General features: G+C 52.6%; 91 protein-coding genes, 2 tRNA genes and 2 pseudogenes. 51 read left to right on the top strand and 44 right to left on the bottom strand.

The features are described from left to right. Positions 1–176 precede the first annotated feature (176 nt). Positions 177–1,151 carry a lauroyl-Kdo(2)-lipid IV(A) myristoyltransferase gene (gene lpxM, locus PSSD_RS04170; RefSeq protein ID WP_039335326.1) on the top strand — a complete coding sequence of 325 codons (975 nt, stop codon included), beginning with the start codon at positions 177–179 and terminating at the stop codon, positions 1,149–1,151. A gap of 65 nt (positions 1,152–1,216) precedes the next feature. Here lpxM and PSSD_RS04165 read toward each other — a convergent pair whose 3' ends face one another. From PSSD_RS04165 to PSSD_RS04155, 3 genes are all read right to left on the bottom strand, one after another. Then, positions 1,217–2,452, bottom strand: a complete 1,236-nt coding sequence (locus tag PSSD_RS04165; protein WP_058969590.1) for an MFS transporter — start codon at positions 2,450–2,452, stop codon at positions 1,217–1,219. Between the two features lie 93 nt (positions 2,453–2,545). After that, positions 2,546–3,988 (bottom strand): pyruvate kinase, encoded by a 1,443-nt coding sequence (gene pyk / locus PSSD_RS04160; RefSeq protein ID WP_039335330.1) that lies wholly within the window; start codon positions 3,986–3,988, stop codon positions 2,546–2,548. Positions 3,989–4,099: 111 nt separating this feature from the next. After that, on the bottom strand, positions 4,100–4,984 hold the full coding sequence (locus tag PSSD_RS04155; protein ID WP_500812360.1) for a MurR/RpiR family transcriptional regulator: 885 nt from the start codon (positions 4,982–4,984) through the stop codon (positions 4,100–4,102). A 331-nt stretch (positions 4,985–5,315) separates the two neighbouring features. On the opposite strand from PSSD_RS04155, the gene zwf reads away from it, so the two are divergent. Next, a complete protein-coding gene (gene zwf / locus PSSD_RS04150) occupies positions 5,316–6,791 on the top strand; it encodes a glucose-6-phosphate dehydrogenase (RefSeq protein ID WP_039335333.1) in 1,476 nt (491 codons plus the stop codon). 184 nt (positions 6,792–6,975) lie between these two features. After that, a complete protein-coding gene (locus PSSD_RS04145; protein ID WP_039335335.1) occupies positions 6,976–7,614 on the top strand; it encodes a bifunctional 4-hydroxy-2-oxoglutarate aldolase/2-dehydro-3-deoxy-phosphogluconate aldolase in 639 nt (212 codons plus the stop codon). Positions 7,615–7,654: 40 nt separating this feature from the next. Here PSSD_RS04145 and purT read toward each other — a convergent pair whose 3' ends face one another. Then, a complete protein-coding gene (gene purT / locus PSSD_RS04140) occupies positions 7,655–8,833 on the bottom strand; it encodes a formate-dependent phosphoribosylglycinamide formyltransferase (protein ID WP_058969588.1) in 1,179 nt (392 codons plus the stop codon). Between the two features lie 161 nt (positions 8,834–8,994). Here purT and PSSD_RS04135 point away from each other — a divergent pair, with 161 nt between their 5' ends. Both PSSD_RS04135 and PSSD_RS04130 read left to right on the top strand, forming a co-directional pair. Continuing rightward, positions 8,995–9,636 carry a tellurite resistance TerB family protein gene (locus PSSD_RS04135; protein WP_058969587.1) on the top strand — a complete coding sequence of 214 codons (642 nt, stop codon included), beginning with the start codon at positions 8,995–8,997 and terminating at the stop codon, positions 9,634–9,636. Between the two features lie 176 nt (positions 9,637–9,812). Beyond that, positions 9,813–11,876, top strand: coding sequence for a prolyl oligopeptidase family serine peptidase (locus PSSD_RS04130; RefSeq protein WP_058969585.1), 2,064 nt, complete (start codon positions 9,813–9,815; stop codon positions 11,874–11,876). Here PSSD_RS04130 and exoX read toward each other — a convergent pair. Both exoX and PSSD_RS04120 read right to left on the bottom strand, forming a co-directional pair. Further along, positions 11,870–12,538, bottom strand: coding sequence for an exodeoxyribonuclease X (exoX, locus tag PSSD_RS04125; protein ID WP_039335344.1), 669 nt, complete (start codon positions 12,536–12,538; stop codon positions 11,870–11,872). The genes PSSD_RS04130 and exoX overlap by 7 nt on opposite strands. Before the next feature lie 7 nt (positions 12,539–12,545). Then, the gene (locus PSSD_RS04120; RefSeq protein ID WP_058969583.1) at positions 12,546–12,776 is read right to left on the bottom strand and encodes a DNA polymerase III subunit theta; all 231 of its coding nucleotides are present in this window, start codon (positions 12,774–12,776) and stop codon (positions 12,546–12,548) included. Between the two features lie 153 nt (positions 12,777–12,929). On the opposite strand from PSSD_RS04120, the gene copC reads away from it, so the two are divergent. The 5 genes from copC to PSSD_RS27705 all read left to right on the top strand — a co-directional run bounded on the left by copC (position 12,930) and on the right by PSSD_RS27705 (position 15,551). Further along, a complete protein-coding gene (copC, locus tag PSSD_RS04115; protein WP_058969596.1) occupies positions 12,930–13,307 on the top strand; it encodes a copper homeostasis periplasmic binding protein CopC in 378 nt (125 codons plus the stop codon). A gap of 3 nt (positions 13,308–13,310) precedes the next feature. After that, a complete protein-coding gene (gene copD, locus PSSD_RS04110; protein ID WP_058969582.1) occupies positions 13,311–14,192 on the top strand; it encodes a copper homeostasis membrane protein CopD in 882 nt (293 codons plus the stop codon). 28 nt (positions 14,193–14,220) lie between these two features. Further along, positions 14,221–14,568: a YebY family protein gene (locus PSSD_RS04105; protein ID WP_058969594.1), complete on the top strand. Its 348-nt coding sequence runs from the start codon at positions 14,221–14,223 to the stop codon at positions 14,566–14,568. Positions 14,569–14,948: 380 nt separating this feature from the next. Beyond that, on the top strand, positions 14,949–15,275 hold the full coding sequence (locus PSSD_RS04100; RefSeq protein WP_058969592.1) for a hypothetical protein: 327 nt from the start codon (positions 14,949–14,951) through the stop codon (positions 15,273–15,275). 108 nt (positions 15,276–15,383) lie between these two features. Beyond that, positions 15,384–15,551, top strand: a complete 168-nt coding sequence (locus tag PSSD_RS27705) for a hypothetical protein (RefSeq protein ID WP_166932300.1) — start codon at positions 15,384–15,386, stop codon at positions 15,549–15,551. A gap of 41 nt (positions 15,552–15,592) precedes the next feature. Here PSSD_RS27705 and PSSD_RS04095 read toward each other — a convergent pair whose 3' ends face one another. Next, positions 15,593–15,871 carry a hypothetical protein gene (locus PSSD_RS04095; RefSeq protein ID WP_058969580.1) on the bottom strand — a complete coding sequence of 93 codons (279 nt, stop codon included), beginning with the start codon at positions 15,869–15,871 and terminating at the stop codon, positions 15,593–15,595. A 492-nt stretch (positions 15,872–16,363) separates the two neighbouring features. Between PSSD_RS04095 and PSSD_RS04090 the strand changes: the two genes are divergently transcribed. After that, positions 16,364–17,011, top strand: coding sequence for a metallophosphoesterase (locus PSSD_RS04090; RefSeq protein WP_058969579.1), 648 nt, complete (start codon positions 16,364–16,366; stop codon positions 17,009–17,011). Positions 17,012–17,014: 3 nt separating this feature from the next. Here PSSD_RS04090 and rsmF read toward each other — a convergent pair whose 3' ends face one another. The 3 genes from rsmF to yebS form a co-directional block, all read right to left on the bottom strand. Beyond that, positions 17,015–18,439 carry a 16S rRNA (cytosine(1407)-C(5))-methyltransferase RsmF gene (gene rsmF, locus PSSD_RS04085; protein ID WP_058969576.1) on the bottom strand — a complete coding sequence of 475 codons (1,425 nt, stop codon included), beginning with the start codon at positions 18,437–18,439 and terminating at the stop codon, positions 17,015–17,017. A gap of 75 nt (positions 18,440–18,514) precedes the next feature. Further along, positions 18,515–21,148, bottom strand: coding sequence for a PqiB family protein (locus PSSD_RS04080; protein WP_058969574.1), 2,634 nt, complete (start codon positions 21,146–21,148; stop codon positions 18,515–18,517). Beyond that, positions 21,117–22,361 carry a membrane integrity lipid transport subunit YebS gene (gene yebS, locus PSSD_RS04075; RefSeq protein ID WP_039335401.1) on the bottom strand — a complete coding sequence of 415 codons (1,245 nt, stop codon included), beginning with the start codon at positions 22,359–22,361 and terminating at the stop codon, positions 21,117–21,119. Before yebS ends, PSSD_RS04080 begins: the two co-directional genes overlap by 32 nt. A gap of 217 nt (positions 22,362–22,578) precedes the next feature. Here yebS and PSSD_RS04070 point away from each other — a divergent pair, with 217 nt between their 5' ends. From PSSD_RS04070 to htpX, 4 genes are all read left to right on the top strand, one after another. After that, complete coding sequence (locus PSSD_RS04070) at positions 22,579–23,079, top strand: free L-methionine (R)-S-oxide reductase MsrC (protein ID WP_039335404.1); 501 nt, start codon at positions 22,579–22,581, stop codon at positions 23,077–23,079. Positions 23,080–23,175: 96 nt separating this feature from the next. Beyond that, entirely contained in the window at positions 23,176–23,862 is a 687-nt protein-coding gene (gene proQ / locus PSSD_RS04065; protein WP_039335405.1) for an RNA chaperone ProQ, read from the top strand. Positions 23,863–23,881: 19 nt separating this feature from the next. Continuing rightward, a complete protein-coding gene (gene prc, locus PSSD_RS04060) occupies positions 23,882–25,918 on the top strand; it encodes a carboxy terminal-processing peptidase (protein ID WP_039335406.1) in 2,037 nt (678 codons plus the stop codon). A gap of 219 nt (positions 25,919–26,137) precedes the next feature. Further along, complete coding sequence (gene htpX / locus PSSD_RS04055) at positions 26,138–27,019, top strand: protease HtpX (protein ID WP_039335407.1); 882 nt, start codon at positions 26,138–26,140, stop codon at positions 27,017–27,019. 46 nt (positions 27,020–27,065) lie between these two features. Here htpX and PSSD_RS04050 read toward each other — a convergent pair whose 3' ends face one another. Next, positions 27,066–28,448, bottom strand: a complete 1,383-nt coding sequence (locus tag PSSD_RS04050) for an MFS transporter (RefSeq protein WP_039335408.1) — start codon at positions 28,446–28,448, stop codon at positions 27,066–27,068. 193 nt (positions 28,449–28,641) lie between these two features. On the opposite strand from PSSD_RS04050, the gene kdgR reads away from it, so the two are divergent. After that, positions 28,642–29,433, top strand: a complete 792-nt coding sequence (gene kdgR / locus PSSD_RS04040) for a DNA-binding transcriptional regulator KdgR (RefSeq protein ID WP_058969571.1) — start codon at positions 28,642–28,644, stop codon at positions 29,431–29,433. Between the two features lie 37 nt (positions 29,434–29,470). Here kdgR and PSSD_RS04035 read toward each other — a convergent pair whose 3' ends face one another. Then, on the bottom strand, positions 29,471–29,707 hold the full coding sequence (locus PSSD_RS04035) for a YobH family protein (protein ID WP_039335515.1): 237 nt from the start codon (positions 29,705–29,707) through the stop codon (positions 29,471–29,473). 218 nt (positions 29,708–29,925) lie between these two features. On the opposite strand from PSSD_RS04035, the gene PSSD_RS04030 reads away from it, so the two are divergent. From PSSD_RS04030 to rlmA, 5 genes are all read left to right on the top strand, one after another. After that, positions 29,926–30,201, top strand: coding sequence for a YebO family protein (locus tag PSSD_RS04030; RefSeq protein WP_039335412.1), 276 nt, complete (start codon positions 29,926–29,928; stop codon positions 30,199–30,201). Between the two features lie 15 nt (positions 30,202–30,216). Then, a complete protein-coding gene (locus PSSD_RS04025) occupies positions 30,217–31,221 on the top strand; it encodes an MBL fold metallo-hydrolase (RefSeq protein ID WP_058969569.1) in 1,005 nt (334 codons plus the stop codon). Positions 31,222–31,754: 533 nt separating this feature from the next. Then, entirely contained in the window at positions 31,755–31,829 is a 75-nt protein-coding gene (locus tag PSSD_RS27335; RefSeq protein WP_153011405.1) for a DUF2627 domain-containing protein, read from the top strand. A gap of 83 nt (positions 31,830–31,912) precedes the next feature. Continuing rightward, on the top strand, positions 31,913–32,122 hold the full coding sequence (gene cspE, locus PSSD_RS04020) for a transcription antiterminator/RNA stability regulator CspE (RefSeq protein WP_034828712.1): 210 nt from the start codon (positions 31,913–31,915) through the stop codon (positions 32,120–32,122). A gap of 136 nt (positions 32,123–32,258) precedes the next feature. Then, positions 32,259–33,065: a 23S rRNA (guanine(745)-N(1))-methyltransferase gene (gene rlmA / locus PSSD_RS04015; protein WP_058969567.1), complete on the top strand. Its 807-nt coding sequence runs from the start codon at positions 32,259–32,261 to the stop codon at positions 33,063–33,065. Here the strand turns inward: rlmA and PSSD_RS04010 are convergent. From PSSD_RS04010 to manX, 4 genes are all read right to left on the bottom strand, one after another. Next, positions 33,062–33,520, bottom strand: a complete 459-nt coding sequence (locus PSSD_RS04010; protein ID WP_039335416.1) for a DUF986 family protein — start codon at positions 33,518–33,520, stop codon at positions 33,062–33,064. The two genes, rlmA and PSSD_RS04010, sit on opposite strands and share 4 nt — an antisense overlap. A gap of 95 nt (positions 33,521–33,615) precedes the next feature. After that, positions 33,616–34,461 (bottom strand): PTS mannose transporter subunit IID, encoded by an 846-nt coding sequence (locus PSSD_RS04005; protein WP_039335418.1) that lies wholly within the window; start codon positions 34,459–34,461, stop codon positions 33,616–33,618. A gap of 14 nt (positions 34,462–34,475) precedes the next feature. Then, entirely contained in the window at positions 34,476–35,276 is an 801-nt protein-coding gene (locus PSSD_RS04000) for a PTS mannose/fructose/sorbose transporter subunit IIC (RefSeq protein WP_039335419.1), read from the bottom strand. 57 nt (positions 35,277–35,333) lie between these two features. Next, on the bottom strand, positions 35,334–36,299 hold the full coding sequence (gene manX / locus PSSD_RS03995; RefSeq protein ID WP_039335420.1) for a PTS mannose transporter subunit IIAB: 966 nt from the start codon (positions 36,297–36,299) through the stop codon (positions 35,334–35,336). A gap of 511 nt (positions 36,300–36,810) precedes the next feature. Here manX and PSSD_RS03990 point away from each other — a divergent pair. Further along, the gene (locus PSSD_RS03990; protein WP_039335421.1) at positions 36,811–38,379 is read left to right on the top strand and encodes a TerC family protein; all 1,569 of its coding nucleotides are present in this window, start codon (positions 36,811–36,813) and stop codon (positions 38,377–38,379) included. A 258-nt stretch (positions 38,380–38,637) separates the two neighbouring features. On the opposite strand, the gene pdeD is transcribed toward PSSD_RS03990, so the two are convergent. The 4 genes from pdeD to pabB all read right to left on the bottom strand — a co-directional run bounded on the left by pdeD (position 38,638) and on the right by pabB (position 43,903). Then, on the bottom strand, positions 38,638–40,200 hold the full coding sequence (gene pdeD / locus PSSD_RS03985) for a cyclic di-3',5'-guanosine monophosphate phosphodiesterase PdeD (protein WP_039335422.1): 1,563 nt from the start codon (positions 40,198–40,200) through the stop codon (positions 38,638–38,640). A 218-nt stretch (positions 40,201–40,418) separates the two neighbouring features. Next, positions 40,419–41,783, bottom strand: coding sequence for an L-serine ammonia-lyase (gene sdaA / locus PSSD_RS03980; protein WP_039335423.1), 1,365 nt, complete (start codon positions 41,781–41,783; stop codon positions 40,419–40,421). 191 nt (positions 41,784–41,974) lie between these two features. Next, the gene (locus tag PSSD_RS03975) at positions 41,975–42,544 is read right to left on the bottom strand and encodes a CoA pyrophosphatase (RefSeq protein ID WP_058969566.1); all 570 of its coding nucleotides are present in this window, start codon (positions 42,542–42,544) and stop codon (positions 41,975–41,977) included. Then, on the bottom strand, positions 42,545–43,903 hold the full coding sequence (gene pabB, locus PSSD_RS03970; RefSeq protein ID WP_058969564.1) for an aminodeoxychorismate synthase component 1: 1,359 nt from the start codon (positions 43,901–43,903) through the stop codon (positions 42,545–42,547). Between the two features lie 110 nt (positions 43,904–44,013). Between pabB and PSSD_RS03965 the strand changes: the two genes are divergently transcribed. Beyond that, on the top strand, positions 44,014–44,211 hold the full coding sequence (locus PSSD_RS03965; RefSeq protein WP_039335427.1) for a YoaH family protein: 198 nt from the start codon (positions 44,014–44,016) through the stop codon (positions 44,209–44,211). Between the two features lie 12 nt (positions 44,212–44,223). Here the strand turns inward: PSSD_RS03965 and PSSD_RS03960 are convergent, their stop codons facing one another. Beyond that, on the bottom strand, positions 44,224–44,568 hold the full coding sequence (locus PSSD_RS03960; protein ID WP_039335429.1) for a RidA family protein: 345 nt from the start codon (positions 44,566–44,568) through the stop codon (positions 44,224–44,226). Between the two features lie 123 nt (positions 44,569–44,691). On the opposite strand from PSSD_RS03960, the gene yoaA reads away from it, so the two are divergent. The 5 genes from yoaA to rnd all read left to right on the top strand — a co-directional run bounded on the left by yoaA (position 44,692) and on the right by rnd (position 51,113). Continuing rightward, on the top strand, positions 44,692–46,602 hold the full coding sequence (gene yoaA, locus PSSD_RS03955) for a DNA repair helicase YoaA (protein ID WP_058969562.1): 1,911 nt from the start codon (positions 44,692–44,694) through the stop codon (positions 46,600–46,602). 52 nt (positions 46,603–46,654) lie between these two features. Then, positions 46,655–47,353 (top strand): tRNA (adenosine(37)-N6)-threonylcarbamoyltransferase complex dimerization subunit type 1 TsaB, encoded by a 699-nt coding sequence (gene tsaB, locus PSSD_RS03950; protein ID WP_058969560.1) that lies wholly within the window; start codon positions 46,655–46,657, stop codon positions 47,351–47,353. 59 nt (positions 47,354–47,412) lie between these two features. Beyond that, on the top strand, positions 47,413–48,009 hold the full coding sequence (locus PSSD_RS03945; protein WP_058969559.1) for a Slp family lipoprotein: 597 nt from the start codon (positions 47,413–47,415) through the stop codon (positions 48,007–48,009). 207 nt (positions 48,010–48,216) lie between these two features. Then, positions 48,217–49,893 carry a long-chain-fatty-acid--CoA ligase FadD gene (gene fadD, locus PSSD_RS03940; protein ID WP_153011404.1) on the top strand — a complete coding sequence of 559 codons (1,677 nt, stop codon included), beginning with the start codon at positions 48,217–48,219 and terminating at the stop codon, positions 49,891–49,893. Between the two features lie 98 nt (positions 49,894–49,991). Continuing rightward, positions 49,992–51,113 carry a ribonuclease D gene (rnd, locus tag PSSD_RS03935; protein WP_039335517.1) on the top strand — a complete coding sequence of 374 codons (1,122 nt, stop codon included), beginning with the start codon at positions 49,992–49,994 and terminating at the stop codon, positions 51,111–51,113. 54 nt (positions 51,114–51,167) lie between these two features. On the opposite strand, the gene minE is transcribed toward rnd, so the two are convergent. From minE to minC, 3 genes are read right to left on the bottom strand one after another with little or no spacing between them, the layout of a single operon-like run. Then, complete coding sequence (gene minE, locus PSSD_RS03930; RefSeq protein ID WP_010616394.1) at positions 51,168–51,437, bottom strand: cell division topological specificity factor MinE; 270 nt, start codon at positions 51,435–51,437, stop codon at positions 51,168–51,170. Positions 51,438–51,440: 3 nt separating this feature from the next. Beyond that, the gene (gene minD / locus PSSD_RS03925) at positions 51,441–52,253 is read right to left on the bottom strand and encodes a septum site-determining protein MinD (RefSeq protein WP_034828743.1); all 813 of its coding nucleotides are present in this window, start codon (positions 52,251–52,253) and stop codon (positions 51,441–51,443) included. A gap of 33 nt (positions 52,254–52,286) precedes the next feature. Further along, positions 52,287–52,997: a septum site-determining protein MinC gene (minC, locus tag PSSD_RS03920; RefSeq protein WP_039335435.1), complete on the bottom strand. Its 711-nt coding sequence runs from the start codon at positions 52,995–52,997 to the stop codon at positions 52,287–52,289. Positions 52,998–53,150: 153 nt separating this feature from the next. Here minC and PSSD_RS03915 point away from each other — a divergent pair, with 153 nt between their 5' ends. From PSSD_RS03915 to ycgN, 3 genes are all read left to right on the top strand, one after another. Further along, entirely contained in the window at positions 53,151–53,426 is a 276-nt protein-coding gene (locus tag PSSD_RS03915; protein ID WP_058969556.1) for a YcgL domain-containing protein, read from the top strand. Between the two features lie 268 nt (positions 53,427–53,694). Beyond that, entirely contained in the window at positions 53,695–54,354 is a 660-nt protein-coding gene (locus PSSD_RS03910) for a fumarylacetoacetate hydrolase family protein (RefSeq protein WP_058969555.1), read from the top strand. A 65-nt stretch (positions 54,355–54,419) separates the two neighbouring features. Next, positions 54,420–54,866 carry a cysteine cluster protein YcgN gene (gene ycgN, locus PSSD_RS03905; protein WP_034828749.1) on the top strand — a complete coding sequence of 149 codons (447 nt, stop codon included), beginning with the start codon at positions 54,420–54,422 and terminating at the stop codon, positions 54,864–54,866. 38 nt (positions 54,867–54,904) lie between these two features. On the opposite strand, the gene dsbB is transcribed toward ycgN, so the two are convergent. Further along, a complete protein-coding gene (gene dsbB, locus PSSD_RS03900; RefSeq protein WP_058969553.1) occupies positions 54,905–55,438 on the bottom strand; it encodes a disulfide bond formation protein DsbB in 534 nt (177 codons plus the stop codon). A 321-nt stretch (positions 55,439–55,759) separates the two neighbouring features. On the opposite strand from dsbB, the gene fadR reads away from it, so the two are divergent. Further along, positions 55,760–56,479 carry a fatty acid metabolism transcriptional regulator FadR gene (fadR, locus tag PSSD_RS03895; RefSeq protein ID WP_058969550.1) on the top strand — a complete coding sequence of 240 codons (720 nt, stop codon included), beginning with the start codon at positions 55,760–55,762 and terminating at the stop codon, positions 56,477–56,479. Positions 56,480–56,515: 36 nt separating this feature from the next. Here the strand turns inward: fadR and PSSD_RS03890 are convergent, their stop codons facing one another. Further along, a complete protein-coding gene (locus tag PSSD_RS03890) occupies positions 56,516–58,051 on the bottom strand; it encodes a SpoVR family protein (protein WP_058969549.1) in 1,536 nt (511 codons plus the stop codon). Positions 58,052–58,553: 502 nt separating this feature from the next. Here PSSD_RS03890 and PSSD_RS03885 point away from each other — a divergent pair. Both PSSD_RS03885 and dadX read left to right on the top strand, forming a co-directional pair. Beyond that, a complete protein-coding gene (locus tag PSSD_RS03885; protein WP_058969547.1) occupies positions 58,554–59,855 on the top strand; it encodes a D-amino acid dehydrogenase in 1,302 nt (433 codons plus the stop codon). A gap of 21 nt (positions 59,856–59,876) precedes the next feature. After that, the gene (gene dadX / locus PSSD_RS03880) at positions 59,877–60,947 is read left to right on the top strand and encodes a catabolic alanine racemase DadX (protein ID WP_058969545.1); all 1,071 of its coding nucleotides are present in this window, start codon (positions 59,877–59,879) and stop codon (positions 60,945–60,947) included. Here the strand turns inward: dadX and PSSD_RS03875 are convergent. The 6 genes from PSSD_RS03875 to yeaG all read right to left on the bottom strand — a co-directional run bounded on the left by PSSD_RS03875 (position 60,940) and on the right by yeaG (position 69,665). Beyond that, the gene (locus PSSD_RS03875) at positions 60,940–62,133 is read right to left on the bottom strand and encodes a multidrug effflux MFS transporter (RefSeq protein WP_058969544.1); all 1,194 of its coding nucleotides are present in this window, start codon (positions 62,131–62,133) and stop codon (positions 60,940–60,942) included. The genes dadX and PSSD_RS03875 overlap by 8 nt on opposite strands. Positions 62,134–62,248: 115 nt before the next feature. Further along, entirely contained in the window at positions 62,249–63,715 is a 1,467-nt protein-coding gene (gene wbaP / locus PSSD_RS03870; protein ID WP_058969542.1) for an undecaprenyl-phosphate galactose phosphotransferase WbaP, read from the bottom strand. A gap of 377 nt (positions 63,716–64,092) precedes the next feature. Continuing rightward, positions 64,093–64,326, bottom strand: coding sequence for a DUF1480 family protein (locus PSSD_RS03865; protein ID WP_058969540.1), 234 nt, complete (start codon positions 64,324–64,326; stop codon positions 64,093–64,095). Between the two features lie 77 nt (positions 64,327–64,403). Continuing rightward, positions 64,404–66,131, bottom strand: coding sequence for a potassium/proton antiporter (locus PSSD_RS03860; protein WP_058969538.1), 1,728 nt, complete (start codon positions 66,129–66,131; stop codon positions 64,404–64,406). A 232-nt stretch (positions 66,132–66,363) separates the two neighbouring features. After that, positions 66,364–67,641 carry a YeaH/YhbH family protein gene (locus PSSD_RS03855; protein ID WP_039335458.1) on the bottom strand — a complete coding sequence of 426 codons (1,278 nt, stop codon included), beginning with the start codon at positions 67,639–67,641 and terminating at the stop codon, positions 66,364–66,366. Between the two features lie 89 nt (positions 67,642–67,730). Next, the gene (gene yeaG, locus PSSD_RS03850; RefSeq protein WP_039335460.1) at positions 67,731–69,665 is read right to left on the bottom strand and encodes a protein kinase YeaG; all 1,935 of its coding nucleotides are present in this window, start codon (positions 69,663–69,665) and stop codon (positions 67,731–67,733) included. A 407-nt stretch (positions 69,666–70,072) separates the two neighbouring features. Here yeaG and PSSD_RS03845 point away from each other — a divergent pair, with 407 nt between their 5' ends. Both PSSD_RS03845 and PSSD_RS03840 read left to right on the top strand, forming a co-directional pair. Continuing rightward, on the top strand, positions 70,073–70,822 hold the full coding sequence (locus PSSD_RS03845; protein ID WP_039335463.1) for a MipA/OmpV family protein: 750 nt from the start codon (positions 70,073–70,075) through the stop codon (positions 70,820–70,822). 83 nt (positions 70,823–70,905) lie between these two features. Next, on the top strand, positions 70,906–71,754 hold the full coding sequence (locus PSSD_RS03840; RefSeq protein ID WP_058969536.1) for an aldo/keto reductase: 849 nt from the start codon (positions 70,906–70,908) through the stop codon (positions 71,752–71,754). A 23-nt stretch (positions 71,755–71,777) separates the two neighbouring features. On the opposite strand, the gene PSSD_RS03835 is transcribed toward PSSD_RS03840, so the two are convergent. Together PSSD_RS03835 and gapA are read right to left on the bottom strand one after the other, a co-directional pair. Continuing rightward, positions 71,778–72,653 (bottom strand): D-hexose-6-phosphate mutarotase, encoded by an 876-nt coding sequence (locus PSSD_RS03835; protein ID WP_058969533.1) that lies wholly within the window; start codon positions 72,651–72,653, stop codon positions 71,778–71,780. A gap of 74 nt (positions 72,654–72,727) precedes the next feature. Then, complete coding sequence (gene gapA, locus PSSD_RS03830) at positions 72,728–73,726, bottom strand: glyceraldehyde-3-phosphate dehydrogenase (RefSeq protein WP_039335472.1); 999 nt, start codon at positions 73,724–73,726, stop codon at positions 72,728–72,730. A gap of 338 nt (positions 73,727–74,064) precedes the next feature. Here gapA and msrB point away from each other — a divergent pair, with 338 nt between their 5' ends. Together msrB and PSSD_RS03820 are read left to right on the top strand one after the other, a co-directional pair. Continuing rightward, positions 74,065–74,475 carry a peptide-methionine (R)-S-oxide reductase MsrB gene (gene msrB / locus PSSD_RS03825; RefSeq protein ID WP_039335474.1) on the top strand — a complete coding sequence of 137 codons (411 nt, stop codon included), beginning with the start codon at positions 74,065–74,067 and terminating at the stop codon, positions 74,473–74,475. Positions 74,476–74,477: 2 nt separating this feature from the next. Next, complete coding sequence (locus tag PSSD_RS03820) at positions 74,478–74,759, top strand: YeaC family protein (protein WP_039335477.1); 282 nt, start codon at positions 74,478–74,480, stop codon at positions 74,757–74,759. Positions 74,760–74,793: 34 nt separating this feature from the next. On the opposite strand, the gene pncA is transcribed toward PSSD_RS03820, so the two are convergent. From pncA to sppA, 3 genes are all read right to left on the bottom strand, one after another. Next, the gene (gene pncA, locus PSSD_RS03815) at positions 74,794–75,402 is read right to left on the bottom strand and encodes a bifunctional nicotinamidase/pyrazinamidase (RefSeq protein ID WP_058969531.1); all 609 of its coding nucleotides are present in this window, start codon (positions 75,400–75,402) and stop codon (positions 74,794–74,796) included. A 16-nt stretch (positions 75,403–75,418) separates the two neighbouring features. Then, entirely contained in the window at positions 75,419–76,432 is a 1,014-nt protein-coding gene (gene ansA, locus PSSD_RS03810; protein WP_039335481.1) for an asparaginase, read from the bottom strand. 84 nt (positions 76,433–76,516) lie between these two features. After that, complete coding sequence (gene sppA, locus PSSD_RS03805) at positions 76,517–78,376, bottom strand: signal peptide peptidase SppA (protein WP_058969529.1); 1,860 nt, start codon at positions 78,374–78,376, stop codon at positions 76,517–76,519. 169 nt (positions 78,377–78,545) lie between these two features. Between sppA and PSSD_RS03800 the strand changes: the two genes are divergently transcribed. The 4 genes from PSSD_RS03800 to PSSD_RS03785 all read left to right on the top strand — a co-directional run bounded on the left by PSSD_RS03800 (position 78,546) and on the right by PSSD_RS03785 (position 82,532). Continuing rightward, entirely contained in the window at positions 78,546–79,097 is a 552-nt protein-coding gene (locus PSSD_RS03800; protein ID WP_058969527.1) for an NAD(P)H nitroreductase, read from the top strand. 153 nt (positions 79,098–79,250) lie between these two features. Next, positions 79,251–80,294, top strand: a complete 1,044-nt coding sequence (gene selD, locus PSSD_RS03795) for a selenide, water dikinase SelD (RefSeq protein WP_058969525.1) — start codon at positions 79,251–79,253, stop codon at positions 80,292–80,294. A 22-nt stretch (positions 80,295–80,316) separates the two neighbouring features. Then, the gene (locus PSSD_RS03790) at positions 80,317–82,239 is read left to right on the top strand and encodes a DNA topoisomerase III (protein WP_058969522.1); all 1,923 of its coding nucleotides are present in this window, start codon (positions 80,317–80,319) and stop codon (positions 82,237–82,239) included. Continuing rightward, a complete protein-coding gene (locus tag PSSD_RS03785; RefSeq protein WP_058969520.1) occupies positions 82,239–82,532 on the top strand; it encodes a YnjH family protein in 294 nt (97 codons plus the stop codon). The genes PSSD_RS03790 and PSSD_RS03785 overlap by 1 nt, the downstream gene beginning before the upstream one ends. Before the next feature lie 32 nt (positions 82,533–82,564). On the opposite strand, the gene xthA is transcribed toward PSSD_RS03785, so the two are convergent. From xthA to PSSD_RS03760, 5 genes are all read right to left on the bottom strand, one after another. Beyond that, complete coding sequence (gene xthA, locus PSSD_RS03780; protein ID WP_058969518.1) at positions 82,565–83,371, bottom strand: exodeoxyribonuclease III; 807 nt, start codon at positions 83,369–83,371, stop codon at positions 82,565–82,567. 167 nt (positions 83,372–83,538) lie between these two features. Continuing rightward, positions 83,539–83,623: transfer RNA gene (locus PSSD_RS03775), tRNA-Tyr, on the bottom strand. Between the two features lie 47 nt (positions 83,624–83,670). Next, a tRNA-Tyr gene (locus PSSD_RS03770) sits at positions 83,671–83,755 on the bottom strand. A gap of 144 nt (positions 83,756–83,899) precedes the next feature. Further along, positions 83,900–84,748: a formyltetrahydrofolate deformylase gene (gene purU / locus PSSD_RS03765; protein WP_039334733.1), complete on the bottom strand. Its 849-nt coding sequence runs from the start codon at positions 84,746–84,748 to the stop codon at positions 83,900–83,902. Positions 84,749–84,805: 57 nt separating this feature from the next. Further along, entirely contained in the window at positions 84,806–85,261 is a 456-nt protein-coding gene (locus PSSD_RS03760; RefSeq protein ID WP_039334592.1) for a YchJ family protein, read from the bottom strand. A 96-nt stretch (positions 85,262–85,357) separates the two neighbouring features. Between PSSD_RS03760 and rssA the strand changes: the two genes are divergently transcribed. From rssA to PSSD_RS03735, 5 genes and pseudogenes are all read left to right on the top strand, one after another. Beyond that, entirely contained in the window at positions 85,358–86,263 is a 906-nt protein-coding gene (rssA, locus tag PSSD_RS03755; RefSeq protein ID WP_058969516.1) for a patatin-like phospholipase RssA, read from the top strand. 102 nt (positions 86,264–86,365) lie between these two features. After that, positions 86,366–87,381: pseudogene (rssB, locus tag PSSD_RS03750) on the top strand (two-component system response regulator RssB). Between the two features lie 193 nt (positions 87,382–87,574). Next, positions 87,575–88,483, top strand: coding sequence for a UTP--glucose-1-phosphate uridylyltransferase GalU (gene galU, locus PSSD_RS03745; RefSeq protein WP_034828817.1), 909 nt, complete (start codon positions 87,575–87,577; stop codon positions 88,481–88,483). A 23-nt stretch (positions 88,484–88,506) separates the two neighbouring features. After that, positions 88,507–89,850 carry a UDP-glucose dehydrogenase family protein gene (locus tag PSSD_RS03740; RefSeq protein WP_058969515.1) on the top strand — a complete coding sequence of 448 codons (1,344 nt, stop codon included), beginning with the start codon at positions 88,507–88,509 and terminating at the stop codon, positions 89,848–89,850. Between the two features lie 11 nt (positions 89,851–89,861). Beyond that, positions 89,862–90,866, top strand: coding sequence for an NAD-dependent epimerase (locus PSSD_RS03735; RefSeq protein ID WP_058969512.1), 1,005 nt, complete (start codon positions 89,862–89,864; stop codon positions 90,864–90,866). Positions 90,867–90,965: 99 nt separating this feature from the next. On the opposite strand, the gene hns is transcribed toward PSSD_RS03735, so the two are convergent. Next, positions 90,966–91,373, bottom strand: coding sequence for a histone-like nucleoid-structuring protein H-NS (gene hns / locus PSSD_RS03730; protein ID WP_039334602.1), 408 nt, complete (start codon positions 91,371–91,373; stop codon positions 90,966–90,968). Positions 91,374–91,788: 415 nt separating this feature from the next. Between hns and tdk the strand changes: the two genes are divergently transcribed. Next, a complete protein-coding gene (tdk, locus tag PSSD_RS03725) occupies positions 91,789–92,409 on the top strand; it encodes a thymidine kinase (protein WP_039334734.1) in 621 nt (206 codons plus the stop codon). Between the two features lie 51 nt (positions 92,410–92,460). Here tdk and adhE read toward each other — a convergent pair whose 3' ends face one another. After that, positions 92,461–95,139: a bifunctional acetaldehyde-CoA/alcohol dehydrogenase gene (adhE, locus tag PSSD_RS03720; RefSeq protein ID WP_039334604.1), complete on the bottom strand. Its 2,679-nt coding sequence runs from the start codon at positions 95,137–95,139 to the stop codon at positions 92,461–92,463. Between the two features lie 446 nt (positions 95,140–95,585). Here adhE and PSSD_RS03715 point away from each other — a divergent pair. The 3 genes and pseudogenes from PSSD_RS03715 to PSSD_RS03705 all read left to right on the top strand — a co-directional run. Beyond that, positions 95,586–96,232, top strand: a pseudogene (locus PSSD_RS03715) (YchE family NAAT transporter). A 575-nt stretch (positions 96,233–96,807) separates the two neighbouring features. Continuing rightward, positions 96,808–98,442, top strand: coding sequence for an ABC transporter substrate-binding protein (locus tag PSSD_RS03710; protein WP_058969509.1), 1,635 nt, complete (start codon positions 96,808–96,810; stop codon positions 98,440–98,442). Between the two features lie 159 nt (positions 98,443–98,601). Next, positions 98,602–99,871: ABC transporter substrate-binding protein (locus tag PSSD_RS03705; RefSeq protein WP_058969507.1), on the top strand; the 1,270-nt coding region annotated here is incomplete at its 3' end.

Genomic DNA, 99,871 nt, shown 5'->3' with positions numbered 1-99,871 from the left:
TACCTGGCAGATGTGAAGACGTATCTTCCGCAGTTAGCGCTGAAATAACGCACCACAGCCGCTAAATATTAAAAAAACCGACGAAATATTCGTCGGTTTTTTGCTATCTGACGCAGGATGATTGCAAAATTAACCACCGTCACTATCATTGTCCCGTCATTGTCAGAGGCGAGTGCATGGAAACCCGAAAGAAAAATAACAGTGAGTTTATTCCCGTTTTTCAACGTTCTTTTTTAAAACCGAAATACTGGGGCAACTGGTTGGCGATTGGTGCGCTGGCCGGTATGGCAATGCTGCCTGCCAAAGTGCGCGATCCGATTCTGGGCGGATTAGGTCGATTTGCTGGCAAGCTGGCTAAAAGTGCGCGCCGCCGTGCGCTGATCAATCTCTACTATTGCCTGCCGGAACTGAGTGAAGCGCAGCGCGAAGAGATTGCTGATCGTATGTTTGCCACCGCGCCACAGGCGATGGTGATGATGGCTGAGTTGGGGATGCGCGATCCTGCGCGCGTACGACAACGCGTGGACTGGCACGGACGCGAAATTATTGAACAACTGCAGGCCAACAAAGAAAACGTTATTTTCCTGGTGCCGCACGGCTGGGGCGTAGATATTCCGGCGATGTTGCTGGCTTCGGAAGGCCAGATGATGGCGGCGATGTTCCACAACCAGAGCGATCCGCTATTGGATTACGTGTGGAATCGGGTACGTCGTCGCTTTGGTGGCCGCATGCATGCCCGCAATGACGGCATCAAACCCTTTATCGCCTCGGTGCGTCAGGGTTATTACGGCTACTATCTGCCGGATCAGGATCACGGCCCAGAGCACAGTGAGTTTGTGGATTTCTTTGCCACTTACAAGGCCACGCTGCCTGCCGTAGGTCGTTTGATGAAAGTGTGCCGCGCGCGCGTTGTTCCGCTGTTCCCGGTTTATAACAGCGAGACGCACCGACTGGAAATCTACGTTCGTCCGCCAATGGATGACTTGCTGGATGCAGATGACAACACGCTGGCGCGTCGAATGAACGAAGAGGTAGAAGTGTTTGTGCGTCCGCACCCGGAGCAGTACACCTGGATTTTGAAATTGCTTAAGACGCGTAAAGAGGGGGATATTGAGCCCTATGCGCGTAAAGACCTGTATCCGCGCAAATAGTTTTTTGCGCAATGCATTGCGCCGCTACGGATTAATCAACTCGTAGCGGCGAGCTTAATCTCGCTTCATCCTACCGCTTCAACGTGACTGCGACGCTTACGTTCACGCAGGAACAACGTCACCAGGCCAAACCACAGCACACCTGCCGCAAAATTAATCCCACTGAACCACGGGGTGCCGCCACTGAAGTAACCGCTTTTCGCTAACTCAATGCCGATGGCCAGCGTCAGAATGCTGATCATACCGAGCATGGCGGCAATGCTACCTTTGCCTTCATTGCTGGAGTAAAGCGTCAGGCGATAAAGACCCGCATTGACCATGCCTGCACCGAAAGCATACAGGCTTAATCCGGCGGTGAGCAGCAGATAGGTGTGGCTGTTGAGCAGATTGGCCAGCAAGGCTGTGCTTAACCCAATTAATATCGGCCAGGCAGCGAATTTAACCGGTTGTTCGATAGGCACACGGCCTGCCAGTTTTCCCAGTGTCAGGTTGCCAGCGATCATCGCCAGGAACACCGGCAGTTGCAGCAGCGCGTACTCCATACGCGACAAGCCTTCATCGTGCATCAGAATCACCGGGGACAGTGCGACCCAGGTCAGAATCGGGATAAACACCAAACCGATGGCAAAAGATCCGTATACCACCTGACGATCGCGTGCCAGGCGGCCATAGGTGCGCGCCAGATTGGGCAGGGCGATAGAGTGGCTACGGTCGCCAGCGGTTTCCGGCATGATGCGCCACAGCACCAAGAAGGCCACGAGGCTACAGATTGCGAACAGCCAGAACATACTGCGCCATTCACCGACCGTCAGCCAGGCGGCACCGGCCAGCGGACCCGCCAACGGTGCCAGCAGCGCCACGTTGGCCATGAGCGCCATCATGCGCACCGCCAGTGCTTCAGCAAAGGCTTCCTGTACAGCGGCGTAGCTGACTGCGCCGATAAAGCACAGGCTAATGCCCTGGATAAAGCGCAGCGTGACAAACTTCTCGATGTTGCTGACCCAGGTGGTCAGAATACAGGCCGCCGCAAAGAACAGGATGCCAAACAACAGCACCGGACGTCGGCCATATTTATCGGAGAGTGGGCCAAGCAGCCATTGCAGCACCACGCCGCCCATCAGATAGGCTGTCAACGACGTGGAAACCCATTCCGGGCCAACGTCAAATTCAGAGGTCACCAGCAACATGCCGGGCTGAATCATGTCGTGGGCGATGTAAGTCGCAAATTCAAACAGCACCAGTGCGAGCGGAAACAGCAGCACGCGCCCGGTGAGTTGCGTAATCGGTTGAAAGCGGGCCATCTGGCCTCCTTGTCAGAGCAAAAATAAAACGCGACTGCCAGGCAGTCGCGTTTGTCCATGTTGTTACAGCCGCTGTCGGTGGTGCGTGAGCGTTTAGTCTACGCGCAGGACACGGCTGGTATTGGTGGTGCCGGTGGTCGCCATTACGTCGCCCTGGGTGACAATCACCAGGTCGCCAGAAACGAGGAAACCTTTGTCGCGCAGCAGGTTCACGGCATCATGCGCGGCGGCAACACCATCGTTGTTGCTATCGAAATAGACGGGCGTTACGCCACGGAACAGCGCCGTCAGGTTCAGGGTACGTTCGTGACGTGACATCGCGAAGATCGGCAAACCGGAAGTGATACGTGAAGTCATCAAGGCGGTACGGCCTGATTCGGTCATGGTGATGATGGCGGAAACCCCTTGCAGGTGGTTTGCGGCATACATGGCAGACATGGCAATCGCTTCTTCCACGTTGTCAAACTGCACTTCCAGGCGGTGCTTGGAGACGTTCACGCTCGGGATCTTTTCCGCGCCGAGGCACACTTTTGCCATCGCTGACACCGTTTCAGCCGGATACTGGCCTGCTGCGGTTTCGGCAGACAGCATCACCGCATCGGTACCATCCAACACGGCGTTAGCCACGTCCATGACTTCCGCACGGGTGGGCATCGGGTTGGTGATCATCGATTCCATCATCTGGGTAGCGGTGATAATGGTACGGTTCAACTGACGGGCACGACGGATCAGCGCTTTCTGGATACCGACCAGTTCTGGGTCGCCAATTTCAACACCCAAATCGCCACGCGCCACCATCACCACGTCAGAGGCGAGGATGATGTCATCCATGGCTTCCTGAGTGGCCACCGCTTCAGCACGTTCCACTTTGGCTACCAGTTTGGCATCACAACCGGCGTCGCGCGCCAGGCGGCGAGCGTAATTCATATCTTCGCCATTGCGCGGGAAAGAGACGGCCAGGTAATCCACGCCGATTTTCGCGGCAGTGATGATATCCACTTTATCTTTCTCTGTCAGCGCTTCTGCAGAGAGACCGCCGCCGAGTTTGTTAATCCCTTTATTGTTGGAGAGTGGGCCGCCGACGGTGACTTCGGTGAACACTTTGACGCCCTGAACTTCCAACACTTTCAACTGCACGCGGCCATCATCCAGCAACAGGATGTCGCCAGGCACCACGTCTTCTGGCAGTCCTTTATAGTCGATACCGACTTTTTCTTTGTCGCCTTCGCCTTTGCTCAGGTCTGCATCCAGCAGGAAACGATCGCCCACGTTAAGGAAGACTTTGCCTTCTTTGAAGGTTGATACACGAATTTTAGGACCTTGCAGGTCACCCAGAATCGCCACGTGACGGCCAAGTTTAGCGGCAATCTCTCGCACTTTATTGGCACGTAGCTGATGGTCTTCAGCCGTACCGTGAGAGAAGTTTAGTCGCACAACGTTAGCGCCCGCCGCGATGATTTTTTCGAGGTTATTGTCGCGATCGGTAGCTGGACCGAGGGTGGTAACGATCTTGGTTCTTCTGAGACGTCTTGACATGAAGGACTCCGTTAACAAAGGTTCGTGCCACTTTCGTAGGACACGGTGTGGTCATCTATTCTATATGATCGATGGGCTGTGATTCGACTCACATTGTGAATGTGATGTTAATTATTTTTCCTGCACGTGTTTTTCCACGCGCGAATCTCTTAGTGCTTCTTTCACCCGTTTCAGATTTTCGCGGAAAACAGCGCCGCGCTGAAGCGTAAATCCTGTCGCCAGAACATCAATCACGGTTAATTGCGCCAGGCGGGAGACCATCGGCAGGTAGATATCCGTATCTTCAGGTACATCAAGCGTCAGGGCGAGGGATGCTTCTGCCGCTAAGGGTGAACCCGGAGAGGTGATAGCCAGAACTGTGGAAGCGTTTACACGCGCCAGGCGAGCCAGTTCTATCATATTTTTGGTGCGGCCAGTATGTGATATGAGAACAAAAACGTCATTTGGTCCACTATTTATGCAACTCATGCGCTGGATCACAATATCCTCTGACCAGATGACCGGCAGATTAAAGCGCAGAAATTTATTGGTCGCATCATGCGCCACCACGGCGGAGGCACCAAGGCCAAAAAAGGCAATTTTATTGGCCTGTGTTAACGCCAGAATGGCTTTATCGATCGCCTGTAAATCCAGCTGTTGTCGTACCTGGCTCAGCCCGGCGAGCGCAGAATCAAAAATCTTGTGGCTATAACTCTCTACGCTGTCATTTTCTTCCACATCGCGGCTCACCCAGCTTGGGCCTTTGGCCAGACTCTGTGCCAGACGTAATTTGAAATCGGGAAAGCCGCGCGTGCCCATACGGTGACAAAAGCGGTTAACGGTCGGTTCGCTGACCTCGGCAGCCCGCGCCAGCGTGGCAATACTGGAGTGCATTGCCTGTTGCGGAGCGGCAAGGATCTGTTCCGCCACTTTGCGCTCTGATTTGCTCAGCGCCTCAAGTTGCGCCTGTATGTGTTCCAGCATGTCGTTAACCTGATGCTCCTCAATCACTTTCATTAAATGATGAAATCGCTGCCAATTCTCAAGAATATACCGTGTAATACCGGCTCGCACGCAGCAGCGGACAAATGTAAGCGCGATTTTTTTGTCATACTTTGATCGTTGCCGGGTTTTTCCCGACAAACATCGAAACAGAAAAAAAGCCTAAAGCGCACACGACAACACATCTTTGTTCGCCATCATGTTCAAAGTAATGGCTAATGCCACACCGCGTCTGGGTTGTTACGATGCGGGGAAAAAAGTACATTGTGCTGTAAGAAAATTACAATAAGGACCTGGGATGATGAGGACGCTCAAACCGGGTATATCCTGCAACGAGGAGAGGAAAATGGCGGTAACACAAACAGCCCAGGCATGCGATCTGGTTATTTTCGGTGCCAAAGGCGATCTTGCACGCCGGAAACTGTTGCCTTCACTGTATCAGCTGGAGAAAGCGGGTCAGATTCACGACACCACACGCATTATTGGCGTGGGGCGTGCGGAGTGGGACAAAGACGCGTACACCAAAGTGGTACGTGAGGCGCTGGAAACCTTCATGAAAGAGAAGATCGATGAAGCGCTGTGGGACAAACTCAGCAGCCGTCTCGACTTCTGCAACCTCGACGTTAACGACACTTCCCATTTCACCAAATTGGGCAAGATGCTTGACCAGAAAGAGCGTGTCACCATCAACTACTTCGCCATGCCGCCAAGCACCTTCGGCGCGATTTGTGATGGTCTGGGCGCCGCCAAGTTGAATGCCAAACCGGCACGTGTGGTGATGGAAAAGCCGCTCGGTACCTCACTGGAAACCTCACAAGAGATCAACGACAGTGTCGGTAAGTATTTCGAAGAGAGCCAGGTGTTCCGTATTGACCACTATCTGGGTAAAGAGACGGTTCTGAACCTGCTGGCACTGCGTTTCGCCAACTCTATCTTCGTGAATAACTGGGATAACCGCACCATCGACCACGTGCAGATTACCGTGGCAGAAGAGGTGGGTATCGAAGGCCGTTGGGGTTACTTCGATAAAGCGGGCCAGATGCGCGACATGATCCAGAACCACCTGTTGCAGATCCTGACCATGATCGCCATGTCACCGCCATCCGACCTCAGCGCGGATGCCATCCGTGATGAAAAAGTGAAAGTGCTGCGTTCACTGCGCCGCATCGACCAGACCAACGTGCGTGACAAAACCGTACGCGGTCAGTACACCGCCGGCTTTGTACAAGGCAAAAAAGTCCCGGGTTATCTGGAAGAAGAGGGTGCGAACAAGCAGAGCGCCACTGAGAGCTTCGTGGCTATCCGTGTGGATATCGATAACTGGCGTTGGGCGGGCGTGCCGTTCTACCTGCGTACCGGTAAGCGTTTGCCGACCAAATGCTCTGAGGTTGTGGTTTACTTCAAAAACCCAGAGATGAACCTGTTCAAAGACTCCTACGCTGAACTGCCACAGAACAAACTGACGATTCGCCTGCAGCCGGACGAAGGCGTAGATATCGAGATCCTGAACAAAGTGCCAGGTCTGGATCACAAACACAAACTGCAGACCACTAAGCTGGATCTGAGCTACTCCGAAACCTTCAACCAGTCACATCTGGCGGATGCTTACGAGCGTCTGCTGCTGGAAACCATGCGCGGTATTCAGGCACTGTTTGTGCGCCGTGATGAAGTAGAAGCGGCGTGGGGCTGGGTGGATTCGATCATTGATGCGTGGAACGCCGATGCCGATGCGCCTAAACCTTATCAGGCTGGAACCTGGGGCCCTGTGGCCTCTGTCGCGATGATCACCCGCGATGGTCGTTCCTGGAATGAGTTTGAGTAATCGTTAAAAACGAAGCCCGCTAAGCGCGGGCTTTTTTGTACCCAAAATTCATTCTTCTTAAAATTGAACCAGAGTTTCAAAAAATTTTGATATCCGATAGACGCCACTCCAGCCAATCTTGTATGGTAGAGCCAAATTATTGACAGCGTGGCGTAAGCCGGGCTGATGCCACTAAGGAAACGTGATGAAGAACTGGAAAACAAGTGCTGAACAGATCATGACAACGGGCCCGGTTGTGCCGGTGATTGTGGTCAACAAACTGGAACACGCGGTGCCGATGGCTAAAGCGCTGGTGGCCGGTGGTGTACGTGTGCTGGAAGTGACGCTGCGTACCCCCGTGGCCATGGACGCACTGCGTGCCATGATCAAAGAAGTGCCGGAAGCGATTGTCGGTGCGGGCACGGTGATCAACACCCAGCAGTTGAAAGAAGTCACCGATGCCGGTGCGCAGTTCGTTATCAGCCCTGGTTTAACCGAACCTTTGTTAAAAGCCGCCGTTGAGGGTCCTGTGCCACTGATTCCTGGTATCAGCACCGTGTCCGAGCTGATGCTGGGCATGGATTATGGCTTACGCGAGTTTAAATTCTTCCCGGCCGAAGCCAATGGCGGGGTGAAAGCCTTGTCAGCGATTGGTGGTCCGTTCCCACAGGTGCGTTTCTGCCCAACCGGCGGCATCTCTCCTGCTAACTATCGCGATTACCTGGCACTAAAAAGCGTGCTCTGTATTGGTGGGTCTTGGCTGGTACCAAATGATGCGCTGGAAAGCGGTGACTGGGACCGCATTACGCGCCTGGCGCGCGAAGCGGTTGAAGGGGCAAAATAATGGCGTTGCAGGGGCAGCCTGATGGCCGCCCCTGTAATGATTAACCTTCGACCTTCACTGCAGCCGCGCTGGCTACCGCGCGGGCAATGGCGTCATCGGTATTGTCACCGGTCGCCAGAGCCACACCCAGACGGCGCTGACCGGCAATTTCCGGCTTACCGAACAGGCGCAACTGTAGACCCGCACCTAATGCCGCTTCGATATTCACGAACTGCACGTTCTGGCTGTCCAGCTGTGGCAGGATCACCGCCGATGCCGCTGGGCCATACTGGCGAATCCCGCCGATAGGCAATCCGAGGAACGCACGCACATGCAGCGCAAACTCTGACAGATCTTGGGATATCAGGGTCACCATGCCGGTATCGTGTGGACGTGGCGAGACTTCGCTGAACACCACCTCGTCACCACAGACAAACAGCTCGACGCCAAACAGGCCGTAACCGCCTAACGCCTTGACCACCTTCGCAGCAATATCCTGAGCGCGTTGCAGTGCCAGCTCGGTCATCTGCTGCGGCTGCCAGGACTCACGATAATCGCCATCTTCCTGACGATGCCCAATCGGTGCGCAGAAGTGGATGCCATCCACTGCGCTAATGGTCAGCAGGGTGATTTCAAAATCAAACTTCACCACACCTTCAACAATCACGCGACCCGCACCCGCACGACCACCTTGTTGCGCGTAATCCCAGGCTTTCTCCAGCTGGCTGGCTTCACGGATGAAGCTCTGGCCTTTGCCAGATGAGCTCATAACAGGCTTAGCGATGCACGGGAAGCCGATGTCGTGAGCAGCAGCGACAAAGTTCTCTTTGCTATCGGCAAACTGATAAGTTGAAGTCGGCAGGGACAACTCTTCGGCGGCCAGACGACGAATGCCTTCGCGGTTCATGGTCAAACGCGCCGCGCGTGCGGTAGGCACCACTTTCTGGCCCTGTGCTTCCAGCTCCAGCAGCTTTTCAGTTGCGATGGCTTCGATTTCTGGCACCACGAAATGTGGCTTCTCCAGCGCGATTAACGCTGCCAGCGCATCGCCATCCAGCATATTGATCACATGGCTGCGGTGAGCAACGTGCATCGCAGGGGCATCGGCATAACGATCCACGGCGATCACTTCCACACCCAAACGCTGACACTCCAGCGCCACTTCTTTGCCCAATTCGCCTGAACCTAACAGCATCACGCGCGTTGCGGCAGGGCGCAGCGCGGTTCCTAGAGTCGTCATAATTTCACCTTAGCAGTCAAAATGCGCGCGCAGTATATAAGAAAACGTTTGCGTACTCACGCATTCGCCTCTTGCAGGTTTGCCATACTTTTCTCGCTCTGACGTTAACTGACACAAGCTGCGGCAGCATAGAAACCGGAAACTTAAACGGGAGTTAAACGATGAGCAATTGGTTGCAGCAGATCCAATCGGTGCTGGCGAAAAAAGGCGGCGAGGGAAAATCCGGTGGTTTAAGCGATATGTTGGCACCCGGTGCGCTGGGCGGCCTGGCGGGATTGTTAGTGGCCAGCAAATCGACCCGTAAGCTGCTGACCAAATACGGTGGTAAAGCGTTGCTGGTGGGCGGCGGCGCGGCGGCGGGTGCGGTGCTGTGGAACAAATACAAACAGCGCGTGCGGGAGACACATCAGGATGAACCGGGATTTGGTCAGTTGCAGACGCCAGTTGATCAACGCGCAGAGCGGCTGGTGACGGCCCTGGTGTTCGCGGCCAAAAGCGATGGGCATATTGATGACCGTGAACGCGCGGCCATCGAACAGAATATCCATCAGGCGGGCTATGGCGCGCAGGCGGAAGCGTTAATCCAACAAGCGATGAATCGCCCGCTCGATCCCCAATGGCTGGCTGCTGATGTGAAAAACGAAGAAGAAGCGCTGGAACTGTACTTCCTGAGTTGCGCCGCCATTGATGTTGACCACTTTATGGAGCGTAGCTATCTCTCCGCGCTGGGTGATGCGCTGAAGATCCCACAAGATGTACGCGAAGGCATTCAGCGCGATATCGAGACAGAAAAAGCCGCGTAAGGCGAATCACGGGTAACGTAGCGCTTTTCGGTCTCCATTCATCGCGCTGCTATCGTAGGGTGCGCATTCATGCGCACTTTCTGGCTTTGCATGTACTTCCTGTGCGCTGATGCTTGGCTTCCTGAGTGATAAGTGCCACGCTTGCTGGATGCTGTTATTCAGGGAAAGGAGCCAAAATGCACCAGCCACAAGCGAAAAAAATCCCCCATGTGATGAACCTGCACGGTGAAACGCGTACCGATAACTACTATTGGCTGCGCGATGACGATCGTGAAAATCCTGAAGTGCTGGACCATCTGCATGCCGAAAATGCCTACGGCAAGGCGATGATGGCTTCACAAAACAATCTGCAAGAGCGGGTTTTGAAAGAGATCGTTGATCGTATTCCACAGCAGGATCACTCAGTGCCCTATGTGAAAAACGGTTATCGCTACCAAAGTCGTTATGAAGTGGGCAACGAATATCCACTCTATTTTCGCCAGGCCGTAGATGCGCCAGCCGATGAACCCTGGCAACTGCTGATTGACGGTAATCAGCGTGCTTCACATAGCGATTTTTACACCATGGGAGCGCTGGCGATCACGCCAGACAATGAAGTCATGGCGTTAGCCGAGGATTTCCTGTCACGCCGTCAGTACGGCATACGCTTCCGCAATCTGCAAAGTGGTAGCTGGTATCCCGAAGTGCTGAGTGAGGCATCTTCAAGCGTGGCGTGGGCGAATGATTCACGCACGCTCTACTACGTGCGCAAGCATCCGAAAACCTTGCTTGCCTACCAGGTATGGCGCCATGAACTTGGTCATCCACAATCAGACGACCAACTGGTGTATGAAGAGCTGGATGAGAGTTTCCATCTCAGCGTGCACAAAACCACCTCCGAGCATTTCATCCTGATTGCGCTCTACAGCACCACCACCAGTGAAATCCAGCTGATTGATGCCGAATATCCCGATGCGCAGCCACAGGTATTTTGCCCACGCCGTCGCGATCACGAATACAGCCTCGATCACTACAATCACCAGTTCTATATCCGCTCCAATCGTGATGGCAAAAACTTCGGTTTGTATCGCAGCGCATGGCTGGCGGAAAACCGTTGGCAAGCCATTATTCCAGCGCGTGACAACGTGGTACTGGAAGACTTCCAGCTTTTCCGCCACTGGCTGGTGGTCGAAGAGCGCCAGCGTGGCGTCAATACGCTACGTCAAATCAACTGGGAAACGCAGGAAAGCATTGGTATTGCTTTTGACGACCCTGCTTATGTCACCTGGCTGGCTTACAACCCCTCGCCAGAAAGTGACACCTTGCGCTATGGCTACTCCTCCATGACCACGCCAACCACGCTGTTTGAGCTCAACATGGAGAGTGGCGAGCGGCGGGTACTTAAACAGACGCCGGTTCCGGGTTTCAACTCTGACGACTATAAAAGCGAGCACCACTGGATCACCGTGCGCGATGGCACTGAGGTGCCGGTGTCGCTGGTTTACCATCGTAAACACTTCAAACCAGGCAGCAATCCGTTACTGGCTTACGGCTATGGTGCTTATGGCAGCAGCATGGATGCCAGCTTCGGCACCAGCCGGATCAGTTTGCTGGAACGCGGGTTTGTCTATGCGATTATCCACGTGCGCGGCGGCGGTGAGCTAGGACAGCAGTGGTACGACGATGGTCGACTCAAGCACAAGATGAACAGCTTCACCGACTTCATTGATGTCACCGAGGCGTTGGTGGCGAAAGGATACGGCAATCCGCAGCAGCTTTATGCCATGGGCGGTAGCGCGGGTGGTTTATTGATGGGCGGCGTCATTAACCTTGCACCGGCGTTGTTCCACGGCGTGGTGGCGCAGGTGCCGTTTGTGGATGTGGTGACCACCATGCTGGACCCCTCAATACCGCTCACCACCGGCGAATACGATGAGTGGGGCAATCCTGAGCAGGAAGAGTATTACCACATCATTCGGCAATACAGTCCGTATGACAACATCGAAGCCAAAGCCTATCCGCATTTGCTGGTGACAACCGGCCTGCACGATTCCCAGGTGCAGTACTGGGAACCGGCGAAGTGGGTGGCAAAACTGCGTGAGTTAAAAACCAATGACACGCTGCTGCTGCTGTGTACCGAGATGGATTCGGGGCATGGCGGCAAATCTGGACGCTTTAAGGCTTACGAAGGGGTGGCGCAGGAGTTCACCTTCCTGATTGGCCTGGCGCAGGGCAGTTTGCCAGACCGCGTCGATTACTGATCGCTCTTGACGTACTTGCGTAGCGCCTGCCTTAACGGTGGGCGCAAATCACGCACATTTTCCAGCACCCAGCGCAGATAGCCCGGATCTTTACGTGCAATGCTGCCAATGCTCTGTCCGCGATATTTGCCGAACGGGAACACATCACCACTCACTTCTGCTGGCTGGCAACGGCTGACCATCTCACTGGTGTTCCAGCCTGAGGTTTCCATAATACGGATCAACAGCGCGGCGGTGACATAGCAATCATACAGCGCACGGTGAGCATGCAGCTCGCTCGGCGGGGTCACATCCAGCTTCAGACTATGGCGCAGTGCCTGGTTGCCGTATTTAATGCCGGGCCACAGCTGGCGTGCCAGCGTCATAGTGCAGATCCATTCACCCGGCATAGTGGGCAGCATGCGGCGATCAAAACTGGCGTTATGCGCAACATAATGTGGACTGCCGTGATAGCGACCAATCGCTTCTTCTATGGTGGGTTTGTCAGCCACCATCGCTTCGGTAATACGATGTACCGCCATCGCCTGACGGCTGATTGGCCGGTCCGGGCAGATCAAATCGCTCATCGGATTAACGATCTGACCATCAATCACATCCACGGATGCGACTTCGACGACGCCGCCTTGCAAACCACAGGTTTCGGTATCGATAACGCGTAACATAAATTAATTACTTCTGCTTGGGTTCATAGGGCAGGCGGGAAAGGCTGAGCGAGGCCTGACGATAGCTCATCAAGCGTTGGCGGAACCAGTCACGCAGCGCTTCTGGCTGTTCACGTTCGACCATTTCAGCCACCACGGGCATGTTGTAGCGCTCTTTAAAGGCCACGCCAGCGGCGGCCAGATCGACATTCACTTTGTCTTTCTCTTCCTGCGACAGCAGGGCAAGGTTTTGGCTCATGCTTTTCTCCTGATAAACAGGGGCAAAAGTAATGGTTTCCCCTTTACGGATCAAGGAAATTGGATCGCACCGCAGGTCTCGACACGCTTTAACCAGCGGCGTATCCTGCTGCCACGTTTGCAGCAGATGGCTGCATTGAAAAGGGATGAAGTGATGAAGAAAACTGCGTTAAACCCGCTTATGGCGCTGTTGCTGGCGTCATCTACGTTAACTTTCAGTCAGTTTGCACTGGCACATGCCCATCTGAAAACCCCGGTTCCAGCCGACAAAGCGGTGGTCGACAGTTCTCCACAGAATCTGACCTTGACCTTCACTGAAGATGTTGAAGCCGCTTTCAGCGGTGTCGAAGTGCTGAATGCACAGCAACAACCGATGCCAGTGGAGAAAGCCAAACTCAATGACAAACAGCATGATCAACTGATCGTACCGATCAGCAAGCCGCTGCCCGCGGGTGATTACCAGGTGAACTGGCATGTGTTGTCAGTCGATGGTCATAAAACCAAGGGAAGTTACGCGTTTAGCGTTAAGTAATCGATGAGTCTGAGCACGTTGTGGATTTGCCTGCGAGCACTGCATTTTATTGCGGTGTTCTTGCTGGCTGGCAGCGCGTTCTATACCGCTCTTCTGGCACCGCGGCGTTATCGAGCGGTGCTGGCACAGCGTCTGCACCGGATATTTGTCACTACCGCGATATTGAGTTTTCTGAGTGCGTTGCTGATGCTGGCAACACAAACCGGCTTGATGAGCGGCGACTGGCGCAACGTCAGCGATGTCGAAACCTGGCAGGCTGTGCTCGCGACCCGCTTTGGCAGCGTATGGCGCTGGGAGCTAGGCTTCGCACTGCTCAGCACGCTGGCCTTGCTGTTACGTGGCACACTGCGTCAGCAGCTATTACTAGTGAGTGGTTTGTTGCAGTTGATGGCGTTGGCTGGCGTCGGGCATGCCGCCATGCGCGATGGTGTTCCGGGGTTGTTTCAGCAGAGTAATCACGCACTGCACTTGATTGCCGCCGCGTTCTGGACCGGTGGTTTATTGCCCCTGTTATTGCTGATGCGTGAAGCCCGTCAGATTGCGTTTCGCACTGATGCGATTCGCTGCATGATGCGCTTTTCGCGTTACGGGCATCTGGCTGTTGCTCTGGCGCTGATCACTGGGCTGATTAATAGCCTGTTGATTGGCGGTACGCCGCTCAACTGGGGTACCACGCTGTGGAGTGCGATGCTGGTGGTCAAAGTGATGCTGGTGATGATGATGGTGGGCATTGCGCTGATCAATCGTTATATTCTGGTGCCACAATTTCGTGTCGCGGGTAACCAGGCGTCACAACAGTTTATTCGCCTGACGCAGCTTGAGCTGCTGCTGGCCATGGTCGTTGTCGGATTGGTCAGCGTGTTTGCTACGCTGTCACCGGCCTGAAGAGTAATGAATGAAAAATGAGGTCGATATTTTGCTGAAGAAATTGATTCCAGCCTGCATTCTGATGGCACTGTGCAGCCAGGCGATGGCCGCGCAGATTATTACCGTCAGCCGTTTTGAGATTGGTAAAGATAAGTGGCCTTTCACCCGTGAAGAGGTGATGCTGACCTGTGAGAAAGACGGCGCGCTGTTCGCCATCAACCCGAGCACCTTGCTGCAATATCCGTTGAACGATAAAGCCCAGGCGCGCGCCGATGCGGGTAAAGGGACTCAGCAATCAATCAATACCATCGTGGCGGAAGATAAAGCGCATCCAGGCCAGAAAATGAGCCTGCAGCCGATCATCGAGCGCACTCAGCAGTTATGCGGTAAGTAATCCTTTCAAAATACGGGCGTAGCGCACAGTTTTGCCGCTACGCTTGTTTCCTCGATGTGCCAGCACGATCACAGAGTTGGCAGCTTCCTCACCGCAACGGCGCGGCTGGCTGGAAATTAATCAATCCTCGACTACCTTTAAAAGGCAAGGCGACATCGCCTTCAAAAATGCCAACTTTTAGCGCACGGCTCTCAAAGAGCCATTTCCCTGGACCCGATACAGGAATCGTATTGGGTCTTTTTTTGTTGATTAAAACCCTCCTCATAACGTTCATAAAGTGCACGATCTCCCCAGTTATTCTCTGAATCAAACCAATCCCACCGTGTTAAATTCCTCCCATGCCACCTGCCAACAACACCAACCAAAACGAGAGTCCTTTGATGTTTAAACCCGCCATCCAGTTCACCACGCTGTTGCTGCTCAGCGGCTGCGCGCTCAAGCAATACCCGCAATCACCCAAAGTCAGTGATGAAGAAGCGCAAACCTACAATTGTGCGACGCTCGATCAGGAGATCGCCAAGACCCATAGCGTGCAGCAGCAGATTGACAAAACCGGTGAGTTTGATGCTTTAACGGTGATCGGCTTCTTAGGTGATTTTGGTATTGGCAACGGCATCGCAAAGGCCAGCGCTAACAAGCACGCAACGGCGCGGTTAAACGAGTTGGAGCAGCTAAAAACGGTGCGTTGCGGTCATCCAACGGCGTAGAGAATCAAGCCAGCACTAAAGTTGCGGACATTTATCAGCAGCCAGTGAGTGTGAAAAATGGTATAAGGGTGCGCATCATTTTTTATTGCCGGTTAATAAGGACTCTTCATGGCAAATGCGCAATATCTTCTCTGGGTAATGATTGGCACCTTAACACTGCTGAGTATCTTTATTGGAGTCGTGGTCGGTCGGACAAAAACGCCTCGTGTCGGCTTTGCTACCTTTGCCGGATTGTGGGTGTTTTTCCTGCTGGCGATCTTCTTCCTTTCCCATTAAGGGGGCTATTTGCCACACGGTTTGTGTGGCAAATCAACACATTAAGCGGTGTGGTTTAACGCGGCGCGATGCTGAGCGATCAGCTTATCAGCCAGGTAGCGGTCTTCCTCATGCTGAGAAATATAATATTCATAGGGATCGTGCACGCCAAGGCTTTCAATATAATTCAGGTGAGCTTGCTTCACTTCACGATTAATATATTGCACCACCTCTAGTCCGTAATCATCTGCATAAACCGGCGCTCGGCTTTTAATATCGCGAATCAAATCCGCGTTATTATGCATGAAAAGCTCCAGATCGATTTTGTAATAGTCTTTCATTGCTCACTCCTTGCTGTAAATACTGTTCTAAGCGTAGCAAAAGGCTTTAGTGCGTTGTGACTTCAAGTGCCAGCAGGATGGTTGAATGAGCATCACTTATGTAAGCGAAGCGTAAAAATCAATAGTGAGAATGATAGTTAATATCATTTAACTTGTTCGGAATTGTCTTAGTTGGTAAAGTCTTCGCCGTCCCGCACAGAGCTAACGCCTTCAATGAGCGCCGGAGATAAGCGCCGGACGGGACTTTCATCGGGGCTGCAGGATGCAGCCTGTGTTGAAACTTCTCAGGCGAGTGAAACGCTCACCCCACAAACAGCAGATGCACCAAGCGCGCAAGCGATTCCAGTAGCAGCAGGCTGCCCAGAAATATAAACACCAATACGCCAATAAATTGTTTACGGCTGCTCACGCTCATCCCTCCCTTGGCTCCATCTCACCGGACTATACTTTAAGCCGGGTTCACTAAACTTCCAGTCAACCGGGAAAGATTACATGTTTTACCAAACGGTGAGTGCCAAAACGTGGCGTAACATATGGGTTGTTGGTGATTTACATGGTTGCCGCGCTCAACTGGATTCGCAACTGATCTTGCATGACTTCGACAAACAGCAGGATTTATTGCTGTCAGTGGGTGATCTTATTGATCGCGGACCCGACAGCCCCGGCTGTTTACAGCTGCTGCAAGAGCCTTGGTTCCGCTGCGTGCGTGGTAACCATGAACAAATGGCGCTATCAGCGCTGGATGGGCATGACCCGATGTTGTGGATGATGAACGGCGGTGACTGGTTTTGGCAGTTAAAAGGCGCGGATTTAATTGCAGCGCGCCATGCATTGAAACGCTGCGCCGATTTACCGTTGATTTTACATATCGAGTTAGCGGATCGCGTGGTGGTTATCGCCCATGCCGACTATCCCGCCAGCCATTATCAGCTGGGACAAGACGTTGACTGGCATCAGGTGGTGTGGAGCCGTGATCGCCTGGGGCGCCATCATCGCGGGACATCCGCCAGCATCGACGGTGCCAGCGATTTCTATTTCGGTCACACGCCATTGGAGCAGCCACTCAATGTAGCGAACCAGCATTACATCGATACCGGTGCGGTGTTCGGTAATCGATTAACGCTGGTTCAACTGCAGTAAGAATTAACGGAACAGACGACCATCACGCACCAACTCACGGGGATAGCTGTTTTTGATGCGGTTGCTGACTTTCTTGGCTAATCCCAGCGGTTGCTGCTGATAAGTGACGATGACCTCATCTTGCGCAGGTAACGTCTCAGGACGGATATCCTGGCCACGGTACCAGCTTTCCGCTTCGTCAATGGTGAGTTCAAAATCTAACGCGCTACCCGGCTGGGTAAAGGAGACCACCGCTTCATGCTGCCAGCGATAGCCCTTCGAGAAGGTTTCTGCCAGTTTCACCCCGATGCGCGAGAAGCGCACTCTGCCCAACCAACTTTCCAGCGCAGCAGGGAACAGCCACAACTCTTTATCGCGTTGCCACAACGCATGATTCTCATCCCACTGGATACCCACTTTCGCTGCCGCTTGCTGCACTTCGGCAGAGAGATTACGGCTGGCCGGTGAGAAGGGCAGTTTGCCCACTTTATACGTCGGCGCAGGCAGTGCCGGGATGCGGGCGGTTTTGCGCAGGCGTGCCACGAAAAAGCCTTCGCTATCGAAGATTTGCGGGAACACATGTAAAAAACCTTCAGGTGTCAACGCTTGCTCTGCCCCCGCAAACAAGCCGTCCAGCGGCACGATTTCCACAGCGTCTGGATAACGCTGTTGCAGCCAGGCAATCACCTGCTGATTCTCAATCTGGTTCAGGGTGCAAGTGGAGTAAATCAGCGTGCCGCCCGGTTGCAGGGCATGAAAGGCACTGTCGATAAGATCGCGTTGTGTGGCGGCAATCTCTTCGGTGCTGGCAAGGGTCCAGTTACGCAGCGCATCGGCGTCTTTGCGTACCACGCCTTCGCCGGAGCAGGGGGCGTCCAGCAGGATGGCGTCAAACTGTTCAGGGAGTGCAGCGCCAAACACGCGCCCATCAAAGTGGGTCAACGCCACGTTACTGACGCCGCAACGGCTGATATTGGCGTGCAGCACTTTCACGCGGCTGGCCGAATACTCATTGGCGAGGATGGCACCCTGATTGCGCATCAACGCGGCCATTTGCGTGGTTTTGGATCCCGGCGCAGCGGCTACATCCATCACCTGACGCGCATCGGGTGCGGCATCAAACAGTGCCGTTACTGGCAACATCGAGCTGGCTTCCTGAATATAGAACAAACCACTCAAATGTTCGGCGACGCTGCCGAGCGGAAGTGACTCGTCGTCTCGCTCAATCCAGAAACCTTCCGGACACCAGGGAATCGGCGTCAGACGCCAGTTGTAGTGCGCGGTGTGCGCCAGAAACGCCTCAACGCTGATTTTTAGCGTGTTGACGCGCAGGCTGCGGCGCAGCGGTTGTTGACTGATCGCCAGAAAACGCTGCAGTTCATTTTCATCAGCGAGGCTGGCGCGCATCAGCGCAAGGAAATCTTCGGGAAAGCGATCGGACACAGACATATACCGGGGCATCAAATGAAGCGCGAAGTGTAACACGTGCAAACAAAACGGGCAGCCCGCAGGCTGCCCGATTGCTTAATTGGGGTCCGGAATCGCCGTTCCCCAGTTGCGCCACTCTTTCGGCGCTTCATCTTGCAGCAGGAAGTGCTTATCGGCTCCGGCCTGCGGCGCCAGTGGCACCGTCGGCGGGGTGGCAAACTGAATGCCGCCACGGATAAATTGCTGGAAGGTGCCGGTTTTCACCACGCCGCCAATCAGACCGAAGTCGAGGTTATAGCCGGAGGCGAGCCAGAACACTGAGTTGTTACGCACCAGATGCTGATATTTCTTGCTTATGCGCAGGGCGATCTGCACGCGATCTGCCATGTTGCCCAATGAGGTGCCGGTCACGGTACCCACTTCAACCCCACGGAACAGCACAGGTGTGCCCAGCGACAGCGAACCGGCTTCGGTGGCATCCACATAGATGTTAAGACCGTTGAGGTAACGCGAATCGGTAATGGTGCTCTCCTGCAACTCAAACACGCGAGCCTGAGCACCTTTACCCGGATCGACGTTGAGATAAGGCTGGAGCAGCGTTTCAAGATGGTTAACGCCTGCGGCCGAAATTTCCGGTGACACCACCGAGAAGCGGCTGCCGATGCGCGCGAAGTCCTGTACATATTCAGGATACAGTACGGCTTTTGCCACCACCTGGTTGTTGTCTTTGCTCAGTGCCAGTGATTCGACCTGACCAACATTGATACCGAGATAGCGAATCGGCATACCGGCTGCCAGTTTGCTGGCATCAAAGGTGTGTAGGGTGATTTGGCTACCCACGGCACGCGCGGCGGTTTCAGATGAATACAACACGCGCTTCACGCCTTTAGCGGCCTGTGCGCCGGTCAGATTGTCAAAGCTGATAGCGCCTTTTAACGCACGGTTCAGCGGTGAAGCCTGCACCGTTAAGCCGCTGCCGTTGAGCTGCACTTTCGCACCGCCTTCGGCCCAGAACACACTTTCACTGGTGAGCAATTTGCGATACTGCGGCTCGATGTGAATGGAAATCTCAAAGGCATCGGCGCGCGGTACCACGTCTACCACTTCACCGACCTGGAATTTTCGATACAGCACCACAGAACCGGCCTGTACGTCTGGCAAACTTTCTGCGGTCAGTTTCAAGGTAGTCGGCGGCTGATCGCCAACGATGCCTTCCTGCGCACGTTCGGCGTCGGCATATAAAGGGTATCGCGCGGAGGGATCACCTTTGGCACCCGGCACCAGGCGAATGCCGCCATCGACCCATTCACGGGCGCTGGCACCTAACACCTGCATCCCATCAAGACCAAATTTCACATCGAGACGGCTATTAACGATGAACTTGCTGTCAGCGTGTACCAGATGGCGGAATTCTGGATTGATCGCCACCGCGAAGCTAATGCCGTTCTCATCCAACTGGCGAGAAATAATCTGACCGATCTTCATGCCATACAGCATCACGGGTTGGCCCGCATCGATGCCGTAGGTTTCTGGCGCACTCAGTTTAACCGTGAGCACATCAGGTTTTTGCAGCAGAGTTTCGCTGGCGGGTAATACCGTGAAATGATCCTGCGGCTCGCCTTCACCGGGCACCAGTTCAAAAGTGTTGCCGGTCAGCAGGCTGCTGAGATTGGTATCGGTCAGGCTTAGTTTGGGTGCGCGCATCTCAATACGCGTGCCGCTGCGCATCAGACCGGTAACCGATGGGTCGACAGTCAATTCGCCCGTGACTTTGCCGCCAGGCAGCAGGTTTAGTTTGGTGAGCGTACCGACTTCCAAGCCTTGGTACATTAAGGGAGTACTGTCCGCTTTCAGGTTATCGCCATTCGGCAAATCAAGGCTGATTTGCACGCCACGTTGGCTGCGTGCCAGGTCAGGATACAGCTGATAGTTTTCATCGCTGTTAGCCTGCTGGCCGTCATTCGGGGAGTCAAAGGCAATGGCACCATTGACCAAAGCGGCCAGACTCTCCAGTTTGACCTTCGCACCACTGAGACTGACATCCGCATCGACACCAGACACATTCCAAAAACGACTCTGCTTTTTCACCAGGTTGACGAAGCGGCGCTCAATCAGTACGTCGACGGTCACGCCATCGGTATTGCTGTTGATGCTGTAGTCATAGACACGGCCCACCGGGATTTTTCGGTAATAGACCAGGGAACCTGTATTCAACGATCCCAAATCGGGCGAGTGCAGATGAATAAGCAGTTCACCGGTATTGACGCGGTATTTCGGTTGCGTATCTAACGCGGTGAAATGCTCACGTGGATTACCGCCACCGGGCATCATGCCGATGTAGTTACCGCCAACCAAGGCATCCAGGCCAGAAACCCCTGCCAGTGAGGCTTTCGGTGTTACCAGCCAGAATTGGGTGTTGTCTTTCAGCGCATCGCGCATGTCACTCTTGATGCTGGCCTTGATCTGGATGCTGTGATAGTCATCGCTCAGCACGATACCCTGCACCGTACCCACTTCCACGCCCTGATAACGAATGGGTGTGCGTCCCGGCACGATGCCGTCTGCGGTCTGGAAGTTAATGGTAATGGTGGTACCGCGCTCCTGATAATTGGTCCATAGCAGCCAACCCGCAATCAGCAGGGCAATAATGGGCAATAACCAGAACGGCGAAATCTTGCGTTTATTACGCAGATTGGCACTAGTCGGTGTAGTCGGCGTTTCCTGTTGCATGTGCATCCCAGATCAGGCGGCTATCAAGCCACTCTACAGCCATAATGGTCAGGATGACTGCCGCGCCAAAATAGAGCGCGGCAGGTCCCATGGTAAAAGCCAGCAGTTGATCGCGATTCACCAACGACATGGTGACCGCAATCACGAACAGATCCAACATCGACCAACGTCCCACCCAGGTGATGGCACGCAGCAATCGAATACGGGTTTTTATGCCCTGTTCGCATTTAAAATGGATGCTGAGAAGCAAGGTCAGCATCACTAACACTTTGGTAAACGGCACCAGAATACTGGCGATAAACACCACTGCCGCGACGGGCACATTACCGGAAGCCAGCCCCAGAATACCGGAGAATATGGTATCTTCGCGGCGCGCACCGTTGACGTAAACCACTGAAATCGGCAGCAGGTTAGCGGGGATCAGTAGCACAATCGAAGCAATCAGCGCGGCCCAGGATTTCTGCAAACTGTGGCGACGACGGAAATCGAGCGGGGTGTGACAACGCATACAGCGCCCGCGATCGTCCGGCACGCCGGTTTGATGACAGTTCAGGCAGACCTGCCACTGTTCAGGAGGAGAGGTTGGCACAGCCTGCGGATAATAGTGTTCCCACAGCTCCTCAACGTTAAGGTGAATCAGCGTGAGCAGGCTCAGTACCGTCAGCGCGATATAGGCCACCAGACCGTAGCCCACTTCCAGCGCGGCATAATCCTGCACCTTTATAGAGGCGACTGCCACACCGACCAGATAGATATCCAGCATCACCCACTCTTTTAGCTTCTCCAGCATCAGCAATACCGGGCGCAGGTTCATACCGAGGGCGTGGCCAATCCATAAATAGCAGATGCCCGCGACTAAGGTCATAGGGGCACCAATGGTGCAGAACGCCACCATGGAGGCAGTCAGGACGTTGCCCTGTTGCGCCATCTGGATCACACCTTCCACCAGGCTGGCGTTGATGCGCATGCCAAGTAAGCGAATATCTACCAACGGCAGGCTAAAGGCGAAGGGCATCAGCACGATCATGGTCACGGCCATGACCGTGAGACGCGTCATTGACCAGTCGCGGCCGTTTTGAATCTTTGCATGGCAACGCGGACAGTGCGCAGCCTGATGCGATTTCACATCCGGTAAGGAAAAAAGGGTATCGCATTGCGGACAACGCTGATAACGTGCGTGGGGCAACGTCTGGCTGATAGCGTGAATTTTCATAGGTGACGCAAATGGCCCATCGTTCGTTACAGTTACCGGCATGCTGAGCAGAGCAATCTGTCTGCAACATTCTGTGGTCCGAGAAAATTCTTAACCACCGACTGCTAAGGGTATAGTAACTAACACAATGATTCACCTTGTGGGGCTGGATTATTAGTGCTTATTTTAACAACTGAGTGACAACAAGGTCACGACAGTGACGAGTTATGGTTAAACAATGAACAAAAAAGCCTTTTATGAGGATTTAAATCGCGATGTCCGTGCACTGTTAGCGGGCGAAACCTCTTTCCTTGCGGCACTGGGTAATTGCAGTGCGCTGTTGTTTGAACGCCTGGAAGGTGTGAACTGGGCAGGATTCTATTTGCTGACTGAACCGAACACGCTGGTATTGGGCCCATTCCAGGGCAAAATCGCATGCGTGCGTATTCCGGTGGGCAAAGGGGTATGTGGCACAGCGATTGCAGAGGATAAAGTGCAGTTAGTTGAAGACGTGCACGCATTCCCGGGACATATCGCTTGTGATGCTGCCAGCAACGCAGAAATCGTGATTCCTCTGAAAGTGAATGGCACCGTTGTGGGTGTGTTAGACATTGATAGTACGGTTTATTCTCGCTTTGATAGTGAGGATGAAACGGGGCTGGTGGCCCTTACCGACGGGCTTTGTGAAGTGCTGGCGGGCAGCGACATCGTAAAATTTATTCAGCTGACGCGCAGCTAATCGACTGGATCACATAGCATTTGGCGATGTTGTCATTATAATGTCGCCTGTTCATGCCTGCTCTGGTCGGCAAACCCGTAGTAATCAGGAAATTTCATGGAAAATCAACCTAAGTTGAATAGCAGTAAAGAAGTTATCGCCTTTTTGGCGGAGCGTTTTCCGCAATGCTTTAGCGCCGATGGCGAAGCGCGTCCGCTCAAGATCGGTATCTTCCAGGATCTGGTTGAGCGCGTTCAGGGTGAAAACAGCCTGAGCAAGACGCAACTGCGTTCGGCCTTACGTCTCTATACCTCTAGCTGGCGTTATCTTTACGGCATTAAAGCCGGTGCGACCCGTGTCGATCTCGACGGCAACGCCTGTGGCGTGCTGGATGAGCAACACGTGGAGCACGCGCGCAAGCAATTAGAAGAAGCTAAAGCGCGCGTTCAGGCGCAACGCGATCAGCAGCGTGCGAAGAAGCGTGAAGCCGGTGAAGAGACCGCTGAGCGTCGCCCGCGCAAGCCCGCACCGCGTAAAGCGGCTGAAGGCGGCGAAGCTGCACCACGTAAGCCTCGTCCACAGGCTCCGCGTGCGGCGTCCACTGAACGCCAGGCTGCACCACGCCCGCCGCGAGCAATACCTGTCACTGACACCTCAACTTTGCAGCTCGGCCAGAACATCAAAGTTAAAGCAGGCAAAAGTGCAATGGACGCCACCATTCTTGAAATCACCAAGGATGGCGTTCGGGTACAGCTCGCTTCCGGCATGGCAATGATTGTGCGCGCAGAACACTTGCAGTTCTGAAACGGAGGCTGACCCTGGCATGAACAACATTTTAAAGATCGGTATGATCGCGGGCCTGCTGTTAGCAGGCCCCACCTTTGGCGCAGACAACATTACCCGCGCCGACCAGATTCCCCAGTTACATGAAGATCCACAGCATCCTACCGTCAGCGAACGCGTCACATCGCGTTTTACCCGCTCTCATTACCGTCAGTTCGATCTCAATCAGGATTTCTCTGCGAAAATTTTTGATCGCTACCTGAATCTGCTCGACTACAACCATAATGTGCTGCTGGCCTCTGACGTTGCTCAATTCGCCGATAAGAAAACCACCATCGGTGATGAACTGCGCAGCGGTAAGCTGGATGTATTTTACGATCTCTACAATCTGGCGCAGAAACGCCGCTTTGAACGCTATCAATATGCGCTCAGCGTGTTGAACCGCCCGATGAATTTCACCGGCAATGACACCATTGACATTGACCGTTCAAAATCGCCATGGCCAAAGAGCACAGATGAGCTGAACGCGCTGTGGGATGCCAAAGTTAAATATGATGAGCTGAGCCTAAAACTGGCGGGCAAAGATGACAAAGAGATCCGCGAAACGCTGACCAAGCGTTACAACTTTGCCATTCGTCGTCTGGCGCAGAGCAACAGTGAAGACGTGTTCCAGCTGGCGATGACCGCGTTCGCGCATGAAATCGACCCGCACACCAACTACCTGTCACCACGCAATACCGAACAGTTCAACACCGAAATGAGCCTGTCACTGGAAGGCATCGGTGCTGTGCTGCAAATGGATGATGACTACACGGTCATTAACTCTATGGTGGCGGGCGGTCCAGCGGCGAAGAGCAAATCCATTAGTGTGGGCGACCGCATTGTCGGCGTGGGCCAACCGGGTAAGCCGATGGAAGATGTGATTGGCTGGCGTCTGGATGATGTGGTCTCCAAAATTAAAGGACCGAAGGGCAGTAAAGTGCGCCTGGAAATCCTGCCAGCCGGTAAAGGCACTAAAACCCGCACTGTGACCCTGACGCGTGAGAAGATCCGTCTGGAAGATCGTGCCGTTAAAGGTACGGTTCACAATGTGGGCAAAGAGAAAGTCGGCGTGCTCGACATTCCTGGCTTCTATGTCGGCCTGACTGACGATGTGAAAGTGCAGCTGCAAAAACTGCAGAAGCAAAACGTCGACAGCATCGTCATCGACCTGCGTACCAATGGCGGTGGTGCATTGACCGAAGCGGTATCGCTCTCTGGTCTGTTTATTCCAAGCGGCCCGGTGGTGCAGGTGCGTGACAATAACGGTCGCGTACGTCAGGACAGCGATAACGACGGCATCGTGTATTACAAAGGTCCGTTAGTAGTATTGGTCGATCGTTTCAGTGCCTCAGCGTCTGAGATCTTCGCTGCGGCCATGCAAGACTACGGTCGTGCGTTGATTGTCGGTGAACCGACCTTTGGTAAAGGCACCGTCCAGCAGTATCGCTCGCTGAACCGCATCTACGATCAAATGCTGCGTCCAGAGTGGCCAGCGCTGGGTTCTGTGCAGTACACCATCCAGAAGTTCTACCGTATCAACGGCGGCAGTACTCAGCGTAAAGGCGTTACGCCAGATCTGCTGATGCCAACCGGCGTGGAAGCGGCAGAGACAGGTGAGAAGTTCGAGGACAACGCGCTGCCATGGGATAGCGTGAATGCGGCGACTTACACCAAAACCGGTGATATCACTGCGCTGGTGCCGCAGTTGACCAAAGAGCATGCCGATCGTATCGCCAAAGACCGCGAGTTCCAGTACATCCTGAAAGACATTGCGCGCTTTGATGCTATGAAGGACAAGCGCAACATCGTGTCACTCAATCTTGCCCAGCGTGAGAAAGAGAACCACGAAGATGATGCACTGCGTCTGGAGCGTATCAACGCCCGCTATCAGGCCGAAGGCAAAGCACCGCTGAAGAGTCTGGATGATTTGCCAAAAGATTACAAAGAGCCGGATCCGTACCTGGATGAAACGGTTAACATCGCCAATGACATGGCTCAGCTGGAGAAATCCCAGCCTGCTACTAGCGCGAAGTAATCTTCAGCGTCATCAGAAGCACCGCTCAGGCGGTGCTTTTTTTTGCGCTAAGATCATTGTTTATCGTGGCTAATGGGCAGATTCAGGCACACCATTACCAAATGTAAAGTTATGTCTTTTTAGACACTTAAAGATTAAGGTTGCTTGAAATGCTGCGCAATGAACATAGGATATATATCCGCGCATGAGCGCGAGCACAACTGAGGAAGATTAACGTTTATGATGCGTATTGCGCTTTTCCTGGTCACCAACCTGGCGGTGATGTTGGTATTCGGACTGATTCTGAGTCTGACAGGAATCCAGTCAAGCAGTGTTCAGGGTCTGATGATTATGGCAGGTCTGTTTGGCTTTGGCGGTGCGTTTGTTTCACTGCTGATGTCCAAGTGGATGGCGTTACGATCCGTTGGCGGTGAAGTGATTGAACAACCCCGTAACGAGACAGAACGCTGGTTGATGGACACCATCAGCCGCCAGGCTCAACAGTCCGGCATTGCGATGCCGCAGGTGGCGATTTACCACGCGCCAGATATCAACGCCTTTGCGACCGGTGCGCGTCGTGACGCCTCATTGGTGGCGGTCTCGACCGGTTTACTGCAAAACATGAGCCGTGATGAAGCGGAAGCGGTATTGGCGCACGAAGTTGCACACATCGCCAATGGTGACATGATCACCATGACGCTGATCCAGGGTGTGGTGAACACCTTCGTGATCTTTATTTCACGTATTATTGCGCAGGTGGCTTCTGGCTTCTTGTCGGGCAACCGCGACGGCGAAGAGAGCAGCAACGGTAACCCACTGGTCTATTTTGCCGTCGCTACCGTACTGGAACTGGTGTTTGGTATTCTGGCCAGCATTATCACCATGTGGTTCTCACGTCACCGTGAATTCCACGCCGATGCCGGTTCTGCCAAATTAGTCGGACGCGAGAAGATGATTGCCGCCCTGCAGCGCCTGAAAACCAGCTATGAGCCGCAGGAGCCAAGCAGCATGATGGCGTTCTGTATTAACGGTAAAAGCAAATCATTGAGCGAGCTGTTTATGTCGCACCCGCCGTTAGACAAGCGCATCGAAGCGCTGCGTAATGGCGACTATTTGAAGTAATCGATAGTTGAATGAACAAGGGCGCCTGATGGCGCCCTTGTTGTTTTTAAGCGTCGGTCACGGCACGCGATTGTGACATGCGCGCCATGCTGACCACAGCAGCAACGCTGGCAAAGATGCCTGCCAACACTAACGACGCGTGGGTGCCGCCATCATTGAAGAGGTTAAGCATCAAGGCGACCAGGGCTGCCCCCATGCTTTGACCCACTAAGCGTGCAGTACCGAGCATACCGCTGGCTCCACCGCTTCGGTTACGCGGCGCGGAAGAGACAATGGTGTGGTTATTGGGAGACTGGAATAAGCCAAAACCGGCACCGCATAAAATCATGCGCCAGATAATATCCGCATCCGTTGGCTGTGACGGTAAGAGCGCCAGCAGGAATAAACCGGACGCAAAGATCGCCAGCCCTAATCCGCCGAGTAACCCCGCATGGACGCGTCCAATCAGTCGGCCTGCAATCGGTGCCATCACGCTGGTTGCCAGCGGCCATGGCGTGAGTAACAGCCCCGTCGCCACTTCATCACGGCCCAACACGTTCTGCATGAAAAAGGGCAGAGACACCATCGCCAGCATCTGCGCACAGAAGGAGCAAACCGACGTGCACATCGACATGGCAAAAATCGGGATGCGCAGTAGGTCCACGGGCAGTAACGGCACGGTCATGGAGAGCTGACGGCGAATAAACACCACGCCAACCACCACCAGTGCCACCACCTCGCCCAAAATTAATCCGCGATTCTGGCCTTGTGCAAAGCCACTTAATGCTGAGATTAACAAGCCGAAGAACAGGGCGTTCATGATTGCACTTGGCACATCAAATTTCTGTTGGGTGGCTTTCTGCGTGTTATCCGGCAGGAAGCGCAACGCCAGCCACAGCGCCAGAACACCAATCGGAATGTTAATCAGGAAAAGCCACTTCCAGCTGGCGATAGAAAGGATTGCTGCGGCAACGGTCGGCCCGGCGGCACTCGATACCGCCACGATCAGCGAGTTAATCGCCATGCCGCGTCCAAGGAAACGCTGCGGATAGATGATGCGAATCAGCGCCGTATTCACGCTCATCAACGCAGCACCGCCAAACCCCTGCAGGATGCGCGCCACGGTCAGCATATTTAGTGAAGAGGAGAGGGCGCAAAATAAGGAGGTCGCGATAAACAGTGCCAGACCCACCTGATAAACACGTCGGTAACCCAGCATGTCACCCAGGAAAGAGAGTGACAGCAGTGAAATCACAATGGCGATTTGGTAGGCGTTAACAATCCAGATTGATTCCGCGGGGCTGGCATTCAGCTCACGTGCAATGGTGGGCAGCGCCACATTGGCGATAGCGCCGTCTAACACGGCCATCATGATGCCCAATGCAATAGTGATAATGGCACCATAGCGCTGCGGAACGGGCAATCCATCCTGAGAAAGTGTAGGAGACATAAAAAGGAATAAGTGAAGTCAGTGAATATCATCATGCTAATCAATTATGTGATGGAAAGCACCGAATTCATTGACAAAAAATTACGAAGGAATGTGTCTTGCAATGCGATTCGTTGCCGCCGCTGGGCTGAAACGCATATACTGGCGTTTCTGTTCCGTTTTTTTGAAACACCGTCAAAAAAGGATACGCGCAATGGCGAGCAGCGATAACGATAAACAGCCAGATTCCGTTTCATCCGTGATGAAAGTATTCGGCATACTGCAGGCGCTCGGAGAAGATCGCGACCACGGCATCACCGAATTGTCGCAGCGTGTAATGATGTCGAAAAGCACGGTATATCGCTTTCTGCAAACCATGAAATCGCTGGGTTATGTGGCGCAGGAAGGCGAAAGCGAAAAATACTCGCTGACGCTCAAACTGTTCGAGCTGGGGGCGAAAGCCCTGCAAAACGTGGATTTGATCCGCAGTGCAGATGTGGAGATGCGTGAGTTATCGCGCCTGACCAAAGAAACCATCCACCTCGGTGCGCTGGAAGAAGACAGCATTGTCTACATCCACAAAATCGATTCACTGTATAACCTGCGCATGTATTCGCGCATAGGACGCCGAAATCCATTGCACACCACCGCGATTGGCAAAGTGTTGCTGGCCTGGCGCGATCGCACTGAAGTGCAAGAGATTCTGAGTGAAGTGGAGTTTCGCCGCAGTACCGCCAATACCATCGTCACGGCTGAGGCTCTGCTTGATGTGCTGGATCAAGTCAAAGTACAGGGCTTCGGTGAGGATAACGAGGAGCAGGAAGAGGGTTTACGCTGCATCGCGGTGCCGGTCTTCGATCGCTTTGGTGTGGTGATTGCTGGGCTGAGTATCTCGTTCCCGACAATTCGTTTCTCGGAAGAGGGTAAAGCGGAGTATGTCGCGATGCTGCACCGTGCGGCACGTAACCTTTCGGATCAAATGGGGTATCATCAGTATCCTTTCTGATACAGCTTAACGGGCTGTTTCCAGCCCGTTTTCATGATTAATTGTCTACCACTTCACCGCTTTTCTTCAGCAGCGGGCAGTCTGTAACACCCACAATGCCACTGTCCGTATGCAAGTACTGTGCAGTGATTACGCCACGAGCAGTCAGATAGCTACACTGTAAGCCCAGCCCAGCCGCATTTTTATTGCTGCCCGTTAGCACGCCATAACCGGTAAACAACATGGCCAGCCAAATCACGCCCACCACGATAATCGCTCGAATGAAAAGTTTCATTTTATCTCCTTGTGATACACAACGCAGCTGTCCTGAAGTCGCTGCCATTTCTATAGTAGCAGCATGCCGCGTCCTTTCGACGAAATCGATCAGAGATAACTGAAAGCCACACAGATGCGGGATAATCTGCTTTCCGTCGGCAACCATTATCTTTTCCGCACACAACGAGTAGAATCAGCGGCGGTGTAAGTGTTTTATGTTTGACAATAGAGGCAGTTATGAACGAGTTAGCCGCAAATACCAGTCCGCTGTTGAGCTATGGCGTACTGGCCATCATTATTGTTGTGGCCTTTATCGCCTGGTTCTTCGTCAACCGGGCCAGCGTACGTGCCAGTGAACAGATCCGTTTACTGGAAGCGCTGTTAGAAGAGCAGAGAAAACAAAATGCGCTGCTGCGCCGCCTCGCGGATGCTCAGCCTGCCACAGCAAAACAGCAGGAAGAGGAAGATGCCATAGAGCAGCGCGACTTCATCCGCATGATTCCAGAACGTTAAACACACGGAGCAGTAATGGCCTGGCAAAACCCCTGGTATGACGCATCGCTGGCACATCACACGCCAGAAGGCTTCCGCAACCCGGAAGAGGAGTTGCGCCAACCAGGGGATTTGCAACGCTGGCGACGTGAGCGAAAGGCAGACAACCTGCCGCGCCCGCCGCAAGCCGGATATCCCGCCTTTATCGATCACTGGTGTCAGACCACAGATTTAAGTGGCGATGACGATCGCATCTGGTGGCTGGGCCATGCAGCATTGCTGTTGCGCCTCAATCAACGTTATATCCTGATTGACCCGGCACTCTCAGCGCGGGCGTCACCCCTACCGTTTGCAGGACCGCAGCGTAAAACCCCTGCGCCACTCAGTATCGCGCAGTTACCGCATCTCGATTTTGTCCTGATTTCGCATAATCACTATGATCATCTGGATCGCCCGACAATCAAACGTATTGCACGCCGTTTTCCTGCTGCACAATTTATGGTGCCACTGGGTATGGCGAAATGGTGTCGCAAACGAGGGGTACGCAATATCAGCGAGCTGGATTGGTGGCAGTCCAGGGACGTCGCGGGCCTAACATTTACCGCAGTGCCAGCACGGCACTGGAGTATGCGCACCTTCTGGGATCGCAATCGTTCACTCTGGTGTGGCTGGGTAGTGCGTAATCAGCATCTTAATTTCTGGTTTTCGGGTGACAGTGGTTACAGTGATAACTTGCTGGAAATTGGCAAACGTTTGGGGCCCTTCAACCTTGCGGCATTGCCGATTGGCGCCTACGCACCAAAATGGTTCATGCGGGGACAGCATATGGATCCCGATCAGGCGGTAGCATTATGGCAAGCCATTGGGCGGCCACTCACGCTGCCTATTCACTGGGGCGTGTTTGAACTGGCAGATGATCCGTTAGATGAACCCCCAGTGATACTGGCACAGGCAATGGATGCTGCAGGGGAAGATAAAAGGCGCTTCGCGCCGTGGAGAATAGGCGAGAGCCGCACTCTGCAGAATATCGATTCGGATTAATCCTAAGCGCATTTTGTTAAATCAAGCACCGCGGTGCATTTTTTTAACATTTATTTGTTGTCTGGATAGTTAAAATTAAGATAACCGCCAAATTCGTTGTGCATATATTTGGGGCAACCCTCAGTTTATTTTCCTGATTTTGGTGCAAAACTATTTATGAGTTGTACCTAACATTGTCCACTGTACAAGTTTTGCGCGATGCACGGTTGTTGCATTAAGTGCGAAGTTTTTGCCGGAATATTTTATTGATGCCATATTAGTGCAATATTTTTCGCATAATCTAAACCGCTTTAATTGTGCTGGTTTTTGTTAACCCGCTACGCTTGACTAATGTACTTGCTGGCGCTAACTACTCTGAAGCATAACCCTTTTTTGCTCAGATGAATGTGCCGATGTCAATATGGTAACTGGTCTGCTGTGCGGCTTTTCAGCCAATTATGTGCGTTGTGTCGATCACCGTTTAAAAATGGCTTGCCATTAATTTGCGAATATGTGATAACGACTCGTGGGTCAAACGAGGTACAGTTCTGTTTATGTATGGCATCTTCAGTAAAGAAGTTACGAGTAAAGACGTTGACGTTGAATACTGCTTCCTTGCCGAACCTTAAATTAGTGCCTCATTCAGTAATGTCTCTGGTTTCTCTGTAAGACTGCCTTCGGGCAATATAAACAATCAAAGGAATTTGCAAAAATGGCAAAGATTAAAGGTCAGGTTAAGTGGTTCAACGAGTCTAAAGGTTTTGGTTTCATTACTCCTGCTGACGGCAGCAAAGATGTGTTCGTACACTTCTCTGCAATCCAGGGTAACGGCTTCAAAACTCTGGCTGAAGGCCAGGCAGTTGAGTTCGAAATTCAGGACGGCCAGAAAGGTCCAGCAGCAGTAAACGTTACTGCTATCTGATTTCGTTCTCAGACTTGGTGCCATGCGCCACTGACACGAATTGAAGCCCTGGTCACTGACCGGGGCTTTTCTTTATCCTTTCTGTTGCCAGATGATCAGGGTAAACTGCGCGCGAATCGCTAACCCGGAGTTATCTATGTCTTTGATTTGCCCCCTTTGCCATCAACCTTTGCACCAGCAGGCGAACAGTTTTCACTGTGATGCTGGCCATCAATTCGATCAGGCTAAAGAAGGGTATGTCAATCTGCTGCCGGTCCAGCATAAAGGCTCCCGTGAACCGGGTGACAGCGCCGAAATGCTGTTGGCGCGCCGGGATTTTCTCGATGCAGGGCACTATCAGCCGTTACGCGATGCCGTCGCGCAGACTTTGGCACAGCGTCTGAACGACCAAACCACACAGGTGCTGGATATTGGCTGTGGCGAAGGCTATTACACTGCCGCCATGGCTGAGGCATTGCCACAAGCGCAGCTATTTGGGCTGGATGTGGCGAAAGCCGCGATTCGCATGGCTGCCAGGCGTTATCGTCAGGTGAAGTTCTGTGTGGCCTCCAGCCAGCGCTTACCCTTTGCAGATGCATCATTAGAAGGCATCGTGCGCATTTATGCTCCTTGCAATGAAGCGGAGTTGAGTCGTGTGGTGAAAGCGGGAGGGTACTTGCTCACTGTCACACCGGGACCGCATCACTTGCAGCAGTTTAAAGCGCTGATCTACAGAGAAGTACAATTGCACGCTGCGGAAGAGAAGTCCTATGAGGGCTTTACTCGGGTTGACCAACACAACCTGCGATATGAAATGACTTTAAGCGGTGCCGAGGCGGTGAGCTTGCTGCAGATGACGCCGTTTGCGTGGCGTGCGCGCGAAGCGGTATGGCAAGAACTGGCGGCAGCTGACAACTTCAACTGCGACGCCGATTTTATTCTGACACTCTGGCAGCGCGTTTAACGCGCTTCAACCAGCGTATTGTAAATGCGCTCCAGGTCGTCGAGCTGTTTCACAGCAATCAGTAAACGACGCTGCTCCAGTTGCATCACCAAAATGCCGTCTTCAGACAAGTTCATACTCTGAATACGGCGATAATCGATCCACACGCTGCCGAAAAATAACCCTTCATTTTTCATCAACAGTTTTGGCGTGCGCAGCCAGAACAGCCAGATGGCCATGAAACACAGCACCATCAGCAGCGTAGTTGTGAGTTGTGGTCCGTGATTGCTAACGTTATTCCAGAGAAGAATCAACAGTAAAACGATAAAGATCCCACTGTCGATCTTATGGCGGCGGCGCAGCGCGACACGCAATTTAGTGGGGCCATGACGACGCGGTAGAATCGCATCATCATAGATGGCAAACAGAGCGAAAGCGAAGATAAGCAGGGCGATCAGCGCGTCAGTCAGTGACATAAAAATATTTCTTCCTCAACCGAATTTACCTCAACGTTGACGCTCAGGTAACGCCGCTGGAAAACAGCCGGGAGCGTTAACTCCCGGCAGATTTTTTACAGACCGAGCAAGCCGATCCAGTAACCGAAGATACCCAAGGCAAAGAAGCCGACGATAATCCACAGTGCGTTAACTTTGCGGCGCAGTAACCACATGCAGCCGAAGGTCAGCAACAGCGGAATTAACCCCGGCATCAACTGATCGAGAATCGACTGTACGGTGGTGACGGTGGTTTTGCCGGTGTGATCGGTAATGCGCGACACCACAAGCGGCACGTTCACATGTGTCCACTTGTTGACCAAGGCCCCCATAACAAACAGGCCGAGAATCGACGCCCCCTCCGTAAGTTTCTGCAGGAAACCGCCGCCCATATCGCTAACGATATCCACACCTTTACGATAGCCATAAGCCACGCCGTAGTAACGCGTCAGCATACGCACCGCGTTAAACAGAATGAAGAACAGCAGCGGACCCAACAGGCTACCGCTCATCGCGATACCGGCACCCAGCGCGGCGAATACCGGACGCACGGTACCCCAGAAGATCGGGTCACCCACACCCGCCAGCGGCCCCATCAGACCGACTTTGATACCGTTAATCGCGGCATCATCAATGGCGGCGCCGTTAGCGCGCTGCTCTTCCATCGCCATGGTGACACCCAATACCGGTGCCGCCACGTAAGGGTGGGTGTTGAAGAACTCCAGGTGACGTTTGATTGCCTGTTTACGGTCATCATTGTTCTCAGGGTAAAGGCGACGGATCACCGGTACCATTGAGAAGCAGAAACCCAGCGCCTGCATACGTTCAAAGTTCCAGGAACCCTGAAACAGGTTAGAGCGGATGAACACACCACGGACGTCGCTCGGGGTGAGTTTCTTTTCAGTGTTAGTTGTATCAACCATGATTTCACCTGTTCCTAGTCGAGTTCGTTGTCGAGGTCGTTGTGCGCAGGACCGGCCGCAGCAGCGCCCGCTGTGCGATTATATTTTGGCGCCAGCTGGATATAGAGAATCGCCATAACCACGCCAATCACGCCCAGTGCAACCAGGTTGAAGTTGGTGAAGGCCGCGGTAACAAAACCCAGATAGAAGAACGGCATCAGGTAGCCTGCACGCATCATGTTGATGACCATCGCATAACCGACGACGACGATCATACCACCGGCGATATTCAGACCATTGGTGACCACTTCAGGAATAGAGTTCAGCAGTTCCTGTACCACGCTGGTGCCGACTGAAATCGCGACAATCAACGCAGGGATGGCGATACGCATTGCCTGCAACACCAGGGCTGAAACGTGGATCCAGCTGATGGCGCTCAGGTTACCTTTCTCCGCGGCCTTATCGGCAGCGTGTTGGAAGGCGACGGTAATGGTACGTACGATAATGGTCAGAACCTGACCGGCAGCAGCCAGTGGGATGGCCAGGGCAATACCGGCACCGACGCTCTGTCCACCGGCAATAACCAGAATGGTAGAGATGATGGACGCCAGAGCCGCATCGGGTGCAACCGCTGCCCCGATGTTCATCCAGCCCAGTGCGATCATTTCAAGGGTACCACCGATGATGATACCGGTTTTCATGTCACCCAGGACTGCACCAATCAGGGTACAAGCCACCAGTGGACGGTGGAACTGGAACTCATCAAGAATTGAACCCATCCCGGCAATACAAGCCACAATAAATATCAGGATGATTTGTAGCGTGGTTATTTCCATTGCTTTTCTCCTCAGCAAGGTCTCAAGTATTCGCCCGCCAGCGCAGGCAAAAGCGAACTACTGATTGACCTTCGCGATCAGGTCCATCATTTTCAGCCTCGGGTCGTTCGAGACTTTACGCACTTCCAGTTCGATGCCACGTTCATTCAGCTTGCGGAAGGCAACGATATCTTTCTCATCGACGGAAACCGCATTGTTGACCTGGGTTTTACCCTGCTTGAATGCCATACCGCCGATATTGACCGACTTGATGTCAACGCCTTGTTCAACGATCCGTTCCACATCGGTAGGATTGGTGAACAGCAGCATCACGCGATCGCGGCCATATTTCGGGTTATTCCACACGCGAATCATCTTATCGATGTCCACAACGTGCGCAGTGACGCCCGGCGGTGCCACTTGGGTCAGCAATGTCTTACGCACGGTGTCGTTGGCGACTTCATCGCTGACGACAATGATGCGTGTGACGTTGGTCTCTTTGGTCCAGCGAGTAGCCACCTGGCCGTGAATCAGACGGTCATCGATACGGGCAAGCCCGATCTTCATATGTTCATCTGGGCCGAGTGGTTTTTGCGGTTGGGCAGGGGCTTTTGCCGCGACAGGGGCTGGTGCGGCTTGGGCAGGGGTTTCGGTCTTCAAGGCTTTTACGCCTTCCCGACCGGCTTCCACCGCAATGTGAATCAGTTCCTCCAGTGACGGGTTGTCATCACGGCCCATCAGGGTTTCAACCAGCATCGGGATGTTCACCCCGGCGATGACATCGTAACCCGGCTTGTCCACCACAATGCGGCTGGCCGCGTTGAAAGGACTGCCACCCCAGGTATCGACCAGGAACAGCACGCCCTTGGACGTATCGAGATCGGCCAGTCGCGCCTGATACTTTTCAATTAGCGTTTCTGCATTTTCGCCGGGCACGAAATCAATCCATCCGACATTTTCCTGCTCACCCAACAACATTTCTGCTGTTTTAAGCAGCTGTTCTGCCGCCCAGCCATGTGTACCAATTACAATAGCAATGGTCACTTGCTACCTCCGTTCGCATGAGAGATTCTCTGGCTTCGCCGGGAATCATTGAGAATTACCGTTGTTGTTTCAGGTGGATCGTTTTGGTCTAAGATGAAGAAACGCATCAATAAATAATCCGAAACTGTCCGCTGCACAGCGATAAGGTCGCGATTTATTTTAGTGTGCGAAAAAATAATTTATGTGATGTTTGTCAGCTATTTCGAGCGTAACCCTGCAAAATTGCATTTAACTGCGTGATTCATGCGTTAGCGCAATTGTTTGTAAATGTAATAAAATTTTTTGACGTAGTTGATGTAACTGATACATTAGCGATCTGTTTAATATTCAGGAGTACCGGGCTTCAGCTCACCTTTATGGACCGTCACCGACGTCGCTCAACTTGTTCTCAGCGCTTTCTGGCGCATGCTTCAACGCTCTTCAGCGTGACCTCAATTGCTAACGATCTTCCGTCTCGCCCTCTGGCGCAGGCTCAGTTTCGTTCGCCCATTTGTGTTGTAAGGAGTCATTGATGGAAATTCTCTTCGACCCCTCAATTTGGGCGGGTTTACTGACGCTAATCGTGCTCGAAATCGTTCTCGGTATCGATAACCTGGTCTTTATCGCTATCCTGGCGGATAAATTGCCGCCGAAGCAGCGCGATAAAGCGCGTCTGATCGGCCTTTCCCTCGCATTAGTGATGCGACTGGGCTTACTGTCCTTGATTTCGTGGATCGTGACATTGACACGACCCCTATTCAGCGTAGGCGATTTCAGTTTTTCCGGGCGAGATTTAATTCTGTTGTTCGGTGGCTTGTTCCTGTTATTCAAAGGAACCATGGAACTGCATGAGCGGCTGGAAAGCCGGGGCATGGATCATCAGGGCAATAAAGGGTATGCCAGCTTCTGGGCGGTGGTGATTCAGATCGTGGTGCTGGATGCTGTGTTCTCGCTCGATGCGGTGATTACCGCCGTGGGTATGGTGAACCATCTGCCGGTGATGATGACCGCCGTAGTGATCGCCATGGGTGTGATGCTGTTGGCTTCTAAACCGTTGACGCGTTTTGTGAATGAGCACCCAACGGTGGTGGTGTTGTGTCTGAGTTTCCTGTTGATGATCGGTTTGTCACTGGTGGCAGAAGGCTTTGGCTTCCACATTCCGAAAGGTTATCTGTACGCCGCGATTGGCTTCTCTATCGTCATTGAGTTGTTCAACCAGATTGCGCGCCGTAACTTTATTCGTCATCAGGAACATCGCCCGATGCGCGAGCGTACCGCCGAAGCCATTCTGCGTCTGATGGGTGGCCGCCGCCAGAGTCATCAGCCGGTCACCACCGAAGAAGCCGCTTTGACGCAAGCGATGCCGCAGGAAGCGTTTAAGGACGAAGAGCGTTACATGATCAACGGTGTGTTGACGCTATCTCAGCGCTCTATCCGCAGCATCATGACGCCGCGTGGCAACATCTCGTGGGTCGACGTTTCGCGCCCACTGGATGAGATTCGTATTCAGTTGCTGGATACGCCACACAGCCTGTTCCCGGTATGTCGGGGTGAGTTGGATGAAATCATCGGTGTAGTGCGCGCGAAAGAGCTGCTCGTGGCGCTGGAACACGGTATGGATGTTGCGACCTTTGCCGCTAATACGCCGGCAATCGTGGTGCCGGAAACGCTGGACCCGATCAACCTGTTGGGCGTCTTACGCCGTGCTAAAGGTAGCTTTGTCATCGTCACTAACGAGTTTGGTGTGGTGCAAGGTTTGATCACCCCGCTGGACGTACTGGAAGCCATTGCCGGTGAATTCCCGGATGAAGATGAAACCCCAGACGTGATTGCCGATGGTGATGGCTGGTTAGTGAAAGGCGGAACCGATCTGCATTCACTGCAGCAGTTGCTGGATTATCATGAGCTGGTGAACCCGGAAGAGGACCATGCTTCGCTGGCCGGTTTACTGATCGCCCAGAAGGGCCAACTGCCACAGCCAGGTGAAGTCATTGACTTGCCACCGCTGCATTTCCAAATCATTGAGGCTACGGACTACCGCATCGATCTGGTGCGTGTAACCAAAGACAAGCCGCATGATGATGAAGAACATGAAGCGTAGATATTAAGATAATATCGCTACAAGTAAGGCCGTCGAAAGACGGCCTTTTTTATTATGGGGGATGAAAGATGTTCGGCCTTTGACTCTCATTGACAACGCGCATGTTGCTTCATAAAGCCAGTAAAGGGGAATGAGGAGTAAAGCGTCCGCCGCAAGGATGCGGCGGTCGAGGCTACAGGGATGTATTTACGCCGACTTTACGGAACATCCCCTTTACTGGCTGGAACGCACCTGACTAGACAACATCAGCAACTTTGCTCAAGCACTCAAATGCGCCAAATGCTGCTCCAGCCACACCGGGAAATCCTCAATTGGCATCGGGCGGGCATAGTAGTAACCCTGCAAATGGTCGACACCGCGTTCACGCAGATAGTGCGCCTGCTCAGCGGTTTCAACACCCTCGGCGACCAGCGCAATATTCAAACGCTGTGCCAGGGAAATCACCATATCCGTAACCGTAGCGTTGATAGCATCGGTGCCAATGGCTGCGGTAAAAATCTTGTCAATCTTCAGCACGTCTGGCTTCAGATCCTTAAGGTAGGCAAGGGAACTGTGGCCGGTGCCGAAATCGTCAATCGCCAAACGCACGCCAATTTCATGCAGTTGTGACACCACAGACTGATCAATCACCGGTAAGGCATCGCGTTCGGTTAGTTCCACCACCAGTTTCGGTAGAGGGTTTGCCGGCCACCAAATACTCTGTAAGTCTTCTACAATCGCGCGGTCGCGGAAATGGCTGGCAGCGACGTTAATGGCAATATGGAAAGATGGACACTGCGGCAAATTTGGCAACTCATCCACGACTTTTGCCAGAACAAAACGGGTCAAGGGTGCAATCAGATTTTGACGCTCAGCCAAGGGGATAAACACATCGGGGGCAATCCAACCTTGACGAGGGTTATGCCAGCGCAACAGCAGTTCAAAGCCATCACATTCGCCACTTTTTGCATTAATCAGCGGCTGGCAATACACCATAAATTCGTTTGCTGTGATGCCGTAACTGATCTGCCAGCTCAGGCTCATGCGATTAGCAGTAGCCAGCCAAACGATGTAACCGATAAGCAAACTCAGCAGCACGGCAAGAGGCAGCTGAGAGGGAAGCGTATTCAACGCCAGACGAGCCGGAGAAGGTCCATACAACGTAATGCTAAACGGATAACGCAGCGATGACTGATCGTAAGCCACCTCATCTTCCGATGGCACCGTGTGTTCAATCAGTGGATTACCGTACTCCAGGCTTTGACCGCCCACATTGAAAATGGCACGTTCAACCCACGGCAACTGTGGCTCCAGCAGGTAGTTGGTCATCAACTCAACGTTAATCACCTGCAGCAGACCATCGCGGTTATCCAGCGACTTAGGCGTCCACAGCAGCAGCACTGGAGAGCCCTTCAACAGATAGTTATCTGTGGTGAGCATCATGCGTTGGTTATTAATCGCCAGCTCAGGGTAAGTCTGGCTAAAGGAAATATTGCGTGGGCCATAAATGCTGGAGCAGTAAATGCTGTCGTCCTGCACCAGCAGGATAGTGCGAACGGTCTGCAACGCCGAGATTTTCTCAATCAGCGGATAGCGCACTTGCGCACAGGGCACGCCAACCAACCCAAGGGTGTTGTTGGCTGACACATCAAGTGGCGAGAACATGCGGTCAAAGCGCTCAATGGCGCGCGAGGCGAAATTTAATGACTGCTGCTCAATACGCGACTTCTCTTCGATATAGCGAAAAGTCAGCGTAAGAATCAGAACCAGCGCTGCGATCACTAACGCAATAAGCAGGCGCTTACGGCGAAATTGACCGACAAATTGCTGGGGAATGAGCATCAGTAACCACCTTGCAAAACAAAGATTGAAGCCAAATTAACGTGTAGGTTATCGGCATAGAGGCGGCCAGGTTTAGCGTGCCTTAATAAATAATTCGGCACTAAAAAACAGCGCGGCCACTAAGGGCCGCGCGCAAATCAATGTATATGGTTTACTCACTCTGAGGTAGAGCAGGATGCAGAAAAAAGTTCAATTGGCGCTTTTTTCATCGTTAACGGTCAATCGCACTGCACCTTAATTGCCAGTCCACCACGTGAAGTCTCTCGATATTTTGCATTCATATCTTTGCCTGTCTCATACATGGTCTCGATCACCTTATCCAGTGAAACGCGGGGTTCGCTGGTGCGGCGCAGCGCCATGCGTGCGGCGTTGATCGCCTTCACTGAAGCAATGGCGTTGCGTTCAATGCAGGGCACCTGCACCTGTCCCGCTACCGGATCACACGTCAGACCCAGGTTATGTTCCATACCAATTTCTGCCGCCACACACACCTGCTCTGGGCTGGCACCCAGCAACTCGGCCAGACCGGCCGCTGCCATAGAACAGGCCACGCCGACTTCACCCTGACAGCCGACTTCCGCACCGGAAATGGAAGCATTCATTTTATACAGCACGCCTATCGCACCTGAGGCGAGGAAGTAACGGACGAAAATGTCCGGGGTGACCGTCTCAATAAAGTGATCGTAGTAGGCGAGCACTGCCGGAACAATGCCACAGGCACCATTCGTCGGCGCGGTCACCACGCGTCCGCCTGCTGCGTTCTCTTCATTCACTGCCAGCGCAAACATGTTGATCCAGTCGATAACGTTCATCGGATCGTTGGAGTGCTTAGTCGAGGAGACCAGTAAACGGCGCAGTGATGCCGCACGGCGTGGCACGCGCAACGGACCAGGCAAGACCCCTTCGGTATTCAGACCCCGATCAATACAGGCTTGCATGGTCTGCCACACGTTGCCGAAGTAGTCATTGATTTCGTCACGTGTATGTAGCGCCAGCTCGTTCTTCATCACCAGGCCGGAAAGGGACAGGCCGGTTTCGCGGCAGTGACTGAGCAACTCTTTGGCGGAGTTAAATGCGTACGGTACAGAAACTTCATCCAGTACCGATTGGCCAAAATGCTCTTCATCGACGATGAAGCCACCGCCAATGGAATAGTAGGTTTTACTGAGGATCAGCAAATCACCCGCGAAGGCAAACACCGTCATGCCGTTTTCGTGCAGCGACAGGTTTTCACTGCGGAACACCATGCCACCTTCGCGCGGGAAATCGACTTCGTGAGCCCCTTTTGCCAGCAATAACCGTTCACGCTGTTCAACGTCTTTAATAAAGGCAGGAATGCTATCGATATCGACCGTAGCGGGTTCGAAACCGGCCAGCCCCATAATGATGGCGATATCGGTATGGTGACCTTTGCCCGTTAGCGACAATGAGCCGTACACGTCAACTGAAACACGCGTGACATCCTGCAGTTTGCCTTGTTCGACCAACAGATCAACAAACTGCTTGCCCGCTTTCATCGGACCGACAGTATGTGAACTGGATGGGCCAATACCCACTTTGAACATGTCGAAAACACTAATCACCGGTGACACTCCTCACAAATCTTATTTTGCACGGCCAGAGCCGTTTATGCGGCTAATAGTAATCGCCTGCGTGCCGCAACGAACAGCTTTTCGCATGAAATAAACTAATTATAAACCACAGAAATAGTTATCCATTATCACCATGGTGAAAGAGAGCGAATGGGTCGAGTAAGGTGAACGAGACGGGAAAATCAGGAGAGGGCGATTTGCTGGCCGAGGGCGCGGATAATACCTGCGGTCATGCCCCAGATAAAATAATCTTCATACCACGATAGCCACACCTGATGCTGGCGATGTCCGCGTCGCAGCGTCATGCCACTGTAACGACTGATGCGCAACGCTTCGGCTAAGGGCATGGCAAAGGTACTTTCTACTTCATCTGGATTGATGTTCAGCGGCAATCCAGCGGGGATAACACCTACCACCGGTGTCACGGCAAAGCCCGTACTGCTGGTCACCGGCGGCAACACGCCAACGACCCTGACGTGTTTTGGCTGTATGCCCACTTCCTCTTCCGCTTCACGCAGTGCGGTAAAAACCAGTGAATCATCGGTGGCGTCCTGCATGCCGCCCGGGAAGGCCACCTGGCCTGCGTGCTTGCGTAAATGCGATGAACGACGCGTCAGCAGCAAACCGGGTTCTGGCCCATCGATCACCGGGACCAGCACCGCCGCCCGCCGCCCACTTATCGCGCTTTTAGGCACGGTGAGCGGGGGTTGCATGACAAAACGGTTCAGGAACTGCTCCAGGGTCAGACTCATTTAGACCTCGCCGCTCAGGCAGGGGAGGATGCGGTTAACCTTGTGAAAGGTCTCCTGATATTCCAGTTCAACATCGCTGTCCGCCACGAGCCCCCCACCGGCAGCACAATAAAGCTGCTGGTTCTCGGCAATCAGGGTGCGGATCGTGATGCTGGTGTCCATACGGCCGCATAAACTGATGTAACCGATGCTGCCACACCACGCGTTACGGCGCTGCGGCTCTAACTCTTCAATGATCTCCATGGAGCGGATCTTTGGCGCGCCGGTGATGGAGCCACCAGGGAAGCAGGCACGCAGAAGGTCCGTGGCCGTGAGATGTTGCGGCAATCGGGCGCGAATGGTGCTGACCAGGTGGTGAACAGCGGGGAAAGGCTCCACCACAAACAGCTCCGGCACGCTGACACTGCCTGGTTCCGCAACGCGGCCAATATCATTGCGCAGCAAATCAACAATCATCAAGTTTTCGGCACGGTCCTTCTCGGAATGGGCGAGTTTCTCAGCCTGCAACCGATCGGCGTCAGGATCCGCAAGGCGCGGCAACGTGCCTTTAATCGGACGGGTTTCAATCTCTTGCTGCTGGAGTGAGAGAAAACGTTCCGGCGACAAGCTCATCAGTACGCTTTTTGGCAAACGAATAAACGCACTGAATGGCGCGCGATTATCACGATTCAAACGCAGAAAGGCCTGCCATTCGTCACCCTGATAGCGCGCCTGAAAACGTTGCGCCAGATTCACCTGATAGCAGTCACCCGCCTGAATGTAATCCTGCACCGCCTGAAAACGATTCGCGTACTGTTCAAACGTCAGGTTTGATTGCCAGTCACTGGTCAGCGCAAAGGTTTTGGGCTGCGGTACGGCTTGCGCTTGTAGCCAACGCCAGCGTTGTTCGGCATTCACCAGTGAAATAAGGGTTAGGGTGCGCAGTTGATGGTCAGCAATCAGTGCCCAGTCATAAATGCCTACAGCCATATCCGGCGTAGTGAGATCCTGCTCGGCACGCTGTGGCAGCGTTTCAAAGCGTCGTCCGAGATCATAGCCAAACAGGCCCAGTGCACCGCCCTGGAAAGGCAGCTCGGGGTGACTTTCAGGTTTAATGCCCAGCTCATCACACTGCTGCTGTACCAGCTGCAGCGGGTCGTCGGCAGAGAGCAGCACTTTACCGTCACAGTCGATCTCAGTGATGTCGCCACGCGTGGTCAGGGTAGCGCGTGGATCGGCGGTCAGAATATCAAAGCGATTATCTGCATGTTCGGCATGACCGGAAGTGAGCAACATCGCCCATGGACGATGGGCCAGGGCAGAAAAACGGTGCAATAACGTATCCGGGGTATACTTCAGGCTAAGCGTGTGTACGGTCATCGGGCAAATTAATCCAGCAAGCAAGTGCGTAGCCTGGCATATTTTTTTGTGGCTGGCACCTGTTTGTTCCGCATGGAATAATGCGCCCCTTTTCGCACCAGGAGTGAATCATGTTTACAGGTCTTCCGGCTTTATCTCATGAACAGCAGCAACAAGCGGTTGAACGTATCCAGGAATTGATGGCAGGCGGTATGGCGAGTGGTCAGGCGATTGCGCAGGTGGCGCAGGAGATCCGCCAAACTTATCAAGGTGAAGGTATTCGGGCGCTTTTCGAAGACGATGAGTCAGAAGAAGAGGCCGACGAGTAACGCCCGAACACTTTATAATGCGGCGATGATCTTGATTTCGACTTTATATTTCGGGTTCATCAGGCCCGCCTGCACGGTGCAGCGTACCGGTGCATTACCCGGTGATACCCAGGCATCCCATGCACGATTCATCGCCGGGAAATCCGCTTTGTCGACCAGAAAAATAGTGGCGTCGAGGATTTTGCTCTTATCTGAGCCGACGCGAGTCAAAATCGCGTCAATCACCGCCAGCGCGTTGGCGGTTTGCGCTTCCGCATCTTCATCCAGATTCTCTGGCACGCTGGTGTAATACACGGTTTCGTTATGTACGACGGCTTCGGACATACGATGTTCGGGATCGATACGCGTAATGGTCATGGTGTTCTCCTGTAAATTCGCTGCGCTAGCCTGCCATAACCCATGGGCCGCTGTCATCTGTTGTGGTCGCCTCACGGGAATCCTGACATAATTACAGTGTTTTTGGGCAATCGGTGAGGATGTGTGGCAGACGATTTTGCAACTGATGGTGCGCTAGCGCAGGCGATTCCGGGATTTAAACCTCGAGCAGCACAGCGTGAAATGGCACAGGCGGTCACGGAAGCGGTGGGCAATGGTGGAGAGTTGGTGGTTGAAGCCGGCACCGGTACCGGGAAAACCTATGCCTATCTGGCACCCGCATTGCGCGCGAAGAAAAAGGTCATCGTCTCTACCGGCTCCAAAGCGTTACAGGACCAACTCTACAATCGTGACCTGCCGACCATTGCGCGGGCACTCAAATTCAGCGGCAAAACCGCGTTACTGAAAGGGCGCTCAAATTATTTATGTCTTGAGCGCCTTGAGCAGCAAAATCAAACGGGTGGCGATCTTACCGTGCAGGCGCTGGGCGATCTGATCAACGTGCGCAGTTGGTCATCGCAAACCGTTGATGGCGATGTCAGCAGTTGCACCGACGTGGCGGAAGACAGCCCCATCTGGCCTTTTGTCACTAGCACCAACGATAACTGTCTCGGCAGCGACTGCCCGTTGTATAAAGATTGTTTCGTGGTGAAAGCCCGTAGAAAGGCCATGGACGCGGATGTGGTGGTGGTGAACCACCATCTGTTCCTGGCCGATTTGGTGGTAAAAGAGGGCGGTTTCGGTGAGTTGATCCCTGAGGCGGATGTCATGATCTTCGATGAAGCCCATCAGTTGCCCGACATCGCCAGCCAGTATTTTGGCCAGCAGCTTTCCAGCCGCCAGCTTCAGGACCTCGCCAAAGACATCATCATTGCCTACCGCACTGAAGTGCGCGATGTTCAGCAATTGCAGAAATCGGCTGACCGCCTCGCACAGTGCGCTCAGGATTTTCGTCTTACCTTGGGTGAACCCGGTTTTCGTGGCAATCTGCGCGATCTTCTCAGTGATAACAACATCATGCGTATGTTTACGCTGCTGGATGATGCGCTGGAGCTGTGTTACGACGTCATCAAATTATCTTTAGGACGCTCGGCGCTGTTGGATGCGGCTTTTGAGCGCGCTGCGCTGTATCGCACGCGTCTGAAACGGCTGCGCGCCATTGATGAACCCGGTTTTAGTTACTGGTATGAGTGCACCAGTCGCCATTTCACGTTGGCACTGACCCCGCTATCCGTCGCGGAACGTTTTCGTGAAGTGATGGATAACCGCAAAGCGGCTTGGGTATTTACCTCCGCTACACTCGCCGTCAATGAGCAAATGAGCCACTTCTCCAGTCGTCTTGGCGTCGATAAAGCGAAAACGCTGATCCTCGATAGCCCATTCGATTATGCACAGCAGGCGTTGTTGTGCGTGCCGCGTAATATGCCTGAACCTAATCAGCCCGGCGGTGCGCGTCAGCTTGCGCGCATGATGAAACCCCTGATCGATGCCAATAAAGGCCGCTGTTTCTTCTTGTGTACCTCACACAAAATGATGCGAGAGCTGGCCGCAGAATTTCGCGCTTCCATGACCTTGCCGGTGTTGCTGCAAGGTGAAACCAGCAAAGGGCAACTGCTGAAGCAATTCCTTGAGGCGGGGAATGCACTGCTGGTGGCGACCAGCAGTTTCTGGGAAGGCGTTGATGTGCGCGGTGATGCACTGTCATTAGTGATCATCGATAAGCTACCGTTTACCTCACCCGAGGACCCCTTATTAAAAGCACGCATGGAGGATTGCCGGGTACGCGGCGGGGATCCGTTCAATGATGTGCAACTGCCGGACGCGGTGATCACCCTGAAACAGGGGGTGGGCCGTTTAATTCGTGACACCGAAGATCGAGGCGTCTTGGTGATTTGCGATCAGCGTCTGGTTTCTCGTCCTTATGGCGGATTGTTTCTCAACAGTTTGCCACCTACGCCGCGCACCCGCGATCTCCTCCGCGCTATTGAATTTGTTCGTCGGGCAGAGAATCAGTAATTTGTGCCAGGCTATGTTAAGATGCGCGCCATTTTGACTCTCAGAGGTTGTTATGTCCGCCCGAATTTTAGCCCTGGACACGGCGACAGAAGCCTGTTCTGCCGCGCTGCTCAACCAGCAGCAGATCGATGCCCGTTTCGAAATCGCCCCGCGCGATCATACCCAACGCATATTACCCCTCGTGCAGGAGCTGTTGCAGTTACAGCAACTGGACCTGACGGCGCTTGACGCGTTAGCGTTTGGACGCGGTCCGGGCAGTTTTACCGGCGTGCGTATTGGCATTGGTATTGCCCAAGGGCTGGCATTAGGTGCGAACTTGCCGATGATTGGCATCTCCTCACTCGCCACCATGGCGCAAGGCGCATGGCGCTTGACGGGCGCCACGCGCGTGTTGGCAGCTATTGATGCGCGCATGGGAGAAGTGTACTGGGCAGAATATCAGCGTGATGAAAATGGCGAATGGCTGGGTGCAGAAACTGAAGCCGTGCTCAAGCCCGAAGCGGCAGAGGCACGCATCGCGCAGTTGAGCGGTGAATGGGCAACAGTCGGCACTGGCTGGCAGGCTTATCCCCATCTGCTGAATGGCTCGGTGGCTACGTTAATGACCACCGACGTCACACTGCCTGCGGCGGAAGACATGTTGCCGCTGGCGCAGTGTGCCTTACAGCGCGGTGAAACTGTCGCGGTAGAGCATGCGGAACCGGTTTATTTGCGTAATGAAGTGGCATGGAAAAAGTTGCCTGGCCGCTAAGCGATACGCAACTATTCCGTCACCGCTCAGTCTAACTGAGAAATAACAGGAGAAGTGCTATGCCAATGAGTCGTAAAGGGATGTCTGGCGCTCTGTTAGCCTGCGCGTTACTGCTGAGCGGTTGCGTTTCGGTGCCAGATTCCATTAAAGGGAGTTCTCAGCTTCCACAGCAAGATTTATTACGTGTGATGAATGCTCCACAGTTGTATGTCGGGCAGGAGTCGCGTTTTGGTGGGAAAGTGGTAAAAGTGACGAATCTGACCGGTTTAACCCGCCTGGAGATTGCCACTCAGCCGCTGGATGACAGCGCGCGTCCTCAATTAGGTGCCGCTTCCGTTGGCCGGATATTTGCCGACATCCGTGGATTTGTCGATCCCGTTGACCTGAACAACCAATACGTCACGGTGCTGGGAAATATTAAAGGCGTTGAAAAAGGTGAAATTGGCAAAGCCAGTTACAACTTTGTGGTGGTGGATGTGCGTGGCTATCAACGTTGGCACTTAACACAGCAAGTGATGACACCGCCTCAACCGATAGATCCATGGATTTGGTATGGTCCGACGCGTCGTCACCCAGGTTACTGGGGGCCAAACCCCTATTGGGGGATGAACATGAACACCGGGCCAGCGCAGGTGCAAACCATCCTTACCGAATAACCCATTATTATTAGATAACGGCCCGGTCGCGGCGCTCGCGACCGGGCTTTTTTATTGGCAGCGCAACCGATGCGCGAAATTTAGTGATGGGCTTCGCAACCTGAAAATGCCGAAACAGGCAAACTGGTACAATCAGTTAAAATATTGTTAACAACACTGATTGCAGAGGCGGCGATGGCTACGCAACAAGAATATCGGGGTGACTCTTTGAATAAGGTTTGGCTCAAACGCTATCCGGCAGACGTACCTGCGGAAATTAATGCGGACCGTTATACCTCTTTGGTCGAGCTTTTCGAGCACGCAGCATTGCAGTACGCCGATAAAACGGCGTTCGTCAATATGGGCCAGCCGATGACCTATCGTCAGCTGGATAAGCAGAGCCGCGATTTTGCCGCCTGGCTACAGCAAGGTTTAGGGCTTAAACAGGGCGATCGAGTGGCACTGATGATGCCGAACCTGCTGCAGTATCCAGTGGCGCTGTTTGGTGTATTACGTGCCGGCATGGTGGTGGTGAACGTTAACCCCCTCTACACACCGCGTGAACTTAAGCATCAACTAAATGACAGTGGTGCCAGCGCCATTGTGATTGTCTCTAACTTTGCCCATACCCTGGAAAAGGTGGTCGCGGAGACGCCGATTAAACACGTGATGCTGACGCGCATGGGCGACCAACTTGCCCCGGTGAAAGCCACGCTGGTTAACTTCGTGGTGAAATACGTTAAGAAGCTGGTGCCAAAATACCATCTGCCTGGGGCGGTTCCGTTCCGTCACGCATTGCAGCAGGGTGCGCAGATGCGCTACCAGCGTCCAACCGTGACCAATAACGATTTGGCCTTCCTGCAATATACCGGCGGCACCACCGGTGTGGCGAAAGGGGCCATGCTCACCCATGGCAACATGCAGGCCAATCTGGAGCAGACCAAAGCCACGTACGGCAAATTGCTACGGGCGGGTAAAGAAAATGTGGTAACGGCGCTGCCGCTTTACCACATTTTTGCGCTGACGGTTAACGGCTTGCTGTTCCTCGACCTCGGGGGGACGAATCTGTTGATCACCAACCCGCGCGACATCCCCGGATTTGTTAAAGAGCTGAGTAAATTCCCCTTCACGGCCATTACCGGTGTGAATACGCTGTTTAACGCGTTGCTGAATGATGACAATTTCAACAAGCTGGATTTCTCCACACTGCGGTTATCTGCAGGCGGGGGCATGGCAGTGCAGAAAGCGGTGGCCGAGCGTTGGGAAAAACTCACCGGGCATTATCTGCTGGAAGGTTATGGTCTGACGGAGTGTTCCCCGCTGGTTTCTGTTAACCCTTATGACATTACCTGTCACACCGGCAGTATCGGCCTGCCAGTGCCTTCTACGGACGTACGCATTGTTGATGATGAAGATAACGATGTGGCGCCAGGCGAACCCGGTGAACTCTGTATTCGTGGGCCACAAGTGATGGTGGGCTACTGGCAGCGGCCGGATGCGACGGAAGAAGTGCTAAAAAATGGCTGGCTGCATACCGGTGATGTTGTTACCGTTGATAGCGAAGGCTTCATTCGCATCGTTGACCGTAAGAAAGACATGATTCTGGTGTCGGGCTTTAACGTGTATCCTAACGAAATCGAAGATGTCCTGATGCAGCATCCCAAAGTCCGAGAAGCCGCGGCGATTGGGGTACCCAGCGATCTCTCAGGCGAAGCCGTGAAAGTGTGCATCGTCAAAAAGGATCCTTCGCTGTCGAAAGAAGAGGTGCTGGATCATTGCCGTCGCCAGCTCACCGGCTATAAAGTGCCGAAGATAATCGAGTTTCGTGACGAGCTGCCAAAGACCAACGTGGGCAAAATTTTGCGCCGCGAACTGCGGGACGAGGCGAAGCGAGAAGGGCAGTAATCTGCTTTTCTCCTTAGGTTAACGCCGGCTCAGTCCGGCGTTTTTATTGCTTTTAACATGGAGCGCTGCGCGAAGTGTGTCGCAGCGAGAATGAATACGTGAATTACACTTTGATCGACCAAGACAGTCAGCTGGCGGCCGTGTGCGAACTGGCGCTTAAGCATGATGCGGTAGCGCTGGATACTGAGTTTGTGCGTACCCGCACTTACTATCCACAGTTGGGCCTGATCCAACTGTTTGATGGTGAACAACTGGTTCTTATCGATCCACTGAATATCAACGACTGGACGCCGTTTATCGCGCTGTTGCAAAACAAGCAGGTGACCAAGTTCCTGCATGCGGGTGGCGAAGATCTCGAAGTGTTCCTGCACCGTTTTAACTGCCTGCCTGACCCGATGGTGGATACCCAGATCCTGGCAGCCTTTGCCGGGCAACCGCTGTCATGGGGTTTTGCCTCGATGGTGAATCACTTTAATCAAATCGAGCTGGATAAAAGTGAAGCCCGAACCGACTGGTTGGCGCGTCCGCTGACAGAGCGTCAATGTACTTATGCGGCGGCGGATGTGGCGTATTTACTGCCAATTGCGCATCAACTGGTGGAGCAAACTGAAGCTGCTGGCAATATGGCGGCGGCACTGAGTGAGTGCGATAACCTGTGCCAGCGTCGCCTGGATGTGCTGAAACCCGAAGATGCGTGGCGCGACATCACCAATGCATGGCAACTGCGCCCACGTCAGCTGGCGGCGTTACAGCGCCTGGCCGCGTGGCGTTTGACCATTGCCCGTCAAAAAGACATGGCAGTAAACTTTGTGGTGCGCGAAGAGAATCTGTGGAAAGTGGCCCGCTTTATGCCGGGAAGTTTAGGTGAACTGGATCATCTGGGTCTTAACGGTCACGAAATTCGTTTCCATGGCAAAGCAATGGTTGCTCTGGTGGCTGAAGCACAAGCGCAGGATGAAGCAACATTACCGCCTCCTTTGCCTAATCTGATCGACCATCCGCATTACAAACAGGCGTTTAAGGCAATTAAAGCGTTGGTGGTGCAGGTCAGTGAAGAGACCGGTTTTAGTCAGGAGTTACTGGCTTCGCGTCGTCAGATCAATCAGGTGCTGAGCGTGTATTGGGGCTTAAAGAGTGGCTGCCGCACACCGGAACTGCTGACCGGCTGGCGAGGGGAGTTGCTTCAGGCTCGCATCGACGAGATCTTACAGGCGCTGTAAGCGCTGCATTTTCCCCTGCGCACGACGCAGGGGAAAATCAGGAACCTGCTGCTGTCATTTAGGAACGTCTTCCGTCTCCGGCAACGTGACGTTCAGCTCCAGGATGGAGATATCGTCCCCTTTCTGATCCAACTGAACGGTCACCATATCCGGGTCTATTTTCACGTACTTACAGATCACTTCCAAAATATCGCGCTTGAGCTGCGGCAGGTAATGGGGCTCACTGTCGCCCCTTCTGCGCTCGGCCACGATAATCTGCAGCCTTTCCTTGGCTATATTGGCTGTGTTCTTCTTACGGGATAAAAAGAAATCAAGTAATGCCATTGGTTATCCCCCGAACAGGCGTTTCAGGAAACCCTTCTTCTCTTCTTCAATAAAGCGGAAGGGGCGTTCTTCGCCAAGCAGGCGATCTACGGTATCAGCGTAAGCTTTACCGGCGTCAGAGTTAGCGTCGAGGATCACCGGCTCACCTTGGTTAGAGGCACGCAGCACAGACTGATCTTCTGGGATCACACCAACCAGTGGAATACGCAAGATTTCCAGTACGTCTTCCATGCTCAGCATGTCGCCACGGGTGACGCGGCCCGGGTTGTAACGGGTCAGAAGCAGGTGCTCTTTCACCGGGTCCTGGCTGTTTTCTGCACGACGTGATTTTGACGAAATAATGCCGAGAATACGGTCTGAGTCACGTACGGAAGAGACTTCCGGGTTGGTGGTAATGATTGCTTCGTCGGCGAAGTACAGAGCCATCAGCGCACCGGTTTCGATACCTGCTGGCGAATCGCAAACGATGAAATCAAACTCCATCGCGGCCAAATCGTTCAGCACTTTTTCCACGCCTTCGCGGGTCAGTGCATCTTTGTCGCGGGTTTGTGAAGCGGGCAGAATGTAGAGCTGCTCAGTGCGCTTATCACGAATCAGCGCCTGGTTCAGCGTGGCGTCACCCTGAATGACGTTGACGAAATCATAGACCACACGGCGTTCACAACCCATGATCAAGTCAAGGTTACGCAGACCGATATCAAAATCGATCACAACAGTCTTTTTGCCCTTTTGCGCTAACCCTGTGGCGATGGCCGCGCTTGACGTGGTCTTGCCAACGCCCCCTTTACCCGATGTAACTACAATGATGCGTGCCATAAATGTTGATTTCCTTAACGAAAGAAAAGGGGCCTAATAAAGTGTCTGGATGGTGAGCGCGCCTTCTTTAAGACACAGGCGCGCGGCTTTACCAAAGAATTCCGCCGGGATTTGATCCATGATCCAGTATTCACCGGCAATAGAAACCAACTCGGCTGCGAGGTTGGTGCAAAAAATTTGGCTGTCACGTGCGCCGCTGGCTCCGGCCAGCGCACGGCCACGCATCATGCCGTAAATATGAATGTTGCCGTCGGCAACCAGTTCGGCACCGGCGCTGACGCTATTGGTGACGATAAGGTCAGCATTGCGTGCGTAAATCTGCTGACCAGAACGTACCGGTGTGTTGATGATGCGGGTTTTGCCGGCACCTTCAACCACAGGAGCAGCAACCGGTAACGCGGTTTCTGCCACGGGCGCTTCTGCGCGTTTACGATTCTCTTTGCCTTCTGACAGCACGGGCAAACCGGCGCGCGCAATCATTTTTTTCAGGGCTTCATCTTTGCAACCGCTGACACCAACAATGCGCAAACCTGTCGCGATGACGGCTTGCTGCATCTGCTTCCAGTTAATGTCGCCGTTCAAAGCAGAGACATTAAGCACCACCGGGGCATTCTGCAAAAAAGCAGGGGCCTGATCGATTTTGTCCTGCAGTGCCTGACGAATCACCTCGGGTTGCGAATGGTGCAGATGAACGACTGACAGGGTAAAACTGCTTCCCTTGAATTCGATTGGCGTTTGCGACATCTGTCCTGACTCAGTCCTGTTTTACGACCCTAAGATGTCCAGCGATAAAATCGTCATTAACATCAAACGGTCAATATTCGAAGTTCTGCAAGCATGTTATAGTTACTGCTATATTCAGGCAAGTGACGCCATCGGTTAATTCGAGTAAAAAATATGTTTTGTGTGATCTATAGAAGCCCGCAACGCGACCAGACTTATCTTTATGTTGAAAAAAAAGACGATTTTTCGCGCGTTCCTGATGAGTTGTTGCGTGGCTTTGGTAAACCCAAGCTGGCGATGGTGCTGTCGCTGGACAAACGCGACAAACTGGCTAATGCTGATATCAATAAAGTTAAGCAAGGATTGAGCGATAACGGCTATTATTTACAGATCCCACCGCCGGTCGAAAATCTGCTCAACATTCATCGCGAACTGGGTAAAAAAGATTAATTCGGATTCATCTGTAAATATATCCTGTAAATATCCTCAGTGTTATTTGCATTAATTAATTGCCCGCGCAAAAGCTTAATTGCGGGCATTTAATCCTACATGTCTTCGCCGTTCCTGGTGAACAATTAACGACTTTTGACAATTTCCGCCACGCCTGACGCGATAAAACCGCTAATATAATCCTCCTCAGCCTGCCGCGTTCCGGCACTGAACCTGACTCATCCGCCAGCACAGCTGGCATCAAACACAACACAAGCAGGGGAATAGCATGTATCAGCATCGTAACTGGCAAGGCGCTTTGTTGGATTATCCCGTCAGCAAAGTGGTTTGCGTGGGCAGCAACTATGCGAAGCATATCAAGGAAATGGGCAGTGCAACGCCAACAGAGCCAGTCGTCTTTATCAAACCAGAAACCGCCGTGTGTGATTTACGCCAGCCACTCTCCATTCCGGATAACTTCGGTGAAGTGCATCACGAAGTTGAACTGGCGGTGTTAATTGGTTCGACGTTGAAGCAGGCGACCGAAGAGCATGTGGCAAAAGCGATTGCCGGCTACGGCGTGGCGCTGGACTTAACGCTGCGTGATGTACAAGCAGGCTTAAAGAAAGCGGGCCAGCCGTGGGAAAAATCTAAAGGCTTCGATAACTCATGCCCGCTGTCAGGATTTATCCCGGTGGCCGAATTCAGTGGCGATCCGCAAGATACTGAGTTGAAACTGGTGGTCAATGGCGAAGTGCGTCAGCACGGTTCTACCGCCGATATGATCCACAAAATTCTGCCGTTGATTGCCTACATGAGCCAGTATTTCACGCTGCGCGCAGGCGATGTGGTGCTGACAGGCACCCCTGAAGGCGTGGGCCCAATGCGTTCTGGCGATAAACTTGGAATCTCGCTAGCCGGTCACGGTATTACTACGCGCGTACTGTAAAACTTGCATCACCGCACCTGAACCTTTATAAGGTGCGGTCTTGTTGCACAACCCGGACCGCCATCATGACTGAACAACCTTTCTGGCAAACAAAACGCCTTGACCAAATGGACGACGCAGAATGGGAATCGCTGTGTGACGGCTGCGGCCAGTGCTGCCTGAACAAGTTGCAGGATGCGGACACCGACGAAATTTACTTTACCAACGTTGCCTGCAATCAACTGAACATCAAAACCTGTCAGTGCCGAAACTACGAGCGCCGTTTTGAGTATGAAGAAGATTGCATCAAGCTGACGCGGGAAAACCTCACCACCTTTAACTGGCTGCCGCGTACCTGTGCCTACCGTCTGTTAGGCGAGGGTGGCACACTGCCGGCCTGGCATCCGCTGGTGGCGGGTTCGAAGAAGGCGATGCATGCGCAGCGTATTTCTGTGCGCTATATCGCGGTGCGGGAAAGTGAAGTACGCGACTGGGAAGACCACATTATCGATCGACCCGATCGTAACGGATAAGAAAAACAGGCAGCCTTGGCTGCCTGTTTCATTTGGGCTTAACGACCGAAAAGATCGCGACGTTTAGGTTTGAAAGGTTGTGAGATTAACACCAATGCACCCACCAGCAGGTAAGCCGCGAAGATCACAATCATCCACTGCGGCATGCTCCATGTCAGGAAGGTCCAGCTACGTTCAGCGCAATCGCCACTCGCCACAAACACTGACGGCAACCATTTATCCAGTGGCAGCCAGCTTGGGAAACGGGCGGCGAAATCACAGGTCACAAACGGATTAGGATGAAGCTGAATGTTGGTGTGCTCAATGGAAAGCATCAGACCTTTGTAGGCACTGTAGAGCCAAATCAGGATCGCTGCCCAACGCACGGGCAAGCTTTTAGGGGCAAACGCGCCGACAATGCCTGCGCCCATCACGCCAAATAAGGCACAACGTTCATAAATGCACATCACACAGGGTTTTAGCCCCATGACGTGTTGAAAAAACAGTGCGGTGAGTTCAAAAGCCAGAGCTGTAAGAGCCAACAATAACCATGCTCCACGACCTCGTGAGCATTGATTTAAATATCGCAACATATTGCTTATCCTGTAACCGTTAATGCTTCGCAGTGTAAACCAAAAGCGTAACCGTGCCAGCCAGGTAAAGGGAAAAAATCATGTACAAAAATGACTTAAGCCTGATCCAGGCCAAAAATAATGGCATTTCCTTCCTGGATAAGGAGTGGCAGGCGGACAGCACAACGCAAACGAGTGCGTTTTTACCGTCACCACGAGGATAACAAGACTGAATTTTTGCGCCAGCGCGCGCTTTTAATCAGTTGTCAGGCTATTTACGCTATAGGCCCTCTGGTATGATGAGTGCCATTACGACAAAGAAAGCAATGAGAAATAAATGCTATGGTGATTAAGGCGCAAAGCCCCGCAGGATTTGCTGAAGAGTATATTATTGAAAGCATCTGGAACAGTCGTTTTCCGCCGGGGTCGATCCTACCTGCCGAACGTGAGCTTTCTGAATTGATTGGCGTCACCCGTACCACGCTGCGAGAGGTGTTACAGCGTCTGGCACGTGATGGTTGGCTGACCATTCAACATGGTAAACCGACGCGCGTGAATGATTTCTGGGAAACCTCAGGTTTAAACATCCTGGAAACCCTGGCCCGCCTTGATCACGATAGCGTGCCCCAGTTGATTGATAACCTGTTGTCAGTGCGAACCAATATCGCGTCGATCTTTATCAGCCGCGCACTACGCCACCATCCTGATAAAGCGCGTGAAGTGTTAGAAAGCGCGTTAGCGGAAGAGGATAAGGCAGAGGCCTACACCGAACTGGATTATCGTGTGTTTCGTGGTTTAGCGTTTGCCTCGGGCAACCCCATTTATGGTTTGATCCTTAATGGGCTGAAAGGGCTGTATACCCGCGTTGGACGCCACTATTTCTCCAACCCAGAGGCGCGTCAGCAGGCACGCAATTTCTACCGCCAACTGGCAGACTTGTGCAGCGTTAATCCGACGCAGGATCAGATTGTGGATTGCGTGCGCGAATATGGACGTCGCAGCGGCGAGATTTGGCACAGTATGCAGAAGAGCATGCCGGACGATTTAGCCAGCAAGCGATAAAAAAACCGGACCTCATCAGTCCGGTTTTTTTATGCCTTACAAGGTGGGGCCGCGTGTAGGCGCGCGATCAAGCAGTTCGACGCTACCATCCTCATTCTGCTGTTCCAGAATGACATCGAAACCCCACAAGCGATTCACATGCTTAAGCACTTCCTTGCGGCTTTTGTCGAGTGGCGCACGCTGTTGTGGCACATAGCGCAGGGTCAGTGAACGGTCACCACGCAGATCGACGTTGTACACCTGAATGTTCGGTTCCAGATTGCTGAGGTTGTACTGCGCTGACAACTGCTGTCGTATCGCGCGGTAACCGGCCTCATCATGAATCGCGGCAATTTCCAGGAAATTATTGCGATCGTCATCCATCACCGTAAACAAACGGAAATCACGCATCACTTTCGGCGACAGGAACTGACTAATAAAGCTCTCGTCCTTGAATTCTCGCATAGCAAAGTGCAGCGTTTTCAACCAGTCAGAACCCGCGATGTCTGGGAACCAGTAACGGTCTTCCTCCGTCGGTGACTGGCAGATACGCTTGATGTCCTGGAACATGGCAAAGCCAAGCGCATACGGGTTAATGCCGTTGTACCACTGGCTGTTATACGGCGGTTGATACACCACATTGGTGTGACTGTGCAGGAACTCCATCATAAAGCGTTCCGACACCTTACCTTCGTCATACAGGTGATTCAGGATGGTGTAATGCCAGAAGGTTGCCCACCCTTCGTTCATCACCTGGGTCTGTTTTTGCGGGTAAAAATACTGGCTGACCTTGCGTACAATACGCAGCACTTCACGCTGCCAGGACTCGAGCAACGGGGCATTCTTTTCCATAAAGTACAGCAAGTTTTCCTGCGGCTCAGACGGGTAACGTGAGGCCTCAACGTGCACCGACTCCTTCTCTTTACGCGGCAGGGTACGCCACAGGGTATTCACCTGGCTTTGCAGATACTCTTCACGGCTTTTCTGTCGCGCCTTCTCTTCCTGCAGTGAGATTTTTTGCGGGCGTTTATAGCGATCCACGCCGTAGTTCATCAACGCATGGCAGGAGTCGAGCAGACGTTCGACCTCCTCGACGCCGAATCGCTCTTCGCAGTCGGAGATGTAATTACGTGCAAACAGCAGGTAATCGACAATGGAGCTGGCATCGGTCCAACTGCGGAATAGATAATTATTTTTGAAGAAAGAGTTGTGACCGTAACAGGCGTGCGCCATGACCAGGGCCTGCATGGTCATGGTGTTCTCTTCCATCAGATAGGCGATACACGGATTGGAATTGATCACTATTTCGTAAGCCAGCCCCTGCTGGCCATGCTTATAGCGCTGTTCGGTTTCAATGAATTTCTTCCCGAACGACCAGTGTGCATAGTTGATTGGCATCCCCACGCTGGAGTAGGCATCCATCATTTGTTCGGAGGTGATGACTTCGATTTGATGCGGATAGGTATCAAGCCCGTAGCTTTTCGCCACGCGGTCGATCTCTGCCAAATAGACATCAAGCAATTCGAATGTCCAGTCTGGCCCATCACTGAGTCGTTTACTGCTCCGGGTTGGCTCGTCAAAGATTGTCGTCATAGCGCACCTCTGTTTTGCAAGCGGCAGGCAACGGATTGTCACCTGTCACGATCGTTTAAGGCTTCATCCTGAGAAAGACGGCCCAAAAAAACTGAGCGAACACTTCAATGATAGTCCACTGTCGCTTATCCGAAACCGGAACTCAAACGAATTCTTTTGGCACAAAATCATTCAAAATTCGCTGCTTAAGGTTTTGCTAATGACAAATGCGGGTTTTATTTTTAATGGCAGGATAAAATGCTGTTTATAAGTGCATTGTATGACTGTGGCGCTTTGTCCTGAAAAAAGATAAAAGCACTGCCTTCCGCATAATAAATCGCTGGTTAATGGTTTTATGGCATAAAAAATCCTGATTTTTGCACTGCCTCATGATTTCTGTGTGCAGGAACGTGAAAAACATGTGAAATGTATCTGTCGAATGTAAGATTAAATCAGTCGTCTGGTTATGCTAATGCAGGCGGCATTCATAGTTGATTATGCTTTTTGCCGCGACGAGGGGCTTATGCGCGTAGTGATTCTTGGAAGTGGGGTTGTCGGGGTGGCAAGTGCCTGGTATCTGGCACAGGCGGGGCATGAAGTCACGGTGATCGATCGCCAGCCCGCTGCCGCTCTGGAGACCAGTGCCGGTAACGCCGGGCAGATCTCCCCCGGCTATGCTGCGCCTTGGGCGGCACCGGGTGTGCCCTTGAAGGCTGTTAAATGGATGTTCCAGCGCCACGCGCCTCTGGCGGTTCGCCTCGATGGCAGTAAATTCCAGCTGGAGTGGATGTGGAATATGCTGCGCAATTGCGACATGCGCCACTATCAAGAGAACAAAGGCCGCATGGTGCGGATTGCGGAATACAGCCGTGATTGCCTGAAAACCCTGCGTGCCACCACTGGCATTGCCTATGAAGGTCGACAAGGCGGAACGCTACAGCTCTTCCGCACGCAGCAGCAGTTCGACAGTGCCAGCAAAGATATCGCCGTGTTGAAAGACGCTGGCGTGCCTTACGAGCTGCTGGAAGCACACCAGCTTCACAGTGTTGAACCGGCGTTAGCGGCCACCGCCCACAAACTCACTGGCGGTTTGCGTCTGCCGAATGATGAAACCGGTGACTGCCAACTCTTTACCCAACGCTTAGCGGATATGGCCGCCGCCGCTGGCGTGACCTTCCGCTACAACATGGAAGTGGATCAGTTGCTGCGCGAAGGTAATCGGATCTACGGCGTGAAGTGTGGCGACGAAGTGATTAAAGCCGATGCCTACGTGGTGGCCTTTGGTTCCTATTCGACCGCGCTGCTCAAAGATATTATCGCCATCCCGGTTTATCCGCTTAAAGGCTACTCACTCACCATCCCGATTAAGAATCCTGAGGCCGCACCGGTTTCCACAATTCTCGATGAGACCTACAAAGTGGCGGTAACGCGCTTTGACGATCGTATCCGCGTCGGTGGTATGGCGGAAATTGTTGGTTTTAACACCAAACTGACGCCAGCACGACGTGAAACGCTGGAGATGGTGGTCAGCGATCTCTATCCTGAAGGCGGTTTTGTTGAACAGGCCACGTTCTGGACCGGATTGCGCCCTATGACGCCAGACGGTACGCCGATTGTTGGGCGCACGCCGCTCTCCAATCTCTATCTCAATACCGGTCACGGTACGCTGGGATGGACCATGGCCTGTGGTTCCGGTCAGCTGTTGGCCGATTTGATTTCTGGTCAGAAACCGGCAATTGCTGCAGACGATCTCTCTGTGCTGCGCTATCTGCCAGGTTTCGAAGCCCATTCATCGCCGTTGCGTAACGTTAACGCGGCGCGTTAAGACCTCAGGGAGAGCAAACGCATGTCACGTCCTATTGGCGCCACCATCAATCAACAGGCGCTGAGCCACAATCTGGCGATTGTTCGTCAGGCGGCACCGCAGTCGCGTATCTGGTCGGTGGTAAAAGCCAACGCTTACGGACACGGAATCACCCGCGTCTGGCAGAGCCTGGCGCAGACGGATGGTTTCGCGTTGCTGAACATGGAAGAAGCGATTCTGCTGCGCGAGCAGGGCTGGAAAAAGCCGATCCTGCTGCTGGAAGGATTTTTCCATGCGGAAGATCTAACGCTGATTGATCGTTACCGTCTGACCACCAGCGTGCACAGTAACTGGCAAATCCAGGCGCTGGCAAAAGCCACGCTCTCGGCACCGATTGATATCTATCTGAAGATCAACAGCGGCATGAACCGCCTGGGCTTCCGACCTGAGCAAGCCCAGGCGGCGTGGCAAAAACTGCGTGAACTGCCAAATGTTGGCGAGATGACGTTGATGGCGCATTTCGCCGATGCGGAAAATCCAGAGGGCTTGATTGAGCCGATGAAGCGGGTGCAACTGGCAGCAGAAGGCCTTAACTGCCCACGTTCTCTTTCCAACTCAGCTGCGACCTTATGGCATCCGGAAGCGCATTTTGACTGGGTGCGGCCGGGCATCATTCTGTATGGTGCTTCCCCAAGCGGTGACTGGCAGGATATTGCCAGCACCGGCTTGCAACCGGTGATGACGCTGAACAGTGAGATTATTGGCGTACAGCAACTCACTGCCGGTGACGGGGTGGGCTACGGTTATCGTTACCATGCCTCAGCTTCGCAGCGTATTGGTATTGTTGCCTGTGGCTACGCTGATGGCTATCCGCGACATGCGCCAACGGGCACGCCCGTGTCTGTTGAGGGTATTCGCACCCAAACGCTGGGCGCGATTTCCATGGATATGATGATGATTGATCTTGAACCTTGTCCGCAGGCGGGAATCGGCTCGAAAGTGGAGCTATGGGGCAATCAGGTGAAAATCGATGAAGTCGCGAAAGCCTCGGGAACGGTGGGCTACGAGCTGATGTGTGCGCTCGCGCCCCGCGTGCCGGTTAGCGTTATTTAAGCGCGGTCACACTGCCGTGCATTTTCTTACTGCAGCGCCAGGCCATCAGTGCCAGCGCTGCACCTAATAGCATCATCAATGCCAGTGCCGATTTCTCCGCGACCGGTAATGCGACAATGATTAGACTGCCGCCTGCTCCACATGCCATCTGAATAAAGCCCTGTAAAGCGGCTGCCACACCGGCCTGCTGTTGATACGGCTCCAGCGCATAGCTGGTGGCAGGTCCGACCGTAAAGGCTAAGCCCGCTACCGAGACGGCTACCGGAATCATGTATAACGCCCAGTGAGTCTGCCATGCAGCAGGGAATAGATGCATTCCAGCCACCAGTAAGATGGCGCCCATTAACATGGTGAAAAAGCCCATCGCCAGACAGAAGGGCCGCCCGGCTTTACGGATGGTTTTATTCACAAACGCACTGACCAACATGATCCAAAAACCGTTGGCACCAAAGGCAAACGAGAACTGCAGCGGCGTGAGGCCACCTTCGGTCATCAAAACATGCGGCGCGAGCGAAACATACGTCAGCACCATGCCCAGTGCACCGGCATTCGCAAAGGCAAACGCGAGGAAGCGCGGTTCGCGCGCAATCGCGGCATACTGTGCCAGCGGCAAACCTTTAACTCGCAGGGTATCCGCAGGGCGTGTTTCCGGCAGGAAGAACACCACTATCACGCCAATCACCGCGGCATAACTGCACAGGAACCAGAACGGTGCACGCCAGCCGTAGGCTTCGGCAAGGATACCGCCCAGCAGCGGAGCCAGCGCCGGAACAATATTTAATGCGCCATTAAGAAAACCATAGGCGCGCGCGGCTTCATCGCCGCTTAAACGGTCGCGTACCCCACTGAAGGCCACCACCGCACTGCAACACACGGCACATCCCTGAATGAGTCGTGCCAGGAAGAAGATGGGCCACGCGGTGGCCGTCGCCGCAATAGCGCTGCCGATGATATAGAGCGCCAGCCCAATTAAAGCGATCGGCTTACGTCCATAATTATCGACCAAAGGACCCGTCACCAACTGACCTATGCCCATCACCAGCAAAAACAGGGGAATGGTGGTCTGAATCAAACTGACCGGGCTGTTAAGGCCTTCAGCAATTTGCGGAAGTGTAGGGAGATAAAGATCAATGCCAAGCGGCGCCAGCAGCACCAGGCTTAAAAGTAGCAGGGTAAATTTTTGCATTACGAACCAGAAACAACCTGTTAAACAAGCGGGAAGGGTAAAGAGTTAGCAGAGAAAAGGGAAGGAATAAAAAAACGATGTCTGCCGGTCGCGCACAGACATCGCCTTTAGGGGATTAGTAAGCGCCGTCGCGACGCAATACTACGCCAGCCGTTTTAAACAGAATGGCGATATCAGTCCACAGTGCCCAGTTTTTCACATACCAGGAGTCGAAATAGACGCGGGTATCGTAGTCAATATCGTTACGTCCACTAACCTGCCACAGGCCGGTCATGCCCGGTTTTGCCATCAGGTAATAATCCACATCACCTGCATAGCGTTCCAGTTCAGCTTCAATCACCGGACGCGGACCGACCAGACTCATTTCGCCGCGAATCACATTCCACAGTTGCGGCAGTTCATCCATGCTGGTTTTACGTAAGAAGCCGCCAATTTTGGTGATGCGCGGGTCGTTCTTCAGTTTGAAATCCCGATCCCATTCCGCACGTGCTTCCTCGCTGGTCGCCAGCAGATTTTGCAGCACTTCTTGCGAGTTGGTGACCATTGAGCGGAATTTCAGGCATTTAAATTTCTTGCCATCCTGTCCAACACGTTCATGACCATAAATCGCATTTCCCCCATCGCGTTTCACCATGGCGCACAGCAGGCCGAATACCGGAGCCAGGAACAGCAGCAACAGGGATGCCACCACAATATCGAAGGCACGCTTGAGGAAACGAGATGAGCGCTTTGCCAGGTTGTTGCTGACGCGCAGTATCATCACTTCATGGCTAAAGATGAAGGACATATCCGTGCCGTACAGGGGCACGCCGCGCAGAGTAGGGATAACGGAAATTGAACGGCATTTCATTTTGGAAAGGAACTTCAGCCATTTATCGCGCACCACTTGCTGTTCAAATTCAGTAGCGACGATAAATTGCGTGTTGTCACGATCCATGGTCTGCCAGTTGATATCTTTCCAGGTAATCACCGGCACGCCGTTAACAGTGTCAGGACGGTTTTCATCTTCCAGTGAAATGAACGCCTGCACGTTATAGCCAAGGATCTCTTCACTCTGCAACGCAGCGTAAGCTTCCATGGCATTTTTACCCGAACCAATAATGATGGTTTCTTTCTGCCATTGACCCGCACGGTTTATGGCGCGTTTCACCACGGCACGCATCAGTGGCAACAGCAACAGAGCGTAAGTCCAGCTAAACACCCACACCATGCGCGAGAAATCCCATTTGGAGAAGGCGATCAGTGCCAAATCCAGCAGTGAGAACACGAACAGGGTTTTAACAATTTCTTTCAACTCGAACCAGAAGGGTTTGCGGTAAGTGTAATGACGCATACGCACCCAGAACCAGGCGGTGCAAAGAACCGATAGCCCGAGTTGTGCGATAAAGCGGTATTCGATTTGCTGCGGCGGAATAAAGGTGTCCAGTTCTCCCCAAATACCCTGAACGGTGGCAGCAGATAAGAACAATGCCAAATTTAATGCAATTAAATCTGAGAAACTTAAAGCGACTTTCGCGATGAGATTTTTACGCAGTCCGCTCCATGAGCGGGTTGCATTATTCATTACCAATGTACTTGCCATAAAACCTGCTCTCTTTTCTTAAGTAAAAGATGGCCTGACCAGAATCAAGTACGCGCTCAGGTGTGGTCCGCTGAAACAGGAAAGAATTTATTTTTCAGCGCGATATGAATCAAAACTGCCACAAGCGCTGCACCGAAAGGACCGTTTGAGACGTGAATTGCGTCACAAAAAGCTGCAGCAACGTTTAAGAGTATGCAGGAGTTATTTGACAGAGTTAATATGGAAATAGTCTGAAAAGGAAATAAATGACTAAAGAAATTATGAGCTAGCGAATTGAATTATAAGGTTAAAAGTAAAAAATCCGACGATAGCACGCTTCATTTTAAGACTGCTTTTAGGAATGACCGCCATACGAAGCGGATGGCGGTATGGAAAAATCAGGCAGGTTTTTTTAATACCCAGCGGTCTTGCTGCTTGTCATAGTGTCCGATCGCCAGATCGATGGGTTCGCCATCAATCCACGCCGGCACACTGGTGTCATGATCCCAGCCGTCGAGTTGGTAACTCAGGCCGGGGTTGGTATTGCAGGGAATGCTGACGGTCTCTAAATTTTCAGCATTCAGTTCTGCATCAACGATCTCGTAACGACCAATCTTTACCACGTGTCCCATCCTATTCTCCCGTTTATGCTGGGTGGAATAGTGATCATAGTCGCTCACGTGCAGTTTGGGGGCCAAAGCGCTTCGGATTACTCTTTGTCTTCCATAACGCGCACACCAATTTTAACGATTTGGTTATCTTCTTTTTCGGCAACGGTCCAGGTCAGTTGATTCCACTCCACCTGGTCACCCACCACCGGCGTACTGCCAAGTAACCCCATAACGAGTTGGCCGAGTGATTGCTGATCGTTGGTCTCTTCGTCTAACTCTAAACCATAAATCTGCGCCACATCGCGCAATCGTGCCTCGGCATCCAGAATGAAGTCCCCGAAGAAGCGTTGGTCGAGGGCTATAGGCGGTGACTGACTAAACATTTTGCCTAATGCGGGTAAATCACGCTCGCGACCAATAACGCACAACACATCCCCCTCCTTAAGACGCGTGCTGCCATTCGGATGCATCAGTGCATTGTCACGGAATAGCGCAGCGATGCGTGTCTCGCGTGGCATCTGCAGGTCACGCAGCGCCGCACCGACACACCACTTGTCTGCACCAAGCTGATAGACAAACTGCTCCCACGGGTTTTCCGGGTGAATATCCAGCCCCACACGGCTAATCGGCGAAGCAGTGGGTGGCACCACGACTTTGGCGCGTTTAGCGGCATAACCGAGAGACGTGCCCTGCAGCATTAATGAAACTAACACCACGAAGAAGGCGATGTTGAAGTAGAGCTTGGAATTTTCCATGCCCGCCATCATCGGGAACACCGCAAGGATGATCGGCACCGCGCCGCGTAACCCCACCCAACTGATGAAGATACGCTCACGTCCGGTAAACCCTTTGAATGGCAGCAGACCGACCAGAATGGAAAGCGGGCGCGCCACCAGAATCAGCCACAGTGACAGAATCATCGCGGGCAGCGCGATGTGCCACAAATCAGAAGGGGTGACCAACAAACCGAGCACGATAAACATGCCAATCTGGCTGAGCCATGCCATGCCATCGAAGGTTTGCAGAATGCCGTGACGGTTACGTATGGGACTGTTGCCTAACAGGAAGCCACAAAGGTAAACAGCCAGAATGCCGCTGCCTTCCATCACCGTGGTCAATGCAAATACAATGATGCCGCCGCTGACGGCCAGCAGAGGATATAAACCCTGTGCCAGATTAATGCGGTTAATTAACTGCTGCAGTGCCCAGCCGCCGCCCAATCCCAGCACAATGCCAAGACCAAACTGCTGCACCAGGTGCACCACAAACATCCAGCTTAAACCGGTCTGGCCCTGCTGAATCATGTCGATCAGTGTGATGGTGAGGAACACAGCCATCGGATCGTTACTGCCTGATTCAATTTCCAGCGTTGAGCTGACACGCTCATTAAGCCCTTTATCACCCAGCAGCGAAAATACGGCTGCGGCGTCGGTCGAGCCAATAATCGCGCCAATCAGGAAACCTTGCATTAGATCGAGCTTGAACAGCCAGGCAGCCGCCACACCGGTTAAGCCCGCGGTGATCATCACGCCAACGGTGGCTAATGACAACGCTGGACCCAGAGCGACCTTGAACGAACTGGCTTTGGTCCGCATGCCGCCATCCAACAGAATGATGGCCAGCGCAAGGTTGGAGACCAGGTAGGCCACGGGATAATTATCAAAGGCGATGCCGCCGATACCGTCAACACCCGCCAGCATGCCAAGCGCGAGGAATATCACCAAAATCGGGATGCCAAGGCGAGATGAGAACGAACTCAGAAGAATACTTGCTGCAACCAGCACGGAACCAATAATGAACAAACTGTAAATCATGCTGGCATTCAACGGCGTTCTCCTGCGCTAACGGACGGATAAAACAAACTGCGGGGATAATCACACAGACAAGCTGAAAAGATAATGCCTTATCAATAGCTTGTCAGCGCTTAATTCAACATTTTTTCAATCTAACGAGCACTATCCCATAGATGGTTAAGTTTGTGTGAAAAATCAGCGGGAGTTTCAGGTAAATGAGAGCGGGCGCGGAAAAGAAAAAGCCGGTCAGTGACCGGCTCGGATATCAGGCTTCAGCAACCTGTTTGTGGAAAAGTTCTCTAAATACCGGATAGATGTCTTCGGGCTCACGGATGTGCTGAATCGCGAAGTTATCGAACATCGCCTGCAGATGTTCATACTCACGCCATAGCGTTTGATGTGCACGTCGGGTGATTTCGATATAGCTGTAATAACGTACTACCGGCAAAATATGCTTGGCGAGGATCTCGTGGCACAGGGGAGAATCGTCCGCCCAGTTATCGCCATCTGACGCCTGCGCCGCGTAAATATTCCACTGTGCTGGGTCGTAGCGCTCTTTCACCACCTCATCCATCAGCTTCAGCGCACTGGACACGATGGTGCCGCCGGTTTCCTGCGAGTAGAAGAACTCTTGCTCATCCACCTCTTTCGCCTGCGTGTGGTGACGGATGTAAACCACCTCGACATTTTTATAGGTTCGGCTCAGGAACAGATAGAGCAGAATATAAAAACGCTTGGCCATGTCTTTGGTGGCTTGGTCCATCGACCCGGATACGTCCATCAAGCAGAACATCACTGCCTGGCTGGAGGGTTCCGGCCGTTTTTCAAAGTTTTTATAGCGCAGATCAAAGGTGTCAATAAACGGCACCCGCTCAATACGCGCACGCAACTCGGCAATTTCTTTGCGCAGTCGCTCTTCTTCCAGCAATTGCGCCGGCTCACTGTTTTCTACTTCAGTCAACGTGGCTTCCAGCTCATGCAGCATACGACGCTTACCGGCGGTCATCGCCGTGCGGCGTGCCAGTGAGTTTTGCAGTGAGCGCACCACACTGATGTTGGCGGGTACTCCATTCGAGGTGAAGCCAGCACGGTGTGTTTTGTATTCATTCAGCTGCCGATGCTGATTTTTCTTCAGATTCGGCAGGGCCAGGTCTTCAAACAGCAGGTCAAGATACTCATCTTTCGATATCTGGAAGACAAATTCGTCCTGGCCTTCACCGTCCTGGCTGGCATTGCCTTGACCACTGCCTCCACCGCCACCGCCACCTTGCGGACGTTCAATGCGGTCATTCTGCACAAAATGGTCGTTCCCAGGGTGAACACGATGGCGACTGCCGCCGCGCCCCTGGTGGAAAATCGGCTCATTGATGTCATCAATAGGAATCGAGACCGATTCGCCGCTCTCCACGTCGGTGACCGAACGCTTGTTGATGGCCTCGGAGATCGACTGCTTGATTTGCGACTTGTAACGGCGCAGAAAGCGCTGCCGATTGACGGCGCTTTTGTTTTTACCGTTCAGACGCCGATCGATGAAATAGGCCATAAAACTCCCCCAAACTACAGCGCAAGCCAGGCCGGAATATTCCGGCCTCCTGTTACGGCGCCGCAGCGCCGCATAGCTTACAGGTAAGATTATGACGATTTACGCACGCGCAGATACCATTCACACAGCAGGCGCACCTGCTTGCGGGTATAGCCTTTCTCCATCATGCGGTCGACAAAATCATCGTGTTTTTTCTGTTCGTCCGTTGAGGTCTTGGTATTGAACGAAATCACCGGCAGCAGCTCTTCGGTATTTGAGAACATTTTCTTCTCAATGACCGTGCGCAGTTTTTCGTAACTGGTCCAGTTTGGATTACGTCCACTATTCTGCGCACGAGCACGCAGCACAAAGTTGACGATCTCGTTACGGAAATCTTTCGGGTTACTGATCCCGGCAGGTTTCTCGATCTTTTCCAGCTCGGCGTTCAGTGATTCGCGGTCAAACAGCTGTCCGGTATCGGGATCGCGATACTCTTGATCCTGAATCCAGAAATCAGCGTAGGTGACATAGCGGTCAAAGATGTTCTGACCATATTCAGAGTAAGATTCCAGATAAGCCGTCTGAATCTCTTTACCAATAAACTCGGCATATTTCGGGATCAGATAGCCTTTCAGGTGCTCAAGGTACTTCTCAGCCAGATCCTGCGGGAACTGCTCACGCTCAATCTGTTGCTCCAGCACGTAGAACAGGTGTACCGGGTTGGCGGCCACTTCAGCGTGGTCAAAGTTAAAGACGCGCGACAGAATCTTAAAGGCAAAACGGGTCGACAGACCGTTCATACCCTCATCCACCCCCGCGTAGTCATGATACTCCTGCCAGGATTTCGCTTTCGGGTCGGTATCTTTCAGGCTCTCACCGTCATACACCCGCATTTTGGAATAGATGCTGGAGTTTTCCGGATCTTTCAGGCGTGACAGGATCGAGAAGCGTGCCAGGGTTTCCAGCGTGCCTGGGGCGCAAGGTGCGGTGGTCAACTCACTGTGATTAAGCAGCTTGTCATAAATTTTGATCTCTTCCGACACGCGTAAGCAGTACGGCACTTTGACGATGTATACGCGGTCAAGGAAGGCTTCGTTGTTCTTATTATTGCGGAACGTCACCCACTCAGATTCGTTGGAGTGCGCCAGGATGATGCCATTAAACGGCAGGGCAGAGATGCCCTCAGTACCGTTATAGTTACCTTCCTGAGTGGCGGTCAGCAGCGGATGCAGCACTTTAATCGGTGCTTTGAACATCTCAACAAATTCCATGATGCCTTGGTTTGCCCGGCACAGTGCGCCAGAGTAGCCGTAAGCATCCGGATCGTTTTGCGCGTGGTTTTCCAGTTTACGGATGTCGACTTTACCGACCAGCGCAGAGATATCCTGGTTGTTCTCATCACCCGGTTCCGTTTTGGCAATGGCGACCTGTTCCAGAATAGAAGGCCAGACCTTCACCACTTTGAAACGGGTGATATCGCCACCAAAGTCATGCAGGCGTTTCGCGGCCCACGGAGACATGATGGTGCCCAGGTAACGCCGCGGTACGCCATACTCTTTTTCCAGAATATTGGCATCTTCCTGCGGGTTGAACAGGCAAAGTGGGTGATCATTCACCGGGCTACGTTCGCCTTCGGCACTCAGCACGTAAATCGGAACGCGCTGCATTAACGCTTTCAAGCGCTCGGCGAGGGACGACTTACCGCCACCGACCGGTCCCAGTAAATAGAGGATTTGTTTCTTCTCTTCCAGGCCTTGCGCAGCATGTTTCAGGTAAGAGACGATCTGTTCAATCGCTTCCTCCATACCATAAAACTCTTCGAAGGCGGGATAACGCCCCATGACGCGGTTAGAGAAGATTCTGGAAAGGCGTGGCTCTTGCGCCGTATCAACCATTACTGGCTCACCGATAGCCATCAATAGTCGTTCTGCAGCGTTGGCGTATGCACTGCGATCCTGCTTACAGACAGCAAGGAACTCCTGCAGTGTGAACTCTTCGTCCTTGGCAGCTTCATAGCGCTGACGATAGTGATCGAATATATTCATAGCGATGCCCGTCCTTTCGTTTTTAGCACAGGTAAAGGAGCGAAATTAGATACGTTTGCAGCTCCCGGAAGATATTCTTTATTGAGTACAGCAACCCTTATGCCAACCTGACGTTTTTTTATCGGGATACACAATTCTTATGGTTACTCTGCTCGAACTAAAAGTCTCGTCTTACTTTTAACTGTAGAAGGCATTCAGAAAACCTGCAGCCACTTTTCACCTTATTTAGCGATATATCAATAACAAAGTCTCATAAGCGCTAAGGCAATCCGTTGGTACGTGCTGGCTGATGAAATGCCTCAGACAATTCCGCTGGGGTGATAAACATCCCTGATTTAACATTAACCCAAAGCAAAAAATTGGTTAGACTCTGCGTGTGATTGTTATATTTATGGACTGAATAAATTGTGAACCATTTCAAACTTAAAGCGCTTGCTCTCGCTGTTCCTTGTTATTTTGCGGCGTTCAGCACTCATGCAGAACCCTTATCTCTTGGTGCCTCGGTTATTTATGCCCAATCGCCTTACCGTGGAGGACAAGACCGTTATCTGCCGATTCCTGTCATCAACTACGAGGGCGAAAACTTCTGGTTCCGCAGTCTGCAAGGCGGTTACTACCTGTGGAAAGACCCGCAGAACCAGCTGTCTCTAACAGTGCTGGGCTCACCGCAGCAATACGATCCGAAAGACAACGATCTGGGCGATATGAAAGCGCTGGACAAGCGCCGCATGACCCTGATGGCGGGTGCCAGTTATCGTCATGTTGCTGACTGGGGCATCGTGCGCACCGCATTGCTCGGTGATGTGTTGAATAACAGCAATGGGATGATTTGGGATCTTACCTATCTGTATCGCTTCGATTTTGGCGCATTTAGCCTGACGCCGGGTATCGGTGCGATGTGGAACAGCGCCAATCAGAACCGTTATTACTATGGTGTTTCATCGCATGAGAGCGCCAGAACGGGCATTGCGCAGTATCAACCCGATGACAGTTGGTCGCCTTATGTTGAAATGAATGCCAGCTATCAGATCAGTGATAGCTGGAACGCCAGTTTCTCGGGGCGCTATACCCGATTTGACAGTGAAATCAAAGACAGCCCAATGGTCGACAAAAGCGGGCAGTTCACGGTCTGGACCGGCATTAGCTACAGCTTCTGATGATTTGAATAAACGCCTCGCCAAGAGGCGTTTTTTTACATTGCACCAATACAGCGCCCACAAATGGCGCAACCGGAGGCGTAATGAAAACCATTCAGTTTCGTGATGAATCACCTTTACCTGCTATTGGACAAGGCACCTGGTACATGGGCGAAAATGCTGCGCAACGCAATGCCGAAGTCGGCGCACTGCAGGCGGGTTTGGATCTTGGCCTCAAACTGATTGATACCGCCGAGATGTACGCAGAAGGCGGCGCAGAGGAGATTGTGGGTGAGGCATTGCGCGGGCGCCGCGAGCAAGCCTGGTTGGTGTCAAAGGTCTATCCGTGGAACGCAGGTGAAATCGATGCCATTGACGCCTGTGAACGCAGTTTGCGGCGCTTGCAGACCGATTACCTTGATCTCTACCTGCTGCACTGGCGCGGCAATGTGCCGCTGGAAGAGACGGTGCGCGCCATGGAGATGCTGCAACAGCAGGGTAAAATTCGCCATTGGGGCGTGTCGAACTTCGATACCGAAGATATGCAAGAGTTGTGGGGTGAAGCGGGCGGAGAGGGCTGCTTAACCAATCAGGTGCTTTATCATCTGGCATCTCGTGGCATTGAATATGATCTGTTACCAACTTGTCAGCAACGCAGCGTGCCGATTATGGCCTATTGCCCGCTGGCACAAGCGGGACGCTTACGCCAGTCCCTGTTTGATGAGCCGCATCTCCAGCAGATTGCACAACAGAGGGGCATCAGTGTGGCGCAATTGCTGTTGGCATGGGTTATTCGCGACCAGGGTATTATCGCGATTCCTAAAGCCAGCAGCATCAAGCATGTGACGGAAAATGCCGCCGCCCTGAACGTTACGTTAACGGCAGAGGAGTTGACGATTATCGACCGGGCGTTTCCGGCACCGCAGCACAGGACCGGATTGGATGTGGTGTAGCGGCGCGAGTGCGCCGCAAAGACTTATTTGTTACGCACGCGCAGCGTGGTACCGAGACGTGCAGGGGATTCACCGGCGCTTTTCATCGGCTTATTAATGCGCGCCGTCTCCACGCAAACCATGGTTTTGTAGCCTTCGTTCGGCATATCCGCCATGCTGCATGACAGTTCCGGGCCCGGATTCCAGGTGACAACGTCACTTTGATAGTGATGATACACTTCGATTTGACGCTTGCCGCCTTTATCGTGGATCACGCTGCAATCTTCTGCAGCGGTGTGAATACGATCCACGCGGTCGGGATAGGTTTGTTTACCATCCGCTGAACTGCCCAAGGTATTTGCGTTCACTTTATCAATGTAACTATTGCCTAAGCCACTCACTTCAACCTGCGCGATGTCAGCAATCTGGAAGTAGGTATGCAGCGCGGCGGTGGCTTCATAATCGCCCCAGGCTTCAAGCTCTATTTCGCAGTGTTCGGCGATACGGAAGCGGGCGAGCAGGGTGAAATCGTGCGGCCAGAGCTTTTTGGTCTGGGCATTACTCTCCAGCGTGAAGGTCAGCATCACCGCATCTTCGTTCTCATCGTGCGCGGTGAGTGTCCATGGCTGATTACGTGCAAAGCCATGCGCAGGTTCGCCAGCCGGGCCAAACCACGGCCAGCAGACAGGTACGCCACCGCGAATTGCCTTGCCCGTAGTGAAGGGCGTCTTCTCACTGAGCCAGATTACCGGTTGCTGCCCACTCGGTTGCCAGGAGAGCAGATGAGCGCCTTGCAGTGCGATGGCGGCACGCACCTTAGGATGGCTGATCACCACAATCGGCAAGTCACCCAGTTGGCGCTGTGACAGGTAAGGGGTGATCTGATTCACCACCGGCAAAGCATAAATTTTATCTTGCATCGTCAGACCTTCTCTTCTTCCAAATGAAAAAAAAGGGGCGACCGAAGTCACCCCTTGTCTGTTTCGCCAGTTGCTTACTTAGCAGCAACCAGTGCAATCAGATCCAGAACTTTGTGTGAGTAGCCAGTTTCGTTGTCGTACCATGAAACCAGTTTCACGAAGTTGTCGTTCAGTGCGATACCGGCTTTAGCATCGAATACTGAAGTCAGGGTTTCGCCGTTGAAGTCGGTAGATACGACGTCGTCTTCGATGTAACCCAGAACGCCTTTCATCTTGCCTTCAGATTCAGCTTTGATAACGGCACAGATTTCTTTGTAAGTTGCTGGTTTTTCCAGACGAACAGTCAGGTCAACAACAGACACGTTCGGGGTAGGAACGCGGAACGCCATACCAGTCAGTTTACCGTTCAGCTCTGGCAGAACCACGCCAACTGCTTTCGCAGCACCGGTAGATGAAGGGATGATGTTCTGAGCTGCGCCACGGCCGCCGCGCCAGTCTTTGTGAGACGGGCCATCAACAGTTTTCTGCGTTGCGGTAGTTGCGTGAACGGTGGTCATCAGGCCTTCAACGATACCGAAGTGATCGTTGATAACTTTAGCCAGTGGAGCCAGGCAGTTAGTGGTGCAAGATGCGTTAGAAACGATATCCTGACCTTGGTATTTGTCGAAGTTTGCACCGCGAACAAACATTGGGGTCGCATCTTTAGATGGACCAGTCAGAACAACTTTCTTCGCGCCAGCCTGAATGTGTTTACGAGCGGTTTCGTCGGTCAGGAAGATACCGGTCGCTTCAGCAACAACGTCAACACCCACTTCATCCCATTTCAGGTTAGCCGGGTCTTTCTCAGCGGTAACACGGATTTTCTTGCCATTAACAATCAGCGCGCCGTCTTTAACTTCTACGGTGCCGTCGAAACGACCGTGCGTAGAGTCATACTTCAGCATATAAGCCATGTAATCCGCGTCGAGCAGGTCGTTGATTGCAACGATTTCGATGTCAGAACGCTGCTGTGCAGCACGGAAAACGATGCGACCGATACGGCCAAAACCGTTGATACCTACTTTGATAGTCATATATTCCACCAGCTATTTGTTAGTGAATAAAAGGTTGGCTGTAAAATTACAAAAACCTTACCAGGCGTCAAGCGGAATCGTGTCAATTGTTGCGACAGGTCAATTCCAACGCCAGGAATAATTCGTTGCGCAATCGCTTACGCAGCACCCTTATTGCGCGCCTATGTTACGCCGAATACCGACCGAAAAGGGATGACTTTTGCAAAGGGTGATCGACGTCACAATTTTGCGCTGTGGCAGTCGTGTCGAATGGGTTCGCACGAAAAAAGACCATGAAGATGTTGTTCGTTTGTTAGAATACTAGTCGATTTTTACAGAATGACACTCCGGAACTCAAAATGGCTAAAGACACCGCACCCGAGGCAAAAATCGCGCAGCTTTCAGAGATGCAGCGTTATGTCACTCAGCATCGCGGCACGGAACCGCCTTTCAGTGGCGCACTGCTGCATAACAAGCAGGAAGGCATTTACCACTGCTTAGTGTGCAACTCACCTCTGTTTCTCTCCGACTCCAAATACGATTCAGGCTGTGGCTGGCCAAGCTTCTATCAGCCTTACAGTGATGATGCTATCCGTTATCTGGAAGATGATTCGCATGGCATGCACCGTGTGGAAATTCGTTGTGGCAATTGCGATGCACATCTCGGCCATGTCTTCCCGGATGGCCCACAGCCTACCGGTGAGCGTTATTGCGTTAACTCCGCATCGCTAAGCTTTAGCGATGAGCAGGGCAATCAGCAAGAGGGCTGAGCATGAAACAAGAACTGGAAGCGATGCTGGCAGCGATGACGCCGGAGGTGTACGAGCGTTTGGCCAGTGCCGTGGAAACAGGCAAATGGCCGGATGGTGTGGCGTTAACGCCGGAACAGCGTGAAAACTGTCTACAGCTGGTGATGCTGTGGCAGGCGCGTCATAACGACGATCCACAACATATGACCATCGGCAAGGGTGGTGAAATGGTGATGAAGTCGAAAAAGCAGTTGAAGGAAGATTTCGGCATTGAATCGGAAGTGACACGAATCAACCTGCACTGACAGGCAAATGGGCTGGTTTTCACCAGCCCATTTTTCAGATTATTACCGCACCCTGTGCTTCCATTTGGGCGATGGCAATTTCACTGTCATCTGGATTGAGGTTCACGCCACGGCAACCCTCTTTTACCACTTCAACGTTGTAACCCAATTCCAGCGCATCCAGCACGCTGTACTTCACGCAGTAATCGGTGGCAAGACCCAGCACCACCAGGTCGCTGATGTTCCGTTCACGTAGCCAGCTGTCCAGCTCAGTTTTACGGCGATGGCCGTTGTCAAAGAATGCGCTGTAACTGTCCACCTCGACGTCACCGCCTTTGTGGAACACCGCGTCAATCAGGCTACGGTCCAGCTCGGGATGAAAATCGGCACCGACAGAGTTTTCAACCCCATGATCGGGCCACCAGATCTGTGCCAGACCGTTTAACTCACCCAAGGTGTAAACCGGTTCGCCTGATACTGAGGCGAAGCTGCCATGATTGGCTGGGTGCCAGTCCTGTAATGCCACAACGCATTCACCCCGATCACGGAATTCACGTGCGTAACGATTGGCAACGGCAACCGTTTGATCACCTTCACGCACCGCCATAGGGCCGCCGGGGCAAAAATCGTTCTGAATATCGATGATTATCAATGCCCGCTTCATTACATCTCGCTCCGTATCAGTCGTCGGTCAATTCGCCGCGTAAATTCTGTTGCATTTTGGCACGAATTTCAGTGCTGGTGAGATTTTGGCTCAACAAAAAGTGCAGTTTTGTTAACGTAGCCTCAACAGTGAGGTCAAAACCACTGATGACGCCTGCATGCTCAAGTGCGTTACCGGTGGCGTAGCCGCCCATATTCACTTTGCCGGACATGCACTGCGTGAGGTTCACTACCACAATGCCGCGATCGCTGGCCTGATGAAGCTCAGCCAAAAACTCGGCGTTTTGCGGCGCATTTCCCACGCCATAGGAGCGAAGAATCAATGCTTTCACCGGCTGGCGCAGGAAATTGCGCACCACATCCGCGGAGATGCCCGGATAAATGGTGACCACACCGATGGGCTGCGGCGTAATGGGATGCACGATCAGGTCGCCTTTGCCTTGCGGTGCCGCAGGGGTATTCAGCTTGCGAATGTGAATGCCGGCTTCCAGCAGCGGTGACAGGTTAGGTGAAGCAAATGCATTAAAGCCATCGGCGTGGGCTTTGGTGGTTCGGTTGCCGCGGAACAGCGTGTTGTTAAAGAACAGCGCGACTTCACTAATGGGATAATTCGCCGCGACATACAACGAATTGAGCAGGTTCTGTTGGCCATCTGAGCGCAGCTCAGCCAATGGAATCTGTGAACCGGTAACGATGACGGGTTTGGACAGATTTTCCAGCATGAAAGATAACGCCGAGGCGGTAAACGCCATGGTATCGGTGCCATGCAGGATCACGAAGCCATCATACTGGTCATAGTTCTGCTTGATGTCGTCAGCAATCGATTGCCAATCCGCTGGCGTCATGTCTGACGAGTCCATCAAAGGATGATATTCGTGGATGGTAAAATTCGGCATCTCAGGCCGATGGAACTCTGGCATGTTCGCCAGTTGTTGCTGCAGATGACCGGAAACCGGAATGTAGCCCTGAGCAGAGCGTTGCATACCGATAGTACCGCCCGTGTAGGCTACGTAGATGTTTTTCTTTTGCATGAGGAACTCAGACTTGCCGTAAAACGCGCAGTATAAGGGGATTAACAGCGAAAAGCAGCCCGACCAGCGGCCGGGCTGTAAAGATTAACGTACGTTGCCGCAGTTCAGGCAGAACGCGTAACGATTTTGTGGATCGTTAAGGTTATTCATCAAACCTGGCTGATCTTTCACTGCGCTCATCACATCCAGCATTGGCGCAGGCAGCCACACTTTGAGTGCAGCAGGCAGCATGGCTTGAGCCGACGCGTTCATCTGATTGAGCAGCAAATCAATCATGCCTGGATCATCCTGATACCAGCTCAGTTGTGGCTTAGCGACTTTTGCCAACTCGGCAGCTTTCGCCACGGCGTCGTCAAAATCACCCAGTGCATCGACTAAACCATTGGCTTTCGCATCGCTACCCGTCCAGACGTGACCTTGCGCGATAGCATTGATCTGCTCAGGTGTCTTATGGCGCGATGTCGCCACCAGGCCAACAAAGTTGCGATAACCGTTCTCAATGGTCAGTTGCATCAATTGCTGCACTTCAGTCGGCAAGGCTTTGGTGGTCGCCACGTCAGCCAGCGGGGAAGTGGCGACGCCGTCGGTGTGCACACCAATGCTGCTCAGGCTGTTCTCGACGGTGTTGATCACCCCGAAAATGCCGATCGATCCGGTGAGCGTGCTCGGTGCTGCCACGATGTAATCCGCTGGCGTTGAGATCCAATAGCCGCCTGAAGCCGCCATACCGCCCATGGAAACCACCACCGGTTTGCCGGCATCATGCGCGGCGGCCAGCTCTTCACGAATCGCTTCTGAGGCGGAAACGCTGCCGCCTGGGCTGTTCACGCGCAGGACAATGGCTTTGATTTTCGGATCGAGGCGTGCATCACGAATCTGTGACGCGGTGGTATCGCCGCCCACGTTGCCCGCCGTCTCTTCTCCATCCATGATGGCGCCGCTGGCGAAGATCACGGCAATATTGCCATCCTGATCCTGCTGCGGTTGTTTCACGGTGTAATCATAAATGCTGACGTTGCGATAATCGTTATTGGCCTTATCCCAACCGAAGGTTTTCACCAACTCCTGGTCTGCGGCAGCACGGCTATCCAGTACATCAACCAGTTTATTGTTCAGTGCATACTTGGCGGTATCACCATCGACAGCCTGCAAGCCGCTAATGATGCCTGCTGCGCCAGGGAAGAGTTGGTCTGGCGTGATCTGGCGGTTGGCGGCAACGGTGTTCAGGTAGTTCTGCCACAGCTGACCTATCCAACGACCATCGGCATCACGGGCTTCGGGTGACATATCATCACGCAGGAAGGGCTCAACGGCGGATTTATAGGTCCCGACGCGGAAGACGTGTGAGTTGACCTTTAACTTCTCCAGTAAGGATTTGTAATACAGGCCGTTGGTGGCGAAGCCGTGCAGATCAACCGTACCTTGCGGTGACAGGTAGATTTTGGTCGCATAGCTGGCGATGTAATATTGCGCCTGGCTGTAGCTGTCACCAATCGCATAGATGGGTTTGCCCGTATCGCGGAATTCACGCAGTGCTTTGCCCACATACTGCAGCGACGGTTGATCGCCCCCGGCGAAGTCACGCAAGTCCAGCACGATGCCGGTAATGTTCTTGTCGGTCTTCGCCTGACGAATCGCATCCACCACATCGAACAAAGAGTTTTCCTGCAAGCGGTCGCTGCTGGCACCCAACAGCTGACGACTGATGCGGCTCAGACGATTGCTGACGGAAGGCTTATCCACCAGTACACCGCTTAAATCAACTTTCAGCGCACCTTGTTGCACGGGCTCACTGCTGCTGGCGCTGGAAAGCTGTAACCAGATGCCAACGCCAGCCAGAATCAGAACAATAAGGAATAAATTAAGAATAAATTCCCGAATGAAATTTAACACCCGCCAGCTCCAGCGGAACAGACCGGCAATAATTCGCCACAATGTGCGCATAAACTCTCCATATTCACGTAACAGGGCAGTCGCCACGCGCTCAGCCCCGATGTTGGCTTCATCCTAAAGAGCGGCGTGCGAAATGTCAGCAGGAAATCGCGCCAGACTGTTACAAAAGATCGCGCTGTGCCAGGATTAGCCGACGCTTTTTATTCACGGGAGAATAATCATGGATGCATTGGATTTATTAGTTAACCGTCGTTCAGCATCACGCATTGCAGAACCGGCACCCGCAGGTGAGGCGCTGCAAAACATTTTGCATGCAGGATTACGCGCGCCAGATCACGGCACACTGCAGCCCTGGCGTTTCATCATTGTTGAGAATGAGGGTCGTGAACGTTTCGCTAAGCTGCTGGAGCAGGCAGCGCGCGACACTCATCAGGATGATAAAGCCATCGAAAAGGCGGCATCGGCCCCATTCAGAGCGCCGATGATCATTACTGTGGTGGCGCGCTGTGAAGAACATGCCAAAGTGCCGCACTGGGAACAGCTGGTTTCAGCGGGCTGCGCAGTGATGGCGATGCAGATGGCGGCAGTAGCGCAGGGCTTTAACGGTATCTGGCGCAGCGGCCCCTGGACCGATAATGTGGCTGTTCGTGAAGCCTTTGGCTGCCGTGAGCAAGACGCGATTGTGGGTTTCCTTTACCTCGGCACGCCACAGCTTAAAGCCAACACCACCGTGGTGGCACCCGATACGGCACAATTTGTCAGTTATTTCTGACAGACAACAGCGGGTTTCTGCTGCAGGGTGAGCGCGGTTGCAAAGATTGCACACCGCGTGTGCGAAAGATCGAGGTTAGGTCGTGCAACACTTACCACCGGCTGGCAGCCAGGCTAACATAACGCCTTCTGTACAGCGCATAAGGAACCCGCCATGAGTGAACCGCTTCGTTTGACGCAATACAGCCATGGGGCTGGCTGCGGCTGCAAAATATCTCCGCAGGTGCTGGAAACCATTCTACGCAGTGAGCTGACGCCTTTTCACGATCCACAACTGCTAGTGGGCAATGAAACCCGTGATGATGCCGCCGTCTACGATCTGGGTAACGGTACGGCGGTGGTCAGCACCACCGATTTCTTCATGCCTATCGTGGACGATCCTTACACGTTTGGCCGTATCGCGGCCACCAATGCCATCAGTGATATCTATGCCATGGGCGGTAAACCGATCATGGCGATTGCGATCCTCGGATGGCCGATAAACGTCCTCAGCCCTGAGGTGGCGCAACAGGTGATTGAAGGTGGACGAGCGGCGTGCCAGGCGGCAGGTATTGCGCTGGCGGGTGGGCACTCTATTGATGCGCCAGAACCGATCTTTGGTCTGGCTGTCACCGGGATCGTTGATGTGGCGCGCGTGAAGAAGAACAGCGCGGCATTGGCGGGTTGTCAGCTTTTCCTGACCAAGCCACTGGGCATTGGTATCCTGACCACCGCGGAGAAAAAAGGGCTGCTGCGTCCTGAGCATCAGACGCTGGCGGCAGAGGTGATGTGTCAGCTGAATAGCGCTGGCGCAGAGTTTGCGAAACTGGCCGGCGTCAGTGCCATGACGGACGTCACCGGTTTTGGTTTGCTGGGCCACCTGAATGAAATTTGCCAGGGTTCTGGCTTACGAGCGGAAGTGGTGGTCGCGCAGGTTCCGCGGTTACCTGGCGTGGATGATTACATCGTGTTAGGCGCGGTGCCTGGCGGTACTGAGCGCAATTTCGCCAGCTATGGTGCGCATATTTCCCCAATGGATCAGGCCACGCGTGCATTACTGTGTGACCCACAAACTTCAGGTGGACTGCTGGTGGCGGTGCAACCCAGCGAGGTGGACGCTTTCCAGCGTTGTGCTGCATTAGCCGGCGTGCAGGCGACAGCAATAGGTGCGCTGTTTGCTGCTGATCATGCTCATCCACTCATTACAGTCGTGAACTGACGTTAAAGGATCGACGCCACACATGCGTTTGTTTATTGCCGAAAAACCCAGTCTGGCGCGCGCCATTGCTGATGTCCTGCCAAAACCGCATCGTCGCGGTGATGGTTTTATTGCCTGTGGTAATGACCAGATGGTGACCTGGTGTGTGGGTCATCTGCTTGAACAGGCGCAGCCAGACAGCTACGACAGCCGTTATGCCCGCTGGAATCTGGCTGATCTGCCGATCATCCCGGAAAAGTGGCGCCTGCAGCCGCGCCCCTCGGTGGCGAAGCAGCTCAAGGTGATTGAAGGCTTGCTGCAACAGGCAACTGAAGTGGTCCACGCCGGTGACCCGGACCGTGAAGGCCAGTTGCTGGTGGATGAAGTGCTGGATTATTTGCAGTTGCCGCCGGAAAAACGGCAAAAAGTTCAACGCTGCCTGATAAACGATCTTAACCCGGCAGCAGTGGAGCGTGCGGTAGGGCGTCTGCGTGAAAACCGTGAGTTCATCCCGCTGTGTGTCTCTGCGCTGGCCCGTGCCCGCGCGGACTGGCTCTATGGCATCAATATGACGCGTGCCTGGACACTGCTAGGGCGTAATGCCGGTTACGATGGTGTCTTATCGGTGGGGCGCGTGCAGACACCCGTGCTGGGGCTGGTAGTGCGTCGTGATGAAGAGATCGAGAACTTTATCCCGAAAGATTATTTTGAAGTGAAGGCGCACATCGTCACGCCGAAAGATGAGCGCTTTATTGCCACCTGGGTGCCCAGTGATGCCTGTGAACCCTGGCAGGATGATGAAGGCCGCCTGCTGCATCGCCCATTGGCCGATCACGTATTAGAGCGCATCAATGGCAAGCCGGCGCTGGTGACTGGCTACAACGATAAACGCGAGTCGGATACGGCGCCGCTGCCGTTTTCACTCTCCAGCCTGCAAATCGAGGCGGCTAAGCGCTTTGGTTTGAGTGCGCAGAACGTGCTGGATTGCTGTCAGCGTTTGTATGAAACCCACAAGCTGATTACCTATCCCCGTTCTGACAGCCGCTATTTACCGGATGAACACTTTGCGGGCCGCCACGCGGTGCTGAACGCCATTCAGGCGCATCAACCCAACCTGACGCCGCCAGCGGACTTCAATCCCGATCAGAAAAATCGCTGCTGGGACGATAAAAAAGTCGATGCTCACCACGCCATCATTCCCACGGCGCGTGCCAGTAAAGTCAATCTGACGGAAAACGAAGCCAACATTTACGGTTTAGTCGCGCGTCAGTATCTGATGCAGTTTTGCCCTGATGCGATATTCCGTAAATGCGTCATTGACCTCGATATTGGCGGCGGTAAGTTTATCGCCAAAGCCCGTTTTCTGGCTGAAGCCGGATGGCGCGCTTTGCTGGGCAGCAAAGAGCGGGATGAAGAGAATGACGGAACGCCGCTGCCGGTAGTGAGTAAAGGCGATGAGCTGTTGTGCGAGCGCGGTGAAGTGTTGGCAAAGCAGACACAGCCGCCGCGCCCCTTCACGGATGCCACGCTGTTATCCGCGATGACCGGCATCGCGCGTTTTGTACAGGATAAAGAATTAAAGAAAGTGCTGCGTGCGACCGATGGTTTAGGAACGGAAGCGACGCGCGCGGGCATTATCGAATTGTTGTTCCGTCGAACATTTCTGGTCAAAAAAGGCCGCTATATTCATTCAACGGAAGCGGGAAGGGCGTTGATTCATGCCTTACCTGAAATGGCGGCCCGACCGGACATGACAGCGCATTGGGAATCGACATTGACTCGCATCAGTGAGAAAGCCTGCCGCTACGATGAGTTTATGCAGCCGCTGGTCAGCACCTTGATTGGGTTGATTGGCGAAGCGCGCCAGCGACCGTCATTACAGTCGTTTAGAGGGATTGCGGCACCTGCGGCAAAACGTAAAGCGAAACCGAAATCGACCCGGCGTAAAACTAAGGAGACAGAGTGATGCGTTATGCTCTCGTAGTGCTGAGCCTGATGATGATGTGCAGCACGGCTGCACAAGCCAACCGCCAGCCGGAAAGAAGCATGGGAAATACTGATGTGGTGGTGGATATGCCACCGGAAGTCTGGACGCAAGGACAGAACACTCAGCAGAGCAACTGCATGCAGTGCTGTACCTATGAAAACCGCAGTTATTCGGAAGGTGCAGTGGTAAAAGCAGAAGGTGTGCTGTTGCAATGCGGGCGCGATGAGAAAGTGTTGGGAACCAACCCGCTGATCTGGAAAATCATCAAATAAAAGCGCGTGGCGTTAAGCGCCACACGGTTTCATCACAGCTTAAACGTTGACCACACTGGCGCGTGATCTGACGGTTTTTCCATTCTGCGGATGTCGTAATCGATCCCACTCTCAATGCAACGTGAGGCCAGCGGCTGGCTGGCCAGCAGCAGATCGATACGCAGACCGCGGTTGTCATCGAATCCTTTAGAACGGTAATCGAACCACGAGAAGCGATCGTTGGTATCGGGGTATTTGTCACGCCAGGTATCAACCAAGCCCCAGTTCATCAGGCGATCCATCCACTCACGCTCTTCTGGCAGGAATGAACATTTACCGGTGCGCAACCAGCGTTTGCGGTTGTCTTCGCCAATGCCAATATCCAGATCGGTGCTGCTGATGTTCATGTCACCCATGATCAGCACCGGTTTATCGACGGCCAGTTGCTGCTCAAGATAATCTTGCAGATCGCGATAAAACTTCTCTTTCGCCGGGAATTTGGTCGGGTGGTCGCGGCTCTCACCTTGCGGGAAATAGCCGTTAATCACGGTAATGTCGCCGATTGGACTCGGGATTTCCGCCATGATTAAGCGGCGTTGTGAATCCTCATCATCACCGGGAAAACCACGGCGTACAGAGACAGGTTGCTGCTTGGTGAGCAACGCCACACCGTAATGGCCTTTCTGGCCGTGATAAAAGACGTTGTAACCCAGTTTGCTGACATCTTCGAGCGGGAACATGTCGTCATGAACTTTGGTTTCTTGCAGGCCGATAACGTCCGGTTGATGCTGCTCAACCAGCGCTTCAAGCTGATGAGGGCGAGCGCGCAAGCCGTTGATGTTGAAAGAGATGAATTTCATTTCGCTGCCATTTTTTTCCGCAAAAGTATGCCGGGATGGTAACGAGTTTTCGCTTAAAAGTCATGGATTGAATCGGAAGGTAGCAACGATTGAAGTAAGAGGGAAAGTGCAGGAACAATGGTAACGGGGGAAGTATGAGTTTAGGTTGGGTTTGGGTTTGTCTGAGATGGTGGCGGGAGAAGGATTCGAACCTTCGAAGTCGATGACGGCAGATTTACAGTCTGCTCCCTTTGGCCGCTCGGGAATCCCGCCTGGGATATAAAGCTCTTAACGATTCAAGGCGGAGGAGTTAATTCAGATGGTGGCGGGAGAAGGATTCGAACCTTCGAAGTCGATGACGGCAGATTTACAGTCTGCTCCCTTTGGCCGCTCGGGAATCCCGCCACTGGCCTGAATTAAAGTGCCTGAAAGCGGGGCGCATCATACCAAATGCGCTCTGACTGTAAAGCGCTGAAAACGAAATTATGAATCGTTTGACCACTTTTCACGCGTGGCGCTGAAGAGTTGCACAATTCAGCGCCGCACAGATTAAAGAATGATGGTGCGGTTGCCGTAAACGAACACCCGCTGACCCAGCACTTTATACAGTGCACGGCTCAATACATTCTTCTCAACATCACGTCCGGCACGCATCATCTCTTCTGCGGTATAGCTGTGATCGACATTGATGACGTCCTGCATAATGATTGGACCTTCATCAAGGTTATCATTCACATAGTGTGCCGTTGCGCCAATGATCTTCACGCCGCGCTCATACGCCTGATGGTAAGGACGAGCGCCGATGAAAGCGGGCAGGAACGAGTGGTGAATATTGATGATCTGATTCGGGTAACGCTGCACAAAGGCCGGCGTCAGCACACGCATATATTTCGCTAACACGACGTAATCCGGTTGGTAACGATCGATTTCGTCACCCATGCGATTGTCGTGCTCTTCACGGGTTAAGCCTTCGTGGCTTACCAGCACGAACGGAATATCGAAACGCTCGACCAGTGAACGCAAGGTTTCATGGTTACCGATGACCGCGGCGATCTCCATATCGAGACCCCCAAAGGCGCTTTTCATCAGCAAATCACCCAGGCAGTGCGCTTCTTTGGTGACCAGAATAACCACGCGGCGGCGTCCTGCGCTCTGCAGTTCACGCACCGAGCCAGCTGGCAGCGCGCTGTCGAGATCGGCCAGCAAGGTGTTGTCGTTGAAAATCCCTTCAAGCTCTGTGCGCATGAAAAAGCGCCCGGTACGGTGATCGACAAACTCATTGTTCTGCACAATGTTGAGTTCGTGCTTGTAGCAAATGTTGGTGATCTTAGCGATCAGGCCTTTTGCATCAGGGCAAATGGTTCGTAAAACTTTTCGTTGCGTGTTTGGCGCTTGCATCTCGATCAGAGTCCTGTCAAAGCGATGAATGGTAAAGCCGTTGTGCATCTGTCCAGATTAACCACAACATTTTTTGTATTTTTTATCGGAGCCACAAGGACAGCGATCGTTACGCCCTAATTCCGGCGTTGTACCGTCTACATAGTACCAGCGTTGATCCTCACGAAGAAAGCGTGAACATTCATAGATGGCTGAAGTCCGCTCTTTTTCGCGGTAACGCGCAAAAAAGGTCACAAAGGCTTCATTAACATGGTTTCCATTAATACAACGGGTTACATTCAGACCCAGCCATTCAGTGTTGGTAAAACTTTCGGATAATAGCGTCTCAAGGTCTGCCACGCGCTGACTGGAGTGCCAGGTCGATGCCAGATAGGCGGCATTCTTCTCAACATAGGCGGTATAACGTGACCGCATCAATTGTTCAGCGCTGGTGGGGATATCATGGCCACTCAGAAAGGGTTGGCAACATGAGCTATACTGCTTTCCGCTGCAGCAGGGGCACTTTTCGGACACGTCATCTCCTGTGAGTGATTAAACTAAATTAACGTGTGCGCTATGGTAGCCGACTGCTGAGTGTGATGCTACGTACCAGATGAATCACGAGGTGCGATGAGAAAGGTAAGAATTGGGCTGGCTCTGGGTTCAGGTGCTGCCAAAGGCTGGGCGCATATAGGTGTTATCAATGCTTTAGAGCGCGCCGGGATTGAAGTTGACGTGGTTGCTGGCTGTTCTGTCGGTGCTTTAGTGGGATCAGCTTACGTGAATGGCCGACTCGGTGTGATGGAGAAGTGGGTCAGCGCCTTTCGCTATTGGGACGTCATCCGCTTAATGGATCTTTCCTGGCAGCGCGGGGGATTGTTACGCGGCGACCGGGTGTTTAGCCATATTCGCCAGCTGATCCCCAATGAATTTATCGAAGGGTGCGACAAACCTTTTGGCGTTGTCGCGTCAAATTTAAGTACCGGGCGTGAGCTATGGTTAACGGAGGGGGATCTCCACCAGGCGGTTCGCGCATCATGCAGCATGCCAGGCCTGTTACCTCCGGTTAGCTACAATGGTTACTGGCTGGTGGATGGTGCGGTGGTGAATCCGGTGCCGATTTCGCTCACGCGTGCACTCGGCGCAGATATTGTCATCGCGGTTGATTTACAACATGACGCGCATTTGATGCAGCAGGATCTGTTGTCGGTCACGCCACAAAGCGGCGAAGAAGAAGCCGCCGCTGAAGCCCTCAGTTGGGGCAAGAAACTGCGCCAGCGCATTCTGGGATTGACGCATCGCCGGGCCAATCAAACGCCGGGTGCGATGGAGATCATGTCAACCTCGATCCAGATACTGGAAAACCGTTTGAAGCGTAATCGCATGGCAGGGGATCCGCCGGATGTCCTGATCCAACCGTTTTGTCCGCAGATATCCACACTGGATTTTCATCGTGCAGAAGAAGCCATCGCGGCAGGTAAAGCCGCTGTTGAGAAAAAAATGGATGAACTATTACCGCTGGTACGTGGCAGATAATCAGGTTGTTCATTCACAGCTTTTGCGACTTCAGTCAATTCTGAAAGGCGCAACTGCGTTTTATGAACCACTATTGAAATATCTGGTACACAGGGGGAGAGAATGGAAAAGCCACTAATCGGCAAAAAATACTCATTGTCGAAGATGAGGTTGTTTTCCGTTCATTACTGGACAACATGCTGGCGGGTCTGGGCGCCAGTACGCTGGAAGCCGGCGATGGTCTGGATGGATTAACGCTGCTGTCGGCGCAGGCGGTGGATCTGGTCATTTGTGATTTGGAAATGCCGCGTATGGGCGGCATTCAGTTTGTTGAGCGTATCCGCAGTCGCGGCAATAGCGTACCTATCTTGATCATTTCCGCCACGCAGAATATGGCCGACATTGCGCATGTGCTGCGGCTTGGTGTGCAGGATGTGTTGCTTAAACCGCTTAAAAACCTCGAACGTTTCCGTGAGGCGGTTTATGAGTGCCTTTATCCTTCGATGTTTACCTCAAAAGTTGAAGAAGATGAACAGTTGTTCCAGGACTGGGACGCGCTGGTCCGCGATCCTTTAGCCGCGTCTAAACTGCTTAAACAGTTGCAGCCTCCAGTGCAGCAAACCATTGCCAACTGCCGGATTAATTATCGTCAACTGACGATGGAAGAGCAGCCGGGTCTGGTGCTGGATATCGCTGCGCTATCGGATAAGGATCTCGCCTTCTACTGCCTTGACGTCACCCGAGCGGGTGATAACGGCGTACTGGCGGCATTGCTGTTGCGCGCGTTGTTCAACGGACTGCTGCAGGAACAACTTTCTGGACAGAATCAACGTCTGCCAGAACTTAACGGCTTGCTCAGGCAGGTCAACATGCTGCTACGTCAGGCCAACCTCAGTGGCCAATTCCCACTACTGGTGGGCTACTACCATCGCCAGTTGAAAAACCTGATTTTGGTCTCCGCTGGTCTCAACGCGACGTTGCACATCAACACCCACCAGATTCAACTCAGTAATGGCGTGCCGCTTGGTACTATGGGCAGCACGCACCTCAATCAAATCAATCAACGTGCCGATGCCTGGCAATGCCATGTTTGGGGCGCGGGCGGCAGGCTTCGCCTGATGCTTTCGGCTGAAGAATAAGCGGTCGGATTTATATTTTTCGCGGGTTGGAGACAGGGCCAAGGGTAAGCTTTACACTTGGGTAATAGTCTTAAATTCCGCGGATTAACTCCATCCAGGATAAATCCGTCTGATAGTAACTGATATACTCATTTCGTTTTTAAACCGACATATCAAGTATTAACTTGAACGGCCTATTAAGAGAGGTATTTAGATGTCTGCCTATAAGTCTAAAGTAAAAAAAGCGGTAATCCCGGTTGCGGGTCTGGGTACGCGTATGCTGCCTGCTACCAAAGCTATTCCAAAAGAGATGTTACCGCTGGTCGATAAGCCGCTGATCCAATATGTCGTGAATGAGTGTATTGCTGCGGGCATTAATGAGATTGTGCTGGTCACCCACTCATCTAAAAACGCCATCGAAAACCATTTTGATACCAGTTTTGAACTGGAATCTATGCTGGAAAAACGCGTTAAGCGTCAGTTGCTGGATGAAATCCAGTCTATCTGCCCACCACACGTCACCATCATGCAGGTTCGTCAGGGTATTGCAAAAGGCCTGGGCCACGCAGTGATGTGTGCACATCCACTGGTGGGTGATGAGCCAGTTGCGGTCATCCTGCCGGATGTGATTATTGATGAATACGAATCCGATCCTACTAAAGACAACCTGGCAGAAATGCTGGCGCGTTATGAAGAAAGCGGTCGTAGTCAAATCATGGTTGAGCCAGTAGCCGACGTGACCGCTTACGGTGTGGTTGACTGCAAAGGTGCCGACCTTGCCCCAGGCCAGAGCGCGCCAATGGTGGGAGTCGTTGAGAAGCCGAAAGCGTCTGAAGCACCTTCCAACCTCGCGGTTGTCGGTCGCTATGTGCTGTCAGCGGATATCTGGCCGCTGTTGGCAAAAACTCCTCCGGGCGCAGGTGGCGAAGTTCAGCTGACTGACTCCATCGCCATGCTGATGGAAAAAGAGACCGTAGAAGCTTACCACCTGACCGGTGTGAGCCATGACTGCGGTAACAAACTGGGTTATATGCAAGCTTTTGTTGAGTACGGTGTACGTCATCCGGTGCTGGGTAAAGACTTTACTCAATGGCTCGAAGGCGCGGTAGGCAACAAAAAGTAATTCATTAAACACAGGATAATTCAATGAAAGTCACTGTATTTGGTATCGGCTATGTCGGTCTGGTTCAGGCTGCAGTGTTAGCTGAAGTCGGACATGACGTTCTCTGTATTGATGTCGATGAAAAGAAAGTCGAAAACCTGAAAAAAGGCCATATTCCGATTTTCGAACCGGGTTTGACGCCGCTGGTGATGTCTAACTATGAAGCGGGCCGCCTGAAGTTCAGCACCAATGCAGAAGAGGGTGTTAACCACGGCGTGATGCAATTTATTGCAGTGGGAACCCCGCCGGATGAAGACGGTTCTGCCGATCTGAAATATGTGACTGCAGTTGCGCGCACCATTGCCGCGCACATGAGCGATCATAAAGTCGTTATCGACAAATCCACAGTGCCTGTCGGGACGGCGGATCGCGTGCGTGCAGTGATGACAGAAACATTGCAAAAACGTGATGTTAACATCCCGTTTGATGTGGTTTCTAACCCTGAATTCCTCAAGGAAGGGGCTGCAGTAAACGATTGTATGCGTCCTGAGCGTATTGTCGTGGGTACCGATAACGATGATGTGGTTGAACTGCTGCGTGAACTCTACGAGCCGTTTAATCGTAATCACGACCGTATGATTTTGATGGATATCCGCAGTGCAGAGCTGACCAAGTACGCGGCAAACTGCATGCTGGCCACCAAAATCAGCTTTATGAACGAGATCTCAAACCTGGCAGAACGTCTGGGAGCCGACGTTGAGAAAGTGCGTCAGGGGATTGGATCGGATTCACGCATTGGTTACCACTTCATCTACCCTGGCTGTGGCTACGGTGGTTCGTGCTTCCCGAAAGACGTGCAGGCGCTGATTCGTACTGCTGAGTCTATTGGTTACACGCCGCGCCTGTTACAGGCGGTAGAAGATGTGAACGACTCGCAGAAAAACAAACTGCCAAGCTTTATCAAGCGCCATTTTGGCGACGATTTGCGCGGCAAGACGTTTGCACTGTGGGGACTGGCCTTCAAACCCAATACGGACGACATGCGTGAAGCCTCCAGCCGTGTGCTGATGGAAACGCTGTGGGAAGCGGGTGCGACTATTCAGGCATTTGACCCAGAAGCGATGGAAGAAGCCCAACGCATCTATGGTCATCGTGACGACCTGAAGCTGACGGGCACGAAAGAAGCTGCACTTCAGGGCGCAGATGGCTTAGTTATCTGTACTGAATGGCAGAATTTCCGTGCACCAGATTTCGACGTTATCAAAACCGCGTTAAAACAACCCGTGATTTTTGATGGTCGTAACCTGTATGATCCGGAACGTATCAGCAAACGCGGCTTTACTTATTATGCAATTGGCCGCGGAGCGTCAATCCAAATCGTAGAATAAATGAGGGAAGTATGAAGTTTCTGGTCACCGGCGCGGCAGGGTTTATTGGATTTCATGTAAGTCAGCGTTTGCTGGCCGCCGGTCACCAGGTTGTCGGTATAGACAACCTGAATGACTATTATGACGTCAGCCTTAAACAGGCTCGCCTGGATCAGATCCTTCAGCACCCTGAATTTATTTTCATCAAAATGGACCTGGCAGACCGCCAGGCCATTTCTTCTCTGTTTACCCAGCACGGCTTTGAGCGCGTTATTCATTTGGGTGCCCAGGCAGGGGTGCGTTATTCCATTGAAAACCCTCACGCCTATGCGGATGCCAATTTAATTGGCCATCTGAATATTCTGGAAGGCTGTCGTCACCATAAAATTGGCCACCTGCTTTATGCCTCATCCAGTTCCGTGTATGGACTGAATCGTAAAATGCCTTTTTCAACTGATGACTCAGTTGACCATCCTATTTCATTGTATGCGGCCACCAAAAAAGCTAATGAATTGATGTCGCATACCTATTCACATTTGTATCAGTTACCTACTACCGGTTTACGCTTCTTCACTGTTTATGGTCCATGGGGCCGTCCCGATATGGCGCTATTTAAGTTCACGCGTGCCATGCTGGCTGGTGAGCAAATTGATGTATATAACCGCGGGCAAATGACGCGTGACTTTACCTACATTGATGATATCGCTGAAGCGATTGTGCGCCTGCAAAACGTTATTCCGCAGGCCGACGAAAGCTGGACCGTAGAAGAGGGCTCTCCTGCATCAAGTTCTGCACCTTATCGCGTCTACAATATCGGAAATAGCCAGCCAACCAGCCTGATGACCTATATCGAATCACTGGAGAAAGCGTTGGGTATTGAGGCGAACAAAAGCATGCTGCCTATGCAACCGGGTGATGTGCCTGGCACCAGCGCCGATACGCAGCCGTTGTATGAGGCGATTAATTTCCGCCCGCAAACGGGTGTAGAGATTGGCGTACAAAACTTTGTGGATTGGTATCGCGATTTTTACCAGTAACAGCGCAGCATAAAAAAGGAAGCCAGTGGCTTCCTTTTTCTTACCCGGTGTAAAGTGAAACAGCGTTATTGCCTTTCACAATGCGAAGCTCTGATGTGATTACAGCAGGAAATCGTCCAGTTGTTTGCCTTGTTCTTCGATGGCTTTTTTAATCACTGCTGGCGTGCGGCCCTGACCAGTCCAGGTACGGTTTTCACCGTTTTCATCAACATAGGAATATTTCGCTGGACGCGCAGCACGCTTGGCTTTTCCTGGTGCTTTGGTCTCTGACAGCGCCTGCAGCAATTCGTTTGGATCGATACCATCAGCAATCAGCATTTCACGGTATTGTTCCAGCTTGCGACTACGTTCTGCATTTTCCGCCTGTGCATGCGTCTCTTCTTCACGACGCTCATTCACCACAACTTCGAGTTTTTCCAGCATCTCTTCCAGTGTTTCCAGAGAGCATTCCCGAGCTTGCGCGCGCAATGTACGGATATTATTAAGAATTTTAAGTGCTTCGCTCATTGTCCTAATCTCAAAATATAATAAATGGGAGTTGTTCTGCCGACTCATAATAGTGGGGCGAAAAAATAACTGCAATAGCCAGATTAAAATGTAAAACGTAAAGTAAAAGTCAGGAATGCCATTTTAAAGCGACCTGCAAAATATATTTAACTTTCTCTGTTTTTTTACCACCTTGATTTTTCCTGCTTCACAACAGTGCAATGCCCGAATCCTTACACTTAGCGGTAATAAAGTTGAATAAAATGTCAGCACACGACCTTCTTTGTCAAAACGTGCGGTTTAAGGCTGAGGCTGAATCACTCAGTCATTAATGGCGTTAATTTGAACAAACGATAAAAATAATGCATCGCTACAGGATCGCGCGTTTATGGTAGACTGCGCGACATCTGAATTGCGCTGCGATGAGATTTTGCACATGGCTCAACTTTATTTTTATTACTCCGCAATGAACGCGGGGAAATCAACGGCTTTGCTACAGTCTTCCTATAACTACCAGGAGCGTGGCATGCGGACATTAGTGTATACCGCCGAGATAGATGACCGCTTTGGTGCGGGTAAGGTCAGTTCACGTATTGGTCTTTCGTCTCCCGCCTTTTTATATAACGCTCAAACGAAACTAGACCAGCAAATAGCGGATGAACACGCGAAGCAACCGGTTCATTGCGTTCTGGTTGATGAAAGCCAGTTCCTGACGCGTGAACAAGTGAGATCCTTGTCTGATGTGGTCGACAATATGGATATTCCGGTATTGTGTTATGGACTACGCACCGATTTTCGCGGAGAACTCTTCGTGGGGAGCCAATATTTGCTGGCGTGGGCGGATAAACTGGTTGAGCTAAAAACCATCTGCCATTGTGGTCGCAAAGCCAGTATGGTGTTGCGCCTGGATGCCAATGGAAAACCTTTCAGCGAAGGTGAGCAGGTGGTTATTGGTGGCAACGAACGCTATATTTCGGTGTGCCGTAAACACTATAAGCAAGCGATAGATGAAGGTTCGTTGAAAGCCATTTACGGCTCACACTCCTCTCCGGTTTGATAATGCCAACATAAAAAAACCCGCCGCAGCGGGTTTTTTGTTTATGACAACTTATGCTTTCTTGGTTTTCTTCTCAACTTTCACCGCTTTCTCATCGACGAGTTCAGCAGTAGCGCTCTCTGACTCTGAGAATTCACGGCCGTAGAAGGTATCCAGCATGATTTGTTTCAGTTCAGCGATCAGTGGGTAGCGCGGGTTAGCACCGGTACACTGGTCATCAAAGGCATCGTCTGCCAGTTTATCGACTTTCGCCAGGAAGTCCGCTTCCTGTACGCCCGCTTCACGAATGGATGTTGGAATACCCAACTGGGTTTTCATCTCTTCCAGCCATGCCAGCAGTTTTTCAATTTTCTGTGCGGTGCGGTCACCTTCGGCGCTCAGGCCCAAGTGGTCGGCAATTTCCGCATAACGACGGCGAGCCTGTGGACGGTCATACTGGCTGAATGCCGTCTGCTTAGTTGGGTTATCATTCGCGTTATAACGGATGACGTTACAAATCAGCAGGGCGTTAGCCAGGCCATGTGGGATATGGAACTCTGAGCCCAATTTATGCGCCATTGAGTGACACACGCCCAGGAAGGCGTTAGCAAAGGCGATACCGGCAATGGTGGCCGCATTGTGCACACGCTCACGCGCAACGGGGTTTTTGGCACCTTCGCGATAGCTGGCTGGCAGGTTCTCTTTCAGCAGTTTCAACGCTTGCAGGGCTTGTCCGTCAGAGTACTCGTTGGCCAGTACTGAGACATAGGCTTCCAGTGAGTGGGTTACGGCATCCAGACCTCCAAATGCACAGAGGGAACGCGGCATATCCATGACTAAGTTAGCATCGACAATCGCCATGTCAGGCGTCAGGGCATAATCCGCTAATGGATATTTCTGACCGGTCGCATCGTCTGTGACCACCGCAAACGGAGTCACTTCTGAACCCGTGCCGGACGTGGTGGTAATCGCCACCATGCGCGCTTTTACGCCCATTTTCGGGAACTTGTAGATGCGTTTACGGATATCCATAAAGCGCAGTGCCAGTTCTTCGAAATGGGTTTCTGGATGTTCGTACATCACCCACATAATTTTCGCGGCATCCATCGGTGAACCACCACCCAAGGCGATAATCACATCCGGTTTGAAGCTGTTCATCTGCTCCGCACCTTTACGCACGATGCTCAGGGTTGGGTCAGCTTCCACTTCAAAGAAGACTTCGGTTTCGATACCGTGGGATTTCAGTACGCGAGTGACCTGATCCGCATAGCCATTGTTGAACAAGAAGCGGTCAGTCACGATAAAGGCGCGTTTTGCACCGTCAGTGGCGACCTCTTCAAGTGCAATTGGCAGTGAGCCACGACGGAAGTAAATAGACTTCGGAAGTTTATGCCACAACATATTTTCAGCTCGCTTGGCCACGGTTTTCTTGTTGATGAGATGTTTAGGTCCCACGTTTTCAGAAATGGAGTTACCACCCCATGAACCACAGCCCAGCGTTAATGATGGCGCAAGTTTGAAGTTGTACAGGTCACCGATACCGCCTTGTGAAGCCGGGGTATTAATCAAGATACGTGCCGTCTTCATCTTGTCGCCGAAGTAGTGCACACGTTCGTGCTGGTTATCCTGGTCGGTGTACAGACAAGAGGTGTGACCGATACCGCCCATGGCAACCAGTTTCTCTGCTTTATCTACCGCATCGTGATAATCCTTCGCACGATACATGGCCAGCGTCGGCGACAGTTTTTCATGAGCAAAAGGCTCAGATTCATCAACCAGCTTCACTTCACCAATCAGAATTTTGGTTGAAGCAGGCACGCTAATGCCGGCCAATTCAGCAATCTTATAAGCCGGTTGACCCACAATGGCGGCGTTAAGCGCGCCGTTTTTCAGGATGATGTCCTGAATCGCTTTCAACTCTTTACCTTGCAGCAGATATCCGCCATGGGTGGCGAAGCGCTCGCGAACGGCATCGTAGACGGAATCAACCACAATGACGGACTGTTCAGACGCACAGATAACGCCGTTGTCGAAGGTTTTGGACATCAGAATTGAAGCAACTGCACGTTTGATATCCGCGGTCTCATCGATCACCACTGGCGTGTTACCGGCACCCACACCAATTGCTGGTTTACCTGAACTGTAGGCGGCTTTCACCATGCCTGGGCCACCGGTGGCCAGAATCAGGTTGATGTCTGGATGGTGCATCAGTTGGTTAGACAACTCGACAGAAGGCGCGTCAATCCAGCCAATAATATCCTTCGGCGCACCGGCAGCAATGGCCGCCTGCAGCACGATATCCGCTGCTTTGTTGGTGGCGTCTTTGGCGCGTGGATGCGGTGAGAAGATAATGCCGTTACGCGTTTTCAGGCTGATGAGTGCTTTAAAGATAGCGGTAGAGGTTGGGTTAGTGGTCGGCACAATACCGCAGATCAGGCCAATCGGCTCGGCGATAGTGATGGTGCCGAAAGTGTCATCGGTGTCTAACACACCGCAGGTTTTCTCATCTTTATAGGCGTTGTAGATGTACTCTGAAGCGAAGTGGTTCTTGATCACTTTATCTTCAACAATGCCCATACCGGATTCGGCAACAGCCATCTTAGCGAGGGGGATGCGGGCATCAGCGGCGGCAAGTGCAGCAGCGCGGAAAATGGTATCAACTTGTTCTTGGCTAAAATTGGCGAATTCACGCTGTGCCTTTTTAACACGCTCAACCAGTGCATTAAGCTCGGCAACATTAGTAACGGCCATAGTACTCTCCTGAAGGAAGTTAAACTCTTTTAGTAAACAAGCCTGAGTTCAGAAGTATAGTCGCGCTATGCTTATACGTTGCTCAGGATGGCGGTGATTTGCCGTTGCTTACTAAAAGGGTTTCCTGGTCAAGAAGCCTGTGTCTCTGTAACAAGTTTCGATGCGGTAAGATTACCCCGGATGAGGTAGCTGAATTTTGATGCAGATCAATTGGCATCCAAGCTGACTCCATTCAGCACTGACTTTCGCAACTAAAGTAACTTTCGCGGGGCTTCTGGCCGGGACGGATTTGATGAAGGGTGTGCACTGGACGCTAACCGCAGATAAATAAACTGGATTATGGCAAAAATGGCAGCATAAATTTCTGTCTGACCCACTGGTTTTTCATCGGGCTTTTGCACTACATTAAGCGCGTTTTTTTAAACACACATTTTCCGGAGCTCACTTTGAATCCCGTGCTACTTGATTTTTCCGGCTATATTAAATTTTTGTCGGTCTGTTTGCCTTGGTCAATCCCGTGGGCATCATCCCGGTGTTCATCAGCATGACCAGCTATCAAGCCGCTGCTGAGCGAAATAAAACCAACTTCACGGCGAATCTGGCTGTGGCGATCATTCTCTGGACGTCACTGTTCCTGGGGGATGCAATCCTGCATCTGTTTGGTATCTCTATCGACTCATTCCGTATTGCTGGTGGCATTCTGGTAGTGACCATTGCGATGTCGATGATCAGTGGCAAGCTGGGCGAGGACAAGCAGAACAAGCAGGAGAAGTCAGAGACGGCGATACGTGAGAGCATTGGTGTGGTTCCGTTAGCGTTACCCTTGATGGCGGGGCCCGGTGCTATCAGCTCTACTATCGTTTGGAGCACGCGCTATCACAGTTGGCCGAATTTGATCGGTTTTACCATTGCCATTGCCATTTTTGCATTTTGTTGTTGGTTGCTGTTCCGTGCAGCGCCATTAATGGTGCGCGTGTTAGGGCAAACCGGCATTAACGTTATTACCCGTATAATGGGTTTGCTATTGATGGCGTTGGGAATTGAATTTGTGGTCACCGGAATGAAAGCCATTTTCCCAGGCTTGCTCAATTAAAGGCAGGGTTATTTTTCTTAGATAACTCTCCATTGATCCATATTGGTGCAATCTGTGAATTATTTGCACCAATATGGTGAAAATATTCATCTCGCTTAATAGAGCCTCTCCAGCATCACTTTTGCTACTATTACTTCTCTCACCGCCACTTTTATCACTTATCTTTGTGATAATTGTCACAGTGTTTTTTTCTTTAACGCCTGTTTTTCACGAAATTTATATAAGGCTTTAATCGCCATAATTAATTTATTGTGTCGTTAAACCTTGCGAATGCAGATTAATTTCGATTTTATGCGCTTAAGAATTTTGCTTGTACAAAACTTCCGCAAAAAATAGATTTAAATTATATATATCAGGATGTTGATTGATTTTTCAGTGTAAAAATTAACACTTTTACTGTGGGCATGTCCGTGATAAAAGAGAATCAGCTAACATTTTTGCTGTTTGGCTTTGGCGTGCGGGCATTTGTTCTGATAATTTTCGGCACATCGCAAATTTTTTATCCGCTGGTGTCAAATGAGTACGCTTCTTGCTTACTCGCTAGCGGGTTAATGTTTTAAGGTTGATATTTGTTGATGAAAAGCATGGCAGCGAAAAAAGCGGCGCCTTCTCTTCTGGCGCTCTGCTTGTCGGGGATAATTGCACACAGTCAGGCAGCAGAAGTTTCAGCGGGCGTGCCATTGGCAGAAACACAGCGCATTGTGATTAACAATGGCAGCGAAGTCGCCTCGTTAGATCCGCAAAAAACCGAAGGTGTGCCCGAGTCCAATGTGATTCGAAATTTACTGGAAGGATTGGTAGAGACGGATAATAACGGGCAAATTGTTCCAGGTGTGGCCTCTTCCTGGCGCAACGATCATGGCCGTATCTGGACGTTTACTTTGCGTGACAATGCTCAGTGGAGCAACGGCGAGCCTGTGACTGCGCAAGATTTCGTTTACAGCTGGCAGCGCCTGGCCGACCCGAAAACGGCATCACCTTATGCCAGTTACCTGCAAGCCGCCCATATCGCCAATATTGATTCTATTCTGGCCGGTCAAGCCTCTCCCACTGAACTGGGCGTCAAGGCGCTGGATGACCATCATCTTCAGGTCACTCTCTCAGAACCCGTTCCCTATTTTATCGACATGCTGGCCCACACCGCGATGAAGCCGGTGTACCGTGCTGCCATTGAGAAATGGGGTGAGCAATGGACTCAGCCTCATCACTATGTAGGGAATGGTGCCTATACGCTGGCTGATTGGGTGGTCAATGAGAAAATCGTTCTCAAGCGTAATCCACGTTACTGGGACAACCCTCACACGGTAATTGATGAGGGCATATTACTGCCGCTCACGTCTGAAAATAGCGATATTAATCGCTACCGCAGTGGCGGCTCGGATATGACCAATAGCGTTGTGCCACCAGACTTGTTTAAGAAATTACAGCAAGACCTGGGTGAGCAGGTAAAAGTCAGCCCACTGCTTTGCACCTTCTATTACGAAATCAACAATAAAAAAGCGCCGTTCACTGATGCCCGTGTGAGAACCGCACTCAAGCTAACCCTCGACCGTGACATCATCGCCGACAAAATCATGGGGCAGGGGCAGATCCCAGCATATGGCCTGACGCCGCCGTTCACGCACGGGATCACGCCTGAGGCGCCAGCATGGTCGAAGCAGACGCAAGCTGAGCGCAATGCCAGTGCGAAGCAATTGCTGGCTGAAGCGGGATTCACGCCGCAGCACCCACTGCAATTCACGCTGTTGTATAACACTTCGGAGCAGAATAAACGGCAGGCGATTGCCGCGGCTTCGATGTGGCAGAAAAACCTCGGCGCCAAGGTCACGTTACAGAATCAGGAGTGGAAAACGCTGCTGGAAACGCGCCACCAGGCACAGTACGACGTGGTGCGCGCAACCTGGTGTTCGGATTACAACGAACCCTCCACATTCCTCAATATGCTGTTGAGTGGGTCATCGATCAATACCGCGTTTTATCATAGCGATACGTTTGACAGATTGATGGCGCAAACCCTGACCGTAACCGATGACGCTCAGCGTGCGGCCTTGTATCAGCAAGCTGAAGCCCAGTTGGATAAAGATTCCGCCATCATTCCGGTTTATTACCGGGTGAGCGTGCGTCTGGTGAAGCCTTGGGTAGGGGGTTACACCGGTAAAGATCCGCAGGATATGCTGGCATTGAAATACTATTACATAAAGAAACATTGAGTAATGAGCCGATCCGGCGCTACAGTCGGGCGGCACGTTACTGAAGTAAACCCTGAAGGGTGGTAGTGATCTCTGTTCAGACAGGCAGAGATCTCCCGGAAACGGGGTACGCTGGGCGGTTGACCGACCCGGTGACGATAATAAAACTGGAGCGTAATAATGAACAACATCACGAAAAAAAGCCTGATTGCCGCTGGCGTTCTTGCAGCAATCGGCGCGCTGGCAGGGAATGCCGCGCTGGCAGCGACAGTACCAGCAGGCGTTGAATTGGCAGCAAAACAGGAACTGGTACGTGGCAATGGTGACGAAGTTCAGTCACTGGACCCGCATAAAATTGAAGGTGTGCCGGAAGATAACATCGCCCGTGACCTGTACGAAGGTCTGATCATCAGCGACAGCGATGGCAAGCCGATTCCGGGCGTGGCGGAAAGCTGGGAAAACAAAGATTTCAAAGTCTGGACTTTCCATCTGCGCAAGAACGCCAAATGGTCAAATGGTGAGCCTGTCACCGCACAAGATTTCGTGTACAGCTGGCAGCGTCTGGTCGATCCGAAAACCGCATCCCCATACGCCAGCTATCCGCAGTATGGCCATATTGAGAACGTTGACGACATCATCGCAGGTAAAAAACCTGTCACTGATTTGGGCGTGAAAGCGCTTGACGATCACACCCTGCAAGTGACCCTGAGTGAACCAGTCCCTTACTTCTATAAGCTGCTGATCAACTCCGTGATGTCTCCAGTGTACAAGCCTGCTATTGAGAAGTTTGGCGACCAGTGGACGCAGCCACAGAACTGGGTGGGTAACGGCGCATTTAAGCTGGAATCTCACGTAATTAACGAGCGCGTGACCATCGTGCGTAACCCAGAGTACTGGGACAACGCGCACACGGTGCTGAACAAAGTCACTTTCCTGCCAATCAACTCCGAAGTCAGTGACGTCAACCGCTACTTCTCTGAGAACGGCAGCGACATCACCTATAACAACATGCCGATTGAGCTGTTCAAAAAGCTGCAGCGTGACAACGGCAAAGAGTTGATGGTGAAGCCATACCTCTGCACCTATTACTATGAAATCAACAACCAGAAAGCGCCATTCACCGATCCACGCGTGCGTACCGCACTGAAACTGGGTCTGGATCGTGACATCATGGTTAACAAGGTACTGGCGCAAGGCCAACTGCCTGCTTACAGCTTCACGCCTCCGGCTACCGATGGCATGGAACTGTTGCCACCAGACTGGTTCAAGTGGGATCAGAACAAGCGTAATGAAGAAGCGAAGAAACTGCTGGCCGAAGCGGGTTATACCGCAGATAAGCCACTGACCTTCAACCTGCTGTACAACACCTCCGATCTGCACAAGAAGTTAGCCATTGCCGCCTCTTCTATCTGGAAGAAAAACATTGGCGTGAACATCAAGCTGGAAAACC

It is taken from the genome of Type-D symbiont of Plautia stali (assembly GCF_001485335.1).
GTDB classification, from domain to species: Bacteria; Pseudomonadota; Gammaproteobacteria; order Enterobacterales; family Enterobacteriaceae; genus Pantoea; species Pantoea vagans_C.
The sequence above is the reverse complement of the archived record's forward strand: the minus strand, read 5'-3'. Positions and strand labels throughout refer to the sequence as shown.

Excerpts from the sequence above, each read along its gene's own strand:
- prc (WP_039335406.1), top strand. The coding sequence starts at position 23,882 with ATGAACAACATTTTAAAGATCGGTATGATCGCGGGCCTGCTGTTAGCA.
- PSSD_RS04130 (WP_058969585.1), top strand. The coding sequence starts at position 9,813 with ATGCACCAGCCACAAGCGAAAAAAATCCCCCATGTGATGAACCTGCAC.
- selD (WP_058969525.1), top strand. The coding sequence starts at position 79,251 with ATGAGTGAACCGCTTCGTTTGACGCAATACAGCCATGGGGCTGGCTGC.
- PSSD_RS03945 (WP_058969559.1), top strand. The coding sequence starts at position 47,413 with ATGCCAATGAGTCGTAAAGGGATGTCTGGCGCTCTGTTAGCCTGCGCG.
- xthA (WP_058969518.1), bottom strand. The coding sequence starts at position 83,371 with ATGAAATTCATCTCTTTCAACATCAACGGCTTGCGCGCTCGCCCTCAT.
- PSSD_RS03820 (WP_039335477.1), top strand. The coding sequence starts at position 74,478 with ATGAAACAAGAACTGGAAGCGATGCTGGCAGCGATGACGCCGGAGGTG.
- PSSD_RS04010 (WP_039335416.1), bottom strand. The coding sequence starts at position 33,520 with ATGTCACTGACTGACGCGCTGATCGCCCTGCTTATCTTCGCTTTCGCT.
- cspE (WP_034828712.1), top strand. The coding sequence starts at position 31,913 with ATGGCAAAGATTAAAGGTCAGGTTAAGTGGTTCAACGAGTCTAAAGGT.
- tsaB (WP_058969560.1), top strand. The coding sequence starts at position 46,655 with ATGTCCGCCCGAATTTTAGCCCTGGACACGGCGACAGAAGCCTGTTCT.
- PSSD_RS04155 (WP_500812360.1), bottom strand. The coding sequence starts at position 4,984 with ATGAAAGTGATTGAGGAGCATCAGGTTAACGACATGCTGGAACACATA.
- PSSD_RS03990 (WP_039335421.1), top strand. The coding sequence starts at position 36,811 with ATGGAAATTCTCTTCGACCCCTCAATTTGGGCGGGTTTACTGACGCTA.
- PSSD_RS03885 (WP_058969547.1), top strand. The coding sequence starts at position 58,554 with ATGCGCGTAGTGATTCTTGGAAGTGGGGTTGTCGGGGTGGCAAGTGCC.
- gapA (WP_039335472.1), bottom strand. The coding sequence starts at position 73,726 with ATGACTATCAAAGTAGGTATCAACGGTTTTGGCCGTATCGGTCGCATC.
- proQ (WP_039335405.1), top strand. The coding sequence starts at position 23,176 with ATGGAAAATCAACCTAAGTTGAATAGCAGTAAAGAAGTTATCGCCTTT.
- PSSD_RS03740 (WP_058969515.1), top strand. The coding sequence starts at position 88,507 with ATGAAAGTCACTGTATTTGGTATCGGCTATGTCGGTCTGGTTCAGGCT.
- copD (WP_058969582.1), top strand. The coding sequence starts at position 13,311 with ATGAGTCTGAGCACGTTGTGGATTTGCCTGCGAGCACTGCATTTTATT.
- PSSD_RS03835 (WP_058969533.1), bottom strand. The coding sequence starts at position 72,653 with ATGCAAGATAAAATTTATGCTTTGCCGGTGGTGAATCAGATCACCCCT.
- sppA (WP_058969529.1), bottom strand. The coding sequence starts at position 78,376 with ATGCGCACATTGTGGCGAATTATTGCCGGTCTGTTCCGCTGGAGCTGG.
- PSSD_RS04050 (WP_039335408.1), bottom strand. The coding sequence starts at position 28,448 with ATGTCTCCTACACTTTCTCAGGATGGATTGCCCGTTCCGCAGCGCTAT.
- zwf (WP_039335333.1), top strand. The coding sequence starts at position 5,316 with ATGGCGGTAACACAAACAGCCCAGGCATGCGATCTGGTTATTTTCGGT.
- exoX (WP_039335344.1), bottom strand. The coding sequence starts at position 12,538 with ATGTTACGCGTTATCGATACCGAAACCTGTGGTTTGCAAGGCGGCGTC.
- wbaP (WP_058969542.1), bottom strand. The coding sequence starts at position 63,715 with ATGGCAAGTACATTGGTAATGAATAATGCAACCCGCTCATGGAGCGGA.
- htpX (WP_039335407.1), top strand. The coding sequence starts at position 26,138 with ATGATGCGTATTGCGCTTTTCCTGGTCACCAACCTGGCGGTGATGTTG.
- purT (WP_058969588.1), bottom strand. The coding sequence starts at position 8,833 with ATGACGACTCTAGGAACCGCGCTGCGCCCTGCCGCAACGCGCGTGATG.
- pdeD (WP_039335422.1), bottom strand. The coding sequence starts at position 40,200 with ATGCTCATTCCCCAGCAATTTGTCGGTCAATTTCGCCGTAAGCGCCTG.
- PSSD_RS03915 (WP_058969556.1), top strand. The coding sequence starts at position 53,151 with ATGTTTTGTGTGATCTATAGAAGCCCGCAACGCGACCAGACTTATCTT.
- PSSD_RS04035 (WP_039335515.1), bottom strand. The coding sequence starts at position 29,707 with ATGAAACTTTTCATTCGAGCGATTATCGTGGTGGGCGTGATTTGGCTG.
- minD (WP_034828743.1), bottom strand. The coding sequence starts at position 52,253 with ATGGCACGCATCATTGTAGTTACATCGGGTAAAGGGGGCGTTGGCAAG.
- dsbB (WP_058969553.1), bottom strand. The coding sequence starts at position 55,438 with ATGTTGCGATATTTAAATCAATGCTCACGAGGTCGTGGAGCATGGTTA.
- PSSD_RS03965 (WP_039335427.1), top strand. The coding sequence starts at position 44,014 with ATGTTTACAGGTCTTCCGGCTTTATCTCATGAACAGCAGCAACAAGCG.
- PSSD_RS04120 (WP_058969583.1), bottom strand. The coding sequence starts at position 12,776 with ATGAGCCAAAACCTTGCCCTGCTGTCGCAGGAAGAGAAAGACAAAGTG.
- PSSD_RS03785 (WP_058969520.1), top strand. The coding sequence starts at position 82,239 with ATGCGTTATGCTCTCGTAGTGCTGAGCCTGATGATGATGTGCAGCACG.
- PSSD_RS04025 (WP_058969569.1), top strand. The coding sequence starts at position 30,217 with ATGGCCTGGCAAAACCCCTGGTATGACGCATCGCTGGCACATCACACG.
- msrB (WP_039335474.1), top strand. The coding sequence starts at position 74,065 with ATGGCTAAAGACACCGCACCCGAGGCAAAAATCGCGCAGCTTTCAGAG.
- yeaG (WP_039335460.1), bottom strand. The coding sequence starts at position 69,665 with ATGAATATATTCGATCACTATCGTCAGCGCTATGAAGCTGCCAAGGAC.
- PSSD_RS03975 (WP_058969566.1), bottom strand. The coding sequence starts at position 42,544 with ATGAGTCTGACCCTGGAGCAGTTCCTGAACCGTTTTGTCATGCAACCC.
- PSSD_RS03840 (WP_058969536.1), top strand. The coding sequence starts at position 70,906 with ATGAAAACCATTCAGTTTCGTGATGAATCACCTTTACCTGCTATTGGA.
- PSSD_RS04030 (WP_039335412.1), top strand. The coding sequence starts at position 29,926 with ATGAACGAGTTAGCCGCAAATACCAGTCCGCTGTTGAGCTATGGCGTA.
- PSSD_RS04145 (WP_039335335.1), top strand. The coding sequence starts at position 6,976 with ATGAAGAACTGGAAAACAAGTGCTGAACAGATCATGACAACGGGCCCG.
- purU (WP_039334733.1), bottom strand. The coding sequence starts at position 84,748 with ATGCAAGCGCCAAACACGCAACGAAAAGTTTTACGAACCATTTGCCCT.
- PSSD_RS04135 (WP_058969587.1), top strand. The coding sequence starts at position 8,995 with ATGAGCAATTGGTTGCAGCAGATCCAATCGGTGCTGGCGAAAAAAGGC.
- rsmF (WP_058969576.1), bottom strand. The coding sequence starts at position 18,439 with ATGTCTGTGTCCGATCGCTTTCCCGAAGATTTCCTTGCGCTGATGCGC.
- pncA (WP_058969531.1), bottom strand. The coding sequence starts at position 75,402 with ATGAAGCGGGCATTGATAATCATCGATATTCAGAACGATTTTTGCCCC.
- PSSD_RS03855 (WP_039335458.1), bottom strand. The coding sequence starts at position 67,641 with ATGGCCTATTTCATCGATCGGCGTCTGAACGGTAAAAACAAAAGCGCC.
- rssA (WP_058969516.1), top strand. The coding sequence starts at position 85,358 with ATGAGAAAGGTAAGAATTGGGCTGGCTCTGGGTTCAGGTGCTGCCAAA.
- PSSD_RS03865 (WP_058969540.1), bottom strand. The coding sequence starts at position 64,326 with ATGGGACACGTGGTAAAGATTGGTCGTTACGAGATCGTTGATGCAGAA.
- rlmA (WP_058969567.1), top strand. The coding sequence starts at position 32,259 with ATGTCTTTGATTTGCCCCCTTTGCCATCAACCTTTGCACCAGCAGGCG.
- PSSD_RS03710 (WP_058969509.1), top strand. The coding sequence starts at position 96,808 with ATGAAAAGCATGGCAGCGAAAAAAGCGGCGCCTTCTCTTCTGGCGCTC.
- pabB (WP_058969564.1), bottom strand. The coding sequence starts at position 43,903 with ATGACCGTACACACGCTTAGCCTGAAGTATACCCCGGATACGTTATTG.
- minE (WP_010616394.1), bottom strand. The coding sequence starts at position 51,437 with ATGGCATTACTTGATTTCTTTTTATCCCGTAAGAAGAACACAGCCAAT.
- fadR (WP_058969550.1), top strand. The coding sequence starts at position 55,760 with ATGGTGATTAAGGCGCAAAGCCCCGCAGGATTTGCTGAAGAGTATATT.
- PSSD_RS04080 (WP_058969574.1), bottom strand. The coding sequence starts at position 21,148 with ATGCAACAGGAAACGCCGACTACACCGACTAGTGCCAATCTGCGTAAT.
- copC (WP_058969596.1), top strand. The coding sequence starts at position 12,930 with ATGAAGAAAACTGCGTTAAACCCGCTTATGGCGCTGTTGCTGGCGTCA.
- PSSD_RS04070 (WP_039335404.1), top strand. The coding sequence starts at position 22,579 with ATGAACAAAAAAGCCTTTTATGAGGATTTAAATCGCGATGTCCGTGCA.
- kdgR (WP_058969571.1), top strand. The coding sequence starts at position 28,642 with ATGGCGAGCAGCGATAACGATAAACAGCCAGATTCCGTTTCATCCGTG.
- PSSD_RS03875 (WP_058969544.1), bottom strand. The coding sequence starts at position 62,133 with ATGCAAAAATTTACCCTGCTACTTTTAAGCCTGGTGCTGCTGGCGCCG.
- yebS (WP_039335401.1), bottom strand. The coding sequence starts at position 22,361 with ATGAAAATTCACGCTATCAGCCAGACGTTGCCCCACGCACGTTATCAG.
- PSSD_RS27705 (WP_166932300.1), top strand. The coding sequence starts at position 15,384 with ATGGCAAATGCGCAATATCTTCTCTGGGTAATGATTGGCACCTTAACA.
- PSSD_RS04095 (WP_058969580.1), bottom strand. The coding sequence starts at position 15,871 with ATGAAAGACTATTACAAAATCGATCTGGAGCTTTTCATGCATAATAAC.
- PSSD_RS04165 (WP_058969590.1), bottom strand. The coding sequence starts at position 2,452 with ATGGCCCGCTTTCAACCGATTACGCAACTCACCGGGCGCGTGCTGCTG.
- ycgN (WP_034828749.1), top strand. The coding sequence starts at position 54,420 with ATGACTGAACAACCTTTCTGGCAAACAAAACGCCTTGACCAAATGGAC.
- PSSD_RS03910 (WP_058969555.1), top strand. The coding sequence starts at position 53,695 with ATGTATCAGCATCGTAACTGGCAAGGCGCTTTGTTGGATTATCCCGTC.
- PSSD_RS04000 (WP_039335419.1), bottom strand. The coding sequence starts at position 35,276 with ATGGAAATAACCACGCTACAAATCATCCTGATATTTATTGTGGCTTGT.
- PSSD_RS03960 (WP_039335429.1), bottom strand. The coding sequence starts at position 44,568 with ATGACCATTACGCGTATCGATCCCGAACATCGTATGTCCGAAGCCGTC.
- ansA (WP_039335481.1), bottom strand. The coding sequence starts at position 76,432 with ATGCAAAAGAAAAACATCTACGTAGCCTACACGGGCGGTACTATCGGT.
- PSSD_RS03790 (WP_058969522.1), top strand. The coding sequence starts at position 80,317 with ATGCGTTTGTTTATTGCCGAAAAACCCAGTCTGGCGCGCGCCATTGCT.
- PSSD_RS03735 (WP_058969512.1), top strand. The coding sequence starts at position 89,862 with ATGAAGTTTCTGGTCACCGGCGCGGCAGGGTTTATTGGATTTCATGTA.
- galU (WP_034828817.1), top strand. The coding sequence starts at position 87,575 with ATGTCTGCCTATAAGTCTAAAGTAAAAAAAGCGGTAATCCCGGTTGCG.
- PSSD_RS03800 (WP_058969527.1), top strand. The coding sequence starts at position 78,546 with ATGGATGCATTGGATTTATTAGTTAACCGTCGTTCAGCATCACGCATT.
- pyk (WP_039335330.1), bottom strand. The coding sequence starts at position 3,988 with ATGTCAAGACGTCTCAGAAGAACCAAGATCGTTACCACCCTCGGTCCA.
- PSSD_RS04090 (WP_058969579.1), top strand. The coding sequence starts at position 16,364 with ATGTTTTACCAAACGGTGAGTGCCAAAACGTGGCGTAACATATGGGTT.
- tdk (WP_039334734.1), top strand. The coding sequence starts at position 91,789 with ATGGCTCAACTTTATTTTTATTACTCCGCAATGAACGCGGGGAAATCA.
- PSSD_RS03890 (WP_058969549.1), bottom strand. The coding sequence starts at position 58,051 with ATGACGACAATCTTTGACGAGCCAACCCGGAGCAGTAAACGACTCAGT.
- dadX (WP_058969545.1), top strand. The coding sequence starts at position 59,877 with ATGTCACGTCCTATTGGCGCCACCATCAATCAACAGGCGCTGAGCCAC.
- minC (WP_039335435.1), bottom strand. The coding sequence starts at position 52,997 with ATGTCGCAAACGCCAATCGAATTCAAGGGAAGCAGTTTTACCCTGTCA.
- hns (WP_039334602.1), bottom strand. The coding sequence starts at position 91,373 with ATGAGCGAAGCACTTAAAATTCTTAATAATATCCGTACATTGCGCGCG.
- PSSD_RS04100 (WP_058969592.1), top strand. The coding sequence starts at position 14,949 with ATGTTTAAACCCGCCATCCAGTTCACCACGCTGTTGCTGCTCAGCGGC.
- adhE (WP_039334604.1), bottom strand. The coding sequence starts at position 95,139 with ATGGCCGTTACTAATGTTGCCGAGCTTAATGCACTGGTTGAGCGTGTT.
- PSSD_RS04005 (WP_039335418.1), bottom strand. The coding sequence starts at position 34,461 with ATGGTTGATACAACTAACACTGAAAAGAAACTCACCCCGAGCGACGTC.
- lpxM (WP_039335326.1), top strand. The coding sequence starts at position 177 with ATGGAAACCCGAAAGAAAAATAACAGTGAGTTTATTCCCGTTTTTCAA.